Origin of the sequence: Hymenobacter puniceus, assembly GCF_014333525.1 — a bacterium.
Taxonomy (GTDB): Bacteria; Bacteroidota; Bacteroidia; order Cytophagales; family Hymenobacteraceae; genus Hymenobacter.
This window is the reverse complement of record NZ_JACSCX010000005.1, coordinates 287322-370055: the sequence shown is the minus strand read 5'-3', so window position 1 is coordinate 370055 and position 82734 is coordinate 287322. Positions and strand designations below refer to the sequence as shown.

At 59.7% G+C, this 82734-nt stretch carries 81 protein-coding genes (1 of these 81 cut by a window edge); 48 read left to right on the top strand and 33 right to left on the bottom strand.

Features of this window, described 5'->3' with window-relative positions; all coding sequences use genetic code 11:
• The 9 genes from H8B14_RS15940 to H8B14_RS15900 all read left to right on the top strand — a co-directional run.
• Nucleotides 1–3138: HAMP domain-containing protein (locus H8B14_RS15940; protein WP_261990045.1), on the top strand; the 3138-nt coding region annotated here is incomplete at its 5' end.
• A 76-nt stretch (nucleotides 3139–3214) separates the two neighbouring features.
• Complete coding sequence (locus H8B14_RS15935) at nucleotides 3215–3721, top strand: chemotaxis protein CheW (RefSeq protein WP_187316647.1); 507 nt, start codon at nucleotides 3215–3217, stop codon at nucleotides 3719–3721.
• 79 nt (nucleotides 3722–3800) lie between these two features.
• Entirely contained in the window at nucleotides 3801–4172 is a 372-nt protein-coding gene (locus tag H8B14_RS15930) for a response regulator (protein ID WP_187316646.1), read from the top strand.
• A gap of 77 nt (nucleotides 4173–4249) precedes the next feature.
• Nucleotides 4250–5314, top strand: a complete 1065-nt coding sequence (locus H8B14_RS15925) for a chemotaxis protein CheB (RefSeq protein ID WP_187316645.1) — start codon at nucleotides 4250–4252, stop codon at nucleotides 5312–5314.
• A gap of 3 nt (nucleotides 5315–5317) precedes the next feature.
• Nucleotides 5318–6949: a chemotaxis protein CheA gene (locus H8B14_RS15920; protein ID WP_187316644.1), complete on the top strand. Its 1632-nt coding sequence runs from the start codon at nucleotides 5318–5320 to the stop codon at nucleotides 6947–6949.
• Nucleotides 6950–7014: 65 nt separating this feature from the next.
• Entirely contained in the window at nucleotides 7015–7647 is a 633-nt protein-coding gene (locus tag H8B14_RS15915) for a chemotaxis protein CheC (protein ID WP_261990044.1), read from the top strand.
• 105 nt (nucleotides 7648–7752) lie between these two features.
• On the top strand, nucleotides 7753–8847 hold the full coding sequence (locus tag H8B14_RS15910) for an agmatinase family protein (RefSeq protein ID WP_187316643.1): 1095 nt from the start codon (nucleotides 7753–7755) through the stop codon (nucleotides 8845–8847).
• Nucleotides 8848–8968: 121 nt separating this feature from the next.
• Nucleotides 8969–9307 carry a phage holin family protein gene (locus tag H8B14_RS15905; RefSeq protein ID WP_222840619.1) on the top strand — a complete coding sequence of 113 codons (339 nt, stop codon included), beginning with the start codon at nucleotides 8969–8971 and terminating at the stop codon, nucleotides 9305–9307.
• An 88-nt stretch (nucleotides 9308–9395) separates the two neighbouring features.
• The gene (locus H8B14_RS15900; protein WP_187316642.1) at nucleotides 9396–9926 is read left to right on the top strand and encodes a GAF domain-containing protein; all 531 of its coding nucleotides are present in this window, start codon (nucleotides 9396–9398) and stop codon (nucleotides 9924–9926) included.
• Nucleotides 9927–10009: 83 nt separating this feature from the next.
• On the opposite strand, the gene murA is transcribed toward H8B14_RS15900, so the two are convergent.
• From murA to H8B14_RS15885, 3 genes are all read right to left on the bottom strand, one after another.
• Nucleotides 10010–11314: a UDP-N-acetylglucosamine 1-carboxyvinyltransferase gene (gene murA, locus H8B14_RS15895; protein WP_187316641.1), complete on the bottom strand. Its 1305-nt coding sequence runs from the start codon at nucleotides 11312–11314 to the stop codon at nucleotides 10010–10012.
• Nucleotides 11315–11425: 111 nt separating this feature from the next.
• Entirely contained in the window at nucleotides 11426–12154 is a 729-nt protein-coding gene (locus tag H8B14_RS15890; protein ID WP_187316640.1) for a DUF4290 domain-containing protein, read from the bottom strand.
• A 126-nt stretch (nucleotides 12155–12280) separates the two neighbouring features.
• Nucleotides 12281–14545, bottom strand: a complete 2265-nt coding sequence (locus H8B14_RS15885) for an ATP-dependent helicase (protein ID WP_187316639.1) — start codon at nucleotides 14543–14545, stop codon at nucleotides 12281–12283.
• Between the two features lie 374 nt (nucleotides 14546–14919).
• Between H8B14_RS15885 and H8B14_RS15880 the strand changes: the two genes are divergently transcribed.
• Together H8B14_RS15880 and H8B14_RS15875 are read left to right on the top strand one after the other, a co-directional pair.
• On the top strand, nucleotides 14920–16068 hold the full coding sequence (locus tag H8B14_RS15880; protein ID WP_187316638.1) for a glycosyltransferase family 4 protein: 1149 nt from the start codon (nucleotides 14920–14922) through the stop codon (nucleotides 16066–16068).
• Nucleotides 16069–16188: 120 nt separating this feature from the next.
• Entirely contained in the window at nucleotides 16189–16764 is a 576-nt protein-coding gene (locus tag H8B14_RS15875; protein WP_187316637.1) for a DUF3109 family protein, read from the top strand.
• A 68-nt stretch (nucleotides 16765–16832) separates the two neighbouring features.
• Here H8B14_RS15875 and H8B14_RS15870 read toward each other — a convergent pair whose 3' ends face one another.
• The 12 genes from H8B14_RS15870 to H8B14_RS15815 all read right to left on the bottom strand — a co-directional run bounded on the left by H8B14_RS15870 (nucleotide 16833) and on the right by H8B14_RS15815 (nucleotide 28284).
• Nucleotides 16833–18632, bottom strand: coding sequence for an alpha-amylase (locus H8B14_RS15870; protein ID WP_187316636.1), 1800 nt, complete (start codon nucleotides 18630–18632; stop codon nucleotides 16833–16835).
• A gap of 297 nt (nucleotides 18633–18929) precedes the next feature.
• Complete coding sequence (gene accC / locus H8B14_RS15865; RefSeq protein WP_187316635.1) at nucleotides 18930–20276, bottom strand: acetyl-CoA carboxylase biotin carboxylase subunit; 1347 nt, start codon at nucleotides 20274–20276, stop codon at nucleotides 18930–18932.
• Between the two features lie 118 nt (nucleotides 20277–20394).
• A complete protein-coding gene (gene accB, locus H8B14_RS15860) occupies nucleotides 20395–20883 on the bottom strand; it encodes an acetyl-CoA carboxylase biotin carboxyl carrier protein (RefSeq protein WP_187316634.1) in 489 nt (162 codons plus the stop codon).
• A gap of 22 nt (nucleotides 20884–20905) precedes the next feature.
• Nucleotides 20906–21469, bottom strand: coding sequence for an elongation factor P (gene efp / locus H8B14_RS15855; RefSeq protein WP_187316633.1), 564 nt, complete (start codon nucleotides 21467–21469; stop codon nucleotides 20906–20908).
• 201 nt (nucleotides 21470–21670) lie between these two features.
• A complete protein-coding gene (locus tag H8B14_RS15850) occupies nucleotides 21671–22684 on the bottom strand; it encodes a beta-ketoacyl-ACP synthase III (RefSeq protein ID WP_187316632.1) in 1014 nt (337 codons plus the stop codon).
• Between the two features lie 57 nt (nucleotides 22685–22741).
• Entirely contained in the window at nucleotides 22742–23683 is a 942-nt protein-coding gene (gene plsX / locus H8B14_RS15845) for a phosphate acyltransferase PlsX (protein WP_187316631.1), read from the bottom strand.
• Between the two features lie 124 nt (nucleotides 23684–23807).
• The gene (rpmF, locus tag H8B14_RS15840) at nucleotides 23808–24035 is read right to left on the bottom strand and encodes a 50S ribosomal protein L32 (RefSeq protein WP_187316630.1); all 228 of its coding nucleotides are present in this window, start codon (nucleotides 24033–24035) and stop codon (nucleotides 23808–23810) included.
• Between the two features lie 54 nt (nucleotides 24036–24089).
• Nucleotides 24090–24632, bottom strand: coding sequence for a YceD family protein (locus H8B14_RS15835; protein WP_187316629.1), 543 nt, complete (start codon nucleotides 24630–24632; stop codon nucleotides 24090–24092).
• An 89-nt stretch (nucleotides 24633–24721) separates the two neighbouring features.
• Nucleotides 24722–25090: a helix-turn-helix domain-containing protein gene (locus H8B14_RS15830; RefSeq protein ID WP_187316628.1), complete on the bottom strand. Its 369-nt coding sequence runs from the start codon at nucleotides 25088–25090 to the stop codon at nucleotides 24722–24724.
• A 180-nt stretch (nucleotides 25091–25270) separates the two neighbouring features.
• Complete coding sequence (gene pdxA / locus H8B14_RS15825; RefSeq protein ID WP_187316627.1) at nucleotides 25271–26323, bottom strand: 4-hydroxythreonine-4-phosphate dehydrogenase PdxA; 1053 nt, start codon at nucleotides 26321–26323, stop codon at nucleotides 25271–25273.
• 73 nt (nucleotides 26324–26396) lie between these two features.
• Entirely contained in the window at nucleotides 26397–26765 is a 369-nt protein-coding gene (locus H8B14_RS15820; protein ID WP_187316626.1) for a four helix bundle protein, read from the bottom strand.
• Between the two features lie 70 nt (nucleotides 26766–26835).
• Nucleotides 26836–28284 carry a leucyl aminopeptidase family protein gene (locus H8B14_RS15815; RefSeq protein WP_187316625.1) on the bottom strand — a complete coding sequence of 483 codons (1449 nt, stop codon included), beginning with the start codon at nucleotides 28282–28284 and terminating at the stop codon, nucleotides 26836–26838.
• Nucleotides 28285–28538: 254 nt separating this feature from the next.
• Between H8B14_RS15815 and rsmA the strand changes: the two genes are divergently transcribed.
• From rsmA to H8B14_RS15775, 8 genes are all read left to right on the top strand, one after another.
• Nucleotides 28539–29327: a 16S rRNA (adenine(1518)-N(6)/adenine(1519)-N(6))-dimethyltransferase RsmA gene (gene rsmA / locus H8B14_RS15810; protein ID WP_187316624.1), complete on the top strand. Its 789-nt coding sequence runs from the start codon at nucleotides 28539–28541 to the stop codon at nucleotides 29325–29327.
• Nucleotides 29328–29451: 124 nt separating this feature from the next.
• Nucleotides 29452–29655: a hypothetical protein gene (locus H8B14_RS15805; protein WP_187316623.1), complete on the top strand. Its 204-nt coding sequence runs from the start codon at nucleotides 29452–29454 to the stop codon at nucleotides 29653–29655.
• A 168-nt stretch (nucleotides 29656–29823) separates the two neighbouring features.
• Nucleotides 29824–30231 (top strand): hypothetical protein, encoded by a 408-nt coding sequence (locus H8B14_RS15800; RefSeq protein ID WP_187316622.1) that lies wholly within the window; start codon nucleotides 29824–29826, stop codon nucleotides 30229–30231.
• 13 nt (nucleotides 30232–30244) lie between these two features.
• Complete coding sequence (locus H8B14_RS15795) at nucleotides 30245–31186, top strand: NAD(P)-dependent oxidoreductase (protein WP_187316621.1); 942 nt, start codon at nucleotides 30245–30247, stop codon at nucleotides 31184–31186.
• A 187-nt stretch (nucleotides 31187–31373) separates the two neighbouring features.
• Nucleotides 31374–31847, top strand: coding sequence for a transcription elongation factor GreA (gene greA, locus H8B14_RS15790; RefSeq protein ID WP_187316620.1), 474 nt, complete (start codon nucleotides 31374–31376; stop codon nucleotides 31845–31847).
• A gap of 209 nt (nucleotides 31848–32056) precedes the next feature.
• Nucleotides 32057–32920, top strand: coding sequence for a nuclease A inhibitor family protein (locus tag H8B14_RS21370; protein WP_187316619.1), 864 nt, complete (start codon nucleotides 32057–32059; stop codon nucleotides 32918–32920).
• A gap of 144 nt (nucleotides 32921–33064) precedes the next feature.
• Nucleotides 33065–33664, top strand: coding sequence for a hypothetical protein (locus H8B14_RS15780; RefSeq protein WP_187316618.1), 600 nt, complete (start codon nucleotides 33065–33067; stop codon nucleotides 33662–33664).
• A gap of 131 nt (nucleotides 33665–33795) precedes the next feature.
• Nucleotides 33796–35307: a M28 family peptidase gene (locus tag H8B14_RS15775; RefSeq protein WP_315984842.1), complete on the top strand. Its 1512-nt coding sequence runs from the start codon at nucleotides 33796–33798 to the stop codon at nucleotides 35305–35307.
• Nucleotides 35308–35310: 3 nt separating this feature from the next.
• Here the strand turns inward: H8B14_RS15775 and H8B14_RS15770 are convergent, their stop codons facing one another.
• From H8B14_RS15770 to H8B14_RS21165, 3 genes are all read right to left on the bottom strand, one after another.
• Entirely contained in the window at nucleotides 35311–36363 is a 1053-nt protein-coding gene (locus H8B14_RS15770) for an AI-2E family transporter (protein WP_187316616.1), read from the bottom strand.
• A gap of 102 nt (nucleotides 36364–36465) precedes the next feature.
• Nucleotides 36466–37638, bottom strand: coding sequence for an MFS transporter (locus H8B14_RS15765; RefSeq protein ID WP_187316615.1), 1173 nt, complete (start codon nucleotides 37636–37638; stop codon nucleotides 36466–36468).
• A 420-nt stretch (nucleotides 37639–38058) separates the two neighbouring features.
• Nucleotides 38059–39507, bottom strand: a complete 1449-nt coding sequence (locus tag H8B14_RS21165; RefSeq protein WP_261990043.1) for a DNA/RNA non-specific endonuclease — start codon at nucleotides 39505–39507, stop codon at nucleotides 38059–38061.
• A 131-nt stretch (nucleotides 39508–39638) separates the two neighbouring features.
• Between H8B14_RS21165 and H8B14_RS15755 the strand changes: the two genes are divergently transcribed.
• A complete protein-coding gene (locus tag H8B14_RS15755; RefSeq protein ID WP_187316614.1) occupies nucleotides 39639–40124 on the top strand; it encodes a hypothetical protein in 486 nt (161 codons plus the stop codon).
• Nucleotides 40125–40214: 90 nt separating this feature from the next.
• Here H8B14_RS15755 and H8B14_RS15750 read toward each other — a convergent pair whose 3' ends face one another.
• Complete coding sequence (locus H8B14_RS15750) at nucleotides 40215–40715, bottom strand: hypothetical protein (RefSeq protein WP_187316613.1); 501 nt, start codon at nucleotides 40713–40715, stop codon at nucleotides 40215–40217.
• 209 nt (nucleotides 40716–40924) lie between these two features.
• Here H8B14_RS15750 and H8B14_RS15745 point away from each other — a divergent pair, with 209 nt between their 5' ends.
• The 4 genes from H8B14_RS15745 (at nucleotide 40925) to H8B14_RS15730 (ending at nucleotide 44904) form a co-directional block, all read left to right on the top strand.
• Nucleotides 40925–42697 carry a DUF885 domain-containing protein gene (locus tag H8B14_RS15745; RefSeq protein WP_187316612.1) on the top strand — a complete coding sequence of 591 codons (1773 nt, stop codon included), beginning with the start codon at nucleotides 40925–40927 and terminating at the stop codon, nucleotides 42695–42697.
• A 164-nt stretch (nucleotides 42698–42861) separates the two neighbouring features.
• Nucleotides 42862–43218 (top strand): thioredoxin family protein, encoded by a 357-nt coding sequence (locus H8B14_RS15740; protein ID WP_187316611.1) that lies wholly within the window; start codon nucleotides 42862–42864, stop codon nucleotides 43216–43218.
• 317 nt (nucleotides 43219–43535) lie between these two features.
• Entirely contained in the window at nucleotides 43536–44066 is a 531-nt protein-coding gene (locus H8B14_RS15735; protein WP_187316610.1) for a GNAT family N-acetyltransferase, read from the top strand.
• Nucleotides 44067–44136: 70 nt separating this feature from the next.
• A complete protein-coding gene (locus H8B14_RS15730) occupies nucleotides 44137–44904 on the top strand; it encodes a YdcF family protein (RefSeq protein WP_187316609.1) in 768 nt (255 codons plus the stop codon).
• Nucleotides 44905–45052: 148 nt separating this feature from the next.
• Here H8B14_RS15730 and H8B14_RS15725 read toward each other — a convergent pair whose 3' ends face one another.
• The gene (locus H8B14_RS15725; RefSeq protein ID WP_187316608.1) at nucleotides 45053–46453 is read right to left on the bottom strand and encodes an NAD-dependent succinate-semialdehyde dehydrogenase; all 1401 of its coding nucleotides are present in this window, start codon (nucleotides 46451–46453) and stop codon (nucleotides 45053–45055) included.
• Nucleotides 46454–46706: 253 nt separating this feature from the next.
• Here H8B14_RS15725 and H8B14_RS15720 point away from each other — a divergent pair, with 253 nt between their 5' ends.
• From H8B14_RS15720 to H8B14_RS15690, 7 genes are all read left to right on the top strand, one after another.
• The gene (locus H8B14_RS15720) at nucleotides 46707–47270 is read left to right on the top strand and encodes an RNA polymerase sigma factor (protein ID WP_315984841.1); all 564 of its coding nucleotides are present in this window, start codon (nucleotides 46707–46709) and stop codon (nucleotides 47268–47270) included.
• A 2-nt stretch (nucleotides 47271–47272) separates the two neighbouring features.
• Complete coding sequence (locus tag H8B14_RS15715; RefSeq protein WP_187316607.1) at nucleotides 47273–48235, top strand: anti-sigma factor; 963 nt, start codon at nucleotides 47273–47275, stop codon at nucleotides 48233–48235.
• A gap of 126 nt (nucleotides 48236–48361) precedes the next feature.
• A complete protein-coding gene (locus tag H8B14_RS15710; RefSeq protein WP_187316606.1) occupies nucleotides 48362–48910 on the top strand; it encodes a heme NO-binding domain-containing protein in 549 nt (182 codons plus the stop codon).
• Between the two features lie 66 nt (nucleotides 48911–48976).
• The gene (locus tag H8B14_RS15705) at nucleotides 48977–49315 is read left to right on the top strand and encodes an arsenosugar biosynthesis-associated peroxidase-like protein (RefSeq protein ID WP_044017893.1); all 339 of its coding nucleotides are present in this window, start codon (nucleotides 48977–48979) and stop codon (nucleotides 49313–49315) included.
• 144 nt (nucleotides 49316–49459) lie between these two features.
• Nucleotides 49460–50509 carry an arsenosugar biosynthesis radical SAM (seleno)protein ArsS gene (gene arsS / locus H8B14_RS15700; protein ID WP_187316605.1) on the top strand — a complete coding sequence of 350 codons (1050 nt, stop codon included), beginning with the start codon at nucleotides 49460–49462 and terminating at the stop codon, nucleotides 50507–50509.
• A 34-nt stretch (nucleotides 50510–50543) separates the two neighbouring features.
• Nucleotides 50544–51110 carry a rhodanese-like domain-containing protein gene (locus H8B14_RS15695; RefSeq protein WP_187316604.1) on the top strand — a complete coding sequence of 189 codons (567 nt, stop codon included), beginning with the start codon at nucleotides 50544–50546 and terminating at the stop codon, nucleotides 51108–51110.
• A gap of 182 nt (nucleotides 51111–51292) precedes the next feature.
• A complete protein-coding gene (locus H8B14_RS15690; protein ID WP_187316603.1) occupies nucleotides 51293–51922 on the top strand; it encodes a TIGR04282 family arsenosugar biosynthesis glycosyltransferase in 630 nt (209 codons plus the stop codon).
• Between the two features lie 33 nt (nucleotides 51923–51955).
• On the opposite strand, the gene H8B14_RS15685 is transcribed toward H8B14_RS15690, so the two are convergent.
• The 3 genes from H8B14_RS15685 to H8B14_RS15675 form a co-directional block, all read right to left on the bottom strand.
• Nucleotides 51956–53392 carry a hypothetical protein gene (locus H8B14_RS15685; protein WP_187316602.1) on the bottom strand — a complete coding sequence of 479 codons (1437 nt, stop codon included), beginning with the start codon at nucleotides 53390–53392 and terminating at the stop codon, nucleotides 51956–51958.
• Between the two features lie 43 nt (nucleotides 53393–53435).
• On the bottom strand, nucleotides 53436–54905 hold the full coding sequence (locus H8B14_RS15680) for a cellulose synthase family protein (RefSeq protein ID WP_187316601.1): 1470 nt from the start codon (nucleotides 54903–54905) through the stop codon (nucleotides 53436–53438).
• Nucleotides 54906–55033: 128 nt separating this feature from the next.
• On the bottom strand, nucleotides 55034–55723 hold the full coding sequence (locus H8B14_RS15675; protein ID WP_187316600.1) for a glycosyltransferase family 2 protein: 690 nt from the start codon (nucleotides 55721–55723) through the stop codon (nucleotides 55034–55036).
• 222 nt (nucleotides 55724–55945) lie between these two features.
• Here H8B14_RS15675 and H8B14_RS15670 point away from each other — a divergent pair, with 222 nt between their 5' ends.
• The 5 genes from H8B14_RS15670 to H8B14_RS15650 all read left to right on the top strand — a co-directional run bounded on the left by H8B14_RS15670 (nucleotide 55946) and on the right by H8B14_RS15650 (nucleotide 59993).
• Nucleotides 55946–56407: a peroxiredoxin gene (locus H8B14_RS15670; RefSeq protein ID WP_187316599.1), complete on the top strand. Its 462-nt coding sequence runs from the start codon at nucleotides 55946–55948 to the stop codon at nucleotides 56405–56407.
• A 152-nt stretch (nucleotides 56408–56559) separates the two neighbouring features.
• Nucleotides 56560–57297 (top strand): GAF domain-containing protein, encoded by a 738-nt coding sequence (locus H8B14_RS15665; RefSeq protein ID WP_187316598.1) that lies wholly within the window; start codon nucleotides 56560–56562, stop codon nucleotides 57295–57297.
• 60 nt (nucleotides 57298–57357) lie between these two features.
• Nucleotides 57358–57918, top strand: coding sequence for a hypothetical protein (locus H8B14_RS15660; protein WP_187316597.1), 561 nt, complete (start codon nucleotides 57358–57360; stop codon nucleotides 57916–57918).
• A gap of 67 nt (nucleotides 57919–57985) precedes the next feature.
• Nucleotides 57986–58981, top strand: a complete 996-nt coding sequence (locus H8B14_RS15655) for an alpha/beta fold hydrolase (protein ID WP_187316596.1) — start codon at nucleotides 57986–57988, stop codon at nucleotides 58979–58981.
• Between the two features lie 133 nt (nucleotides 58982–59114).
• Nucleotides 59115–59993, top strand: a complete 879-nt coding sequence (locus tag H8B14_RS15650) for a hypothetical protein (RefSeq protein ID WP_187316595.1) — start codon at nucleotides 59115–59117, stop codon at nucleotides 59991–59993.
• A 108-nt stretch (nucleotides 59994–60101) separates the two neighbouring features.
• Here the strand turns inward: H8B14_RS15650 and H8B14_RS15645 are convergent, their stop codons facing one another.
• The 3 genes from H8B14_RS15645 to H8B14_RS15635 form a co-directional block, all read right to left on the bottom strand.
• Nucleotides 60102–61481 carry a 4Fe-4S binding protein gene (locus H8B14_RS15645; protein ID WP_187316594.1) on the bottom strand — a complete coding sequence of 460 codons (1380 nt, stop codon included), beginning with the start codon at nucleotides 61479–61481 and terminating at the stop codon, nucleotides 60102–60104.
• Nucleotides 61482–61530: 49 nt separating this feature from the next.
• Entirely contained in the window at nucleotides 61531–61758 is a 228-nt protein-coding gene (locus H8B14_RS15640; RefSeq protein ID WP_187316593.1) for a hypothetical protein, read from the bottom strand.
• Between the two features lie 97 nt (nucleotides 61759–61855).
• Nucleotides 61856–63154 (bottom strand): NAD(P)/FAD-dependent oxidoreductase, encoded by a 1299-nt coding sequence (locus tag H8B14_RS15635; RefSeq protein WP_187316592.1) that lies wholly within the window; start codon nucleotides 63152–63154, stop codon nucleotides 61856–61858.
• Nucleotides 63155–63437: 283 nt separating this feature from the next.
• On the opposite strand from H8B14_RS15635, the gene H8B14_RS15630 reads away from it, so the two are divergent.
• Entirely contained in the window at nucleotides 63438–63854 is a 417-nt protein-coding gene (locus H8B14_RS15630; protein WP_187316591.1) for a hypothetical protein, read from the top strand.
• 274 nt (nucleotides 63855–64128) lie between these two features.
• Nucleotides 64129–64836 carry a carboxypeptidase-like regulatory domain-containing protein gene (locus H8B14_RS15625; RefSeq protein ID WP_187316590.1) on the top strand — a complete coding sequence of 236 codons (708 nt, stop codon included), beginning with the start codon at nucleotides 64129–64131 and terminating at the stop codon, nucleotides 64834–64836.
• 204 nt (nucleotides 64837–65040) lie between these two features.
• On the opposite strand, the gene H8B14_RS15620 is transcribed toward H8B14_RS15625, so the two are convergent.
• Entirely contained in the window at nucleotides 65041–66504 is a 1464-nt protein-coding gene (locus tag H8B14_RS15620) for an APC family permease (RefSeq protein WP_187316589.1), read from the bottom strand.
• Nucleotides 66505–66803: 299 nt separating this feature from the next.
• On the opposite strand from H8B14_RS15620, the gene H8B14_RS15615 reads away from it, so the two are divergent.
• Both H8B14_RS15615 and H8B14_RS15610 read left to right on the top strand, forming a co-directional pair.
• Entirely contained in the window at nucleotides 66804–67370 is a 567-nt protein-coding gene (locus H8B14_RS15615) for an FKBP-type peptidyl-prolyl cis-trans isomerase (protein ID WP_187316588.1), read from the top strand.
• A 75-nt stretch (nucleotides 67371–67445) separates the two neighbouring features.
• Nucleotides 67446–67685: a hypothetical protein gene (locus tag H8B14_RS15610; RefSeq protein WP_187316587.1), complete on the top strand. Its 240-nt coding sequence runs from the start codon at nucleotides 67446–67448 to the stop codon at nucleotides 67683–67685.
• On the opposite strand, the gene H8B14_RS15605 is transcribed toward H8B14_RS15610, so the two are convergent.
• Both H8B14_RS15605 and H8B14_RS15600 read right to left on the bottom strand, forming a co-directional pair.
• On the bottom strand, nucleotides 67682–68212 hold the full coding sequence (locus H8B14_RS15605) for a hypothetical protein (RefSeq protein ID WP_187316586.1): 531 nt from the start codon (nucleotides 68210–68212) through the stop codon (nucleotides 67682–67684). The two genes, H8B14_RS15610 and H8B14_RS15605, sit on opposite strands and share 4 nt — an antisense overlap.
• Nucleotides 68213–68365: 153 nt before the next feature.
• Nucleotides 68366–68974, bottom strand: a complete 609-nt coding sequence (locus H8B14_RS15600; RefSeq protein WP_187316585.1) for a hypothetical protein — start codon at nucleotides 68972–68974, stop codon at nucleotides 68366–68368.
• A gap of 167 nt (nucleotides 68975–69141) precedes the next feature.
• Here H8B14_RS15600 and H8B14_RS15595 point away from each other — a divergent pair, with 167 nt between their 5' ends.
• The 3 genes from H8B14_RS15595 (at nucleotide 69142) to H8B14_RS15585 (ending at nucleotide 74747) form a co-directional block, all read left to right on the top strand.
• Entirely contained in the window at nucleotides 69142–71886 is a 2745-nt protein-coding gene (locus H8B14_RS15595; protein WP_187316584.1) for a hypothetical protein, read from the top strand.
• 108 nt (nucleotides 71887–71994) lie between these two features.
• Nucleotides 71995–73110, top strand: coding sequence for an AAA family ATPase (locus H8B14_RS15590; protein WP_187316583.1), 1116 nt, complete (start codon nucleotides 71995–71997; stop codon nucleotides 73108–73110).
• Between the two features lie 452 nt (nucleotides 73111–73562).
• Nucleotides 73563–74747, top strand: a complete 1185-nt coding sequence (locus H8B14_RS15585; protein ID WP_187316582.1) for a PAS domain-containing sensor histidine kinase — start codon at nucleotides 73563–73565, stop codon at nucleotides 74745–74747.
• 178 nt (nucleotides 74748–74925) lie between these two features.
• Here the strand turns inward: H8B14_RS15585 and H8B14_RS15580 are convergent, their stop codons facing one another.
• Nucleotides 74926–75279, bottom strand: a complete 354-nt coding sequence (locus tag H8B14_RS15580; protein ID WP_187316581.1) for a hypothetical protein — start codon at nucleotides 75277–75279, stop codon at nucleotides 74926–74928.
• 564 nt (nucleotides 75280–75843) lie between these two features.
• Between H8B14_RS15580 and H8B14_RS15575 the strand changes: the two genes are divergently transcribed.
• From H8B14_RS15575 to H8B14_RS15555, 5 genes are all read left to right on the top strand, one after another.
• Entirely contained in the window at nucleotides 75844–76338 is a 495-nt protein-coding gene (locus H8B14_RS15575; RefSeq protein WP_187316580.1) for a ferritin-like domain-containing protein, read from the top strand.
• 269 nt (nucleotides 76339–76607) lie between these two features.
• Entirely contained in the window at nucleotides 76608–77498 is an 891-nt protein-coding gene (locus H8B14_RS15570) for an RES domain-containing protein (protein ID WP_187316579.1), read from the top strand.
• Nucleotides 77499–77659: 161 nt separating this feature from the next.
• The gene (locus H8B14_RS15565) at nucleotides 77660–78079 is read left to right on the top strand and encodes a hypothetical protein (RefSeq protein WP_187316578.1); all 420 of its coding nucleotides are present in this window, start codon (nucleotides 77660–77662) and stop codon (nucleotides 78077–78079) included.
• Entirely contained in the window at nucleotides 78076–78993 is a 918-nt protein-coding gene (locus H8B14_RS15560; RefSeq protein WP_187316577.1) for an isoaspartyl peptidase/L-asparaginase family protein, read from the top strand. Before H8B14_RS15565 ends, H8B14_RS15560 begins: the two co-directional genes overlap by 4 nt.
• 347 nt (nucleotides 78994–79340) lie before the next feature.
• Nucleotides 79341–80198, top strand: a complete 858-nt coding sequence (locus H8B14_RS15555) for a cyanophycinase (RefSeq protein WP_187316576.1) — start codon at nucleotides 79341–79343, stop codon at nucleotides 80196–80198.
• Nucleotides 80199–80387: 189 nt separating this feature from the next.
• On the opposite strand, the gene H8B14_RS15550 is transcribed toward H8B14_RS15555, so the two are convergent.
• The 3 genes from H8B14_RS15550 to H8B14_RS20900 form a co-directional block, all read right to left on the bottom strand.
• On the bottom strand, nucleotides 80388–80645 hold the full coding sequence (locus H8B14_RS15550; protein ID WP_187316575.1) for a hypothetical protein: 258 nt from the start codon (nucleotides 80643–80645) through the stop codon (nucleotides 80388–80390).
• Between the two features lie 160 nt (nucleotides 80646–80805).
• On the bottom strand, nucleotides 80806–81729 hold the full coding sequence (locus H8B14_RS20905; protein WP_222840618.1) for an SDR family oxidoreductase: 924 nt from the start codon (nucleotides 81727–81729) through the stop codon (nucleotides 80806–80808).
• 13 nt (nucleotides 81730–81742) lie between these two features.
• Nucleotides 81743–82734 carry the 3' portion of a family 1 glycosylhydrolase gene (locus H8B14_RS20900; RefSeq protein ID WP_222840617.1) on the bottom strand. It continues 295 nt past the right edge of the window, so only the last 992 of its 1287 coding nucleotides appear in the window; the start codon falls outside the window, past its right edge; the stop codon is at nucleotides 81743–81745.

Below are 82734 nucleotides of genomic sequence, written 5' to 3'. Positions count from 1 at the left end.
ACCGACAACGTAAACAACATGGCCTCGAACCTGACTCTGCAGGTACGAGACATTGCCAACGTAGCCACGGCCGTAGCCAAGGGCGACTTGTCGCAGAAGATTACGGTCGATGTAAAGGGCGAGCTGCTGCAGTTGAAGCAGAACCTGAACCAGATGGTGGACTCGCTCAACCTGTTTGCCGGCGAAGTGACTCGCGTGGCACTGGAAGTAGGTACCGAAGGCAAGCTCGGCGGCCAGGCCGACGTGCCGAACGTAGCCGGCGTGTGGAAGGAGCTGACCGACAACGTAAACTATATGGCCTCGAACCTGACTCTGCAGGTACGAGACATTGCCAACGTGGCCACGGCCGTAGCCCGTGGTGACTTGAGCCAGAAAATGGCGGTAGATGTGAAAGGAGAAATCCTGGAGCTGAAGAACATCCTCAATCAGATGGTGGACTCGCTCAACATCTTCGGCGACGAAGTAACCCGCGTGGCCCGCGAAGTAGGCACCGAAGGCAAGCTCGGCGGCCAAGCCAGCGTACCGCGTGTATCGGGTACCTGGAAAGATTTGACCGACAACGTAAACTATATGGCCTCGAACCTGACTTCTCAGGTGCGGGACATTGCCAACGTAGCCAGCGCCGTAGCCAAAGGTGACCTCACCCAGAAGATGACCGTGGATGTAAAAGGCGAGATTCTCGACCTCAAGAACATCCTCAACCAGATGGTGGACTCGCTCAACATCTTCGCCGGCGAAGTAACCCGCGTGGCCCGCGAAGTAGGCACCGAAGGTATTCTGGGCGGCCAGGCGTCGGTGCCGAACGTGAGCGGCACTTGGAAAGACCTCACCGACAACGTAAACACCATGGCCTCGAACCTGACCTCTCAGGTGCGGGACATTGCCAACGTGGCTACGGCCGTAGCCAAAGGCGACTTGTCGCAGAAAGTGACAGTAAACGTCCGTGGGGAGTTGTTGCAGCTCAAGGAAAACATCAACCAGATGGTGGACTCGCTGAACACGTTCGGCGACGAAGTAACCCGCGTGGCCCGCGAAGTAGGCACCGAAGGCAAGCTCGGCGGCCAAGCTGACGTGCCGAACGTGCGCGGCACCTGGAAAGACCTGACCGACAACGTAAACTTCATGGCGGCCTCGCTCACCAGCCAGGTGCGCGACATTGCCAACGTAACCACCGCCGTAGCCCGCGGCGACCTAAGCCAGAAGGTGTCGGTAGATGTAAAAGGCGAGCTGCTCGACCTCAAGGACAACATCAACCGGATGGTGGACTCGCTCAACATATTCGCCGGCGAGGTAACCCGCGTAGCGCAGGAAGTAGGCACAGAGGGCAAACTCGGCGGCCAGGCCGACGTACCGAACGTGAGCGGCGTGTGGAAAGACCTCACCGACAACGTAAATACCATGGCCACCAACCTCACCACGCAGGTGCGGGGCATTGGCAAGGTAGTAACCGGCGTATCGCAGGGTGACCTGACCCAGAAGCTGACGCTGGAAGCCAAAGGCGAAGTGGCCGAGCTGGCCGACACCATCAACCGCATGGTGGACGACCTGAACCGCTTGGCGCAGGAAGTAAGCCGCGTGGCCAAAGTGGCCGGTGTAGAAGGCAAGCTGACCGAGCGCGCCACAGTAGGCGGTGTGTCGGGCTCGTGGAAGGAAATCGTGGATACGCTCAACGACCTGCTCGAATCCATTGCCTCGCCGGTACTGGAAGTGAGCCGCGTGGTGCGGGCCATTTCCGAAGGTGACCTGACGCAGCAAGTGGAAATTCAGACAGCCGGCGACATCAAGTCGATGGCCGACGCCTTGAACCTCGCCGTGGACAACCTCAACGATCTGCTGGCCGAAATCAACGAGTCGTCGCAGGTAGTAGGAACTTCCTCGGAAGAAATGGCGGCGAAAGGGCAGGAGATGAGCCGGGTGACAGTTGACGTGGCCCTGGCCATGCAGCAGATGGCCGAAGGCGCCCAGAATCAGGCTCTCAAGACCGATCAGGCCTTCAAGCTGATCGAAGAAATCATGCAGGCCACCAAAGAAACCGCTGGCAAAGCCGATGTCGGTATCAAAGCGGCTATCCTGGGTGAGCAAACCTCACAGCTCGGCCTCAAGACCGTGGCGGAAGTGGTAAAAAACATGGAGGAGATTTCGGCGGCAGCTGCCCAAACGGCCAAAACCATCGAAGTACTCTCGGCCCGCTCGCAGGACATCAGCAAGTCGCTGGGCGTAATAACTGATATTGCCTCGCAAACCAACCTGCTGGCCCTGAACGCTGCCATTGAGGCCGCCCGCGCCGGGGAAGCCGGCCGAGGTTTCGCGGTAGTAGCCGAAGAAATCCGCAAGCTGGCCGAAGGCTCCCGCCGCTCGGCCTCGGAAATCGGTACGCTGGTAGACGACGTGAAAAAGGATACTACCTCGGCCGCTACTGCTATCAGCACCATGGAAGGCCGGGTACTGAAAGGAAAAAATGCCACCTTCGAGGCCAGCTCGGCTTTTAAGAACATTGCCACCAGCTCGGGCGAAACCCTGCGCACCTCCCGCGACATCCTTACCGCCACCGAGATTCAGAAAACGTCGATTGGCGACGTGGTGAAGTACGTGGAAGAAGTGGTAGCCATTGCCGAACAGACGGCCTCGGGCACGCAGCAAGTGGCCGGCACTGCCAAGCAGCTCTCGTCAAGCATGCACGAGCTGACCGTTTCCAGCCAGCGCCTTACTGACATTGCCGACGACCTGCAACTGGGCTTGTCTAACTTCCAGCTGCTGGAGGAAATCGAGCCCGAGCCTGAGCCCGAACCAATCCGTCGCCGAACGCGCCGCGTGGCGCAACTCCCAGCCTCTGCCACGCCGGAACGCGACCGGGCTACGGCCCGCCGTGCCGACGCGGCCACAGATGCAGCGCACGCTCAGGCAGTGGCCAGCCGCCCGCTGACTACCACCCGTCGCGGCGACGCCCGGGCTACGGTGGCGGCGCCAGCCCCGGTGCGTACGCAAACTAATGCCGAGCAGGCAGAAGCACAGCGTAGCCGTAAGGCTACTAACCGCAAGATTGAAGCCGCCGTTACCGAACCTGCTGCCGGCAAAACTCAGGAGAATGCTGCTGCCGCAAAACCTACCCGGGTGCGCAGCAAAAAGCAAGCGAAATAGCCAGTTGAACTGTTAACTCCCGAAAGGGCTGACTTTCGCCAAGGAGGTCAGCCCAGAAGCGGAATATCATTGCCATATGGCCGAAGCTGAACAAGCCACTGATAAAAAGTCATCAAAGCTCGATACCATCATCCAGCTGATTGTTTTCCGACTCGGAAGCGAAGAGTATGGCTTGCGTATCGAGCAGGTAAAGGAGGTCACACTAACTCCCGAAATTGCGCGTATGCCCAAGACGCCGCCTTTTGTGAAGGGTATTGCCAACCTGCGCGGCGACATTATTGCCATCATCGACTTGGAACAGCGCTTTGGCTTGCGCAGCTACGAGGAAGAACTGCCAGCACTTTCCTACACGCTGGCTATTGAGGCCAAAGACTACACCATCGGGATTGTGGTGCGCGAAGTGCCTACGCCGTTGTCAATCCCGGCTTCCAGCATCGAAAAAGCCCCTGAATTCATTCAGGACATCAACATCAACGACAAGTACATTGAGGGAATTGTAAAGGCCGACGGCCGTATAATCATCGTGCTCGACATGATGAAGCTGCTTACGCCTACGGAAATTATGCAGCTGCAGGCACGCTAACATCTTTGCTGGCGCCTAGCCGTACAAAGCTCGGTTTTCCCCTTCAACCCTCATTCTCCCGCATTCTGAATTGCTTCTTATGAAAAACCGCATTCTCATCGTCGACGACTCTTTCTACATGCGCACGATGCTCAAGAACATGCTTACTGATGCTGGCTACGAAGTAGTAGGAGAGGCTGCCAACGGCCAGCAAGCACTTGAAATGGCGGCCGCCACCAAACCCGACCTTATCACGCTAGACGTAATCTTACCCGATAATACCGGACTGGATGTGCTTAAAGGTATCCGCCTGAACGACCCGGACGTGAAAGTGGTAATGTGCAGCGCGGTGGGGCAAGAGGTGATTGTAACGGAAGCACTGGAAAGTGGTGCTTCGGCTTATATCGTAAAGCCTTTCTCAGAGGAGAAGGTACTGGAAATTGTAAGCACTGCATTGCAGACTGCCGAATAATCTGATTACCGCCTTTTTTGATAGGGACCGGCAACGCACTGCTGTCGCCGGAAACCTATCTGCTTAGTTTCCTTTCCGTGCCCAATCGTTCTCTTTCCTTTTCCATTCTGCTAGGCAACCTGCCCACCGCGCTACGGCTGCGGCTGGCACGTCTGTTCCAGGGCCAGCCCGGCTGGCAGATAGTGGGTGGAGGAAGTACCTCAGATCTGCTAGCTTCCGCGCGTCGGTTGCGGCCGAGCCTGATTATTGTGGCACAGGACCAACTGCGGGATATTGAGCAGCTACGCCGATCGGCCAGCATTCCGGTGTTGCTGTTTGCTGAAACGGTTCCGTTGCCGGGCATGCTGCGTGAGGTGGCTGCGTGGGGAGTGTACAGCTATTTTCAACCCGACTCCAATCATCCGCTGTGGGCAGCTGATATATTGCACAAGGTGCGGCAGGCATTGCCAGCCCAACCACGCATTGCCGCGCTACCAACCGCTTCTGCATCTGTCCCCGGCATTGCTACCGGGCTGGTGGTGATTGGGGGCTCTACGGGAGGCACCTTAGCGGCGGAACAACTCGTACGGTCCTTGCCCGCTAATCTGACTTGCGCCGTATTGGTAGCAATCCATTTGCCGGCCGCTTTCCTGACTTCCTTTGTCAGCCGTTTGCGGCGGGCTACTACTTTACCGGTAATAGCTGGGCATGCAGGCATCATGTTGCAGCCCGGGCAGATTGTAGTGGCTCCTGGTGGCGTCAACAGTCTGGTCAGTGCTGCCAATAGCCCCTGGCGGGTTTGGAAGCTGGAGCTAACCAATGAAGCCGGCCCCTCCGGCGATGAGCCTTCCTTGGATCTGCTGATGCGGTCAGCAGCCTGTACGGTAGGCCGCAATGTGCTGGGGGTGGTGCTCACTGGCTTAGGACACGACGGTACCCTGGGTGCTCAGGCCATCCGGCAGTGTGGTGGCACGGTACTAGCGCAGGATGAAGCTTCATCCGCCATGTTCTCAATGCCCAAGTCAGTGATTCAGGCAGGATGGGCCAATGCTGTGCTGCCGCTACATGAGTTACCAACTGCCATCGGGCGGCACGCCGCTCTATTCCGGCAGGCTGTGGCCCCGGAACGGCAGCCCGCTCTTATTCCCGCTCGCGCTTTCTAGCTTATGAAATCACGCGAGCAGGAGTACCGGGAAATGTACATGGCTGAGGCCCTGGAGGCCTATGACGGCATGAGCCGCCATATCAGTGAATTAGAGCGCAACCCGCAGGATCAGCAGGCGCTCAACGAGCTATTCCGGCTCATGCACAACCTTAAGTCCAATTCACGGGCTATGGGGTTTGTGCAGATTGGGGAGGTGGCCCATAACATGGAAACCATCTTCGGCCTGATTCGCAGCAAGGAGCGGGAATTCAGTGGCAGTCTGGCTACGGTGCTCTTTACCGGTGTCGATGTGCTTAGCACCATGATCCGGGCGGTAGAGGATGAGTCGATTATGCCCGACAGCACGGCGCTGCTGGAAAACTTGGCCCGTCTGGTTGAAGGACAGGAACCCATTCTGGCCGAAGAAGATCTGGATGAGGAAGATGCCAACCGCAAGCTGGAACTGTCTGATCTGGTCTATATTCAGATTAAAAAGCTGGACCACCTGTTAAACCTGGTAGGGGAGCTGATCATTGACCGGGACCGAATTCTGACATTAAGCCAGGAAATCGGGCATCCGGCATTGCAAAGCACAGCCGCTCACCTGTTCCGTATCACCGACGAGCTACAGTACTCCGTAATGGATGCGCGGTTGGTGAACGTGGGCTCACTGCTGAACAAGTTTCCGCGCGTGGTGCGCGACGTGGCCACTACCGAACAAAAGCAGGTGGAGTTGACACTCAGCGGACAGGATATCCAGATTGACCGCAACATTCTGCAAATCATCACCGATGCGCTGCTGCACTTGGTGCGCAATGCCATTGGCCATGGCCTGGAAACGCCCGCTGACCGCGTAAAGGCCGGTAAGCCCGCACAGGGTAATCTGGTGCTCTCGGCGCAGACTGAGCGCGACGATGTGCTGATTCAGGTAGCAGATGATGGCCGTGGAATCGATGTAGAGAGCGTGCGGCGCAAGGCTATAGAACGTGGTTTAGTGAGCAAAGAAGCCGCCCGGCAGCTGGATGCCGATGCCGTGCGGGCATTCTTGTTCGAGCCAGGCTTCTCGATGGCGAAAGAGGTAACCGAGATTTCCGGCCGAGGTGTGGGCCTCGACGTCGTAAAGCTGGCTATTGATTCGCTGGGCGGGCAGCTGCGGGTAGATTCTGTGCTCGGAAAAGGTACCACGTTCACGCTGGTGCTGCCTACTTCTATTGCTGTAAAAGGCGCGCTGCTATTTCAACTGGATAACCGCAATTATGCTATTCCGCTCATGCACACCGACTCGGTTGTGTCGTTGATGCCGGAGGTGCTGAATGTGGTGGGTGGAGTGCTGATGGCGCAGGTACAGGGCGAAAACATTCCGGTTGTGAGTTTACGCCGTTTGCTGCACGCCAGCGACGGGCCGCTGCCCATGGCCTCGCGCACCGAGTTGGTGGGCCGCCAGGACATCATCATCATCGCCTACAATAACCGCAAACTGGGCCTGATCGTTGACCGGTTTCTGCGTCAGCAGAACATCGTTATCAAGCCCATGAGCAAACCCCTAGATACCATCGAACTGTTTGGCGGCGTTACGCTGCTCGGCAGTGGACAGGTGTGCCTGGTGCTGGACGTTCCAGCTTTAACTCGTCTGTTTCTAGCCCGACGAGTATGAAAATACGTAATGCTGATTCCGAAGCAGCCGCTCCTCGGTTTACTTTGGCCAACTGATTGAATCATATGGACTTGCACATGACAGAGATGGAGCGCGACGTTGTCCGCGAGATTCTGAACATAGGACTGGCCCGCGCAGCCGACTCGTTTGCGATAATAGCTCAGGAAAAGGTACTGCTGGAAGTTCCCAGCCTTGATCTGGTGTCTGGCGACGGTGTGCTGGAGATGGTGCGGGATATACAGAGAGTCAACGTGCCTATTCTGTCCGATATCCGGGGTGACTTCAATGGCACCACGCTGATGTTCTTCTCCGGCCAGCATATTCAGCGGCTTTCCAAGGTGTGCCTGCGCATGAACACCTCTGCCTCCATCAGTATTGATGAAATGCAGGAGTCGTTGCTGCTGGAAATCAGTAACATCATTACCGGAGCGCTGGTCACACAGCTGGCCAATATTCTAAAGGCCAAAATCTATGGGGCGCCGCCGTCGGCTCCGCACGGCGACATTGCTGAGTCGTTACATAATCTACTGGAAACCCATCCCTCAGTGCAGCCCATGATTTTCTCGGTTATCACCCAGTTTTCTGATAAAGACAACTCGGTGGAACTGCCGCTCATGCTGTTCTTCGACCGACCGACGTTCGAGAAAATTCTGGAAATCATTCGCACGTACGACTTCCTGGGCGGCACGCCCGCTTAGCGGCATTCCAAAATGTACTCTATAGCCACTCCGTAGGTAGCCGTCCGGCGGCCTTTACGGAGTGGTTTTTTATTTTTGACCATCTTTTCCTGTTTTCCTTGCCCTATGGCCCAGCCAACGTCAACCAGTCTTGAAAGAAAACTTGCCACTTTCGACCCCAATGCCCTCGGCGATTCGCAGGGTGGGGTATATGGCTTGCCCTTTACTGTAGAAGAAGCCCAGGTGGTGGTGGTGCCCGTACCGTGGGAAGTAACGGTATCGTACCGCGCCGGCACCGCCGAAGGCCCGGCTGCCATCCGCGACGCCTCGCTGCAGGTGGACCTCTACGATCCGGACCTGCCGGAGGCATGGCGCATGGGCCTGGCTATGGAAAATGACGATGAAAAGGTGGCAGCTGAAAGCCAGGAGCTGCGCCCGAAGGCCGAAGCCTATATCGGGTGGCTGGAAGAGGGCGAGCCGGAGTCCAGCCACGCCAAGTATTCCACGGCGCCAGCCCACATCAACCAACGCGGCGAAGCACTGCTACAGTACCTCAAGCAGAAAACTGGTGCTTACCTCGATGCCGGTAAAGGCGTGGTTCTATTGGGTGGCGACCATAGCACGCCACTGGGCTATCTGCACGCCCTGGCTGAGCGCCACGAAGAGTTTGGTATCCTGCAGATTGATGCGCACTGCGACCTGCGCCCGGCCTACGAGGGCTTCGAGTTTTCGCATGCCTCCATTATGTACAATGCGCTCAAGCTGCCTCAAGTGAAAAAGCTGGTGCAGGTTGGCATCCGCGACTTGTGCCAGCAGGAAGCTGAAATGGTGGAGCAGAGTAAAGGGCGCATCACTATGTTCCACAACCGGTTCCTGAGCGACGAGCGTTTTGCCAAGAAGTCGTGGAAGAAAGTATGCGGTAAAATCATTGCCCAGCTGCCTCAGAAAGTATACCTGAGCTTCGATATTGATGGCCTGGACCCCAAATTGTGCCCCGGCACTGGCACGCCTGTGCCCGGCGGCTTAGAATTTGAGGAAGCACTCTACCTAATTCGGACTGTCGTCCGCTCGGGCCGCACAATTATTGGCTGTGACCTGAACGAGGTGGCTCCCGGCGACACCGAGTGGAATGCCATTGTGGGTGCCCGCCTGCTCTACAGCATGGCCAACTGGATGGGCGTGTCGCAGGGGCGCCTGCAGGACCGGGGCGCTGACAAGTAATCGGGGATAGGAGAGTTGAAGAGCAAGAGGGAAGTATAGCGCTGAGCTTATCTTTTTTGAGGGCAGTGCGTACACCGACCAGATTTTCTCTCCTTTTTCCCTTTTTACCCCACACTTTCCTATGATAGGCTTCATTCTTAAGTTCCTGCTCACGGCCATCATCACCTATGTGCTGGCAAAGTTTCTACCCGGCTCGCACATCAATGGCTTCAGCGACGCCATTCTGCTGGTAGTCGTGCTGGCCGTGCTCAATGCTGTTCTCAAGCCAATTCTCAAGCTGTTGGGCTTCCCGATTACAGTGCTGACGTTGGGTTTGTTTCTGCTGGTTATCAATGCGGCCATTGTGATGATTGCCGATGCGCTGCTTCCGGGTTTTGCCGTCGACAATTTCCTGTACGCGCTGCTCTTCAGCATTGTGCTGTCCGTCGTGACGTCCATCGTGGATATGGTGGTAGACTAACGACTGCGCTGCCCTAACGTAGACAACCCCGGCTGCTTGTGCTGCCGGGGTTTTTTTATGCCATCCACTCTTTCCTCACCAGTCAGCTATGACCACTACCTTGCTTTCTGCTGTAGAGCAGGCATTGCATACAGCTTCGGACCCACAGGCAGGGCTCCTGCACGCACTGGAATTAGTTGGGACATTCCTAGATGCTGACCGGTGCTTCTTGTATGTGCGGGACCCCGCCGTAGGCCGGGGCCGAATTGCGCTGTGCTGGCGCCGCACCAACGATATTCCGAATCCTATTCACGATTGGCAGGACGATACCACGGAGCTGCCGCAACAAGATCCGCTGTTTCGGGCAGCGCTGTCGGTGCAGCCCTCCGTGTTTGTAGAGGACGTGGAAACGGCTCCTCCAACCGTACTTAACCGCGCTTTTGAACACGAAACATTTGGGCACCGCGCCCTGATTCACGCGCACATCACCGAGGAGGGCCAGTTGTGGGGCATCCTGCAGCCCTGCCTGTTTAGCACTCCGCGCCACTGGACAGCAGAGGAAAGGGCCGCCATTAAAATCATATTGCCGCTGCTGGTAGCGCCTGTCAAGGCGTATATGCAGACACAAAGCACCAGTTGAATCTAAAGAACCTCTAATACAATCGGCCCTGCCGCACCAGTGAAGCGCAGCAGGGCCGATTGTAGTTAAGGCACCCAACGGTATTACAGTCGGCGAATCTGGGCGCCGAGAGCCGTGAGGCGCTGGTCGATGTACTGGTAGCCGCGGTCAATCTGCTCGACATTCTCAATTACACTGCGCCCATCCGCCGAGAGGGCCGCAATCAGCAGCGCCACGCCCGCCCGGATATCGGGTGAGGTCATGGTGATGCCGCGCAGCTTCTGGCGCTGGTCCAGGCCGATAACCGTGGCGCGGTGCGGGTCGCAGAGAATCACCTGCGCGCCCATGTCAATCAGCTTGTCCACAAAGAACAGGCGCGACTCGAACATCTTCTGGTGAATCAGCACCGTGCCTTTGGCCTGCGTTGCCACTACCAGCACAATGCTGAGCAGGTCGGGCGTGAAACCAGGCCAGGTGTGGTCCGATACAGTCAGGATGGAGCCGTCGAGATAAGTGGCAATTTCGTAGTGTTCCTGCGCCGGAATATGAATATCGTCGCCACGGAATTCCAGCTTGATGCCCAGCTTGCGGAACGTGTCGGGAATGATGCCCAACTCGGGAATCTGGCAGTCCTTGATGGTGATTTCCGAGCCCGTCATGGCCGCCAGACCAATGAAGGAACCGATTTCAATCATGTCGGGGAGCATGCGGTGGTCGGTGCCGCCGAGGCTCTGCACGCCCTCAATCGTGAGCAGGTTGGAGCCGATGCCGTTGATGATAGCGCCCATGCGCACCAGCATCTTGCACAACTGCTGCAGATAGGGCTCACAGGCAGCATTGTAGATAGTGGTGGTCCCCTGAGCCAGTACGGCCGCCATGACAATATTGGCGGTGCCCGTCACGGAGGCCTCATCTAGCATCATGTAGGCACCATGCAAGCCATTTTCAGCTTTGATGCGGTAGAAATCGGTGCCCTCCAAGGTGAGCTTGCCGCCCAACTTCTCAAGGCCTAAAAAGTGCGTATCCATGGGGCGCCGGCCGATTTTGTCGCCGCCGGGCTTGGGCAACTGGCACTTGCCGAAACGGGCCAGCATGGGTCCCAGAATCATGACGGACCCGCGCAACGCGCCGGCCTGTGCCACAAACTCCGGCGTGTCCAAGTAGTCCAGGTTCACGGCATCGGCCTGAAACCGGTAGGTGTCGGAGGCCAGCTTGCCCACTTTCACGCCCATATCGCGCAGCAACTCAATCAACTTATTGACGTCGCGGATATCGGGGATGTTAGAAATCGTGACGGGCTCGGGTGTGAGCAACACCGCGCACAATATCTGCAGGGCTTCGTTTTTGGCGCCTTGTGGTACGATTTCGCCTTTTAGCGGATGGCCGCCGATTACTTCAAATGAAGCCATGTGTTAAGTAAGCTGCAAGCCGTAAGCTACAAGCTGCGAGCTGATGTAGGGTTGATAAAGAAATGAAGTAGCAAGCTGGCAAGTGGTAGCCTGCCGTTTGCCGCTTCGTGGTTACTGCGGAGGCTGTTGAGGTTCCTGGCGGCCTTTCTTGCCGCCCCGCCGCTGCTTGTCGCGGCGGTTGCCGTTGCCACCATTGCCCCCGCGGCGGCCTTCGCGCTCCTGGCGGGGCTGGGGTACAATAAATGGTACTGGGCGGCCACCACCGGCCGCACCAGCCGGAGCTGTGGCCATTTCAAACAAGCTCTGGGCCTCCACAATTGCTGGGTCGAGAGTGAGCTGGCCGCCAGACAGGTCCTTTAGGTGCTTGAGGATCGTGACGTCCTTTGCGTTTTCCTTGTTGTGCGAGCGGTACAGGAACTTCATCGTGCGGCCGATGGTGATGGTGGCCTGCTCGCGCTCCGTAGGGTCTGCCAGCGTCAGGGCCTTTTCCACCATCAGCTCCACGCCGCGGCCATAGGCGCGCAGCTTCAGGCTTTTCTCGGGGTAGGCGAGGGGTTTGGGATGCTGGTGCAGTTCCTTCAGCCCTTTCAACTGGAAAGGCGCGTCGATGTCCAGGTCTTCATCGGCCATCTCATAGAGGTGGTTCCAGACTTTTTCCTGCGAATTGGGCTGGTCGCGCAAACTAGGCTGCAGCCGGAAAATCAGTTGCACAATCTGCGTGGCGCGGCGCGTGCGCTCGGTTTTGTCTTCCACTTCGCGCAGGCCCTGAATGAGTTGGAAAGTGGTTTGGCCGTACTCGCGCTGAAGCAGCTCGTGTTTATGTAGGATAGGAAGAGGCATTCGAAGGGAATAAGCGCCAGCTTGGGTTGGCGGCAGTGCAAAAATAGGAAGTTGTTCCGCGCAAAGCGAAACAGCGGTGGGGGCTAGACAGCTAGGACAGGCTACTCCCGGCGCACCGAACAACAACTAGCTTAGCACGCGCAATTTCGCAAAACTCAACAATAACGTCTTCTCACCCACTTCGTCGAAGGTGATGATGGCTTTCGTGGAGCCCTGAACGGTTTCCAGCTTGGTTACTTGGCCGAATCCGAACTTGGGATGCTCGACGCGCTGGCCGGTCTGTAGGTTGCTGGTGTCGGAAGGTACGAAATCGGCCGGTGCCACGTACTTGGTGGCTGTGGTCTTACGCGGCGCCGGCGGAATCAGGTTGGAACGGCGCTCAAACACGTGCCCAAACGGCGACTCGCCCGGCCCGGCGCGGTCGGGCCCGGGGCCGGCCGAGTACTTAAAGTCCACGAACTTGGGGTCAATTTCGTCGAGGAAGCGGCTTTTCTCGCAGCTACGCAGGTTGCCCCACTGGTAGCGGGAGGTGGCGTAGCTGAGCGTGAGCTTTTTCTCGGCGCGGGTGATGGCTACGTAGAACAGGCGGCGTTCCTCCTCCAAATCGGCGCGGGAGGTAATCATCATCTGGCTCGGGAACAGGTTTTCCTCCATGCCCACAATGTAGACGTTACGGAATTCCAGGCCCTTAGCCGAGTGAATCGTCATCATGGTCACCTGCTCGCCCTCGGCCTGGGCATCTTTGGTGTCGGCGTCTGTCACGAGAGCAATGTCCTGCAGGAAAGCGCCCAGTGTCTTTTCGTCCCGCTCGGGGTCTTCCACGAAAGCCTTCACGCCATTCAGCAGTTCCTGGATGTTCTCGTAGCGGCTCAGGCCCTCGATGCTTTTATCCGCATACAGTTCCTCGATCATGCCGGAGTTTTTGGCAATGAACTTGGCGGCCTCGAAAGCGTCTTCCTTTGCTGCTATGGCCGTGTAGGCTTTAATTTTCTCGGCAAAGTCTACAATCGGGTTGGCGGCGCGGGCCGGCAGAAACTGGTCGGCGTTGGCCACCACTTCCCAGATGGTGTGGTTGCTTTCTTCGGCTGCGTTGATGAGCTTGGCAATGGTGGTGTCGCCGATACCGCGCTTGGGGTAGTTGATAACGCGGCGCAGCGCCTGCTCGTCGTTGGGGTTCACCGTGAGCCGCAGGTAGGCCACCAAGTCCTTGATTTCCTTGCGCTGGTAGAAGCTCAGGCCACCAACAATCTTGTACTTGATGTTGAGCTTGCGCAACGATTCCTCCATGGCCCGGCTCTGGGCGTTGGTGCGGTACAGGATGGCAAAATCGTCGTACGACAGATGCTGGTTCATCTTGTCCTCGTAGATGCTCTGAGCCACCAGCTTGCCTTCCTCGTTGTCGGAGGCAGCCTTCAGCACTTCAATCAGCGGGCCTTCCTCGTTGTCGGAAAAAACGTCTTTGCGCAGCTGGGCCTGGTTGTTTTTGATGACCGAGTTGGCCGCCCATACAATGTTCTTGGTAGAGCGGTAGTTCTGCTCCAGCTTGAACACCTGCAGCTCCGGGTAGTCCTTTTCAAAATTCAGAATATTCTGAATATCAGCGCCCCGGAAGGCATAGATGCTCTGGGCATCGTCGCCGACCACGCAGATGTTGCGCTCCTTGGCCGCCAGCTTGCGTGCAATCAGGTACTGCGAGTAGTTGGTGTCCTGGTACTCGTCCACCATCACGTAGCGGAACATATTCTGGTACTTGTTCAGCACGTCCGGGTGTTCCCGGAACAGCACGTTAGTCTGGTAGAGCAGGTCGTCGAAGTCCATGGCGCCGGCCTTGAAGCAACGGGCCGCGTATTGCTGGTAGATGGCACCCAGCTTGGGCCGCAGCGCCGCCTCGTCGTCCTGCCGGATGACGGGGTCGTTGACGTACTGCTGCACCGAAATCAGCTTGTTCTTGGCCGACGAAATGCGCCCCAGCACCATGTTGGGCTTGTAGAGCTTGTCATCGAGCTCCATTTCCTTGAGAATCTGGCCGATGAGGGTTTTGCTGTCCTGCGTGTCGTAGATGGTGAAGGAGCGCGGGTAGCCCATCTTATCGGCCTCGGAGCGCAGGATACGGGCGAAGATGCTGTGGAAGGTGCCCATCCACAGGTTTTTGGCGTTTGGGCCCACCACCTTCTCAATCCGGGCGCGCATTTCCTTGGCCGCCTTGTTAGTGAAAGTGAGGGCCAGTACATTAAACGGGTCGACGCCTTGCTCGAGCAGGTTGGCAATGCGGTAGGTGAGCACCCGGGTTTTGCCCGAGCCCGCACCGGCTATAATCATGCAGGGGCCTTCGATTTGCATCACGGCGGCCGCCTGCGAGGGGTTCAGTAACGAGTGATAATCGAGTCCCATGCGTGGTAAGTCAGAATCGGAAACTAAGCCGGTTGGCTTGTTAGCAAAGGTAGGGCTTTGAGGCGGGGGAAGGAAATGTAGGGCGGCCGGTTATAGCGCAGGTAGCGCGAACTTTTAGTTCGCGCCCCTGGATGCCAGGCAGTGAGCTGAGAGGCTCAGTGGCACAGTAGCGCGAACTTTGTAATTCGCGTCCCGGAACGACAGTTACTGCAACAGCGCGAGTAGCGCGAACTACAAAGTTTGCGCTACTCGCAGGCGGAGCAATGAGGTGGTGCCCGGGCTTCGCGCTACTCGTTTTTAGGTCGCGAGGCCGCCTCAGTGGGCGAAACCAAGTGGTTTCGGGCTGGTAGAAGGCCCGCCCGTATCTTCGCGCTATGAATCCTGCTACTGCGCCCACCGTATTTCCGCTGTCTATTCTCTGCCTTTCGGATAGCTGGGGCGGGCTGGAGCTGAATACGGCCCGGTTTGCCGGCTGGATGCAGCAGCGGGGCTGGCCAGTGCAGCTGATTACGCGCGCCGGTTCGCCGCTGGCACTACGAGCCCAGGAAATGAGCTTGCGGCTAGTGGCGCTTGAAAACCGCTGGAAAGCCCTCGACGTGGCCGCCGCCCGCCGGCTGGCGCTGGGTTGGGCGCAGTTCGGCACCCGCGCCGTCATTGTCACCCGCAATGCCGATTTGGGCGTGGCCGTACTCAGTAAGGGGCTGTTTCGTCCCGATATGCCATTGGTGTATCAGCAGCACATGCAGCTGGGCCTGAACAAGCGCGGGCTGGTACACACGTTGCGCTATAATGCCCTGGCGGCCTGGCTGTCTCCGCTGCCCAGCCTGGCCCGGCAGGTATTGGAAAAAACCCGGCTGGCTCCCGAAAAGCTGCATGTGGTGCCGCTGGGCGTAGAGCTGGATAAGTTCATGGATGAGCAGCTTACCACCCTCGAAGCCCGCCGCCAGCTGCGTTTGGAACTGCCCGCCGGGGTTGTGCTGCTCGGCCTCATCGGGCGGTTTGATGATGGCAAGGGCCAGGATTTTCTGGTGGAGGCGCTGGCGCAGCTGCGGCCCCGGTTTGCGCAGTTGCACCTGCTGCTGGTAGGGGAGCCCACCCGCAACGAAGGCACCAACTACTATGACACGCTGCTTCGCCGCATCCAAGAGCTGGGCCTGACCGACGTAGTGCACCTGCGCGGCTTCACGCCCCGACCCGAAGTGGCCTACCGTGCCCTCGACATTTCCGTGACGGCCTCTACCAACGAAACCTACGGCATGGTGACCATTGAGGCTATGGCGGCCGGCCGGCCGGTGGTAGGCGCGGCCACGGGCGGTACCCGGGAGTTGCTAGCCGACAACCGCACCGGTCTGCTGTTTGAGCTGCGCAATGTGGCTTCGTTTGCGGTGTGCGTAGAACGGCTGCTAACGCAACCCGGCCTGGCAGCGCGGCTGGGCGCGGCGGGTCAGGCCGAAGCCTTGGCCACGTACGCTCACACCCGCCAATGCGAGCTGACAGAACAAGTGCTGTGGCAACTGGGGTAAAAGCGGGTATCTTTGCATCTCCGATTTCCAGCCGCGGGCCCCGACGGTTCTACCGTTGATTGGGGCTTCCCTTTGACTCCGCTGCAGAATCGTCGGCATGTGCGGCGGAACCCCATTACCATGATTCAGATTCAGAATACCCTGATTTCCGACGACGTTCGGGATAATTTTTTCGTTTGTAACCTCGAAGCCTGCAAAGGTGCCTGCTGCGTGGAAGGCGACCTAGGCGCGCCGCTGGAAGAGGCCGAGCTGGCCATCCTGGAGCAGGAATACGCCGCCATCAAGCCCTTCCTCACCGAGGCCGGCCAGCAGGCCATCGAGGCGCAGGGCCTTTACATCAAAGACTGGGAGGGCGACTACAGCACCACCACCATCAACGACCGGGAGTGCGCCTACGCCCTCTACGATGAGCGGGGCATCCTCAAATGCGGCATCGAGCAGGCCTACCTGGCTGGGGCTACCTCGTTCAAAAAGCCCATTAGCTGCCACCTGTACCCCATCCGCATCACTAAGTATGATGGCTTCGAGGCCCTGAATTACGACCGGTGGAGCATTTGCTCCCCCGCCTGCAGCTTTGGCGCCAACCTGGGCGTGCGCGTCTATCAGTTCCTAAAGGAGCCGCTGATTCGTAAGTACGGCGCGGACTGGTACGGGGAGCTGGTGTACGAAATTGAACACGGCAACCCAGCCGAGTAAGGCTTCCGGAAAAGAAGAAGGCCGGCTACTTAGCCGGCCTTCTTCTTTTTTAGGTCATCGAAACCAGTTTACTGCCAGGTTTCGGTGCGCGTCTGAGTGGTGCCGGTAGGCGTGAAGGTGCGGTTAGAGCCGCCTTCGTAGAGTACGTTGCCGGCCGCATCCTTGCGGATGTATTTGTACTGCACGCTGGTGCCGCTAGTCAGGTTGATGGTGCCTTTCCACACCGGATAGCTAGCGCCGCTGAGCTTGATGGCGTTGGCCGTGTTCCAGGCGCCGAGCTGGGCGGTGCTGCCCAGCACATACACATCCTGCCCCGAGACGGTGCCGCTGTACGTCACATTAAACGAAACGGCCGTGGTAGTGGTGGAGGGAGGCGTCGTGACGGTGCCGCTTGGTACCCACACCGAGTAGCTGCGGGCATTCACTGGGAAGTTGCCCGCGCCGTTGGCATCGGTGGTCACAGTGCTGGTGTTGTTACCGGTTTTGTCGGTCAGCGTGGCGCTCTTGAAGGGCGTGGTGATGGTCTTGGTGCGGGCCGAGCCACCATCGTTAAGCAGCAGGAGCAGGCCTTTGTGTGAGGTGTCGCCAGCGCGGGAGTAGGCGTACACGTCGGCGTCGTTTACGCTGGTGTACTCGGCCGCGGCACCGTAGGCGTTGGCCTGGCGAATGCCGTTCAGGGTTTTGATCTGGTTTCCGAGGCCGTAGTTATAGTAGTCCTTGTAGAACACGCAGGGGTAGCCGTTGGCGCGGGTCAGGATATAGGCGTAGGCCAGCATCTTGAGGTTGGTAACGGGCGAGTACAGAGCGCCAGGGTGGTCGGTGTCGTGGTTATCCACGAAGCTCACCGACAGCGTTGGGTTCGACTCGGTGAAGCCCGCAAACTGCAGCCCGCGCATATCCCAGCTGCCGTTGCCGTTGCTCATATCCTGGAAGGTGTAGTGCAGCGGTACGTCGAAGAGACTAGTGCGGCCCCCGGTTGCGGCAGCGTAGTTTTTCAGGTCCTGCAGGTTGCGGAACCAGGCCTCACTCACGGCAAAGCGGCCGTTGGTTTTCACCGCATCCAGCCACTGGTTTACGTAGGGCGTGTAAATGTGCTTGGTCGCGTCGAGGCGGTAGCCGTCAAGGCTCATCTTGGTGGTAATCCAGTTACCCCAGTTGATGGTTTCGGTCTGGTTGGCCGCGTTGTTGTTGTACTGGATTTCCGAGCCCAGCAGGTTGTCGTAGGCGTCGTTGTTGGCGTAGGGCTGGAAGTCCCAGCTTTTCCACTGGTACCAGCCGTTGTTGGGGGCCTGCTGCGTACCGGTGAAGTTGTTGAAGCCCCACTTGTAGCTGCTGTGGGTGTTGCCGCGGCCGGGGAAGTTGAACTTGGTGTACACCAGGTTGCCATTCACGTTTTCCTGCGCGTCGGCCCAGGCCATGTGGTTCATCACGATGTCCTCGTACACTTGCAAGCCCTGGCCCTTCATCGCCCCAATAGCAGTCTGCAGCTGTCCGATGGTGCCATAGCGCGTGGCTACAGTGCCTTTCTGGTTGAATTCGCCTAGGTCGTAGCGGTCATACACGCCGTAGCCCACGTCACTCTGGCTGCCGCCCTTGTACGCTGGGGGCAGCCACAGGGCCGTAATACCAGCAGCCTTAAGTTCGGCGGCCTTAGAGCCCAGCACCTGCCACCAGGTACCCTGCGTATTGCTGATGGGCACATCCCAATAGAAGGCCTGCATCATCACGCCATTGGTAACCACAGCATCCTGCGTAGTCGGCACGGCGCTTGGGGCTGCTATGGGCTGTACGGCATCTTTGGTACAGGCTTGCGCAAGCAGTCCTGCGGCAGCCAGCCCCCAGAGGGCCAGCGCGTTCATTTTTCTCATAAAAGTGGGAGTTGGTTGTGGTAAGAAAGAACGAAGCAATACTACCAGATTTATAAAAATTATTCAATTGAAGCTCAGTGATTTTGCGTGCATAATTTGGGCTAATATTCTAAATATGCTGTTCTAAGGCAGGCAAGCCATGCTGCATTGATTTGCGTACTTTGTGGCATGCTTGTAATAATACTATATTGATCAAGGCTAGTGCTGTGTTGCCTTATCTGAGGATTGTAGTACACAAAAACGCCCGGCTTGCAAAGCAAACCGGGCGTTGGAATAAAACTGAAAAGCTGGTTGAACCTACAGCTCCGAGAAGTCAAACGACGTTTCCAAAAACTTCGTGGTGAAGTTACCGGCCTTGAAGTCGGCGTTGTCCATCAGCTTCAAGTGGAACGGAATCGTGGTTTTTACGCCTTCCACCACAAACTCGCTGAGGGCGCGCTTCATCTTCACGATGCACTCCTCGCGGGTCTGGGCCACGGTGATGAGCTTGGCAATCATCGAGTCGTAGTTCGACGGAATCTGGTAGCCGGCATACACGTGCGTGTCTACACGCACCCCGTGGCCGCCGGGGATGTGCAGCGTCGTGATTTTGCCGGGGGAAGGGCGGAAATCTTTAGTTGGGTCTTCAGCGTTGATGCGGCACTCCATGGCGTGCATGCGTGGGTAGTAGTTCTGGCCCGAAATCGGGATACCCGCTGCCACCTTAATTTGCTCCTTGATAAGGTCGTAGTTGATGATTTCCTCTGTCACGGGATGCTCCACCTGAATTCGGGTGTTCATCTCCATGAAGTAGAAGTCACGGTTGGCATCTACCAGGAACTCAATCGTGCCCACGCCTTCGTAGCCGATAGCTGATGCGCCGGCAACAGCCGCCGCGCCCATCTTCTCGCGCAGCTCGTCGGTCATGAACGGCGAGGGAGCTTCCTCTACCAGTTTCTGGTGGCGGCGCTGAATGCTGCAGTCGCGCTCCGAGAGGTGGCATACGTGCCCAAACTGGTCACCACAGATCTGGATTTCGATGTGGCGGGGCTCCACCACAAACTTTTCTAGGTACATACCATCGTTGCCGAAGGCCGCCTTCGACTCGGTGCGGGCGTCGTTCCAGGCTTTCTCGAACTCGTCTTCGGTGTTGATGATGCGCATGCCGCGCCCACCGCCACCGGCCGTAGCCTTCAGGATCACCGGATACTTGATTTTGGCGGCAATCTTCTTTCCCTGCTCTACTGACTCTAGCAAGCCCACCGAGCCCGGAATGCAGGGCACCCCAGCCTTGATCATCGTGGCTTTGGCCGAAGCCTTGTCGCCCATCTGGTTGATCATCTCGGGCGAGGCGCCGATGAACTTGATGCCGTTTTCGTGGCACACGCGCGAGAATTCGGCGTTTTCACTCAGAAAACCATAGCCTGGGTGAATGGCGTCGGCGTTGGTGATTTCAGCGGCGGCAATCAGCGTCGGGATGCTCAGGTAGCTCTGCGACGAAGCCGGCGGCCCGATACACACGGCCTCATCGGCAAAGCGCACGTGCAGGCTTTCCTTGTCGGCGGTAGAGTATACGGCCACCGTTTTGATGCCCATTTCCTTACAGGTGCGGATAATGCGCAACGCAATTTCGCCCCGGTTGGCAATCAGTATTTTCTTAAACATGGGTCTTAGGTTCTTAGGGACTTGGGGTCTTGGAAAAGAAAAAGAGTCTTGTGGCCTGAGCATCAGTTTCCGGAGAAACCAAAACCCCAAGTCCCCAAGACCCTAAGACCCCAACCAATTACATCGGCTCAATCAAGAACAGCGGCTGGTCGTACTCCACCGGCGAGGCGTTTTCCACCAGGGCTTTCACCACGCGGCCACTCTGCTCGGCTTCAATTTCGTTGAAGAGCTTCATGGCTTCGATGATGCAAATCACCTGGCCTTTCTCTACCAAGTCGCCTACCTGAATGAAGGCGGGCGATTCTGGGCCGCTGCTGCGGTAGAACGTGCCAATCATCGGGGATTTTAGCGGTACCAGGTTGGCACCTTCGGCCGGGGCCGGGGCAGCAGCTACTGGGGCGGGGGCGGCGGCCACGGGGGCTGCTGCCACTGGGGCGGGGGCAGCGGCGGGTGCTGCCTGCGGCGCCGGAGTGGCTACGCTCATCACCTGGCGGGTGTTGGGCTCGCGCTGAACCGAGATTTTAAATTCCTCGGTTTCAATATTGACTTTGTTGAGGCCCGACTTGGCAATGAAGTCGATGAGTTCCTGGAGTTCTTTGGCTTTCATGGAGGAAGGCTTGAGGGGCTGCTTACTTGACTCTTTCGACATAGGAGTAGTCACTGGTCTTGATGCGGATCTTGGTATCGGTATCAATGAACAGCGGCACCTGAATGCGGGCGCCCGTTTCCACGATAGCCGGCTTGAGTGTGTTGGTGGCGGTGTCGCCTTTCAGGCCGGGCTCGGTGTACGTCACTACTAGTTCCACGGTGGTAGGCAGCTCGGCGGTGAGGGGCTGCTCGGTTTCGGCATGGAACAGGATGGTGGCTACCTGGCCTTCCTTCATCAAATCAGCAAAGGGCACCATAGCTTCCGGCAATACCACCTGCTCAAACGACTCGTTGTCCATGAACGTGTAGCCGTAGTCATCTTTGTACAGGTACTGGTGGGGGCGCTGCTCTACGCGGGCCGTTTCCACTTTCACGCCGGCATTGAACGTATTGTCGAGCATTTTGCCGGTTTTGATGTTGCGAAGCTTGGTGCGCACGAAGGCCGGGCCTTTGCCGGGTTTCACGTGCTGGAATTCGGTGATGACGTGCAACTCGCCGTTGTAGTTCAGAACGAGCCCGTTGCGAAAGTCTGCAGTGGTAGCCATGAGTGGGAATTAGGAATTAAGAATTAAAAGCCAAGAATTGAGCATTATCAATCGACCAGAAAGCTGCCGGAGAGCTGTGAGCCAATTATTAATTCTTAATTCTCAATTTTTAATTGAAAAAAGAAGTGCCGTCCCGGGGTAATGGTGGGGCGGCACGACGGGAGTACAAGTATAGAGGTTTTCCGTTTTTGCGCCGCTATGCTAGGTGGTTTGCGGATCGGGTTTTGGGTCGTAAGCCCACTTCAGGTAAACGGAGCCCCATGTGAACCCTCCACCAAAAGCAGCTAGCACTAGATTGTCTCCCCGGCGCAGTTGGGGCTCGTAGTCGGCTAGGCAGAGGGGAATCGTGCCGTTGGTGGTATTGCCGTACCGCTGAATGTTAAGCATCACCTTCTCCGGGCCCACACCCATGCGGTTGGCGGTAGCATCAATGATGCGCTTATTGGCCTGGTGCGGCACCAGCCACGCCACATCGTCGTGGGTGAGATGGTTGCGCTCCATTACCTGAGCAGCTACGTTGGCCATATTGGTCACAGCAAACTTGAAAACTGTAGCGCCTTCCTGATACACGAAATGCTCACGGTTAGCCACGGTTTCAGAAGACGGCGGACGGCGGCTGCCCCCGGCTTTTTGGTGCAGGTACTGCTCGCCAGTGCCATCCGAGCGCAAAACCTGGTCCAGGACGCCGTAGCCGTCAGTGTTTGGTTCCAGCAGCACGGCCCCGGCTCCATCCCCGAAAATGATGCAATTAGCGCGGTCTGTGTAGTCGATGATGGACGACATCTTATCGGCTCCTACCACCACCACCTTTTTGTAGGTGCCAGTCTGGATATACTGGGCACCGGTAGCCAGCGCAAACAAAAAGCCTGAGCAAGCTGCCTGCATATCAAAGCTGAATGCTTTGGTGGTACCGACGGCAGCCGAGATGATGTTGGCGGTAGCCGGAAATACCAGATCGGGAGTGGTGGTCGAGCAGATCAGCAAATCAATATCCTCGGCCTTGGTACCGGTTTTTTTCAGCAGTTGCTGCACTGCCTGAATGGCCATCACCGAAGTACCCTGATTGTCACCTTTCAGAATGCGCCGCTCCTTGATGCCCGTGCGGCTGGTTATCCATTCGTCGGTGGTATCTACCAGCTTCTCGAGCTCATGATTGGTAAGCACATAATCGGGCACATAAGAGCCCACTCCGGTAATTGCAGCGGTAATTTTCATTGAAGAAAGGTCGGGAAGCGCGGCAAGAAAAAATCCGGCCGGAGCCGGATTTAGTCGCTAAGACTTGAACGTGTTTTTTATCTGGTCGGCAATGCCGGAATGCGCCATTTGGTAGCCCTGCAGCAGCATGTTACAAATAGCCAGCGGCGTGCTGACCCCGTGCCCAATGATGGCGTTGTCATTGATGCCTAGAATAGGAGAGCCGCCGACTGCTTCGTAGTTGAACTTGTCGAAAAACGGATCCTGCATCTTCTTATCAGCCATGATGTCGTAAATGGACTCGGCCATTTTTAGCATCACATTGCCGGTATACCCATCGCAGACAATTACATCCGCTTTATCATTGAACAGGTCGCGGCCTTCAATATTGCCAATGAAGTGCAGATGCGGATTTACTTTCAGCAGTTGATGTGCTGCCTGCGTGATGGAAGTGCCTTTGCCTTCCTCTTCACCCAGGTTCATTAAGCCCACTTTAGGCTTGTCTATGCCAAGCACATAATGGGCATACAGGGAGCCCAGTTCGCCAAACTGCTCCAGCATCTCGGGCTTGCACTCGGCGTTAGCTCCCACATCCAGCAGAATACCCAGGCCACCGTGTAGCTTGGGTACAAAGTTGGCAATAGCCGGGCGCATCACGCCGGGTACGGGCTTCACGCTGAACATGGCTCCTACCAGCATAGCGCCGGTGTTGCCAGCCGAGCAAAACGCCTCAATCTGGCCCTCGTGCAACATGCGGTAGCCCACAGCAATGCTGGAGTCCTGCTTTTGCTGGTAAGCTTTAGCCGGGTGTTCGCCCATCTCGATAATCTGAGAGGCGGGTACCAACTCCAGCTCAGCCGCCGCCGCCCCATGCTTTTCCAGTAATGGGCGCACAGCATCTTCCTGGCCGATTAGCACAATCCGGGCTTTGCCAGCCAGTTGTTGCGCAGCCAGCACAGCACCGTCAACAGCTGCCTGGGGCGCAAAATCGCCCCCCATGGCGTCCAGGGCTATCTTCATGTACGGAGTATCAAAGAGGAGTCTGGGAGAGAAGCCTGCAGCCAACTCCGAGGCTCCGGCCTGCACCTAAACGGTGAAGCCGGAGCCATTGGCAGGAGTGTCGGCAGGAAATGCAGTGACGCGACTATTCTTCGTCGTTGTCGGAGGCGGCAGCCGGAGCCGTTACCGGAGCGTAATCCTTGATGGCCACTTTGCCGTGCAAGTACAGGTCGCCGTCCACTACATAGGCCTTGTGGCGCAGGTGCAGGTCGCCGGTGGTAGCGCACAGCGTTACGGCTTTCGGGGTCAGTTTATCGTGGGAGCGACGTTTGTTGCGTTTTGCGGACGAGGTCCGCCGTTTAGGATGAGCCATGGTACAGTTAAAAAAAGAAAAGTTGAAATCAGGAAAAGGGAGCTAAGCCGAAGCCTAGTTGAGGTTTTTCAGCGCATTCCAGCGCGGGTCAATATCGTCGTCGCCTTCGTCATCCCCGTCGTTGTCGCCGTCTTGGCGAGTGGTGAAGATAAGCTTGGTGGCGGAGTCGGGGTCTTCGTCGGGCTCATTCTGGAAGCGCGGGTGCAGCTTCTTCATGGGCAGGGCCAGCCCGATGTAGTCGAACAGGTGCTGGGCCAGCGGGAGCACCTGCGTATCGGCCGTAATCTGCAGCACGTTGTCGTCGAGTTCCAGCTCCCGGTCGCCGTAGCGCACCAGAAGCTGCTCTTGCGTGTCGATTTCCTGATCGTAATCATCAAGGCTCCGGTCGCAGATCTGGCGCACAGTGCCTTTGATGTCGAAATCGAGCGTCAGCAGGCGGTCGGTTTTGTGCAGCGTCACGTCGGCGTGCAGCTTGCCATCGGGAATGAGCTGCTGGTCGAACTGCTCGAAAAAGGCGCGGTCCAGCTCGAACGCAAAGTGGTGCGTTTTGTCGGCCAGCTTGGCAATATTCAGATCGTATTGCGAGTCCTTCTTCACGATTTAGTAAGTAGCAGGGGGCAAAAGTAACAAGTTTCCCCCGTTTTGTAAAAGCTGGTTGAAAGCAGATAGTGGCGCTTGGCTGGCGGTCAGGCGTATTTCAGGATGAAATCCGGCGGGATGCCGAGCCGCTCGTAGAGCCGCTTGGCCAAGTCGAGGGTGACGCGCCGCTTGCCGCTCAGAATCTGAGAGAGGCGCCCGGCCGGTACTTCCAGCAGCTGCGCCAGATCCTTCTGCTTGAGCCGCATCTGCTGGCGCTTCAACTCAATCATCTCGGCCAATGAAGTCGGCAGGTTCGGAATCGGCAGCAGCCCCAGCTTGCCTTCGTAGGTGTCGAGGGCCGCAATTAGCTCCCGCAGCTCGGTTTCCAATACCGCGTTGCCTTCCACGCCGGCGGCTACCAGCGCGTCGAGTCGGCGCAGGGCAGTACGGTAATCAGGCGGAGTGAGAAGCAGCATGCAGAAAACAGAACGGCAACCGGAAGCCGGCTGACTAGACTGCAAAGCTACAGTGCATGTTTCGAAAGGCCAAACAAAATTTCGATTTTGAAAAGAATGTTTCAGTTAAGAAACAAAAAAGCTGCCCCTACCACAGAGGTAGAAGGCAGCTTCCAAGCGGGTAGGTAAGCCAGTAGAAGGTTATTCGTGGCGGCCACCGCGCAATGGTGGGCCGGGTATCAGCGGCTTGATGCCGGCCAGCAACTGGCGCTGGCGCACCAGCTCGCAGGCCATGTACAGCGCCTCCCGGAACGACGTTTCATCGGCCTTGAACTGCCCGGCCAGGCCGTAGGCGGTGCCGTGGTCGGGCGAAGTGCGGATGACGGGCAGGCCGGCCGTAAAGTTCACGCCCCGCTCGAAGGCCAGCGTTTTGAACGGAATCAGGCCTTGGTCGTGGTACAAGGAAAGTGTGGCATCGAACTGGCGGTATTGGCCGGTGCCGAAGTAGCCGTCGGCGGGGTACGGGCCATATACGAGGTGGCCATCGTGCAGCAGTTGCTGGATTACGGGCGTCACAATGTCGCGCTCCTCGGTGCCCAGCAGGCCGTTTTCGCCGGCGTGGGGGTTGAGGCCCAGCACGGCCACGCGTGGCTTTTCAATGCCGAAATCCTGCTTCAACGACTTGAGCAGAATGCGCAGCTTGTTGTTCAACAGCTCTTTGGTTACGCGGCCGGGCACGTCTTTGAGCGGAATGTGGCCGGTGGCGGTGGCCACCCGCAGCCCGTCGGCAGCCAGCAGCATCAGGCTCTCTTTGGTGTCGAAGAAGGCTGTCAGGAACTCGGTATGGCCAGGATAGCGGAAGTCGTCGGCCTGGGTGTTTTCCTTGCTGATGGGCGCTGTTACGAGGGCGTCGAGCAGGCCGGCTTTCAAGTCGCGGGCGGCAGCGAGCAGACTTTGGCGGGCCGCGGTGCCGCTGGCGGCGCTGGGCTGGCCGGGCGTGAGGTGGAAGTCGTCTTCCCAGCACGTCACGGCGTTGTGCTTGCCGGGCGCAATGTCGGCAGCCTCGCGCACCTGCCGGAACGTGAGTTGCTCCCCGTCGGCCGGCACGGGAAAGTCGTCGAAAAGCACCGTGGCCGTGCCGTATACTACCGGCGTGCAGAACTTGAGCAGACGCTGGTCGAGGAAGGTTTTATAGATGATTTCCGGGCCGATACCGGCAAGGTCGCCAACGGAAATACCAATGCGTGGAAGCATGTTGTTAGGGCTTGGGGAATAGGGCTTGGGGATTAGGTGCAGTCGGTCCAAGCAGAGTACGAAACTGTCTGCACTAACCAAGCTTCTGTTTGTAGTGGTTGATGAAGCCGTGTAGCAGCTTCTTGCATTCTGTCAGATGAAGCAAAACTGCCTCAAGCTCGTTGAGTGGCAAAAGTTGCTGGTCGTAGCTGATGTAAAGCTGCGTTTCCATTTCATACAGCGAACCTCTGGCTATGTAAAAGAAATTTAAACTGTCCTTGGCGTGCTGACGGCCGTAACCTTCCGCAATATTTGAAGGCACAGAAACTGCACTTCGCCGCAGCTGACTGGTCAAACCAAATGTTTCTTCCTTCGGAAACTGACGAGTAAGGCTATATACAGTACTTGCCAATAATCGTCCTTTTTGCCAGGCAAGCAGATCAGTGAAGCTTTGATTGTTCATAGTGGCAGTTTGGAATGCCAGTGCGGACTGCTGCGAAGAGACGATGGGCCTATTTCCCAAGCCCTGTTCCCTAAGCCCTATTCACTAAGAATTCATACGTGAGGCGCACGGCGGTGCCGGTGCCGCCTTTGCCGCGGTAGGAGTCGGGGGCGGTGAGGAAGGCGGGGGCAGCAATGTCGAAATGCACCCAAGGGTAGCCGTCGGTGAAGCGCTGCAGGAATTTGCCGGCCGAAATGGCGCCGGCTTCGGCCTTGCCGATGTTGTTGATGTCGGCAATGTCGGACTTGATGTGGTCGGCGTACTCGTCCCAGAGCGGAAACTCCACCAGCCGCTCGTGGGTGGTGTGGCCGGCCTTTTTCAGCTCGCTAAGCACATCTTCATCGGCAGTGCCCATGCACACGATGCCTTCCTTGCCGATGGCACGGGCCGCCGAGCCGGTGAGGGTGGCGAAGTCGAGCACCAGCTCGGGGTTGTATTTCTTAGCAAAAGCCAGCGCGTCGCCGAGCAGCAGGCGGCCTTCGGCGTCGGTGTTCATCACCTCCACCGTGAGGCCGCTGTACATGGTAATTACGTCGCCGGGGGCGAAGGCGAGGCCGCCGGGACGGTTGTCGGTGGCGGGCACTAGGCCGATAACGTGTAGTGGCACCTGGTTTTTGGCCAGCGCGTAGAGCGTGCCCACCACAGCCGCGCCGCCGGCCATGTCGCACTTCATCATGTCCATGCTGGCGGGTGTGGGCTTAAGGCTCAGGCCGCCGGTATCGAACACCACGCCTTTGCCGACCAGCACGTAGGGCTTTTCGTTGGTGGCACCTTCCGGCTTGTACTCCATGATGGTGAATGTGGGCGGCTCGGGGCTGCCCTGGTTGACGGCCAGCAGGCCGCCCATACGCAGGGCCTCAATCCGCACCAGATCTAGGATTTCGGTGTGGAAACCGGCCTCTTCGCCGGCCGCGGCCATGCGCTCGGCAAACTGCTGGGCATTGAGCTTGTTGAGGGGCGCGTTTACCAGGTCGCGGGCCAGGAATACGCCTTCCAGTACGTGCTGCAGCTCCTGCACCCGCTCGGCGCTGAGGTGCGGGCCCACCAGCGTCAGAGTTTCCAGCTTCGGGGCCTGCTTGGATTTCTCGTCGGTTTTGTAGCCCTCAAACTGATAGGCCGTGAGGGCCAGGCCCTCGGCCAGCGGCAGCGCGCCGCCCTCGGTCAGGTCCTGAATAAACAAGTGGCGCACGTTGTCGGCCTTGAGCTGAGCGTGCAGCTGGTGGCCGCTTTTGCGCAGCGCCTCCGCCACGAGGGCCGGCGTTTTCTTGTCGGCCGCCACCACATAATAATGGTGGTGAGCATAGTGGTTGATCCGGATCAGCTTGCTGTCGGTGGCCAGCTGATCGGCCACGTACTGGCGGGCCGGCGCGGCCAGGTCGGCGGCAGCCGCTACGGGCAGCTCGGTGGTGCCAGCGGGCAGAATGAACACGGTGTCAGCCGAAGCGGGAAAATCGGCAGCGTAGTGGAGGAGCAACGACATAGAAACAGGGAATTGAGGCGGAAGAAACCATAAAAGCCGGCTCCCGCCGGATTCAGCAGGCGGGACCGTACCTTTGCGGCCGTGAAGGTAGGCCTTTTGCGGAAGTGAGATAATGAAGTGCTATAAGGACAGACAACAGGCAGCGGGCGGGGTTTTTATTCCGCAGGCATCTTGAGGGCCTGGTTTCATTTACCACTTCATGTGCGCTCCGCAGTATTGCCTCTATCACCTGTCACCTCATTCCTTCCGACTGCATGGATTCCGTTAAAGCCAAAAAACACCTGGGCCAGCATTTTCTGGCCGATGCCAACATTGCCCGCAAGATTGTGGAGGCGCTGCGCCTGCCCGACGGCGTGCAGGAAGTGCTGGAAATCGGGCCGGGAATGGGCGTGCTGACCGGCACGCTGCTGCAGCATGCGGAGTACCGCACGTCGGTGGTGGAAATTGACCGGGAGTCAGTGGAATACTTAGGCAAGCACTTTCCGGCGCTGGAAGGCCGCATTCACAGCCAGGATTTCCTGAAGATGAACCTTGCCACGCTGTATCCTAATCAGCCCATCAGCATCATCGGCAACTTCCCCTACAACATCAGCAGCCAGATCTACTTCCAGATTCTGGCCCACCGCCAGCAGGTGCGCGAGAGTGTGGGCATGATTCAGAAGGAGGTGGCCGACCGCCTGGCCGAAGGGCCGGGTTCAAAAACGTACGGCATCCTGAGCGTGCTGCTACAGGCCTTCTACACGATTGACTACCTGTTCACGGTGCCGCCGCACGTGTTCAACCCGCCGCCCAAGGTGCAGTCGGCCGTTATCCGGCTCACACGCAACGCCACCGAGAAGCTGGACTGCGACGAGGTGCTGTTTTTTAAAGTGGTGAAGCAGGCATTTTCCACGCGCCGCAAAACGCTCCGCAACGCCCTCAAACCCTTCGGCATGCCTGCCGAAGCCACTACCGACCCCATTTTCGACAAGCGCGCCGAGCAACTCAGCGTGGCCGATTTCGTGGGGCTGACGCAGCATGTAGCGGGAAACAAGGTCGATTAGATATAAACTGCAGCGAAGAATTGCACCGCCGGTTAATGCCGTTGGGCGTTTCACCTCTGACGTAATGATGCTATATGATGCTATGCTACTGCGGCCCGGTTGCTACCTGTTATCCTGACTCGCTATGAAAGCCAGTTACTGGATGTGGCTGTTTATGCTCGTTTCCGCTTTTTTCGGGCCAATAACCAGCGAAAAGGTAAGCCAACACCTATCAGATAACGCCAAGCGAACCGCAACCAAGGTTCAAATGGTGCTGTATGATTTTGTGACTGTCTTTCTAGCGCTGATGGGTGGGCTTACGTTGACTTCCGGTCAGTGGAGCGGTTGAACATTGAAAGCAGAAATCAAGGAATCGTGGCTGGTAACGTCAATTCTATCAGCTGTATGCGTAGCTGCAATTCGGTACTTCCGTAGAAAATATCCTGCCGATGAAAGCCACTAATTCATTATTGATTTCAAATGAATTTCTAGCCCTGCTATCCTGTAAGCACTTTTAATGCTGCATCGTATTCTCCTTCCAGTTCGGATGCTCTTTTCGGTTGTATTGCTGTTTGGAATCTGCTGGCTGTTTTATAGTTACATCTACGACGAGGACAATGTTACTCATCTCGCCGGATACTACTACACCTCTAGTCTCAACAATGGTACGGCCCTGCATCTGTATGAAAACGGCTTCGTTCCTGTCAGTGAGCCACTTTTGGAACAGGTTTATGAAACGCAAATCAATGCGAAGCTGCTGGTAGCTCGTGCCGGAACCGATGTGTACTTCCTATATCCGTTGCGGGCCCGCTCATTGTCGGAAGCAACTGCCCAGCGACGTGGGCCTTATTCCAGGCAGGAGTTATACCAGATGCTGAAGCAGCTATCCGGCGACACTATTATATATGAAGTAGGCCCTTTCTAACCGTTCAAGCCACATGTCCCTCTGCCTCGTCATCGACGAAATGCACCCCAGCCTGCCCGTCCTGCTGCAGGAAGCCGGGGTGACGCTGCATTACCGGCCCGACCTAACAGTGGCCGAGGTGCCCGCTGCTTTGGCTGCGCACCCTTACGAGGGCCTGATGGTGCGCTCGAAGCTGCGTGTAACAGCCGAGCTGCTGCACCACGGTCCGCAGTTGCGCTACGTGGCCCGCGCCGGCGCTGGCGTCGATAACATTGACGAACAGGCAATGGCAGCGGCGGGCGTCACGCTGCTCAACGCCCCCGAGGGCAACCGCGACGCGGTGGGCGAATACGCCGTGGGGCTACTGCTGGCCTTGTTCCGTAACATTGCCCGCGCCGACCATGAGGTGCGGGCCGGGCAGTGGCGCCGCGAAGCCAACCGGGGTGAGGAAATCGGGGGCAAGACCATCGGCCTGCTCGGGTACGGCCATATGGGGCGGGCTTTTGCACGGCGGCTGCAGGCGTTCGGCTGCACTGTGCTGGCCTATGACTTGGACGTGAAGGTAGCTGCTGACGAAAACGCCACGCTGGTGAGCCTGGCCGAGCTGCAGGGCCGGGCCGAGGTACTGAGTCTGCACATTCCATACTCAGCGGCCAACCACCACTTCGTGAATGAGGAACTGCTGGCGGGTTTCCGCAACCCAATCTGGCTGCTCAATACCGCCCGTGGCGAGGTGCTCGACCACGCGGCGCTGGTGCAGCGCCTGCAAACCGGCCAGGTGCGCGGCGCGGCTCTCGACGTGCTGGAAAATGAAAAGCTGGCGGCCCTGACCTTGGAGCAGCAGGCGCGGTTTGCGTATCTGGCGGCGGCTCCCAATGTGGTGCTGTCGCCGCACGTGGGCGGCTGGAGCTACCAGAGCTACGAACGGATAAATGAGGTGCTGGCGCGCAAAATTCGAGCGTTTCTGGGACGTTGAGTAGGTTGGCTAGCGCGCTCAAACCCAACTGCTGACGCCTTACAGGTGCTGCTCAAGCTGCGCAGCCCTGGAGTTGGGGGCTGGCATCATTCCCCGCAGATTCGTATATTTGTCAGGAACCCGTGTTGGAGAACGGTCGGCAGTGCCGGCCGTTCTCCTTGTTTTTTAGCTTACCCATCACCTTCCCATGGCCACCATCAACTATTATACCGCCGAAGGCCTGCAAAAACTCAAGGACGAACTGCAGGACCTTAAAATCCGCGGCCGGGCCGAAGCGGCCGAAGCGCTGCGTGAAGCCCGCGACAAAGGCGACCTGAGCGAAAATGCGGAGTACGACGCCGCCAAGGAAGCGCAGGGGCTGCTGGAACTGAAAATATCGAAGCTTGAAGAGGTGGTTGGCAATGCCCGCATCCTCGATGAAGCCGGTCTTGATCTCACCAAGGTGCTCATTATGAGCAAGGTGAAGCTCAAAAATCTGAAAAATAATATGGTGCTCGACTACACGCTGGTAGCCGAGGAAGAAGCCAATCTGGCGGCCGGCAAAATCTCCGTGAAGTCGCCCATCGGCAAAGGCTTGCTGGGCAAATCGGCCGGCGACAAGGCCGAGATTACCGTGCCTGCTGGCAAGCTGCAGTTCGAAATTCTGGAAATCAGCCGGTAAGGGTGATGAAGGGAGCCGTGGCACGTCACAGGTAAACCGCCCCGACACCAACCCGTAAAAAGCCAGACGGCGAAGCACCTTGCTTCGCCGTCTGGCTTTTTGCCTTACTTTGGGGCTACCCAACGCACCGCAGTCAGGCCCCTTTCACCTGTGACGTGTCACCTGTTACCTCATCACTTCATCACCTGTCACCTCATCACCTATTCCTGATGGCCTCCATTTTTTCGCGTATTGTGTCGGGCGAGCTGCCTGCGTATAAAGTAGCCGAGGACGACCAGCATCTGGCGTTTCTCGACATCACGCCGCTGGTGGAAGGCCACACGCTGGTAATTCCGAAGCGCGAAATCGACTACATCTTCGACATGCCGGCCGACGAGCTGGCGGCGTTGCACCGGTTTGCGCAGCGCGTAGCCAAGGGCGTGCAGGCCGCCGTGCCGTGCAAGCGGATTGGGGTGGCCGTCATCGGGCTGGAAGTGCCGCACGCGCACATTCACCTGATTCCGATGAACAAGGTGTCGGATATGAACTTCGCCAACCCCAAAATCAAGGTGGCCGAAAACCGCATGCAGGAGCTGGCCGCGGCCATTGCTGCGCAGGTGCCCGGCGCCGAGGGCAGCCGCGCCGCTAGTGCCGCCAGTGTCGCATCTGCAGACACCAAAGCCGGCCGCGAAACCGAGGCCACCGACAGCAGCACGGCACCGCTGCAGCAGCTCACGAAAGGGCTGGTGTTTATGAGTGAGTCGGATGCGGCGCTGGAACCGGTGAGTTACGACGCACCCGCCGGGACGCTAACCGATGCGGCCCTGCTGCAGGCTATAGGGGCCGAAGCGGGCAGCAAAGTGGAAACCCAGGAACTGACCCTATTCCTGCGCAACCACACCGCCGACGACGGCGTGCTCGGCGACCCGGCCCAGGCCAACCGCTTCAAGGCGCTGCAGATGTATCTGAAGCAGGAGCTGCAGGACGTGAAAGTGTACCGCGTGGGCACCGGCCCGCAGGTACAGGCCTACGCTCTGGGCCGCACCGCCAGCGGGAAGTTGGCCGGCTTCAAAACCGTGCTGACGGAAACCTAATGTATTAAGTAGAGCAGTTGACTGCTGTTGAGCGGCAGCTTGCCTCAAGAATCGTCGGGCCGTAGCGCGAACTACCCAATGCGCGTTACGGCCTGCCGTTCTAAGGAAATACATTGACTTAGCTATATATGACAACTAGTTGATATGGAAGAGCTTAAAATCGGAATTATCACCTCCGCTATAGTAGCGTTTACCATTCTTACGCTTCAGCACATCAAATTACCCGAGAACTGGCAGGACGGCGAGTACCGCCGTCATTTGACCAAGCAGGAGAAAGCTATACTGGCCAAAGGTGACACAGTTGGTAAGATCCATAAGGCCTATCGCACGGTCTGGCGCACCAACTACGATGAAGGGCCGTTGCGTGTGGAGCCTGGCCCCGGCAAGAAGCACACATACATTCCGTATGGCCATTGGAGGCGGCTTACCAATGCCGGAGAGTTGCAGTCAGATGCCTATTACACAAAGGGCCGCCGGTTTCCTTACATCATCGAGTACTTCCCTAACGGCTGGCTGGACTGTATTACCTACCAAGTGCCGACGGTGCTGGATGGGGATTCGGTAATGGAAGTAAGAGCCATTGAATTCACCTTGAGTCAACCGCAGGACACTGCCTGTGTTTATCATGGTTTCATTAAGAACAATGTGGAGCTGAAAGGCAAAAGCTACACTTCATTTGACAGTAAAGGCTCGCGCCGGGTACCGGAAGGCTGGGTTTCGCCCCGTTACAGGAAGGGAGAATAAGTATGATGTTTTGGAAGATTTTATTTGGTGTTAGCATACCGCTGACGAGCTTAGCGGCTCTTGCCCAGCAACCACCCAAACCGCTCCGCAAACCGCTAAGCAGCATCAGCCCGGCTGGCTTCAAGGCGCACGTGCAGTTTCTCGCCGACGACCAGCTGCGCGGACGGCAGCCAGGCACGCCGGGCTACAAGATGGCCGTTGACTATGTGGTAGCGCAACTACAACAGCGCGGCGTGCAGCCGGCCGGCGAAAACGGTACATTCCTGCAAACTGTGCAGCTGCGGCGCGCCATCACGGAGGCCGGGGCCACCCTGCGTCTGCTGCCGCCGGCCGGCTCAGCCAGTGCGCTGGCTTTTGGCGCCGACTTTACGCTCTACCCCAACCCCGAGCAGCGCGAAATGGCCGTGGAAGCCGGGCTGGTGTTTGCCGGTTTTGGCATCAGTGCGCCCGAGCTGGGGTATGACGATTATGCCGGCCTTGATGCGCGCGGCAAGGTGGTGATACTGACACGGCTGGAGCCCACGCGCTTCCCCGACGCCGTGCGGCTCTACAACACCGACCTGCTTACGGTGCTGCAAACGGCAGCCCGCCACGGGGCCGTAGGCGTGCTGCTGGCCGCTCCCAAATCCACAATAAAGCTGCCTGATCCGCCGAGAGGCCTGGTAAGTGTGCTGGGGCCGGATGGAAAAGTGGCGGTATCCAGAAGCTTCCAGCCGCAGATTCAGGTGGCGGGTTCAATCAGCGCGGCTACACTGCAACGGCTATTTGCCGGAGCCGCCACCGACACCACGCAGGCTATGGCGGCGCTGCGGGCCGGTAAACCGGCTCCGGTGGCGCTGCTGCCGCGCCTTGCCATCACCCAGCGCACCCGCTACCAGGATGTAACCAGCTACAACGTGGTAGGTAAAATAGAGGGCGCCGACCCGCAGCTGCGCCAGGAATACGTGGTGCACACCGCCCACCTCGACCACCTGGGCGTGGGCACACCTGTCGCCGGCGACTCCATTTACAACGGCGCCCACGACAACGCCACCGGCGTGGCGACGCTGCTGGAAATTGCTGGTGTGTATCAGCAGCTCAAGCCTCGGCAACAACCGAAACGCTCGGTGCTGCTGACGGTGGTGACAGGGGAGGAGCTGGGGCTGCTCGGCTCGGCATACTTTGCCCGCAACCCAACCGTACCGCGCGACCAGCTGGTAGCCAACGTCAATACCGACATGCCCACCATCATTGCGCCGCTGCTGTCGGTGGTGGCGCTGGGCGCTGAGAACTCCACGCTGGCGGCGCCGGTAGCGGCAGCGGCGCGGGCGCTGGGCCTTACGGTGGAAGCTGACCCCGAGCCTGCCCAAAACCGCTTTATCCGCTCCGACCAGTACAGCTTCGTGACACAGGGCATTCCGGCGCTGCACATCAAATACGGCAACAAAACCACCGACGGGCGCAACAACCTCAGCGAGCAGGTGCAGAAGTGGCGCGCCGTCACGTACCACAAGCCTCAGGACGACATCAACGGGCAGTTCGACTTCGAGGCGGGAAAGACGTACGCCCAGCTGAATTTTCTGGTGGGCTATCTGGTGGCCAACAACCCGCAGCGGCCCACCTGGAATCCGGGCAATTTCTTCGGGGAGCGGTTTGGCAAGTAGCGGTTAGGGCTGGGGAATGGCCGTGTCATCAGGGGCGGGGCGGTGGCGGTTTTCGCGCTCAAATACGCGCATCAGCACCATGAAATAGGACAGCAGCAGCGGCCCGATGACGAGGCCAAGGATGCCGAAAATCTCCACCCCCAGAATCACGCCCACCAGCGTGATGAGCGGGTGAATGTTGCCGATGCGGCGGGCCAGCACGATGCGCAGCAAGTTGTCGATGTTCATCACAACCACCAAGCCCAGCAGCAGAATACCAGCGCCCTGGCCGGTGTGGCCCTGCGCCAGCTTGAACAGCGCCGCCGGCACCCAGACCAGCGGCGTGCCCAGCACCGGAATGAAGGCCAGAAAAAACGACACCATACCCCAGAACAGCGCATCGGGTACCTGAAACACCCAAAGCAGCAGCCCCGTGAGGATGGCCTGCACCAGCGAAATCAGGGCCTGGCCGAGCACGTTGGCGTGTACGTTGTTGCGGAGAGCCTCGCCCAACTCCTGCAGCGTTGCGTCGCGGAAGGGCAGGTAGCGGCGCAGCCCGCGCAGAAAGCCTTCTTCCTGCACAAACATAAAGTAGAGCGTGAACAGCATCAGGCCGATGATGATGGCGAAATGCAGCAGCCCGCTGGCCAATGAGGGCAGCCGCTGGCTCAGCCACCCCAGACCCTGCCGTACCAGCGTCTGCACGTTCTGCTCGGCCGTAAACGTGACCCCGACGCGGCGTTCCAGCGCATGCAGCACCGCCATGAGTTGGGTGGTGTCGGTGTGCACGGCATAGTAGCGCAGGCGGTTGATGAGCATGATGCTCAGGGCCGTGAAGGGCAGAATGATGACCACCAGCGCAAACGTAATCAGCCCGATGCTGACCAGCGGCCGGTTCCAGCTGCGCCGGTGCACCAGCGCCTCCCACCACGGCCGAAACACCACGTACAGAATGCCTGCCCCAAATAGCCCGGTGGTGTAGCTGCCCAGCCCGAACAGCACCAGCCCCGCCAGTACCAGCAGGCAGGCAATCAGCAGCACGTATTGCTGCCGGGGAGTGTAGATGGAGTGCGACATGGCAGTGCAGCTGAGTGATGACGGAAACAGTATACCACAAAAAAACGGTCATCCGGAGCAAGCTGCCCCCGATGACCGTTGTCTACTGCGCCAAGCAGCAGGCTACTCGGTTTTGATGCGCCCGGCCAGTACAGCCACGCACAGCCCCAGGCCGGCAATGATGGAAAACGACACCCGCAGACTGGTAAAGCCGGCCACGATGCCAATCAGCGGCGGCCCAAACAGAAACCCCAGGAACCCAACCGTGGAAACAGCCGCCAGCGCCACGCTGGCGGGCATGGTGGTGGAGCGGCCCGCCGCCCCATACACCAGCGGTACCACCGACGACACCCCGAATCCTACCAGCAGAAAGCCCAGAATAGCGGTCGGCAGCGTCGGCAGCAGCACCGACAGTAGTAAGCCGGCGGCCGTCAGCAAGCCGCTTAGCTGCAGCGTGCGGCGCAGCCCGTAGCGGTGCGCGAAGCCGTCGGCAATGAAGCGGCCACCAGCCATAGTGCACATGAAAGCCGTGTAGCCGGCACCCACCCAGGCAGCATCGGCGTGCACCACCTTGCGGAAATACACCCCGCTCCAGTCGAACATGGCGCCCTCGCAGATCATGGAGCAGAAGGCCAGCACCCCCAGCAGCAGCAGCGACTTATCGGGGAGTGCAAACAGGGGCACTTTCACGTCGGGGCTGAGGCTGGCGTCGCGGGGGCGGATAGAGGTGCTGCACGCTGCCACGCCCGCCACTACCAGCACAGCCACCAGCACAAAATGCGGCAGCGGCGCCACGCGCTGGCCAATCATGAGGGTGCCCAGCGCCGCCCCGGCAAAGCCCGCCAGACTCCAGAGCCCGTGAAAGGAAGCCATGATGGACTTGCGGTGCAGCTGCTCTACGCCCACGGCCTGAGTATTCACGGCAATGTTGGAGAGGTTGGATACGAAGCCAAACAGCACCAGCCCCACCACCAGCAGCGGCACCGACTGCGCCAACCCCAGCGCCACCAACCCCAGCGCGTAGCCCACAATGCCGCCCAGCACCACCCGGCGGCTGCCCAGCCGCGCCACCAGCCACCCCGCTACCGGCAACGACGCCATGGAGCCCACCGGCGCCGCCAGCAGCAGCAGCCCCAGCTGAGCTTCCGAAATACCCAATTGCTGCTGAATGGTGGGAATGCGCGACGCCCAGGTGGCAAATGTGAGGCCCATCAGGAAAAACAAGACCCCAACGGCCGCCCGGTAAATCTGGCGGGGCGGGCGGGAAACAACCAGCGGAAGGCGAAGCGTAAGCATAGAAACAAGCAGAAGAATCAACAGACAACAAGGCCGCAACAGCCCACAAAAAAGCCCACTACACCCTGGCGGCAGGGTATGATGGGCGGGAGAGGCAGGTCGGAGGCAGTAGCGGCACCAAGGTGCAGCCGCCACAAAGATACCACTCAATCAGGAAGTTGCGAACGAACCGAAAATGCGTCCCGGCCATCAGCAGGAAGATGGCTGAAAAGTACTTCCCTGCGCTATTAGTTCCTGGGTGAATGCTAGAGCAAGGTGAGAAGCAGGGCCGGGCTGTATATTAAACGTCATGCTGAGCTTGCCGAAACGTCTCTACCGCTGGCTAATCAGAAATTAGTTTGGCGGTAGAGATGCTTCGGCAAGCTCAGCATGACGTTTTTTTTGATTGTTTATTAAACGCCTGATGTTCAAGTCGGCGTGCTACCGCACCGGGCCCATATCCACGGTAGCTTGCAGGCGCGTTTGGACATCCAGCGGGAGCTTGCTGAGCAGGTCGAGGCCGGTGGCGGCTTCCAGGGCGTCTACGCTCACGCGGTAGCGGCTCCAGTCTGGGTTTACGGCTTGGTCGTTGGGCGTGTCGATGGCGAGGATGCGGGCCTGGCCGGCGGCAATGCGCTGCAGGTCGTTGGCGCCTTCGGGCAGCAGCACCAGCAGCTTCCAGACGCGGGCCGGCACCGTTACGCGGCCCTGGTCGATGGTGGTTTTCAGGCCGTTGAGGCCGGTGCCGCCTTTGCCGTAGCAGCCCATCACCACGTACACTTCCTGGCCGCGCTGCACCTGCGCGCGGGTCCATTCCTCGAGGTTGCCCCAGGTGCGCTGGTTGTTGTTGGCCGCCTGCGGAATCATGTTGGTCATCAGGAAGGTGGCCGAGTTATCGTCGAGGTCGGTGGTGCGGTCGGCGCTGGGGCAGTTGTGGCCTTTGTCGAAGCCGGAACCCGTGTAGCTGTTGCGCGTGACGGCGTAGAACTGCCGCGGCAAAGCCGGATCGGGCCGGAAATCGTCCTGGCGCGGCGCCGAGCCCATCCAGGCGCGGTTGAGGTGCCAGCTCACCCAGGTGGGCGTACCGCGCTGGGCATTGTAGCCAATGGTGAACTGGGGCTTGGTGAGCAGGTAGTTGGTAGGATTGTTGGCGTCGGCGGTAGCACCGCTGGGGTTGCCCAGCGCCATATTGTCGTCGCGGCCGACCACTACAGCCTGGCTCGGGTTGGTGGGTTGCGGAGCAGTGGGCGCAGGAGTGCTGGGCTGGGGAGTGGTAGCCACGCTGCCACCGCCGATGGCCGCACCGTTGGCCGCTTCCAGCGCAATGTCGTCGATGTTGAGGCGGCCGCTACCGCCGTCAGTTTTGCGGATTTCCAGGCGCAGCGGCGTGGATGTGGCTCCTGCCTGAAACGTAGTGCTGAGCAGGCGCGGGCTTTGCACGCGCACCGGCTGCCCGATACGGCGGTAGCTGCGGCCGCCATCTACGCTGCCCCACAGCTCCCAGGTGGCGGCAGGATCCTGCCCATACAGCGCGCTGCTGACCCGGATGGTGCGCACGCCGGCTGGTGCATCGAAGCTCATGCGCAGCCGGCCTTTGCCGCGCAGGCGGGCAGCATGCTCGCCGTGCTTGTGGTCCTGCTCTGAAGAACCGATCAGCGCATCCTCGAAATACCAGAGCCCCGTGCCCAACGGCTCAGCTGCCGCCGTGTAGGCGCCCTTGCTACCTGCCTCAAATGTTTCGGGGAAAGCACTGCCCGCCTGCGCCACACTGCGGCCGCCCGATTCCACCGGAATAGCGGGTGGGCCTTCAGGTAGCGGCGGGCGGTTATTCTCGACGGGTGCCTGCGAGCAGGCCAGGAGTGGGAGCAGAAGGAGTGGGAAGAGGCGCATAGCGTGGTAAGGCAAAGAAAGAACGGAGAGTGGTGCGAATTTTGACACGCGCCAAAGCCAGGGCTGGCGGCGGGTTTTTGCTTGTCGGAAATTGGTCTGAAAACTACACTAAACCTTTTATTTCCTTTCCGATGCTGAAAAAACTATCCTGCCTGCTACTGCTGACCGGTGCCCCTTCGCTGACGTACGCTCAAGTCCGTATGGTGCCTGCCCCCGTGCCTGCCCCGGCCCGCGGGTCGGTGCTGGAAGTCACGGCCACCAAAGAGCACGATACCATAGTGATAGAGCTGACTGACGCGCCGGCGGTAATCTGGCAGCGGCTGGCGCAGGTGCTGGTGGCGCGCGGCTACGCCATCGAGCACAGCAGCCCGGAGCTGCTGACGCTGGCCACGAATGCGCTGCAGGTGCGCCGCTCAGCGGTGCGCATCAGTGGCATGGTGGAAGGCCAGAAGCTGATACTGCGGGCCTACGAGGTTTTTCAGAACGACGGCAACCCCGAATCCAACAAACGGGTGCGCCGCCGTGGGGGCGATAATACCAAATGGGAAGAGTTGCAGGCTGTCGGGCAGCAGCTGGGCGGCACTATCCGCTACTCTACCTCGGCCGCGCCGGAGTAAGGTGCGGGGCTTGCCCCTGCCCGTCGCTACCCTATAGTTAACCTTTGTGGCAGTATTTGGTGTGCAATGATGGTGTGCAAGCCCCGAAACCTACTTGTGCTTGGTTTTGAGCTTATTGGTGCCGACGGGCATTTTGGCCTGCTGCATCTGGGCAGCCAGTGGCAGGCTGCTCATGGCCAGGATGGCCTGATCGTCAGACAGAGACGCGCAGGATAGGGCCACCAGCGCGCCTTGCCATTTGCAGCTGAAGCCTTCCACGCGGCCGGGGCCATAGAGCGACTCAAAAGTGGGGCGCACCTTCTGGGCGTCGGCGGCGCCTTTCACGATGATGGTAACGGCCGCAAACTGGCCCCGGAAAAATTTGTAGTGGATACGCGCCGCCGTGAAGCTCCCAACGCGCAGCTGCTCATCCAGCCGCTCGTAGATTTTCTCGTCGCCTTTGTCCTGCACTATTTTCAGGTGCAGCGCCTCGGTGAGCGGCGACCCAAAGGGGAGGCCCCGGAAGCCGTTGGCAAGGTCGAGGCGGGTGATGGACTGGGCGTGGGCCGGGAGGGTAAGCAGCAACAGCAGCAGGGAAAGAATCAGCTTCATAGCGTGATACAGCGAAGAGCAAGCACGAAAGTAAGTGCCTGTGGCCGTATGCAAACGGTACGCCAGACTGAAACGGTATGGCGAAGTTCAGGGAGGAAATTGTGCTGCGCAGTAGCTTCGTTGCTGATTGTGGACTTAACGCAACGCCACGCACCAAACCCCGTCCTTGCCCGCTACCTTGCCGCTTCAACCCCTCCCTTATTCCTTACATGAAACACCCGCTACTCCTGGCTGCTACCGTGGCCGCCGCTGCTTCTTTGTCTGCCTGCTCCGACTCGCCAGGGCGCAAAGCGGCCGAAACCGATGCGCAGCCCGACGCGGCGTTTGAGCGCTACAAGTCGCGCTTTATTGATTCGCTGTGGTACTACAACCCCGAGTGGGCCAGCGGCGCCGGCTACCACCGCTACGACTCGCTGCTGGTGGTGCCCAACGAGGGGCGGCGGCGCACCGAGGCCAAGGCCCTACGGCGGCGCGCGACCGAGTTGGCTACGTTCAAGCCCGAGGAGCTGAACGTGAACAACCAAACCGACTGGCGCCTGATGCAGAACTACGTGCGCAGCAGCGGTTTCTACGCCGACACGCTGCGCGACTGGCAGTGGAACCCGGCCAACTACAACCTGGGCGCCTCGGTAGGCGAAATCCTCAACGGCCGCTACTGGCCCCTCGACCGGCGCCTGCGGGCCATCAGCCTGAAAATTTCGCGCGCTGCCGACTACTACGCCGCGGCCGAGCAGAACATCAGTACGCCCACCAAAGAGCACACCGAGCTGGCCATCCTGCAGAACCAGGGCGGGCTGGCCGTATTTGGCAAGGCCTTGGAAGATTCTGTGGCCCGCTCGGGGCTGAGTGCGCGGGAAAAAGAGGAGTTCGCCAACCGCCTGGCCACTACGCGCCTAAGTATCGAGGACTACCTGCGGTTTCTGAAAACGGAAGTGCTGCCGGCCGGCAAGTTCCGCAGCTTCCGGCTGGGCCAGGATCTGTTTGCCCGCAAGTTTGCTTATGATATCCAGAGCACGTACTCGGCCGAGCAGGTGTATCAGAAGGCCCTCACGCACAAGCAGGAGCTGCTGCGCGACATGAAGACGCGCGCCACCCGGCTTTACCCCAAGTATTTCCCTGGCAAGCCGCTGCCCGCCGACTCGCTGGCTACGGTGCAGCAGGTCATCGGCAAGCTCTCGGAGAAGCACGCCACGCCGGCCGGCTTTGTGCAGGCCGTGAAAGACCAGATGCCCACGCTGGTGCAGTTCGTGAACGACAAGAAGCTGCTCACGCAGGACCCCAGCAAGCCGCTGGTGGTGCGCGAAACGCCGCTCTACATGCGCGGTAGCGGTGCGGGCGCCAGCATCTCGGCCCCCGGCCCCTACGATAAGGCTGCCAACACCTACTACAATGTGGACCCCCTGACCGGCCAGCCCGATGCCCAGGCCCAGAGCTACCTGCGCGAATACAACGACTATACGCTGCAGATTCTCAACATCCACGAGGCCATCCCGGGGCACTACACGCAGCTGGTGTACGCCAACCGCAGCCCTTCGCTCATCAAGTCTATCTTCGGCAACGGGGCCATGGTGGAGGGCTGGGCTGTGTACGCCGAGCGCATGATGCTGGAAAGCGGCTACGGCGGCAACACCGATGAAATCTGGCTGATGTGGGACAAGTGGAATATGCGCGTGACGCTGAACGCCATCCTCGACCACGAAGTACACGTGAACAACGCTTCCGAGGCTGCTACCGTGGCCATGCTGCGCCGCGACGGGTTTCAGGAGGAAGCCGAAGCTCGCAACAAGTGGCGCCGCGCCACTCTGAGCCAGGTGCAGCTTAGCTCGTACTTCACAGGCTACACCGAAATCTACGACCTGCGCCAGGAGCTGAAAAAGCAGCAAGGCAACGCCTTCGACCTGAAAGCGTTTCACGAGCAGTTCTTAAGCTATGGCAGTGCCCCGGTGCGTTATATCCGGGCCATGATGCTGAAAAAAGAATAGTCCCCTGACAGTGTGAATCATTATGAAAAAGCCGTCCCAAAATGGAATTTCCGGGGCGGCTTTTTCGTATGCGTTGGCAGTAATACTGCCGAGGCAGTGTATCTTCGAAGTTAGTTCTACTCTTAATGCGCGGCCGCGCGGCCGCGCGCATTTCTTTGAGTTTTATGAAAGTTGCTGAACGACAGCAGGTACATGATGTAAATGATGAGCAGTTGCGCCAGCTCACGCATGAGCACCTAAAGGTGTTTGCCAAATTCACGTCGGAAAATTGTGACATCTGCGAACTGCTGGCGCCGCCGTTCGCGAAATTTTCGGATGACGAGGAATTTAAAACTATCTTGTTTGTGCGGCTGAATTCCGACGAAAACCCGGTCGCCAAAAAAATTATGCAGGAGAAAGTAGCCCCGTTCTTTGTGTCGTATTGCCAGGGGCGCCTGCTGGAGTGCGACATGCTAACCACCGAAGACGCAGTGCTGAGTATGCTCAACCGGCTACGGGAGTTCATGCCCCAAACCTCATGAAGAATGTGCGCCTGCACAAAGATGTGTGGGCGCTGGTAGCCCTAGTAGTGTCGTTGCTGCTGATGTTGCTGCTGTTTCGGTAGCGGCGGCATTTTCGCTTGCTATACTGCTGCCCGTTGTCGTTGGTGTCAGGCCGCGACAACGGGCTTTTTTATGGCTTGCCTATACAGGGTGGAGACGCATTCCTGCGGCAAACCAGCCGCGCCGTCTGTTAGACGGCTGCCATTCAACGATGCAGAGGCATTTACTTGCCTCTGCATCATGTGCTTTGGGAAAAAAGCAGATACCCTTTTGTAAACCTGTATTATTCGCCTGCTATGATACGACTGGCACCATTAGCGCAGCACCACGCGGCCAGTTTCTACCCGTGGCTCCGCGACCCGGAGGTGATTGAGTATTCGCTGTCAGCATTTCAGCACATGCACACCGAAACCCAAATCAACGAGTGGCTGGCGGCCACGCTGCAAAACCAAGCCAGCTTCAACCTAGGCATCTTCCTCACGGATTCTGATGAGCTGATTGGCTACGCGGGACTTTCGGGCATCTCCGCTACCAATCTGGCGGCCGAGTTCTTTATCCTGATCGGGCAGAAAAGCTGGTGGGGCAGGGGCATAGGCACTGCCGTTGCCCGGCAGGTGCTGGCGCTGGGCTTCACTGAACACGAGTTAAACCGCATTATGCTCACGGTGTCAGAAACGAATATCGGCGGCCTGAAAGCGTATGCCAGGGCGGGGTTTGTAGTGGAAGGCCGCCAGCGGGAAGCCTGCCGCAGAAATGGCCGGTTCCACGACAAAATCATGATGGCGGTGCTGAAATCAGAATGGAAAGGTGTGACGGCTGGCACCTGAGGAGCAGGGTTGGGGCTACCTTTGCGGCCGTTGGCGGCCACTTCCGGAAGCCAATTTTCAGCGTTCCGTAGTGTTTTTCATTCTTTCTAAACTACTCGATTTTCTGTTGTCGCCGGCCGTGTGGCTGCTTGCGCTGCTGCTGGCTGCGGTGCTGGTGCGGCAGCCCATGCGGCGGCGGCAGCTGCTGCTCATGGCGCTGGCGCTGCTGCTGGTGCTCACCAATCCGGGCCTGATCAATGAGGCACTGCTAGCCTGGGAGCTGCCGCCGGTGCGCCTGCGCCAGCTGCCGCCGCGCGCCGATGCGGCCGTGCTGCTCACAGGCATCACCAATGTCAGCAAGTCGCCGCACGACCGGGTGTATCTGCACGAAGGGGCCGACCGCCTGACCAATGCGCTCTGGCTGTGGCGTGCCGGGCGGGTGCGCCACATTCTGGTATCGGGCGGTTCGGGGGCTGTGCTGCGCAAGGCGCACACCGAAGCCGCCGACCTCATCACGCTGCTGCACCTGGCCGGCGTGCCCGACTCTGTTATTATTAAAGAAGACCAGAGCCGCAACACCCGCGAAAATGCGCTGTTCACGCGCCGCATCACGCAGGCCCACCCCGAGCTGGACACGCTCATTCTGGTAACGTCGGCATTTCATCAGCGGCGGGCGCTGGGCTGCTTTGCGCAGGTGGGGCTGCACCCGCAACCCTTCCCGGCCGGCTACTACAGCACCAACCGCACCGCCACCCCCGACTATTGGCTCATACCCGATCCGCAGGCCCTCGGCCATTGGAGTTTACTGCTGCACGAAATCAGCGGCTATGTGATATATAAGCTACTAGGCTACGCATGAGGTAGTAAAGTGATGGGGTTAAAGTAAGAACGTCCTGCTGAGCTTGCCGGAGCATCTCTACCGAAGCTAATCAAATAGGTCAGCACTGCGGTAGAGATGCTTCGGCAAGCTCAGCAGGACGTTCTTTTGGTCTGCCGGTCTGACCAGCTTACTCCACCTTTTTCTTGCCCGCCGGTTTCTCCTCTTTCGCTATCCAGATAGACTTCTGATTCACGAACTCCCGAATGCCCAGGTACGACAGCTCACGGCCGTAGCCCGACTTCTTTACGCCACCGAACGGCATTTCCGGGGCCGACTTTACGAGGCTATTGACGAATACGGCGCCGGCTTCCACGCGCCGGGCCAGCTGCTCGCCGCGCTGCACATTGCGGGTCCAGACCGAGCCGCCAAGGCCGAAGCGCGAGTCATTGGCGAGGCGCACGGCGTCGTCAGCGTCTTTGGCTTCCAGCACCAGCGCCACCGGCCCGAACAGCTCCTCGGCGTAGGCGCGCTGTCCAGGCCGGATGTTGCTCAGGATCATGGGCCGGAACAGGGCCGTGCCGGGCTCACTCTGGCCGCCGTGCAGTTCCACTTTGGCACCTTGCTTAATAGAGTCGTTTACCTGCTCAGTTAGCTCGTCGGCCAGGTCGGGGCGGGCCAGGGGGCCATATTGCGTGCTTTCGGAGAGCGGGTCGCCGGGCCGGAACGCCAGCAGGTGGGTTTTCAGCTTCGAGATGAATTCTTTGAGCACCGGCTTCTCCACGATAAAGCGCTTGGCTGCAATGCAGCTCTGGCCGGCATTGATCATGCGGGCCTGCGCGGCCGTCTTGGCAGCCACTTCAAGGTCGGCGTCGGCCAGCACGATGAAAGCATCGGAGCCGCCCAGCTCCAGTACCGTTTTTTTGATGTAGCGTCCGGCCGTGGCGGCCACCTGGGCGCCGGCAGCTTCCGAGCCGGTGAGCGTTACGGCCCGCACCCGGTCGTCGGCAATCAGGGGCTCAATCAGGTCGGAGCCGATGAGCAGGGTGCGAAATGTGGCGGTCGGGAAGCCGGCGTCGTGAAAGATTTTTTCTAGTGCCAAAGCGCACTGCGGCACGTTGGAGGCGTGCTTGAGCAACCCCACGTTGCCGGCCATCAGGGCCGGGGCTGCGAAGCGTACCACCTGCCAGAACGGGAAGTTCCAGGGCATGATGGCCAGCACCACCCCGATGGGCTCATGGCTGATGAAGCTGCGCTGGGCTTCGGTCTTGATGATGTCGTCGGCCAGAAACTGCTCGGCGTGCTCGGCATAATAGTCGCAGCAGAGGGCGCACTTCACGGCTTCGGCGCGGCCGTCAACTAGTGGTTTGCCCATTTCCACGGCCATGAGTCGGGCCAGCTCGTGTTGCCGCTCGCGCAGCAGCTCGGCGGCGCGGCGCATCAAACGGCTGCGCTCGGCAAACGGCGTGGTGGGCCAGGTGGCGGAGGCGCGGTGGCTCTGGGCGAGGATACGCTCGGTTTTCGGCCAGGAAAAAGCCCGGAACCGGCGTTCTACGCGGCCGGTGTACGGGTTGCGGGATTCGATAGACATAATGCAGTGCGTTGGTGCCGAGTGTTGGGAGGTGCAGGAGGATAATCGGATGAAGCATGAGCGGCCAGGCACCCTACTACGCATCATGCACAACCATGCACAAAACGCAGCCGTAGCACCCGGGTTGCCAGCCTATCTGCCGGAGCTGAAATGAATTTACTGCCAGCCCGGTACGAACAATTGCCTGGGAAGTGTACTTTCGCTTGTCGGTAAGCTTTGCTTCGTTGCTCACTCGTCTTATATCCCATTGCCCGTGAATGTCATTCCCCCCGAAGCCATGCCCCCGATAGCCGATGGCGAAGACCTGCTGGTGCAGCGTCTGCGCGACCGGGACGAGGCGGCCATGACGCTCTTCTACGACCGGTATTCAGCTGCCCTCTACGGCGTTATTATGCGCATTGTAAAGAAAGAGGAAGAAGCTGAAGACGTGCTGCAGGAAAGCATGGTGAAGATCTGGAATTCTTTCGCCTCCTACGATGCTAGCAAAGGCCGGCTGTTTACGTGGGTGATGAACGTCAGCCGGAATTTAGCCATCGACAAAATCCGCTCCCGACAGTACCGCGTAGGTACTCGTACCCAGCCGCTTGAAGACAGCGCCGCAGTACGTGAGCCCGCTTCGCCCACGTTCCGGCCCGAGCACATCGGTTTGCAGGAAATGACTAGAAAACTCTCCCCCGATCAACAGCAGGTTGTTGATATGCTGTATTTCGGAGGCTACACGCAGAGTGAGGTAGCCGACGAATTGAATTTGCCGCTGGGCACAGTGAAAACTCGTGCCCGCGCTGCAATCAAAGTACTTTCTAAACTGATTCGATAGCCGTGGACATTCAGCAATATATCGAATCAGGCATTCTGGAGGAATACGCTTTGGGCGTACTTTCCGCCTCTGATGCTGCTCAGGTAGAGCAGCTGGCTGCCACGCATCCGGAAGTGCAGCAGGAATTGCAGGTCATCCTTGCTGGCTTGGATGCTTACGCTGAGGCCCATGCCATTACGCCGCCGCCCGCCATGCGGGAGCGGGTGCTGGCGGGCTGGCAGCAGGCCATCCGGAACACATCCGCGGATGCTTCCACCGAAACGCCCGTAGTCCCTCTGGCGCCTGCTACTCCGGTAGCGGCGGCCGAAGTTCCTGTCACGGCTCCGCTGGGCGTGCCTACGGCCCCCATCGTGCCCGACCCGGTAACCAAGGATCAGCCCGTTGTGCGGCCCATCGGCAGTGCGCCGGAGCCGACATACGAGGCAGCCCCCCATACTGGCTTCGGCTGGCTGATGGCCGCTTCCGTGGCGCTGCTGCTGAGTTTGGCCGGCAACTACATTCTGTACAACCGCTGGCAGAACACGGAAACTGCGCTGTTTGCCGCTCAGAACGACCAGGCTCGTTTCGCTGCCACGCAGCAGGCTTCCGAAAAGCGCCTGCTCACCCAGGACCGTGAACTGGCCGTGCTCCGCGACGAGCAATACCAGAGCGTGATTCTGGCTGGTACGCCGGCCGCGCCTTCGGCCAAAGCCCGGGTGCTGTACAACCCAACTACCAAGGCCGTGTACGTGAACGTACGCAGCCTGCCCGCGCCGCCCGCCGGCAAGCAATATCAGCTCTGGGCTCTCGACAACGGCAAACCCGTGGATGCCGGCGTGCTGGCGGCCACCACTGCCGCCGGCGACAGTCTGCAGCAGATGAAAGACATTGCCAGTGCCCAGGCTTTCGCTATGACGGTGGAAGATGCTGGCGGCAGTGTCTCGCCAACTCTCTCGACGATGACGGTACTAGGCAAAATGCTCTAGTATTCTTGCTGACGCAGCAGGGGGCGTGGGGAAGAAAACTTCCTTACGCCCCCTTTTTGTAGACTTGTTTTTGCTGGGTTAGTGTTATCTAGGCTGGCAATTCTTTCTCCACTTGACTCTACAGCAGTGCACGGCACCATATTCACGCTCCTAAAACGGTATGTTCAAACTCAGTACGACCACAGTACGTGGGTGCGGCTGATAGATGCCGCTGGCCTGAACTCCACCAGCTTCGACCATAAAAATGTGTATCCCGATGAGCATATGTATGCACTGGTAGGGCACGCAGCCGAAATGACCGGCCTTTCGGCGCAGGAACTGCACGAGAAGTTCGGTGAGTACCTAGTGCCCGACCTGATGTACATGTATCAAAAGCTGCTGCAGCCTCACTGGACCACGCTGGATATGCTGGAGCACACGGAGAACACCATGCACCGGCAAGTGCGGCAGGAGCACGTGGAAAACGCGCCGCCCGTGCTGCAGGTCACGCGCCTCTCACCCGACGAGCTGGAAATCAACTATGTATCGAAGCGCCGCATGGGCGCGCTGGCCGTGGGCATTGTGCGTGGCATTGCCGTGTATTATGACGAAGCCGACCGCATAATCGTGGAACCCGAAACCAGTGAGGACGGAGAGCAGGTCCGTATTCGGGTGCGCCGCCTACCGGCTGACTAGTATGGGCGCTATGGCTTTTTAGTAGCAGCAACAGTCTTTTTTTCATTACCGCCTTCCCCAGTTTTCATGGAAAAGTCAACCTATTACAACCCCGCCGATCTGGCCAAATTCGGTAACATCACAGAGTGGCAGCCCGAAATGGGCAACAAGTTTTTCGCCTACTACGCCGAGGTATTCAAGGACGGCGCGCTGTCGGAGCGGGAGAAGTCATTGATTGCGCTGGCCGTGGCCCACGCAGTGCAGTGCCCGTACTGCATCGATGCCTACACCTCCGACTCGCTGCAGAAAGGTGCCGACGAAGCCCAGATGATGGAAGCCGTGCACGTAGCCGCCGCCATCAAGGGCGGGGCGGCCCTGGTTCACGGTGTGCAGATGATGAACAAAGCCAAAGAGCTGTCGATGTAACCCCAGTTGCCGATGGCGTGGGTGGTTCTGCGGCTGTTTCAGGTTTGGCGTTGGTGCCGTGCCGCTTCATGCAGTAGTTCACGGGCAGCACAGCCTGCTCAGCAAGCAGATTCCTCGATTTAATCAGCGAATAACCAATAATTTATGAAGTCCCTTCAAGCCCGCCACGCGCTGCTGGCCGACACCGGCTACCAGCTGACGGTTCTTTCCCAGGCTGATGCGGCTGGCGCGCACCTGCCGCTGTTTGCGCACAAGCTGCGCGAAACCGGCCTGCTGCCGCTCCGGCCCACCAGTTTGCGCGTAATGCAGATTAACGTGGGCAAGATGTGCAACCAGGTTTGCAAACACTGCCATGTAGACGCCGGGCCTGACCGCACCGAAATCATGACCCGCGAAACGATGCAGGAGTGCTTGGCGGCGCTGGCGCAGTCGGATATCCAGGTGGTGGACCTGACGGGCGGAGCGCCGGAGATGAACCCAAACTTTCGCTGGCTGGTAGAGCAGATTTCGGCGTTGGGCCGGCAAACAATCGTGCGCTGCAACCTGACCATCATCGTGGCCAACAAGAAGTACCACGATTTGCCGGAGTTCTTTGCCAAGCACCGGGTGCAGGTGGTGTCGTCGCTGCCGCACTTCTCGGCGGCCCGCACCGACGCCCAGCGCGGCGACGGCGTATTTGGGCGCTCCATCACGGCGCTGCAGATGCTCAACAAGGTTGGGTACGGCGTGGAAAACTCGGGGCTGCTGCTGGATCTGGTGTTCAACCCGTCGGGCGCTTTCCTGCCCGGCAACCAGGCTTCGCTGGAGCGCGAGTTCAAGCAGCGGCTGCTGCGCGAGCATGGTATCGTGTTCAACAACCTGCTGGCCATCACCAACCTGCCCGTAAGCCGGTTCCTGGAATATCTGCTGGAAAGCGGCAACTACGAAGCGTACATGGAGAAGCTGGTGGCGGCCTACAACCCCACCGCCGCCGAAAACGTGATGTGCCGCAGTACGCTCAGCGTCAGTTGGGACGGCCTGCTCTACGACTGCGACTTCAACCAGATGCTGGAACTGCCGGTGGCCGCCACTGCCCCCCAGCACATCCGCGACTTCAACGAGGAAGCTCTCACCGCCCGCGCCATCGTGGTAAACCAGCATTGCTTCGGCTGCACGGCCGGTGCGGGCTCCAGCTGCGGCGGCGCCACCACGTAACCGGCTGCGTCCGTTCCTAATTCAGTACCTGCATATGTTGAAACGTGTTGTACCGAAGCTGGCCTGGCTGCGTCGTGCTGGCTTTGTTTCTTCGGGGCTGTGGCTGCTGGCGCTGGCAGCCTGCGGGCGGGAGCGGCAAGGAGAGCCGGCCCGCGCCAACACCGCCTACGACCAGCTCCTGAAGACGCTTTACCGCAACACCGTGCCGCTGGTGCAGCCGGCGCAACTGGCGGCTACGCTGCGTACCCGCCCCGACGGCGTGGTGCTCTTAGATACCCGCACGCCCGACGAGTACCGCATCAGCCACCTGCAGGGAGCCCGGTTCGTAGACTTTGGCACGTTTGAGAAAGCCGAGTTCAAGGACGTGCCCCGCGACCGGCCGGTGGTAGTGTATTGCTCCGTAGGCTACCGCAGCGAGCGGGTAGGGGAGCGGCTGCGCGCCCTTGGCTTCCGCGACGTGCGCAACCTCTACGGCGGTATTTTCCAGTGGGTGAACGACGGCTATCCGGTGTTCAACGCGCAGGGCCGCACCGAGGAAGTGCATCCGTATTCCGTTTTGTGGAGCCCCTGGCTGAAGAAGGGCCGCAAGGTGTACGAGTAGATGCGTTGGCCTTGCCCGCTGTTAGTTGGACGTAGCGCGAACTTTGCAGTTCGCGCCTTCGCGTCTTTGCGCCGATAGAACGACTTCAACGCCGCTGAGTGCAACGCAAACTGCAAAGTCCGCGCTGCACTCAGCGGCGTCAGTCAGCTTGTCAATTACTTCTTCTGAATACTCTTCCGCTTATGTCTGCTGCCAGTACTTCCAACACGCCTCAGCACCTGCTCGTCTTTGCCCGCCACCCGGAACTGGGCAAGGTGAAAACCCGGTTGGCGGCGGGCATCGGCAACGAAGCAGCACTGGCCGTGTACCGGGAGTTGCTGGCCCACACCCGGGCCGTGGCGAAGGCGCTGCCGGCCCACAAAACCGTGTGGCTGGCCGAGGCTCCGACTGAGTCTCAAAGCAGCCCCGACCAGTGGCCCGACTACGAGCAGCAGCTACAGTTTCCCGGCGACCTGGGGGCGCGCATGCTCACGGCTTTTGCCCACGCGTTCAACCAGGGCGCCCGCGCCGTGCTCATCGTCGGTACCGACTGCCCGGGCTTGTCCGCGGCAATTCTGGAGCAGGCCTATACTGCGCTGGCCACTCATGACCTGGTTATAGGGCCGGCTGAGGATGGTGGGTATTATCTGTTGGGCATGAAAGAGTTATGCGAAGATATTTTCCTAAACAAAAGTTGGAGTACCGACTCCGTACTGGCCCATACATTGGCTGATGCCAACCGGCTCGGCCTGGCCGTGGCACAGCTGCCCACACTGCGCGACGTAGACGATGCCGCCGACTTGGCTGCTTGGCGCAGCAGCACAGGCGCTTAGAAACCGGGAGTTTATTCAGGCTTCTGCCAGGATTTAAACAGCCGAAAGCAACGGCCGCCGCTGCCGATAATCCCAAACCATAGCGCCCAGCAGCCCGCCGTATTCCAGCGCCAGCAACCACGGATTCTCGGTGTAAGCGGTGGTCTGGTATGCCGCGTACGACAGCACCACCAACCCCGACCAAACGAAGGCGTAGCGGTAGCGCGTAAATACGCTCAAAGCCAGCAGCGGCGTCAGGTACCAGGGGTGCACAATGGTGGCCAGCAGGTAGTAGCCCGTGAGCAGCAGCAGCAACGTGGCCGGCAGTGTTAGCCAGGTAGGACGCTTCTCGCCGAAAGTCAGCAGCAGGATCCAGGTCACGCTGCCCAGCGCCAACGCCGGCCCAATGCGGGCAATCTGGTTGTAGCTGGTAAGCCAGTAGCCGCCGGCCCGCAGCAGGTAGTACACGCTGGCATTGAACTCGAAGCTGCGGAAATACAGGTTGAGGCTGCGGCCGATGTTGCCAATCAGTTCCGCGGACACGAAGGGGGCAAACAGCAGCGCCACGGTTAGCAGCGTGAGCGTGCCGTAAGCCACCGTGCGCCAGCAGCCCAGCCGGCGCAACAGTAGCGGCAGCAGTAGCAGCGGCAGCAGCTTGGTGCCCACCGCCAGCCCCAGCACTCCCGCCGATACCACCCAGCGCCCCCGGATCAGCAGCCACAAGGCTAGCAGCAGCAGCGTCACTACCAGCGCCTCAAAGTGCAGGTTGCCGGTCAGCTCCAGGAGCACCAGCGGGTTGAGCAGATACCACAGCGCCCGTTGCGGCGGCAGTGCTAGTTGCCGCAATAGCGCCAGTAGCAGCCCGGCTGTAGCGGCCTCGGCGAGCAACAGCACCAGCCGCATCAGCAGCACCGCGCCCCGCTCGTTGCCCGGAAACATGCCCGAAGCCACCCCAAACACTGCCTGGCAAACTGGCGGGTACACGGAGTAGTAGTGCGGCGAGTTTAGCTTCGAATAGAGCGTCTGGAGTTGAGTGTCAGTTGGTAGTTGTTGGTTGTTAGTTGCTGGTTGATTGTCTTTCGAGGCCTGTAGTTCGGCGGCGCGAAAATCGGGTATTGAGCCCTGAACTGTGGCCTGGTCGGGGCGGTACTGGTAGGGGTTGAGGCCGTTGGCTACCAGCAGGCCGTCCCAACGGAAGCGGTGGTAGTCGTCGGAGAGGGACGGGAGGGCCGGCAGCCACAGCAGCCGCAGCAGCAACGCTGCCAGCAGGCCCGCCCGTAGCGGCAACCGCGAATGCAGCAGCCACGCATACGCGCCAAACGCCACCGCAAACAGCCCCAGCAACTGCCCGAATTCTGCCCGCGGCGTGGCGTAGGCCAGCACCACGTAAGCTGCTCCCGACACCAGCAGCACCACAAGCTGCCGTGGTGTTATCGGCTGCGAATCGTTAGTAAGTTGTTGGAGTGAAATGCTGTTGGTCAGCTTGTTCATGCCGGTGAGCTAATCTGTTGGATGAAGAAGCTGCGGGCCCCGCCTACGCCCGGTGCCGCACGGAATACAGAAAGATAATGCCGTAGCCAACCGTGAGCATCAGGTGGAAAGGTAGCAGGCCCCAGTCATTGAAATACAGGCCCGCGCCCACCCCGAAAGCAAAGTACAGCGTCAGCAAGCCTTCCGTAAATGTGAGGCCGTCGAGCAGGTCGCCGGTGCGGTAGCGGCGGCCGCGCCAGCCGCCGCTGCGCTGCACCAGCCCCAGCTTGGGCGTGCGGATAAACGCCGACTGCCGGCCCTGGTAGCCCAGCACAACCGCCCGCGCATTGTGCAGCGTCAGCCCCATCGACACCGACAGAAACAGCAGAAAATCGGCGGTAAAGCGCCAGCGCGGCGCTGTGGGTTTATCGAGGCGCCAGGCTGTATAGTAGTAATACACCAGCGGCACAAACGCCAGCAGAAACACTGAGGCTACCCGCAGCACTGGCTTCAGCTCCGGCAAATCGGCCCGTACGAACACCAGCGGTACGCTCACCAGCGCCATCACCAGAATGGCCACGAACACCGAGCTGTTGAGCAAATGGAACGTGGCGTGCAGCTTAGTAGACAGCGGCTGCCCGGAGCGCAGCACGTTGCGCAGGTGCTTGCGGGCCGTTTCGGCAGCGCCCTTGGTCCAGCGGAACTGCTGCGACTTCAGCGCGTCCAGGGTGGCCGGCAACTCGGCCGGGGCCACCACGTGGGGCAGGTAGTGAAAGCGCCAGCCGCGCAGCTGGGCCCGGTAGCTGAGGTCGAGGTCCTCGGTGAGCGTGTCGGCGTGCCAGCCGCCGGCATCCTCGATGCAGCTGCGGCGCCAGACGCCGCCCGTGCCGTTGAAGTTGATGAAGTGCCCGCCGGCGTTGCGGCCCAGCTGCTCCACGTGGAAGTGGGCGTTCAGCCCGAACGCCTGCAGCTCTGTGAGCAGCGAGTATTCTTCGTTGAGGTGGCCCCAGCGCGTCTGCACCACGCCCAGCCGCGGCTCTTGCTGAAAGTAAGGCACCGTGCGACGCAGGAAATCCGGCTGCGGCACAAAGTCAGCGTCGAAAATGGCGACTAATTCGGTGTCAGAATGCTCCAGGCCGTAAGCCAGCGCCCCAGCCTTATAGCCCTGCCTAGTGGGCCGGCGCACCTGCTCGATGTGCAGACCGTGGGCTTGGTGGTAAGATACCCGCGCTGCTACCAGCGCCACAGTTTCGTCGCTGGAGTCGTCGAGGATCTGGATGTGCAGCCGGTCGGTGGGGTAGTCGAGGGTGGCGCAGGCGTCAATCAGGCGCTCGGCCACAAACACTTCGTTGTATAGTGGTAGCTGCACCGTTACGCGGGGCCAGACTGCCGGCGCAGCTGGCTCCGGCGGCAAACCCTGCCGGTAGGCACGCCGGGCCAGCCGCGTCAACTGAAACTGCGTGAGGCTGAACCCCAGCACAAACAGCAGACACGCCCCATAAACTACCAGCAGCGTGATTTCAAGGAATAGCATTCAGCGTGATGGAGTGATGAGGTAATGGGGTGATGAGGTAACGGATGATAAAAATTGAAAAGACTGATGCAGCCTGCCTGACTACCTCCAGCTCTTCTTACTTCATCACCACTTACCTCATCACTCCCTTACAGATACCGGAAAATGGTCCAGAGTATTTTGTAGCCGGCCCCCAGCGTGCCGCGCACCGTGCCCGACACCTTGCTGGTACCGATGCGGCGGCGGTAGCGCACCGGCACTTCGGTGTTACGCAGGCGCAGCTTGGCGGCCTTGAGCTGCATTTCCACCGTCCAGCCGTAGGTGGTGTCGGCCATGCCAATACGTTGCAGCGCCTCCCGCCGGATTGCCCGAAACGGCCCCAGGTCGGTGAAGCGGGCCCCGTAGAGGCGGCGAAGCAAGGTGGTGGCCAGCCAGTTCCCGAAGATTTGCTGCGGCATCATCGAGCCGGATTCCCGCTCGCCCAGCGCCCGGGAGCCAATCACCATATCGGCCTCGCCGCGCAGGATGGGGGCCACCAGCAGCGGCATTTCCTCGGGGTAGTCGGAATGGTCGCCGTCCAGAAACACGATGATGTCGGCCTGCTCGGCGAGGGGGCGGGCGAAGGCGTGGGCCATACCCGCCAGGCAGGCCTGTCCGTAGCCGGGGCGCGGCTCGCGCAGCACGGTGGCGCCGGCCGCGCGGGCCACTGCGCCGGTTTGGTCCGAGGAGTTGTTATCGACCACAATTACCTCGCGCACCAGTCCGGCCGGAATCTCGCGCAGCACCAGCGCAATGGACTGCTCTTCGTTGAAAGCAGGAATAATGACGTCAATCAGCATGGCAGGGGTAGCGCATCGCCACCCGCATTTGAAGGGCAGAGAAAGTTACAAGCCACAAAGATGCAGACTTGAACCCGGTTGGTGCCCACTGCGGCCACTGCCAGGCGCAACATTCGACCGGCGTGGTGGGTTTCCGGTTACTTTTGTGCGCCGAGTGGCCGGTTTGTTAGCTGGCGCTGGCGCGTTTCATCCTCTTTGTTTTGCGCGTATTGCGCCCCGCACATGCTTCAGATAGGCGACCAGGCTCCCGACTTCACTCTCAAAACCACCACCGGCGACACGTTCCGCCTGAGCGAGCAGCGTGGCCAGCGCGCCATCGTGCTGTATTTCTACCCCAAAGACGACACGCCCGGCTGCACCGCCGAAGCCTGCTCGTTCCGCGACCAGTATCAGGATTTCCAGGACCTGGGGGCCGAAGTGGTGGGCGTGAGCTCCGACTCGGAAGCCTCGCACCAGAAGTTCACGCAGAAGCACCGGCTGCCTTTTCCGCTGCTGGCTGACGCCGGCGGGCAGATGCGCAAGCTCTATGAAGTGCCCCGCGCGCTGCTGGGTTTGCTGCCCGGTCGCGTCACGTTCGTTATCGACAAGGAAGGTGCTATTCGATACATTTTCAACTCCATGAACCGGGCCACCGACCACGTGGAAACCGCCAAAAAAGTGCTGGCCGAGCTGAATCAGGCGTAGCTGGCCGGTGGCAGCAGCAGCAGGCAGCAGGGTAAGTTAGCGCCGCCAGCTCGGCGTGGGGCTGCATTGCCGGACAGAACTCAGGCAAGGAAAACCGTAGCAAAGTGAAATTAGAATAGCCTTTGTGCCCGCCGGCTGGTATTTTTGCTGCTATGGATGCTTTGCCTGACCACCTGATTCCGGCCCACGATGCGCACCGCCTGCGCACCCTGCATCAATACCGGATTGTGAATACCACCCCCGAGCCCATATTCGACGAGTATGTGGCGCTGGCGGCGCAGCTCTTCAATCTGCCCATCTCGCTGATTTCGCTGGTGGATGAAGAGCAGGTATTTTTCAAAGCCAATACGGGCCTGCCAGGTCTGGAGCGAATCAGTCGTCCTGACAGCTTGTGCTCTGCTGCCGTTCTCCAGGATCAGGTGCTCTCATTCGAGGATTTGTCGGTAAAGGACTGCAATCTAATCAACCCCTATACGGCTCAGTCGGCGGGGCTGCGGTTTTATGCCGGAGCGGCCCTGCGCATGCCCAACGGCGATAATATTGGCTCTTTGTGCGTGATTGGCCGGGAAGCCCGACCCATTACGGCCAGCGAAGAGACCCTGCTGACCGTGCTGGCCGGCCTCGTAAGCCGCACCATCCAGCTCCGCCAGCAGTTGCTGGACCACAATCAGCAGCAGCAGTGGCTACAGGTTCAGGCAGAGCTGCAGGAGTTGCTGCACGAAAACTCGGCCTTGGCTCGCTACCTCACTAGCCGCACCGGTACTATTTCAATAAATGAAGCTGACTTGCTGGGCGTGCAGCAACGGCTGCTGACGCTGCAAAATGTCCTAAGCCAGCGGCTGGCGGAAGCAGCATTGCTGGGCCCGCCGACCGCCCCGGAAAACGTCTAGCTGCGCAACAGCACCACTGGGCGGCCGCTTATCTTTGCGGCTGCTAGTTGATTAAATTCCATGGGAGCTTTACTGAGTGATATGCTGCAGCGGGCGCAGCGCAACCGCCGCATTGTGTCGGTGCAGACTGGCGGCACGCTGTTTCTAGGCTACGTGCTCAGCATCAACCCTGAGCTGCTGGTGCTGCGCACCATCACGCGGCAGGGCCTGCTCACGGGCGTGCGCACGCTCGGCCTCGATACCGTATCGGAGGTGCATTTCGATGACCGGTACGTGCGCCTGATTGAGTTCAAAGAAAACAACCCCGAGGTAGCCTACGGCCAGGCCGCCGCGCCCGAAGGCCTCGACACCACCTACCAGACGGTACCCTTGCTACTGCAGCACGCCTTGGATGCGCGCCAGCTGCTGCTGCTCGAAACCCAGAACGACCACGACTTCTACGGCTACGTAGTGCAGCTCACGGAGGAAGAGCTGCTGCTGGAAGTGTATACCCAGTACGGCGAGGCCGACGGCCACACCGTGCTCGGCCTCGACGACGTGCGCAGCGTCATCTGGAGCGACGAGGACACGCGCACCATCGAGCTGCTGCTCCGCCAGCGCAACCCGGCGGCCGGTAGCTAGCTGCCTGCAGTGGCATACTACCGCGCCGGTTCTGCGTAAGCGGCAATTCACCTGTTTTGCTTTGCTGATGCTGCGTTTCTGCTTTCTGGTCCTGCTGTTGCTGCTGGCCCGCGTTGGGGCCACCCAATCGGTGCCCGCTACCCTCAATGCCACCCTCACCGGCTACGATTACCCGTTTGCGGTGCGCCTGCTGCCACTGAAGCTGGAAGGCCAGCCACTGCGCATGGCCTACATGGACGTAGCGCCCACGGCCCGCCCCAACGGTCACACGGTGGTGCTGCTCCACGGCAAAAACTTCTTCGGCGCCTACTGGAAGGAAACCATTCGGGCGCTGGCGGCGGCTGGCTTCCGGGTAGTAGTACCCGACCAACTGGGGTTTGGCAAGTCCGATAAGCCGGATATTCATTACTCGTTTCATCAGCTGGCCCGCAACACCCGGCAGCTGCTGGATACGCTGGGCGTGCAGCGGGCCGTGGTGGTGGGGCACAGCATGGGCGGCATGCTGGCCACACGCTTTGCGCTGCTCTACCCCGAAACCACCGAAAAGCTGGTGCTCGAAAACCCCATCGGGCTGGAAGACTACCGCGTGGGTGTCCCGTTTCAGTCCGTTGACCAAGCCGAAGCCACCGAGCGCAAAAGCACCGAGGCCAGCATCCGGAAGTACCACGCCACCTACTACCCGCACGGCTACCCCGCCGCCCACGACCAATGGCTGCTTCCGCTGGCCGCTCAAACCAAAAGCCCGGATTTTGGGCAGGTGGCCCGCGCTAATGCCCTCACCTTCGACATGATTTATCAGCAGCCGGTGTGCTACGAGTTTAGCCAGCTGCGGGTGCCCACGCTGCTGATTATCGGGCAGGACGACCGTACGGTGGTGGGAAAAGGCCTCATCAAAGACCCGCAGGTGCTGGCTGGCATGGGCCAGTATCCGGCGCTGGGCCGCCGAACAGCCGCCCAGATCAAAGGGGCCAAGCTGGTGCCGCTGGCGGGCGTAGGCCATATTCCGCATCTGGAAGCCACGCCGCAGTTTTTGGCGGCGCTGCTGGCGTTTGTGAAGCCGTAGAGCGTTGGCGGCTTTCAGTGCTGGCGGTACGCGGCCAACCGACGGGCGCGAACTGCCGCGGTGCCAGTCGCGCGGTGCCAGCAAGGTGGATGTGTGGAATCAGGCGTAAGTTGCGCTCGAATCCTACTTGTTTATGCTTCAAACTTATCTGCGTTGGCTGCTGCCAGCGTTGTTGCTGATGGCCACTCCGGCGCCGGCTCAGCGTGCTGCCCGCCCTCAATCCCGCCCGGCCCGCGCTGCTTCTCCTCGGCCCGCCGCCCAGTCCGCTAAGGCTCCGGTTGCAGTTCCGGCCAGCCCCCAGGCGCTGATTGTCAGTGTGGGAGACACCGGCAAAAGCGCCTTCGTAGTGCCACAGGTGCAGCTGCCAGATGCAACGGCCGCGGCCCGCATCAACCAATATTTGGTAGATGCGGCGTTGGGGGAAGATCTGGAACTGCTGCCGCAGCCCCTGACAGCAGCCAGCGGTATCCGGCAGGCGCTGGCCGAGTACGCAGCCAACGAGCAGAGCGGGTTTGTAGGCACCAGCTACGAGGTGCTCTACAACGACAACTATCTGCTGTCGGTGGCCCTTACGGCGGAGTATCTGACGGCCTATCCGTCGTCGGTTACCCGGCACGCCACCTTCGATTTGCACACGGGCCGCCTGCTGCAGGTGCGCGACCTGCTGGCCGATACCCTGGCGCTGCGGCAGCGCTGGCAGCAGTCCATCAACCGCCGTATCGGGGCGCACCTCGCCGCTTTGCCCACCAACTACCCCGAGCTGGACGCCGAAATGCTGGCCGATGTGCGCCAGCGCCTGCACTGGAACGACAGCACCCGCACCGCCACGCTCGAAGCCAACGACCCGCGCTTCTACGACTTCGCCCTCACGCCCTTCGGCCTCACGCTCTACTACGACTTCGGCTTCCCGCACGTTGTTCAGGCCCTGCAGCCCGAGGCCGACTACCTGTTTCCCTACGCCGAGCTGAGTGCCTGGCTGAAGCCGAAAGGCCCGCTGGACTTCAAGCGGTAGGGAGCGTGAGTCTACAGACGCAGACTCAGGCCAACAAGCACAGAAAAACGGCGGCACTTTCCTACTGGGAAGTGCCGCCGTCTTCTGTTATGGCAATCGATTGTTGGCTTAGTTCAGGATTCGCAGCGAGTCGGCGTGGATGAGCTGGCTGCCCTGGTAGCGGCCTTCGGTGGGGCCGTTTTCGAGGTTGAGCACGCCCCGCGGGCAGGCCGTGGAGCACATGCCGCAGCCCACGCACGAAGCCCGGATGATGGGCTCGCCGCGCTGGGCGTATTGCTTCACGTCGATGCCCATTTCGCAGACGTTGGAGCAGTTGCCGCAGGAAATGCACTGCGCGCCGTTGGTGGTGATGCGGAAGCGCGAAAAGTGCTTCTGCAGCAGCCCCAGGTACGCCGCCATCGGGCACCCAAACCGGCACCACACCCGCGCGCCCATCAGCGGGTAGAAACCCACGCCAATCACGCCCGAAAACACCGAGCCGATGGCGAAGCCATACGCCTTGGACAGCGGCTCCGTAACGGATTGCAGGGCCGGCACCGCACCCGAAGCGCCTACCCAGAGCAGCGCGGTAATCACCACAATCAGCACCAGCACGGTGTAGATGATGCGCACTTCCCAGCGCCAGGCGGCGCGGCTTTTGTCGGAGAGGTGGCGGTATGGGTCGCCGGCGGTTTCAGCCAGCCCGCCGCAGCCGCACACCCACGAGCAATACCAGCGCTTGCCGAAGAAATACGTGAGTATCGGGGTGCCTACAAACGACATCACCGCGCCCCAGAACACCATGAACACGCCCAGCGCGGGGCCGCCATCCTTGAGCAGATAGCCTACGGTGCCCGGAAACAGGTAGTCGTATTTGAGAGGCCAGAAGTACGAGAAGTAGTACTCGGGCCGCTGGAAGGCCAGCAGCAAGCCCGGCAGCAGGAACGCAAACCCCAACTGGAAGAACATTACCGACGCCGTACGAATGCGCTGATACGGCGAGTGGCGGTACTTCCAGAGTGCCCGGCCGCCCATCAGCAGCACCGCCAGCGTGTAGAAGGTGCCGTACAGAAACCACTGGTCAGAGGGCTTATGGCGCAGCCACTGGCTGAACGGGTCGAGGGCGTGGATGAGCTGGTTGAGCGGCCCGAAATTGCCCTGCCCGTCGTCGTTGCTGAACCAGTATAGCACTACGTAGAACCCAGTCAGCACCACGGCCGTCAGCCAGGCCACGGCGCCGCGGCTGCTGCTGGCGCGCAGCCAGAGGTTGTCCTGAAGCACGCCGGCCGGCTGCCGCCCGAACTTGTGCCAGGCCCAGCCCAGCGTGCCCGCGCTCAGCAGCAGCACCCCCACCCAGAAGCTGAGGCGCGCCCGATTGGCATCGGCATCAAAAGCCACGGTAAGCAGCGCCAGCAGCCCTAGCCCCACCACCGTGAGCAGGGTTTTTTCGGTGCCCGAGGTATTGGGTACCGGCGGGCGGGGCAGGGCGAGGTTGGAATCGAAGTTCATGGCAGACAGCGGAGTACAGGCGGAAGCAGGAGCCGAAGGCGGACTGCGCCTAATGATGGTGATGGTGCCCCTCATCAGGCTTGCCGAACAGGTTTAGCAGCGAGCCAACCACGTACAGCGCCGCCCAGCACACGTAGAGCCAGTTGTAGCCGGGCAGCGAGTGGTGCGTGAAAAAGTGCAGAATCAGATGCGCGCCGCCGCTCATAATCAGGCCGGTAACGGCAATGAACTGGAAGCTATTGAGGGCGCTGGGGCGGTAAAGCTTGGAGAAATCCACGGAGGAAGGGAATTATGAATTAAGAATGGATGGACTGTGAAATGAATAAATCCGGACTGATTTAACAGGCTGATCAATCATTTTTAATTCTCAATTCTTAATTTTTAATTGAAAGAAGCTGCTCGTTGAACGTACGCAGCATGGCGGGTTCGTGGCGGCGGAAAAATTCGGGGTCGAAGTTAGCGCGGCGCAGCTGGCGCAGCACCTCCTGCACGGGCGTACCGGCACGCAACCAGTTTTCCCACACGTCGTGGCGCTGCCGGATGCCCAGGGCATTGACGCCGGTTACGGCATTGCCCTGGTCGAGCCGGAAGTTGATGCGTAGAGCGTGGCGGCCGTTGGGGTGTTGCCAGTAGCAGGTTTGCTCGCCGGCTTCGGGCGTGGCTGGCACGCGGCCGTAGGTCTGGTATTCGAGCTGGAAGAACTTAGCCGAGTTAAACCACGGTCCGCGTTGATACGGCGTTGGCTGCCCGCAGATAGTGTAGGCCACGGTTTCGCCCTGCATGCGGCCGGTGTACCAAAGCTGCTCGATGGGCACTTCGCCGGCCGCGGGCTGGCGGTGCTGGGCGCAGTCGCCGGCCGCGTATACGTCGGGCAGGCTGGTTTGCAGGTGAGTGTCTACCAGAATTCCCCGGTCAGTTTCCAGGCTTGGGCAGGTGTGAGCCAGCGCCAGGTTGGGGGTTACGCCGGTTGCCAAGCCCACCCATTGGCAGGGCAGCTCATGGCCCTGGGTGGTGCGCACGGCACGCACCCGGCCGGCAGCATCAGGCACGATTTCGGTTAGCTCGGTGCCGTAGTGTACCGTAATGTGGTGTTCGCGCAGCTGTTGGTTGATTAGGGCAGCTTCTTCGGGCGGCAAAACCGAGCCCCAATAATGAGTGTCGCGCACGAGCATGGTCACGGCAATGCCGCGTGAGTGCAGCATCTCGGCCAACTCAATCCCGATCAGGCCGCCGCCCACCACCACGGCCTGGCGCACGCCGTGCGTGTCGCGGTGCATCTGCTCCAGATCGGGCAGGGAGTAGAGGCCCTGCACGCCCGGCAGGTGCTGGCCGGGCCAGCCCGCCCGTCGGCTCACCGAACCCGTAGCCAGCAGCAGCTTGTCATAAGTGAGAAGCTGGCCGTTGCTCAGGTGCACGGTTTTCTGGTCGGCGGCTAGTGTGGTGGCGGCGGCGTACACCAGCTCCAGGCGGTTTTCCAGCCAAAACCAATCCTCATAAGGCTTGATGTCCTGGGGGCGCAGGTGGCCCATGTACACGTACATGAGGGCCGTGCGGGAGAAATGGTGCGGCGTTTCATCGGACACTAGCGTGATGCGGGCTTCGGGGGAAAGCCGCCGCACGGCCAGGGCGCAACTGACGCCCGTAATACCGTTGCCGATGATAACGAGGTGCATAACGGGAAGAAAAAAAGAAAGGAGAGCCGGGCCACAAACATCGTCAATGTCAGACAAACCCTGCCGGTATAGCCCGGCCAGGCAATACGCTATACGGGCTGGGCGCAGACGGCGGTTTGGGGAAAGAGCCAGAGCGCGGCAGTCCAGCGGGGCCACTACCCCGCACTGGCTGCGTACGTGTGCATCGGAAATGCTTTGCCTGACACTTCCTGAAATGCACAACCTCGCAGGATAGGGCGCGTACCTACTGATTACGATTTCTCACCTTCTACAATTCCCCGACATGGCACTAGATAGTCTGTTTGGCAGCGGCGACGATGTCAACAAGAACGACCAGGAAAATAAGGACATCACCGATAACAACGCCACAGTCCACAACGAGCAGCTGGAAAAGGAGAAAGACTTTAAGTCGTTGATGAGCAACGGCAAAGAAGCCAGTGACCCCTCGGCAGCCCGCAACACCGGTGCCAATGGCTACACGCAGCGCAACGACCAGAAAAACCAGCTGGAGAATCTGCACATCGGGGGAAGCGAAACCGAGCCCCAGGGTGGCAGCGACCACCACAATGCTGGCGAGCAGGCCCAGGGCCCGGGCTTCGAGGCCGAGGGCAGTGTAGAGCTTGATCATCAGCTGCGCACGCAGGAGCAGAAGTTTGGCGAAGAGGCCCCCAGCGGCCCCGCCAAACCGGTTGAAGACTAGCGGACACGTAGCTGCTGCTTATCTTGAAAAATCCTCGCTCAGTAAAGAGCGGGGATTTTTTGTGCGCTATATCAGGGGCAAAGAAGCTTTTGCGAGAATGGAAATAAAAGGCACTATTAGGTTCAGTAGTCGCAAGAATTAGGATGGAATGTGACAGTTCCTATATCTTTAGGAACCCGTGGTGAATTCGTTTGTCAGGTGCTGCATTTTCAGCGCAGACCAGCCGGTTCGTTGCGGCCCGCGCTGCTTTTTCTCAACCTCCCAATCCATCCCTATGCCCACTAAATTTACTGTTCCTGAGCCTGAAACCGACAACGACACGCTGCAGAGCGAAGAAGAGGATTATTCTTCTGGCAACGGTCGGCTGGCGCTGATAGTAGGTGCCATTCTGCTGTTTGCCGTAATCGGCTACATGCTTTTGCCAGGTTCCAGCGGCCGCCGCGTCGTTACTACCATTATTCCGTCGGTGATGCTGGGTGAGGCCAGCGTGACGGGCGCCAAAGAAGTAGCTCCTGAAGCTCCGGCTGAAGAAGCCGCAACTGAGGAAGAAACGGCAGCTGAGGCGGTAAAACTTTCGGCTGCTGATGCCAAGAAGCCGGTAGTGCGTCCGGCCGCCGAAGCAGGCCTTGCGGCCCGCACGGCGGAGTCGGTTGCGCCGTTGGTGGCCGCTACTGCCGAAACAGCCCCGGCAGCCGAGGCTTCGCCGGCCGCTGCCGCTGCTCCAGCCACTGTTACGCTTTCAGGCCGCATTCTCGATGAAGACGGACGCCCGATGGCCGGCGCGACGGTGCTGCTGAAAGGCTCACGCAAAGGCACTGGTACTGATGCCAATGGCAACTATACGCTGGAAGTGCCGGCCGGCGAAAACGCCCTCGTGTACGGCTACGGCGGCTACCAGGATCAGGAAGTGCGCACCCGCGGCTCTCAGCCCGTAAACGTGACGCTGCTGCCCTCGGAAGGCACCAAACGCCGCCGCAAGTAGTGGCTAGTAGATAGTATGGCGTATTAGGTAGTGAGTAGCTAGTATCGAGCATTGAGATTGAGTGCCGGACCAAACGCTCGGCATTCGCACAAACGTCGCACTGCTGAATGCCTGATATCAACTACCCATTGCTGCCCCGAAACGAAAAAGGCCTTCCCGGATATCCGGGAAGGCCTTTTTCGTTTCGGGGCAGATAGGCTTGCTCTACTGCTGCTGCCTGCCGAAGCGTTTGCCGAACAGGTAGTACACCGGCACACCTACTGCTACCAGCAGCAGCCCCAGGCCAGCGTCGCGGGCCGTGGCCGGCGACACCAGCAGGATGATGCAGAAAGCCGAGGCCAGCACCACGTACAGCAGCGGGATTACGGGGTATCCCAGCGCCCGGTAGGGGCGCGGTGCATCGGGCCGGGTGCGGCGCAAAATGAAAATGCCGATGATAGTGATGACGTAAAACAGAATCACCGAGAACATCACGTAGTTGAGCAGCTGCCCGTAGGAGCCTGAAAGGCACAGTCCGCAGGCCCAGATGCACTGCGCCCACAGCGCCACGCCAGGCACGCCGGCTTTATTGAGGCGGGCCATACCGGGGAAGAACAGGCCGTCTTTGGCCATGGCATAATAAGCGCGGGCGCCACTCAGAATGATGCTGTTGTTGGCCCCAAAGGTGCTGATCATAATCAGCACAGCCATAAAGCCAGCGCCTACTTTGCCTAGGATGCTGCCCGCTACGGCGGTACCCACCCGGTCGTCGGCGGCATACATGATGCCGCGGCTCATAAGGTCGGAAGCGGCAGCAGCCGGGTCGCCGTGCAGCGGCAGCACCAGCAGATACACCAGGTTGATGAGCAGGTACAGGCCCGTGACGATGCCCGTGCCGATGGCCATGCTCAGCACGATGGTGCGCTCGGGCCGCACGATTTCGTCGCCGGAGAAGCCGATGTTGTTCCAGGCATCAGAGCTGAATAAAGAGCCGGTCATGGCCAGCCCGATGGCGCCTACCAGGCCCCAGGTGGTGAGGGGCGTGCCCTGGCCGGCAGCGTCGTAGCTCACGGCCTCCCACATGTTATCGAAGTTGACACTCACGGCCTGGTCGCTGATGCCCAGCGCCAGCCCAAACAGAATCAGCAAGGCCAGCGCTACCAACTTGGTGCTGCCGAAGATGTTGGAAATCAGCTTGCCGCCGCGTACCCCGCGCGAGTTCACCCACGTCAGGCCCACCAGCATACCAATCGCCAGCAGCATCACGGTGGAGAATTTCAGCGGGCCCAGCTCAAACAGCACGTTCTGCTCGCTGAACCACGGCACCAGCACGCCCACAAACCGCGCAAACGCCACCGCCACGGCCGCAATTACGCCGGTCTGAATTACGAGAAACAACGACCAACCATAGAGAAAGGCCACGAGCTTGTTGTAAGCCTCGCGCAGATACACATACTGCCCGCCCACCTTCGGGAACATGGCGGCCAGCTCGCCGTAGCTCACGGCGCCGGCCAGCGTAATGAAGCCCGTTATCAGCCACACTACCAGCAGCCAGCCCGCCGAGCCGACCTGCCGCGCAATGCCGGCCGAGACAATAAAAATACCGGAGCCAATCATGCTGCCGGTAACAATCATGATGGCGTCGAACAGCGTAATGGCCCGCTGAAAATGGCCTTGTTTCTCAGACATAAAAAGAGCGAAAACAGGATTAGGGCCGGGAAGATAGAAGGATTCTGAGCACCACATACCATCCGAGTGGATGACAGCGCCAGAAATCAGCGGTCCGGAACCATTGGCGGGGGCGGCGCTGTAGTGGGCAGTAGGGCTGGCAGTGGTCGGGTAATGTGCGTACTTTTGATTGCCGCATAGCTACAATTGCCATGGGCTGGCTAGTGCCGGCCCTGGCGTTGGCAGACTCGCAGCAACTTGCTGCAACCCTTGGCGGCAGAACGGCCTCTTGCCTTTAATCAGCCCTTCACTTTTCGTATATGCTTTCTTCTTTCTCCCGCATTCTTTCTCGCATCCGTTTCGCCCTTGCCGGTAGCTTGCTGCTCTCGTCAGCAGTGCTGTTTACGGCCTGCAACGACTCCGGCATCGACATTGACGCCCTGAATGCGCAGGCGCTGTTGCGGCAGAAGCAGGTGCGCACGGCCGACTCGCTGGCCATCACCAAATACATTGCCGACAGCAGCTTTACTACGGCGCGCCGGCAGCCTTCGGGCCTGTACATCATCACCAAAAAGGCTGGTGCCGGCAGCCTGCCCACTGCCGGCCAGCAGGCTTCGGTGGTGTACACTGGCCGCCTGATCAGCAACAACCAGGTGTTCGATAAGTCGCGCATCGGGGCCGATGGCCTACCGGTGCCGTTTGTGTACCGCGTAGGTGGCGGCCAGGTAATTGCTGGCTGGGAGCTGGGCATTGCGCAGCTGCGCAAAGGTGAGAAAGCCATTCTGCTGATGCCTTCGGAACTGGCCTATGGCCCAACTGGTGCCAACGGCGTTGTCCCGCCCGACGCTCCGTTGCGCTTCGATGTGGAGCTGACAAACCTCCAATAACTGCTGATGCTTGCCATATGGGGCAGCCGCTGGAACTTCCGGCGGCTGCCCCTTTGGTTTTGTAGCCCTGGCCCAATGAAGAAGAGCAGTTTGCTGACGGGTGCGCTACTGCTGGCGGCCGTGGCGCAGGCCGAGAAGTTCAACCACATAGAGTACCAAGTGGCTGCGCTGGCTCAGGGGCTGCTGTTGGCGGCGGGTGGGAGCGTAGCCGTGGCTATTATCCTGGTAACATGTCTCGTTGTGCGGCAGCGGCGCAAAAGACAGCGGGCCCGGGAGTGGGAAAAGGCATTCTACGAGTCTTTACAGCATCCTTAAAATTCACTACGGTCGTACCAGCTGCGCATGCGCCATGGGTCGCCTTTCTGGCGGCGCACCAGCATCAGCCGCGCCGAGCCGGCCCCAGTGAACCGCTGATTGTCGCGCTGCTCGATGCTAAGCTGGAAGTTGCGCTCCACGTAAATCAGCGTGTCCGAAAACAGCGTGTCGGTAGTAGGCAGATACTGGGTCCACTGCAGATTGGCAGTGCGCGAGGCCAGAAACAGGCGGTAAGTGGTGGCAATTTCCACGTCGCGGTTCCAGGTGCGGTCCAGGTTGGCCGCAAAGTCGCGGTACGTGAACGTGAAGCGCCGGTCCAGCAGCTGGCCGTAGAGCGTGGAGTCGCGCAGCTGGTAGGCGCTCCGGAACCGCTCGAAGAAGCCGCGCACCGTCACGGGGTTGCCCAGCAGCTGGTTAGGGTCGGTGGGCTGGTCGTCGAGGCCGGGGGCAAAGGGGTTACAGCCCGCCGCACCTACGGCGCAGAGAGTAACAGAGCAACGGAGTAGCTGAGTAAGGTGCTTTGGCATACGATAGTCCATTCTGATACCCGAACAACTACTTACTGCTGTTACACAGGGTCTTTCTTGAAGCGCTGTGGGAAGTAGCGCGAACTACAAAGTTCGCGCTACTTATCACTGTGTAACATTAATTACTCAGTTACTCAACTACTCAGCTACTCTTCAGTTGCGGATGAAATACTGCTTCAGGTCGGTCCAACTCATGGCGCTGGATGTGCGCTGGTCGCGCCAGCTCGCTATTTTCCACTCGTTGTTGCGCCGCCGCACCAGCAGCCGGATGTTGCCTTCCAGCATTGTGGAGCGAAATGCCGTGTCCGACTGCACAATCCGGAGCTGGTAGAGCGCCGAAACCTCGGCCGAATCGGCGGTGAAAAACTGGTCGCGGCGGCCACTGAACGTGAGCTGGTTCTGGGTGGTGGCAGATGAGCGGCGGCGCAGGCCGTTGAGGTAGTCGCGCTCCTCGTTCACGCTCCAGTTGGCGAAAAGCGTAGTGGCAGTGCCAGCCGCCGTGGGGTCGGGCAGGAAGCGGTACTGCGGCCCCACAAACGTGCGCTCGTAGTTTACCACGTTCAGCGTTTGCACAGCCGTTGTGAAATTGGCCAGCAGAATATCAATCTGAGTGGGAGGCAGCCAGTCGCTGGCCGCGCCGGCCGGTTCGGGCTCACGCAGCTGAAAGCAGGACGAAAGCAGCATCAGCGGCGCCACCAGCAGCCCGGCCCGCGGGCGAGCTGCCGCATTCCGAAAACCGAGAAATCTGCGGCGAAATGTCATGCTTGAAGATAAGCAGATTTGCATTCCGACAACTCCGGTTTCACCAATTCGGCTAACTGTATTGCTGGCCATTAACTGGCCACTGGCTGCCAGAAGCCGTATGACGGGCAGTAAATCGGTTGGCTACGGCTGAATAGCTACTTTTGCCGCCCGCTCCCGGTGTTCCAATGTCGAAAAAGCTACTTGTACTCCTTACCGGTCTGTTTCTGCTGGCGGCGCTGGCGTCGTACGTGTACTACCGGCGCACGGTAGCCGCCGTCCCCGTCGACCCCTGGGCGCTGGTGCCCGACGATGCCGTGCTGGTGACGGCTACCCGCGACCAGCCCACGCTGGTGCGCCACCTCAAGGAAACGCAGGTTTGGGACAACCTTACCACCGTCAGCTACTTTCAGAGCCTGGAAAACACCGTGGCCATGATCGACAGCCTCACCGGCAGCCGCAACGTGGTGCTGCGCTTTCTGGGCCGCAAAAACGTGCTGACGTCGGTGCACGTCACCGGGCCCGGGCGCTTCGATGTGCTGCTGCAGGTGCCTGTGGGCAGCGTGCGCGAGTACCGGCAGGTGCGCAGCCTGGTGGATGCGCTGGGCCGCGACCCGCAGTTTCGGGTGCGCACCCGCGACTACGAAGGCACGCTACTTACGGAAATCACCGAGCCCGGCACCGAGCGCGGTCTGACGTTTATCAACCACCGCAACCATCTGGTATTCAGCTCCAATTCGCAGCTGGTGGAAGCCGTGGTGCGCCGGCTAGCGGAGCCCAAGCAGCCTACCGTAGCGGCCGACTTCCAGGGCACTGACTTCTTCCGGCTGCGCGACGTGGATGCCACCTTGCTGGTGAACTACCGGCGCCTGCCGCAGTTGCTGGGCGTGTTCTTTCGGTCGGATGTGGTGCCGGGGATTGGGGCCGTAACCAGCCTGGCCCGCAACGGGCAGCTGGAAATGAAGCTGGCTGGCAACAAGGTGGTGCTCAATGGCTTCGTGAATCCCGAAACTACGGCCGGTAGTTTGCACGAGCGGCTACGTGGCCAGCCCGCCCAACGCCTGCGCATGGCCGAAGTGCTTAGTATGCGCACCGCCCTGCTGGTGCACCTGGGGCTAGGGCCGGCTAGTATCCTGCGCAACCCCCGCGCCACCACGGCGCGCCCCGATACGCTCAATCCGGACGCTTTGCCGCTGCTCGACAGCCTCACGGCCGGCCTCAGCCAGGAAGTGGCGCTGGTTTACCTGGCGCCGCCCACGGCCCGCGTGAAGCCCGGCCGCCTGGCCCTGATGTGGTGCGCCCGCCCTGCGCAACAGGCCTTGCTGCTGGGCCAGCTACGCCGAGTGGTGGGCGCCAGCCCGTCGTTCGAGCGGGTGGGGCCTTACCAGATTCACCAGACCGGCGTGCCGGAGCTGCCAGCCCGCTTGGTAGGGCCGCTGTTTGCCGGCTTCCGGGCGCCGGTGGTGGCAGTGGTGGGCAGCTACCTGGTTTTCGGGGATGATGCCGCCGCGCTCCGGGCCTGGCTGCAGGATGTGGCGGCCGAGAATGTGTGGGCCCGGTCGCCTACGCAGGTGGCTTTCTTGCAGGAAACCCAGCCGCTGGCTCGCCTGAGTGTGGTGTTGGACACTCGCAATGCCTGGAACCTGCTGCTGCGCGGGCTGGTGGAAGAGCGCCGGGCCGGGCTGCTGCGCAACGAGTCGTTGTTTAAGCGGTTTCCGCAGGTGGCGTTACAGCTGGTGCCAGCCGCCAACGAGCAGGAGGATGGTGCCCAATATTTCAGCCAGCTGCTGCTGCGCCACCCGCTGGTGGGGCCGGCGGTGGCACGGCCGCAGGGCAGCACCGGCACGGGCAGCGTGCTGGCCTTCAAAACGCCGCTGGCCGGCGCTCCGCTGCTGGTGCCCGTGGCCGGCGCTACCCGCCCCGGCGTGCTGGTGCAGGATGCCGCGCAGGTGCTGCACTACGTGACGCCCGAAAACGTGGTGGCCTGGTCTGACTCGCTGCCGGGGCCGCTGGTGGGTCGGGTGCTGCGCCGCATAGTGGCAGGCCGCGCCGGCTACCTGCTGGCCACGGCCGGCCAGCTGCACTTCCTGGATCAGCAGGGCCGGCCGGGGCCGCAGTTTCCGCTCAACCTGCCCGATTCGGTGCGGGCCACGGCCCTGAGCGTGTCGCCGGAAGGAGCGGGGGCCGCCCCGCGGCTGCTGGTGACGGGTGGGGGCGGCAACCTATTTCTGTACGACACCAACGGCAACGCCTACCCTAACTGGCAGCCCAAGCGGCTGGATTTCAACCTGGCTGCCCCACCGCTCTATCTGGTAGTGGGCGGGCGCGACGTGCTGGTGGTGCTTCTGGAAAACGGCTACGTCTACGCCTTCGATCAGCAGGGCGGAACTTACCCGGGCTTCCCCATCAGTATGGGGGCGCGGCTGCAAAGCGAGGCTCTGGTGGAAACGGCCGGCCCCACGCTCAGCCGCACCCGCCTCACCACCGTCAACCAGCACGGCGAGCAGGTGACGTTCACGCTGGCCGGCGACATCGTGAGCCGGCGCCGAGTGTCCACCTGGAGCCGCAGCTCAGTGTTTCGCCTTATTTCTGACCAGCAGCGCCGCTCTTATGTGGTGGCCCGCGAGGAAGGTGGCCAAGTGGATGTGTTTGAGGCCACCGGGCGGCGTGTGCTGGGCCAGCGCTTTCTTACGTCGGGTTTCAAGCCGGTGCAGTTTTTCGATTTCGGGGGTGGGCGGCGCGTGTATGCCCTCACCGAGCCCGGCCCCCGTAAGTGCTACCTCTACGACAGCCAGGGCCGGCTGCTGGGCGGGCAGCCATTCGAAAGCAGCGCTTCGGAAATCGGGCTGGAGTATGAGGCGGCCACCAACACATACCACCTGTACCGCACGGCCAACTCGGAAATGCGCCGGACCGGACTGCAGCTGAAATAGCTGCTACTTGGGCTGATGCTGCCCGCCGCTAAGCCGGCAGAAGTACAAAACTCAATATATTGCCTGTCCCGCCAGCTGCTTTTCCGGCGGGCCTCAACTTTCGCACGCTTGAACCCTACTTCTACAACTGCTACTCCTTCCTGGCCTATCGGGCTGGTGGTGGGCAAGTTTCTGCCGTTTCATGCCGGCCACCAGCTGCTGCTGGAGCAGGCGGCCGCCCGCGTGCAAGACCTCTACGTGCTGGTGTATTCCAACCCCGACCCGGCCACGATGGACGCCGAAACCCGCGCCAACTGGATCCGGCAGATTTATACGCCGGCCGGCGCCGAGCCGGGCATGCCGCCGCGCATTGGTACTACAGTGCTGCATGTGGTGGCGCTGCCAGTAGGCCAGCTGCCCGTGCCGCCCAACGAAGCCGACGACCACTCGCACCGCGAGTTTGTGCGGCGCTGGCTGCGGCAGCAGCCATTGCAGCCCGATGTGGTGTTTGCTTCCGAGGAATACGGCCCCGGCTTCGCGGCCCATATCGGCGCCGAGTACGTGGCGGTGGACCCTGCCCGCGCAACGGTGCCCGTTTCCGGTACTCAGATTCGGGCAGACCTGTATGGGCATACCGCCTTTCTGCATCCGGTGGTGCAGGCGCACTTTCACTCGCCGCAGTTCATCCGCAAGATTGTATTGATGGGGGCTGAAAGTACCGGCAAATCGACGCTAAGCAAGGCGCTGGCCACCGCCTATGGCACGGTGTGGGTGCACGAGTACGGCCGCACGCTGCACGAGGAAAAGAACGGCGCCACCGACTTCGACGACCTGCTCTACATTGCGCACCGCCACCGCGAGCTGGAAGACGAAGCCGTGCCGCACGCCCGGCACTTCCTTTTTGTAGATACCAATGCTGCCACCACGGCGCAGTTTTCGTACTTCTATTACGCCCGCTGCGCCCCCGAGCTGCTTACCTTGGCCGCCGAGTGCCGGCAGCGCTATTTCCACACCTTCCTTTGCGCCCCCGATATTCCGTACGAAGATGACGGCTGGCGCGACCCGGAAGCCCTGCGCGACTTTCACCACGGTATGGTGGCCATGCAGCTTGATATGCTGCAGATTCCGTACACGTTGCTCACCGGCTCGGTAGAGGAGCGCCTACAGCAAGTGTACGCCGTGCTTGGCGCGCCGCAGAATATGCTGGCCTCCGACCTCACCACCGACCCGCGCAAGTGGGGGTGAGCAGTGAGTGTATGCACCAGATGAATACTTCGGCATTCGGGCAGTCATACGCTCTAATTGGCAATCCGCTTACGGTTTTGGTGGTCGGAGCCAACAAGGGCAAGATTGTAATGAATGCAGTGAAGCATAAAAGCCCAACTACCAATCAAGCACTGATTGGCAGTTGGGCTTACTACTGCCAAACCCCGCCTAAACAAAGGCAGATACCCGCTCATAGTAAATTCAGTTCTTACCGCAGGCCGACCGCATAACTACGCAGAGGGCCGCGTGAATTACGGAGTGAAACCTTAGTTGCGCGCTGTCAGTGGCATCGGGCCTAGCCAGAGCTGTGAAAGCTGTATCTGTAAGACCACTGCATTACTGTTTGCGCTGAACAGTGGTATATAGTCAAGACAATATTAGGCTCTATCTTACCTCGCCTAATACTCCTCAGCTTTTTGCTGAACCCCGCTATGAAAACCTCCAACCAACCCCTTCCAAATAAACAACAAAACGTACTTCAGCCCAAAGAGCCGCTGCCCGGCAATACAGCATCTGCCCAAGTACCGCCAGCTGCCCCCACAGACCAGGCGCATGACCGTTTCCGTACAATATTCGAAAATTCGCCGTTTGGGCAAAAAATCATTAGCTCCGATTTGATTATCCGGCAGGCCAACCAAGCTATGCTGGAGATGCTGGACTGCACCCGCATGGAGGACGTGGTAGGCCACCGCATCATGGAGTTTGCCCACCCCGACCACCGCGACGACTGGCACTTTCTGCAGCAGCGGCTATGGAACCACAAGCTACTGAGCTTCACCCTAGAAACCTGCCTGGTACGCGCTGATGGGTCTTCTTTCTGGTGCCAGGTTACCTCTATTTGCTTTTTTGATGGCAACGAGGAGCTGGGCTACACGCAGCTGGAAGATATCAGCGACCGGAAAGCCCTGGAACTGTCGTTGAAGCGCCTCTATGATATGCAGGAAACTGTCCTGCATATGGTTACGCACGATTTGAAGGTGCCTATTGCCCATATTCAGTTGCTCGCCGAACTGCTGCAGCGCGAGCTAGACGAAACCAGGAATCCCAAATCCGGGCAGGAGTCAGGACACTATCTGTTCCTTATTCGCCAGGCCTGCGCCGATGCTACCAAGCTACTGCACGACATATTACTGCTAGGTTCGCTAGATGCCGGCCACCTGAAGAAACAGCCAGTTGACTTGGTTGACCTGCTGCAGCGCCGGCTGGCAACCTACCAGCTGGCTGCTATTGAAAAAGGCCTTGTCCTGGCGGTAGAGCTACCGTCACAGTCTCTGCCGGTCAACCTGAATCTGGATAGTTTTGGGCGGGTGATAGACAACCTGGTGAGTAACGCCTTGAAGTTCACTCCCGTTGGCGGCCACGTGACAGTGGGGCTGCAGGAAAATGCCGGCCGCGTGCTGCTGACGGTGCGTGATACTGGTATCGGCATTCCGGAGGCGCTGCAGGCCAACTTATTCGAGAAATTTACTTCCTCGGCCCGCCCTGGCATTGGTGGGGGCGCTGCCACAGGCCTGGGGCTGTTCATCACCCGGCAGATTGTGCAGCTGCACCGTGGCAAGCTGTGGGTGGAAAGCCAGGAAGGCAAAGGAACCTGCTTTTTCGTGGAACTGCGCTAGGCGTGCTAGGCAGGCAAGTGCCTGATCTGAAGTGCCTAACAGCCACGAAGGGCTGTATGCTGGTTTCTCCGCTATAGCATGCCGCCAATAGCAGCACCCACTCTCCCTAACACAAACCGGCCGGCCTCATCAGGAGGCCGGCCGGTTTGTGTTAGGGAGAGTGGTACCAGCAAAAAGCTCAGTAAGTACCGCCGGGACCATTGGTTCTGGTACTGCCAGAGGTAGCGCCGTTGGCTGCGTCGGTGTTGCTGCCATTAGTGCCGGAACCGGTTGAGCTACCCGAATTTCCGGCACCCATTGTGGAGTTGCCATTCATGTCATCCGTATCACCGGTGGCACCGCTGCTCATACCGTCGCCGTTGTCATTCATGGCGCTGGTATCCATAGTTGCCTCAGTACCGCCCCCTGTTCCAGTGCCAGCAGGATTGGTGGTAGTAGTTGTTTCGGGGCCGCTATTGGAGCTGCAGGCAGCCAGCTGCGTGCCAATAAGCACTAAGCCCAGTAATGCGGGTCGGAAAGATGATGTGTACATGATAGACTTACTTAAAGAAAAGTGAAAGAATTGTTGTGTCGGTTATACGATTGATAATGAGGCTAAAGAGGAAGGATTATTACGTGTTCTGGTCAGGAAATACGTAGGAAGAAACACGGTAAATCTGTCTGTTACTCTTGGTGGTAGCACTTGATGGCAGTGCTCAATGCTACCTGGCAAGCCAGGACTGCTGGAAGCTGCAGTACAGCCGTTCTGCTACTGCCGCCCGGTGCCAGTCGCCAGCCGGTACAGACGCCACTTTTGATACCGTTGTACCGGGAAGCTTGGGTAACCTACCCACGCAGTAGCCGTGCGTAAACTGCGGAATTATCTACGCTATAATACGTATTTGCTGCCTGCGTACTTCCTGCAATTCCACTCCGTTCTATGAGGCTTGTGATTCTGTAATTATTTGATAATCAATAATTTAAATTTGATAGCGAATGTGGCTCAGGCAAGTTTTCCGTTGCTCAGGAGTTAACGTGCCTGGTAGGGAAGGCGTAAGCAACGAGGGGCCGCAACACCGGCCGATACCCTCATTATTTCCACCTTTTCCTCTTTCCCATGTTCGATAAACTGGAAACCCTCGACGACCTGTTTGAGATGCAGCTCAAAGACCTATACAGTGCCGAAAGCCAATTGCTCAAGGCATTGCCCCAGATGGCCAAGAAAGCCAAGGATGGCCGCCTGCAGGCTGGCTTCACCAAGCACCTGCACGAAACAGAAACGCAGCTTCAGCGCCTGGAGCAAATCGGCAAAGCACTGAACCTCGACCTCGACGGCCATACCTGCAAGGCCATGGCCGGCCTCATTGCCGAAGGCCAGGAAACCATGTCGGAGCGTGCCACTGAAGAGGTGATGGATGCTGCCCTGATTGCTTCTGCTCAACGCATTGAGCACTACGAAATTTCCGGCTACGGCACTGCTGCCCACTATGCCGAGCGTCTCGGCCACGTTCAGGCCGCCGGGCTGCTCCGCCAGACACTAGAGGAAGAGCAGCTCACCGACACCAAGCTCAATGATCTGGCCAAGAACTACCTCAACCAGAAAGCACTGTAGCCCGCAACTGCCCCAAGAACGGCTGCATGGCCTGCCAAACGAAGCCGACGCATCTCGGCCCTGCCCTGTACCAAGCTACTGAGGTACGATGCACGTTGCCGGCTAAGTCAACATCAGCAACTGGCACAACAGGAGAAACTGCAGTGGGAGAGATGCTTCAATAAGACCGTCAGCACGTGCAGGCAACCAATAGAACTGTAAATACTTATCGTGCTCTTGCCCTTGCTTGCCGCCCCGGGCATGGGACAGGAGTTGGCTTGCTGCTTCCCATGAAAACCGGCTTCCCAACTGCTTCAGCTACGCAGGCCAGGCACCAGCTAGCTTCGCTAAGGCACCTTAATCTGCGGCAGCACTCCATCGACGAGCTGGTGGAGCGCGTGCGTAAGCTGCTGGAAGGTCAGCCGTTGCGCTGCCTCACGCTGGCGCCTGGCCGGCTGCTCTACCGCGGCATCCTAAGTGATAAGCTGCCTGAGCGGCTGGCAGATGTATCGTATCCGCCAGCGGAAGCGGTACAGCAAAACCAGCGCGCTAACAGGGCCGGAGCGTCTATGTTCTACTGCAGCGCTACGTGGCACCCACCGTTTTTCGAGGCTCATGTGCAGCCCGGCGACGGTATCGTTATTGGGCGCTGGCAAACGCGGCAGCCGCTGCGCATCCTCAGCTTCGGCTACGCCGATATCTGCACAGATGACCCGCATTCAGACCGTGAGAAAGCCCTGCGCCGTGCCTTGGCCCAACTACCTGACGAAACCCGCGAGCTGGCCGCTTTTCTCACCCATACTTTCACTAAGCCTGTGGATGAAACAAACCATCACCACTACCGCCTCTCCATTGCCATAGCTGAAGCCTGCCAGCTAGGCAATGCATTCGACGGGCTGCTGTTTCCGTCGGCAGCCATGGCTTCCCCAGCCCACAACCTGGCCTTGCACCCCGCCTGCCTCGATGCCGCCAAGCTCACGCTGGACTATGTGGAGCATCTGCGCGTGCATCACGTATCGGCTGACACAGATGTGCTGGATGTCCGCTCACTCGACATTGCCTGCTCTGCTGACCCCGATGGGCACCTGAAATGGCAGGGCCGCCCCGGCAACTGGGTGCTGCGCGAGGGCAGCACTGCTACCGACTGCTGGCTGCAAAACGGTGTGTGGCGCTGTGCCTGACAGCGTGATGTGCGAGGGCAGTGCCTCAGCAGCAGAAACTGCCCGGTATAAAAACTGAAAGCAGAAGCTGGGCTTATTCGCGAACAGCTCAGCTTCTTGCTCGCTGCTACGCTACTCCAAGGCGCATAATACACCAGTCTGTACTTTTCCAACGCTGCGCTATGCACCCCACCTTTGCCCTGGCCCACAAGGAAGTGTTGGCACCTGCGCCCAGCATCTCCTTTGCTGTGCGCCACTCCCGGGAAATACCAACTTACTATGAGCTGAGCCTGGAAGACAGCCAGGGCAGCCGAGCGCACTGGGTTGTTCCGCTGCCACTCAAACAACTCAACAAACGTCCGGTACTGTTGTGGCTCTTGTCGGCTTCACCTATGCTCAATTCGCTGGCCCGCCTAGAATCTGGTGCCGTACAGCTGGCTTCAGAACACGTCGGTATTAGCGGCAATTTGCGCACCGAGCTGGCGCAGGGCCTGCTCCGCCTCAATTTCAGCGGCCGCCTGCTGCGTGGCTACTACCGCCTGCAATGCCTGCCCACCGGCTGCGGGCAGCTCTGGCAGCTTACTCCTATTGGTCAAATATGAAAAAGTATGCCCTCGTAATCCATGGCGGTGCCGTGACGATGAAGCCCGGCGAGCTAAGCCCGGAAGAAGAAACTGCACAGCGCGAAGGCTTAACGGAAGCCCTGCAGGACGGCTGGAAAATTCTGCACCGCGGCGGCCTGGCTCTCGATGCAGTGGAAGCTGTAGTGCGGAGCCTTGAAGACAACGAGCATTTCAATGCCGGGCGTGGCAGTGGCCTCACCCAGCAGGGCGAGGTGAAAATGGATGCCGCTATTATGGACGGCCGTACTCTGAAGGCGGGTTCCGTAAGCGCCGTGCCCTACGTGCAGAATCCCATCAGCCTGGCCCGTGCCGTGATGGAGCACAGCCCACATGTGTGCCTTGCTGAGCTTGGGGCTCTGGAGCTGGCTCTGGAAAAAGGCCTGCCAGTGAAAGGCCCCAGCTATTTCGTCACCGAAAAAACCTACCAGCAGTGGCTGGGAATTGTGCAGAAGGAAGGCGCCATGGCCGGCCACGACACCGTAGGCGCCGTGGCACTCGACCAGGACGGTAATCTGGCCGTGGCCACCAGCACCGGCGGTATTGAAGGCCAGCTGAAAGGCCGCGTTGGTGACAGCCCTGTGCTGGGAGGCGGCACCTACGCCAGCAACGACTCCTGCGCCGTGTCCTGCACCGGCGACGGAGAGGTGATTATGCGCGGCGCACTTGCGCACGAAGTCTACGCCCTGGTGAAATATAAAGGCCTGCCGTTGGCTGAAGCCTGCCAGGCTGCCCTAAGCCTGCGCGCCGACGAGCTGCGCGGCGACAAGGGCATGATTGCCATCGATAAAGACGGCAATGTTGCATTAGAGTTCAACACCAACTTCATGCGCCGGGCCTACCACGTAGGTGGCGGCAAACCGGTAGTGGCTATGTGGAAAGAAGAACAGGAATAAATTGCCTGTGGCCTACACCAGCACCTGTCAATTTCCAACTCCTGTGTGAGATACTTTATCGGGCTTGCTGATGAATGACTATAGCTGAGAGCTTCAAACCGCAGTTAAAATACGGGTTTTCCGAAGTCCAGAACCAGTATTTCTGGCGCCATAGAAGGCGCTGTGGTGCCGTACAAACATCCGAGCTTTTCCTGCTATGCACTTGGGCAGGAAGTAGCTGAGGCCTCTCTCTATTTTTTAGTGTTTGCTTTAGGCCTCCTTATCTCTGCCGGCGCTTCACTGGCGTCAGTCAGTTGAGGCGCCGGTATCAGGTAGCAGCGCTGCCTTTTTCACTCTCTTTTCCCATTATGCCCAACATATTTCCTGTTCCCAAAGGCAAACTGCTTCTTATTGGTGGCCATGAGCAGCGCGAGAAAGCCGGTCCTTCGCACGAGCAGTCACCGGAGTTTATTTTGCAGCGATTTGTGGATGAGCTACCCAAGAAAGGTACCATCGTCGTCATTCCTACCGCGTCAGAAGAGCCAGAAGTTTCAGCCAAAGACTACGTTGACCTTTTCAATACTCTTGGCCTCAAGCATGTTGAGGTGCTGAACATACAAAGCCGTGAGCAGGCCAACAGCGTGGAGGCGCTGGAAATACTGAATCGGGCCAATGGCGTGATGTTTACGGGCGGCGACCAGCTGCGCCTCACAGCCCTGCTTGGGGGGACGCTGGTGCTGGAACGCCTCACAGAACGCTACCTGCGCGAGCCGATAATTATTGCGGGCACCAGCGCGGGGGCCACTGCCATGAGCACTCCCATGATTTATCAGGGCCGCAATGATGCCGGCTTCGTGAAAGATGAAATCCACATCACCACTGGCCTGCAGCTACTGCGTGATGTAGCCGTGGATACGCACTTCATTGCCCGGGGCCGCATCGTGCGTATGGCTCAGATTATTGCTACCAATCCCGGCTGCATCGGCCTGGGTTTGGAAGAAGACACCGCCGTGCTCGTCACCAAAGGCAATGAGCTGGAGGTTATCGGCAACGGTATTGCGGTGCTGCTGGATGGCCACGGATGCACGGGCAACACGATTCCCGAAGTGCAGCCCGGAGAGGTGTTTTCCATCCGCGACCTGCGCCTGCACCTGCTGGCCAAAGGGCAGCGCTTCACGTTGCCCGGCTTTTTCTCCAGCAAGCCCCCGGTTGAAACGCCGGAGTAAGTTGCCTGCAATTGATTCAAGCAGCAGCGTAACCCAGGCGGGTAAAATGTGGATTGTACAATCACAGAAGACCCCGGCCCCGGCAAAGCAGCAGTTGCCAGACAGCTGCTGCTTTGCCGGGGCCGGGGTCTTTCAAGGACGGCAGTACCGCCAACCAGTAGCTTTGCCGGAGGCTATACTGCTTCTGCTTTAGCGCATAATCTTGCCTTGATTGTCCCAATGGCTGGATTTCACTTCCAGGCTGCCCGGCTGGCGCTTGATGGTACGCGTGTACCGTTCGCCAACTATCAGCCCATCGGGCCGCCGCTGGCCGAAGAACAGCAGCACCGGCTCGCCATGCTCGTTGGTAACAAAGGTGATGTCGTAGCCTTTAAACACGTCGTTGATGCTGGTTTTAGGCTCGAAGATTTTGCTTAGCTTTTTGTCTAGCTCGGGGTGCAGAGGCATGAGGCAGATTCGTGTTGAGGACAGATTTAACTAAAGTTTCCGGGTACTAGGCTGTACCTTATGTATGCCAGCTACTCTGTGGGGCATAGCGGCTGTTCGATTGGAGCGCAACGCAACAGAGTGGTTCTGGCAGGCTATGTGTGGCAGTTGGCTTTACCATTCATTCAACCAGCAGCGCTGGGGGATTTGCTGACTGCAGCAATTGTTCGTCAATCAAATAGCGTTGCAGGGCATTTTCCACACTCGGTAGCAGCATGCCCTGTTGGCTGCGCAACGCGCTGAAACCAGGCCGCACCGCTGCCCAGCTAAACGACGATACCGGCTGGGGCACAATGCCCGTACTATCGAGGCCAGCAGCGGCTACTGCCTGGCGGGCCAGCTCAGCCCAGGTACAGGTGCCGTGGTTGGCGAGGTGCCAGATGCCGTGCTCCTCGTCCAGCAGCAGGTCGAGGGCAGTATTCACCAGGTCAGGTACATAGGTGGGCGAGATGAGCAGGTCGTTGGCGGCGGGAAAAAGCTGGCCGGTGCGGGCAGCGGCCAAAGCATGGTGCACGAAATTGTGCGAGTCCCAGGCACTGAAAAAGGCGCTGGTACGCACCACCAGCGCCGTTGGCAGCCAAGTCAGAACTGCCTGCTCGGCCTGTTGCTTGCTGTGGCCATAGAAGTTGAGGGGCCGGGTACGGTCGGTTTCGAGGTACGCATGGTTTTGCCCTCCGTCGAATACCAGGTCCGAGGAAAAGGTGAGCAGCTGGATGCCGCGGGCCGCACAGGCTTCGGCCAGCAGCGCCGGGCCAATGGTATTTTCGCGGTAGCAGCGGGCCATATCGGTTTCAGCCTCATCTACGCGCACATAACCTGCAGCATTCACTACGGCCCAGGGCTGGTAGCGCTCCAAGGCCCGGTTAATTGCCGAGGCATCCGCAATGTCCAGTTCGGCGCGGCCGAGGCACACTGCTTCCAGCCCACGAATGCGGCACACCCACCGGAACGCCTGGCCCAGCGTACCGGTGCGGCCCGTTATGAGCAAAGGTGGGCTGCCAAGCGAAGCTGTTTCGGTAGCTGACAAAGGGGTAGGGTAGTTCATGCGAAAAAGGAAATCAGGCGGTTGCATAGAAGCGCGTGGGACGCTGCCACCAGCCAGGACCTTGCAGGACGGGGTGCTGATGGTGGCCATGGCGGGCCAGGTTTTGCACCATTTTGCAGAGGGCCGTGGGGCGGGGCTGACCACCGCGCACATCAAACGCCCCACTTTCATAGGAGGCTCCATCGTGGGTGAGCAGGTTGTCCCAGTCGTAAGCACCCAGCAACGACCACACCGTGAGGCCGCGCACATCCACGCCGCTGGCCCGCAGGCGGTTGGTAGCCTCCCAGGCTTGGTGCAGCCAGCGCATCTGCTCTTCGCGGGTGCACCCCAGGTGCGATTCTGTTACGGCTAGTGGCCGGCCGTAGCGCGCCCAGGCTTGCTGTAACACGCCTTCCAGGCCCAGTAAATGGGCATCAGGTACGCGCACTGCCTCCACATCAACGTAGGCGGGGCGTCCACTCAGGGCTGGCAGTGTGCCCCGGCCGGGGTAGAAGCGGAGCCGGTCATCCAGAAACCGCTCACTGGTGGCGTAGTAGTTGATGCCCAGAATGTCAGGCGGGAGCGGATCGTACTGAAAGTTCAACAGCTCGGCAGTATGCAGGCCGTGGCGGCGCAGATACGACCACAGCGGGTGCTGCTGCGTCACGGCGCCGCTCAGCAAGTCGAACGTTAGCCAGCGCCGATGATTCTCAAAGCTAGCCTGGTCGGCCAGAAGCGGCGTCGAATGGGTCTGGCCCAGGTCTTCGGTTTGCACCAGCTGCGCCGCGGGATTTACGCGCCGGATGGCCTGCATCGCCAGTTTGGTGGCAAGCAGTTGGTTGTAGAGGACACGCACAAACGCGGCATCGGTGGTGCCGTGGGGATACCATAGCCCATAAAGACCACTAAAGCGGGCTGTGGTCAGAGGCTCGTTTACGGGGGTGTAGTAACGCACCCACGGGTAGCGCCTAGCTACCAGGCCGGCGTAGCGGGCTAGGCCAGGAGCAAAATCAGGCTGGTTGAGGG

What these genes read in the sequence shown, in the direction of transcription:
- H8B14_RS15935 (WP_187316647.1), top strand. Translation starts at nt 3,215, where the DNA reads ATGGCCGAAGCTGAACAAGCCACTGATAAAAAGTCATCAAAGCTCGAT.
- H8B14_RS15930 (WP_187316646.1), top strand. Translation starts at nt 3,801, where the DNA reads ATGAAAAACCGCATTCTCATCGTCGACGACTCTTTCTACATGCGCACG.
- H8B14_RS15920 (WP_187316644.1), top strand. Translation starts at nt 5,318, where the DNA reads ATGAAATCACGCGAGCAGGAGTACCGGGAAATGTACATGGCTGAGGCC.
- H8B14_RS15915 (WP_261990044.1), top strand. Translation starts at nt 7,015, where the DNA reads ATGGACTTGCACATGACAGAGATGGAGCGCGACGTTGTCCGCGAGATT.
- H8B14_RS15910 (WP_187316643.1), top strand. Translation starts at nt 7,753, where the DNA reads ATGGCCCAGCCAACGTCAACCAGTCTTGAAAGAAAACTTGCCACTTTC.
- H8B14_RS15905 (WP_222840619.1), top strand. Translation starts at nt 8,969, where the DNA reads ATGATAGGCTTCATTCTTAAGTTCCTGCTCACGGCCATCATCACCTAT.
- H8B14_RS15900 (WP_187316642.1), top strand. Translation starts at nt 9,396, where the DNA reads ATGACCACTACCTTGCTTTCTGCTGTAGAGCAGGCATTGCATACAGCT.
- murA (WP_187316641.1), bottom strand. Translation starts at nt 11,314, where the DNA reads ATGGCTTCATTTGAAGTAATCGGCGGCCATCCGCTAAAAGGCGAAATC.
- H8B14_RS15890 (WP_187316640.1), bottom strand. Translation starts at nt 12,154, where the DNA reads ATGCCTCTTCCTATCCTACATAAACACGAGCTGCTTCAGCGCGAGTAC.
- H8B14_RS15885 (WP_187316639.1), bottom strand. Translation starts at nt 14,545, where the DNA reads ATGGGACTCGATTATCACTCGTTACTGAACCCCTCGCAGGCGGCCGCC.
- H8B14_RS15880 (WP_187316638.1), top strand. Translation starts at nt 14,920, where the DNA reads ATGAATCCTGCTACTGCGCCCACCGTATTTCCGCTGTCTATTCTCTGC.
- H8B14_RS15875 (WP_187316637.1), top strand. Translation starts at nt 16,189, where the DNA reads ATGATTCAGATTCAGAATACCCTGATTTCCGACGACGTTCGGGATAAT.
- H8B14_RS15870 (WP_187316636.1), bottom strand. Translation starts at nt 18,632, where the DNA reads ATGAGAAAAATGAACGCGCTGGCCCTCTGGGGGCTGGCTGCCGCAGGA.
- accC (WP_187316635.1), bottom strand. Translation starts at nt 20,276, where the DNA reads ATGTTTAAGAAAATACTGATTGCCAACCGGGGCGAAATTGCGTTGCGC.
- accB (WP_187316634.1), bottom strand. Translation starts at nt 20,883, where the DNA reads ATGAAAGCCAAAGAACTCCAGGAACTCATCGACTTCATTGCCAAGTCG.
- efp (WP_187316633.1), bottom strand. Translation starts at nt 21,469, where the DNA reads ATGGCTACCACTGCAGACTTTCGCAACGGGCTCGTTCTGAACTACAAC.
- H8B14_RS15850 (WP_187316632.1), bottom strand. Translation starts at nt 22,684, where the DNA reads ATGAAAATTACCGCTGCAATTACCGGAGTGGGCTCTTATGTGCCCGAT.
- plsX (WP_187316631.1), bottom strand. Translation starts at nt 23,683, where the DNA reads ATGAAGATAGCCCTGGACGCCATGGGGGGCGATTTTGCGCCCCAGGCA.
- rpmF (WP_187316630.1), bottom strand. Translation starts at nt 24,035, where the DNA reads ATGGCTCATCCTAAACGGCGGACCTCGTCCGCAAAACGCAACAAACGT.
- H8B14_RS15830 (WP_187316628.1), bottom strand. Translation starts at nt 25,090, where the DNA reads ATGCTGCTTCTCACTCCGCCTGATTACCGTACTGCCCTGCGCCGACTC.
- pdxA (WP_187316627.1), bottom strand. Translation starts at nt 26,323, where the DNA reads ATGCTTCCACGCATTGGTATTTCCGTTGGCGACCTTGCCGGTATCGGC.
- H8B14_RS15820 (WP_187316626.1), bottom strand. Translation starts at nt 26,765, where the DNA reads ATGAACAATCAAAGCTTCACTGATCTGCTTGCCTGGCAAAAAGGACGA.
- H8B14_RS15815 (WP_187316625.1), bottom strand. Translation starts at nt 28,284, where the DNA reads ATGTCGTTGCTCCTCCACTACGCTGCCGATTTTCCCGCTTCGGCTGAC.
- rsmA (WP_187316624.1), top strand. Translation starts at nt 28,539, where the DNA reads ATGGATTCCGTTAAAGCCAAAAAACACCTGGGCCAGCATTTTCTGGCC.
- H8B14_RS15805 (WP_187316623.1), top strand. Translation starts at nt 29,452, where the DNA reads ATGAAAGCCAGTTACTGGATGTGGCTGTTTATGCTCGTTTCCGCTTTT.
- H8B14_RS15800 (WP_187316622.1), top strand. Translation starts at nt 29,824, where the DNA reads ATGCTGCATCGTATTCTCCTTCCAGTTCGGATGCTCTTTTCGGTTGTA.
- H8B14_RS15795 (WP_187316621.1), top strand. Translation starts at nt 30,245, where the DNA reads ATGTCCCTCTGCCTCGTCATCGACGAAATGCACCCCAGCCTGCCCGTC.
- greA (WP_187316620.1), top strand. Translation starts at nt 31,374, where the DNA reads ATGGCCACCATCAACTATTATACCGCCGAAGGCCTGCAAAAACTCAAG.
- H8B14_RS21370 (WP_187316619.1), top strand. Translation starts at nt 32,057, where the DNA reads ATGGCCTCCATTTTTTCGCGTATTGTGTCGGGCGAGCTGCCTGCGTAT.
- H8B14_RS15780 (WP_187316618.1), top strand. Translation starts at nt 33,065, where the DNA reads ATGGAAGAGCTTAAAATCGGAATTATCACCTCCGCTATAGTAGCGTTT.
- H8B14_RS15770 (WP_187316616.1), bottom strand. Translation starts at nt 36,363, where the DNA reads ATGTCGCACTCCATCTACACTCCCCGGCAGCAATACGTGCTGCTGATT.
- H8B14_RS15765 (WP_187316615.1), bottom strand. Translation starts at nt 37,638, where the DNA reads ATGCTTACGCTTCGCCTTCCGCTGGTTGTTTCCCGCCCGCCCCGCCAG.
- H8B14_RS21165 (WP_261990043.1), bottom strand. Translation starts at nt 39,507, where the DNA reads ATGCGCCTCTTCCCACTCCTTCTGCTCCCACTCCTGGCCTGCTCGCAG.
- H8B14_RS15755 (WP_187316614.1), top strand. Translation starts at nt 39,639, where the DNA reads ATGCTGAAAAAACTATCCTGCCTGCTACTGCTGACCGGTGCCCCTTCG.
- H8B14_RS15750 (WP_187316613.1), bottom strand. Translation starts at nt 40,715, where the DNA reads ATGAAGCTGATTCTTTCCCTGCTGCTGTTGCTGCTTACCCTCCCGGCC.
- H8B14_RS15745 (WP_187316612.1), top strand. Translation starts at nt 40,925, where the DNA reads ATGAAACACCCGCTACTCCTGGCTGCTACCGTGGCCGCCGCTGCTTCT.
- H8B14_RS15740 (WP_187316611.1), top strand. Translation starts at nt 42,862, where the DNA reads ATGAAAGTTGCTGAACGACAGCAGGTACATGATGTAAATGATGAGCAG.
- H8B14_RS15735 (WP_187316610.1), top strand. Translation starts at nt 43,536, where the DNA reads ATGATACGACTGGCACCATTAGCGCAGCACCACGCGGCCAGTTTCTAC.
- H8B14_RS15725 (WP_187316608.1), bottom strand. Translation starts at nt 46,453, where the DNA reads ATGTCTATCGAATCCCGCAACCCGTACACCGGCCGCGTAGAACGCCGG.
- H8B14_RS15705 (WP_044017893.1), top strand. Translation starts at nt 48,977, where the DNA reads ATGGAAAAGTCAACCTATTACAACCCCGCCGATCTGGCCAAATTCGGT.
- arsS (WP_187316605.1), top strand. Translation starts at nt 49,460, where the DNA reads ATGAAGTCCCTTCAAGCCCGCCACGCGCTGCTGGCCGACACCGGCTAC.
- H8B14_RS15695 (WP_187316604.1), top strand. Translation starts at nt 50,544, where the DNA reads ATGTTGAAACGTGTTGTACCGAAGCTGGCCTGGCTGCGTCGTGCTGGC.
- H8B14_RS15690 (WP_187316603.1), top strand. Translation starts at nt 51,293, where the DNA reads ATGTCTGCTGCCAGTACTTCCAACACGCCTCAGCACCTGCTCGTCTTT.
- H8B14_RS15685 (WP_187316602.1), bottom strand. Translation starts at nt 53,392, where the DNA reads ATGAACAAGCTGACCAACAGCATTTCACTCCAACAACTTACTAACGAT.
- H8B14_RS15680 (WP_187316601.1), bottom strand. Translation starts at nt 54,905, where the DNA reads ATGCTATTCCTTGAAATCACGCTGCTGGTAGTTTATGGGGCGTGTCTG.
- H8B14_RS15675 (WP_187316600.1), bottom strand. Translation starts at nt 55,723, where the DNA reads ATGCTGATTGACGTCATTATTCCTGCTTTCAACGAAGAGCAGTCCATT.
- H8B14_RS15670 (WP_187316599.1), top strand. Translation starts at nt 55,946, where the DNA reads ATGCTTCAGATAGGCGACCAGGCTCCCGACTTCACTCTCAAAACCACC.
- H8B14_RS15665 (WP_187316598.1), top strand. Translation starts at nt 56,560, where the DNA reads ATGGATGCTTTGCCTGACCACCTGATTCCGGCCCACGATGCGCACCGC.
- H8B14_RS15660 (WP_187316597.1), top strand. Translation starts at nt 57,358, where the DNA reads ATGGGAGCTTTACTGAGTGATATGCTGCAGCGGGCGCAGCGCAACCGC.
- H8B14_RS15655 (WP_187316596.1), top strand. Translation starts at nt 57,986, where the DNA reads ATGCTGCGTTTCTGCTTTCTGGTCCTGCTGTTGCTGCTGGCCCGCGTT.
- H8B14_RS15650 (WP_187316595.1), top strand. Translation starts at nt 59,115, where the DNA reads ATGCTTCAAACTTATCTGCGTTGGCTGCTGCCAGCGTTGTTGCTGATG.
- H8B14_RS15645 (WP_187316594.1), bottom strand. Translation starts at nt 61,481, where the DNA reads ATGAACTTCGATTCCAACCTCGCCCTGCCCCGCCCGCCGGTACCCAAT.
- H8B14_RS15635 (WP_187316592.1), bottom strand. Translation starts at nt 63,154, where the DNA reads ATGCACCTCGTTATCATCGGCAACGGTATTACGGGCGTCAGTTGCGCC.
- H8B14_RS15630 (WP_187316591.1), top strand. Translation starts at nt 63,438, where the DNA reads ATGGCACTAGATAGTCTGTTTGGCAGCGGCGACGATGTCAACAAGAAC.
- H8B14_RS15625 (WP_187316590.1), top strand. Translation starts at nt 64,129, where the DNA reads ATGCCCACTAAATTTACTGTTCCTGAGCCTGAAACCGACAACGACACG.
- H8B14_RS15620 (WP_187316589.1), bottom strand. Translation starts at nt 66,504, where the DNA reads ATGTCTGAGAAACAAGGCCATTTTCAGCGGGCCATTACGCTGTTCGAC.
- H8B14_RS15615 (WP_187316588.1), top strand. Translation starts at nt 66,804, where the DNA reads ATGCTTTCTTCTTTCTCCCGCATTCTTTCTCGCATCCGTTTCGCCCTT.
- H8B14_RS15610 (WP_187316587.1), top strand. Translation starts at nt 67,446, where the DNA reads ATGAAGAAGAGCAGTTTGCTGACGGGTGCGCTACTGCTGGCGGCCGTG.
- H8B14_RS15605 (WP_187316586.1), bottom strand. Translation starts at nt 68,212, where the DNA reads ATGCCAAAGCACCTTACTCAGCTACTCCGTTGCTCTGTTACTCTCTGC.
- H8B14_RS15600 (WP_187316585.1), bottom strand. Translation starts at nt 68,974, where the DNA reads ATGACATTTCGCCGCAGATTTCTCGGTTTTCGGAATGCGGCAGCTCGC.
- H8B14_RS15595 (WP_187316584.1), top strand. Translation starts at nt 69,142, where the DNA reads ATGTCGAAAAAGCTACTTGTACTCCTTACCGGTCTGTTTCTGCTGGCG.
- H8B14_RS15585 (WP_187316582.1), top strand. Translation starts at nt 73,563, where the DNA reads ATGAAAACCTCCAACCAACCCCTTCCAAATAAACAACAAAACGTACTT.
- H8B14_RS15580 (WP_187316581.1), bottom strand. Translation starts at nt 75,279, where the DNA reads ATGTACACATCATCTTTCCGACCCGCATTACTGGGCTTAGTGCTTATT.
- H8B14_RS15575 (WP_187316580.1), top strand. Translation starts at nt 75,844, where the DNA reads ATGTTCGATAAACTGGAAACCCTCGACGACCTGTTTGAGATGCAGCTC.
- H8B14_RS15570 (WP_187316579.1), top strand. Translation starts at nt 76,608, where the DNA reads ATGAAAACCGGCTTCCCAACTGCTTCAGCTACGCAGGCCAGGCACCAG.
- H8B14_RS15565 (WP_187316578.1), top strand. Translation starts at nt 77,660, where the DNA reads ATGCACCCCACCTTTGCCCTGGCCCACAAGGAAGTGTTGGCACCTGCG.
- H8B14_RS15560 (WP_187316577.1), top strand. Translation starts at nt 78,076, where the DNA reads ATGAAAAAGTATGCCCTCGTAATCCATGGCGGTGCCGTGACGATGAAG.
- H8B14_RS15555 (WP_187316576.1), top strand. Translation starts at nt 79,341, where the DNA reads ATGCCCAACATATTTCCTGTTCCCAAAGGCAAACTGCTTCTTATTGGT.
- H8B14_RS15550 (WP_187316575.1), bottom strand. Translation starts at nt 80,645, where the DNA reads ATGCCTCTGCACCCCGAGCTAGACAAAAAGCTAAGCAAAATCTTCGAG.
- H8B14_RS20905 (WP_222840618.1), bottom strand. Translation starts at nt 81,729, where the DNA reads ATGAACTACCCTACCCCTTTGTCAGCTACCGAAACAGCTTCGCTTGGC.